The organism is Bradyrhizobium sp. Ash2021 (assembly GCF_031202265.1).
GTDB lineage: Bacteria > Pseudomonadota > Alphaproteobacteria > Rhizobiales > Xanthobacteraceae > Bradyrhizobium.
The window spans coordinates 9052994-9168336 of record NZ_CP100604.1 but is presented as its reverse complement, the minus strand read 5'-3'; the positions used below and the strand labels follow the sequence as shown (position 1 = coordinate 9168336).

At 61.8% G+C, this 115343-nt stretch carries 102 protein-coding genes, 1 tRNA gene and 1 pseudogene (2 of these 104 running past the window's edge); 59 read left to right on the top strand and 45 right to left on the bottom strand.

The genetic code is table 11. The features are described from left to right. Positions 1-1466 carry the 5' portion of a B12-binding domain-containing radical SAM protein gene (locus NL528_RS44030; protein ID WP_309180578.1) on the bottom strand. 127 nt of this gene lie to the left of the window's left edge, so only the first 1466 of its 1593 coding nucleotides appear in the window; the start codon lies at positions 1464-1466; the stop codon falls past the left edge of the window. 280 nt (positions 1467-1746) lie between these two features. Between NL528_RS44030 and NL528_RS44025 the strand changes: the two genes are divergently transcribed. The 12 genes from NL528_RS44025 to NL528_RS43970 all read left to right on the top strand — a co-directional run bounded on the left by NL528_RS44025 (position 1747) and on the right by NL528_RS43970 (position 17784). Continuing rightward, positions 1747-2733 carry an ABC transporter substrate-binding protein gene (locus tag NL528_RS44025; RefSeq protein ID WP_309180577.1) on the top strand — a complete coding sequence of 329 codons (987 nt, stop codon included), beginning with the start codon at positions 1747-1749 and terminating at the stop codon, positions 2731-2733. 231 nt (positions 2734-2964) lie between these two features. Then, positions 2965-3927, top strand: a complete 963-nt coding sequence (locus NL528_RS44020; protein ID WP_309180576.1) for an ABC transporter substrate-binding protein — start codon at positions 2965-2967, stop codon at positions 3925-3927. Positions 3928-4212: 285 nt separating this feature from the next. Next, entirely contained in the window at positions 4213-4482 is a 270-nt protein-coding gene (locus NL528_RS44015; protein ID WP_309180575.1) for a cyclase, read from the top strand. Between the two features lie 281 nt (positions 4483-4763). After that, the gene (locus NL528_RS44010; RefSeq protein ID WP_375143960.1) at positions 4764-7271 is read left to right on the top strand and encodes an arylsulfatase; all 2508 of its coding nucleotides are present in this window, start codon (positions 4764-4766) and stop codon (positions 7269-7271) included. A gap of 210 nt (positions 7272-7481) precedes the next feature. After that, complete coding sequence (locus NL528_RS44005; protein ID WP_309180574.1) at positions 7482-11018, top strand: adenylate/guanylate cyclase domain-containing protein; 3537 nt, start codon at positions 7482-7484, stop codon at positions 11016-11018. A 713-nt stretch (positions 11019-11731) separates the two neighbouring features. Then, positions 11732-12619: a haloalkane dehalogenase gene (locus tag NL528_RS44000; RefSeq protein ID WP_309180573.1), complete on the top strand. Its 888-nt coding sequence runs from the start codon at positions 11732-11734 to the stop codon at positions 12617-12619. Between the two features lie 157 nt (positions 12620-12776). Continuing rightward, positions 12777-13679 (top strand): DUF427 domain-containing protein, encoded by a 903-nt coding sequence (locus NL528_RS43995; protein ID WP_309180572.1) that lies wholly within the window; start codon positions 12777-12779, stop codon positions 13677-13679. Positions 13680-13715: 36 nt separating this feature from the next. Beyond that, the gene (locus NL528_RS43990; RefSeq protein ID WP_309180571.1) at positions 13716-15479 is read left to right on the top strand and encodes an MOSC and FAD-binding oxidoreductase domain-containing protein; all 1764 of its coding nucleotides are present in this window, start codon (positions 13716-13718) and stop codon (positions 15477-15479) included. Positions 15480-15506: 27 nt separating this feature from the next. Continuing rightward, on the top strand, positions 15507-15962 hold the full coding sequence (locus tag NL528_RS43985) for a VOC family protein (RefSeq protein ID WP_309180570.1): 456 nt from the start codon (positions 15507-15509) through the stop codon (positions 15960-15962). 146 nt (positions 15963-16108) lie between these two features. Then, positions 16109-16969 (top strand): alpha/beta hydrolase, encoded by an 861-nt coding sequence (locus tag NL528_RS43980; protein ID WP_309180569.1) that lies wholly within the window; start codon positions 16109-16111, stop codon positions 16967-16969. A 46-nt stretch (positions 16970-17015) separates the two neighbouring features. Continuing rightward, entirely contained in the window at positions 17016-17312 is a 297-nt protein-coding gene (locus tag NL528_RS43975) for an alcohol dehydrogenase catalytic domain-containing protein (RefSeq protein ID WP_309180568.1), read from the top strand. A 7-nt stretch (positions 17313-17319) separates the two neighbouring features. Next, entirely contained in the window at positions 17320-17784 is a 465-nt protein-coding gene (locus NL528_RS43970) for an HPP family protein (protein ID WP_309180567.1), read from the top strand. Positions 17785-18798: 1014 nt separating this feature from the next. Here the strand turns inward: NL528_RS43970 and NL528_RS43965 are convergent. Further along, positions 18799-20289, bottom strand: a complete 1491-nt coding sequence (locus NL528_RS43965) for a murein L,D-transpeptidase family protein (protein WP_309180565.1) — start codon at positions 20287-20289, stop codon at positions 18799-18801. A gap of 311 nt (positions 20290-20600) precedes the next feature. On the opposite strand from NL528_RS43965, the gene NL528_RS43960 reads away from it, so the two are divergent. Continuing rightward, positions 20601-22652 (top strand): acyltransferase family protein, encoded by a 2052-nt coding sequence (locus NL528_RS43960; RefSeq protein ID WP_309180563.1) that lies wholly within the window; start codon positions 20601-20603, stop codon positions 22650-22652. Positions 22653-22654: 2 nt separating this feature from the next. Here the strand turns inward: NL528_RS43960 and NL528_RS43955 are convergent, their stop codons facing one another. The 3 genes from NL528_RS43955 to NL528_RS43945 all read right to left on the bottom strand — a co-directional run bounded on the left by NL528_RS43955 (position 22655) and on the right by NL528_RS43945 (position 24915). After that, positions 22655-23617 carry an acetyl-CoA carboxylase carboxyltransferase subunit alpha gene (locus tag NL528_RS43955; protein ID WP_309185270.1) on the bottom strand — a complete coding sequence of 321 codons (963 nt, stop codon included), beginning with the start codon at positions 23615-23617 and terminating at the stop codon, positions 22655-22657. 181 nt (positions 23618-23798) lie between these two features. Continuing rightward, positions 23799-24752: a site-specific tyrosine recombinase XerD gene (gene xerD, locus NL528_RS43950; RefSeq protein ID WP_309180562.1), complete on the bottom strand. Its 954-nt coding sequence runs from the start codon at positions 24750-24752 to the stop codon at positions 23799-23801. A gap of 16 nt (positions 24753-24768) precedes the next feature. Next, on the bottom strand, positions 24769-24915 hold the full coding sequence (locus NL528_RS43945; protein ID WP_074272649.1) for a histidine kinase: 147 nt from the start codon (positions 24913-24915) through the stop codon (positions 24769-24771). Between the two features lie 162 nt (positions 24916-25077). On the opposite strand from NL528_RS43945, the gene NL528_RS43940 reads away from it, so the two are divergent. The 3 genes from NL528_RS43940 to NL528_RS43930 are packed head-to-tail and all read left to right on the top strand — an operon-like array spanning position 25078 to position 28183. Beyond that, positions 25078-25710, top strand: coding sequence for a shikimate kinase (locus NL528_RS43940; RefSeq protein ID WP_309180561.1), 633 nt, complete (start codon positions 25078-25080; stop codon positions 25708-25710). Continuing rightward, a complete protein-coding gene (aroB, locus tag NL528_RS43935; protein WP_309180560.1) occupies positions 25710-26855 on the top strand; it encodes a 3-dehydroquinate synthase in 1146 nt (381 codons plus the stop codon). Before NL528_RS43940 ends, aroB begins: the two co-directional genes overlap by 1 nt. An 11-nt stretch (positions 26856-26866) precedes the next feature. Further along, a complete protein-coding gene (locus tag NL528_RS43930; RefSeq protein ID WP_375143959.1) occupies positions 26867-28183 on the top strand; it encodes an HlyC/CorC family transporter in 1317 nt (438 codons plus the stop codon). Positions 28184-28561: 378 nt separating this feature from the next. Here NL528_RS43930 and NL528_RS43925 read toward each other — a convergent pair whose 3' ends face one another. Both NL528_RS43925 and NL528_RS43920 read right to left on the bottom strand, forming a co-directional pair. Next, positions 28562-28999 carry a hypothetical protein gene (locus NL528_RS43925; RefSeq protein WP_309180558.1) on the bottom strand — a complete coding sequence of 146 codons (438 nt, stop codon included), beginning with the start codon at positions 28997-28999 and terminating at the stop codon, positions 28562-28564. Between the two features lie 154 nt (positions 29000-29153). Beyond that, positions 29154-29429: a BolA family protein gene (locus NL528_RS43920; RefSeq protein WP_309180557.1), complete on the bottom strand. Its 276-nt coding sequence runs from the start codon at positions 29427-29429 to the stop codon at positions 29154-29156. A gap of 110 nt (positions 29430-29539) precedes the next feature. On the opposite strand from NL528_RS43920, the gene NL528_RS43915 reads away from it, so the two are divergent. Beyond that, a complete protein-coding gene (locus NL528_RS43915; RefSeq protein WP_074272653.1) occupies positions 29540-30199 on the top strand; it encodes a J domain-containing protein in 660 nt (219 codons plus the stop codon). 187 nt (positions 30200-30386) lie between these two features. Here NL528_RS43915 and NL528_RS43910 read toward each other — a convergent pair whose 3' ends face one another. Next, positions 30387-31490, bottom strand: coding sequence for a citrate synthase/methylcitrate synthase (locus NL528_RS43910; RefSeq protein ID WP_309180556.1), 1104 nt, complete (start codon positions 31488-31490; stop codon positions 30387-30389). Positions 31491-31565: 75 nt separating this feature from the next. Here NL528_RS43910 and NL528_RS43905 point away from each other — a divergent pair, with 75 nt between their 5' ends. Next, positions 31566-32789 carry a citrate synthase family protein gene (locus NL528_RS43905; RefSeq protein WP_309180554.1) on the top strand — a complete coding sequence of 408 codons (1224 nt, stop codon included), beginning with the start codon at positions 31566-31568 and terminating at the stop codon, positions 32787-32789. A 2-nt stretch (positions 32790-32791) separates the two neighbouring features. On the opposite strand, the gene NL528_RS43900 is transcribed toward NL528_RS43905, so the two are convergent. Next, positions 32792-33454: a DedA family protein gene (locus NL528_RS43900; protein WP_309180553.1), complete on the bottom strand. Its 663-nt coding sequence runs from the start codon at positions 33452-33454 to the stop codon at positions 32792-32794. 318 nt (positions 33455-33772) lie between these two features. Between NL528_RS43900 and cobS the strand changes: the two genes are divergently transcribed. Genes cobS through NL528_RS43880 form a run of 4 tightly spaced genes read left to right on the top strand, consistent with a single transcriptional unit; the run spans position 33773 to position 38157 of the window. After that, a complete protein-coding gene (gene cobS, locus NL528_RS43895) occupies positions 33773-34771 on the top strand; it encodes a cobaltochelatase subunit CobS (RefSeq protein WP_309180552.1) in 999 nt (332 codons plus the stop codon). 3 nt (positions 34772-34774) lie between these two features. Further along, on the top strand, positions 34775-35185 hold the full coding sequence (locus NL528_RS43890; RefSeq protein WP_309180550.1) for a GNAT family N-acetyltransferase: 411 nt from the start codon (positions 34775-34777) through the stop codon (positions 35183-35185). Then, on the top strand, positions 35182-37083 hold the full coding sequence (gene cobT / locus NL528_RS43885; protein ID WP_309180549.1) for a cobaltochelatase subunit CobT: 1902 nt from the start codon (positions 35182-35184) through the stop codon (positions 37081-37083). Before NL528_RS43890 ends, cobT begins: the two co-directional genes overlap by 4 nt. Before the next feature lie 3 nt (positions 37084-37086). Continuing rightward, a complete protein-coding gene (locus NL528_RS43880; RefSeq protein ID WP_309180548.1) occupies positions 37087-38157 on the top strand; it encodes an esterase-like activity of phytase family protein in 1071 nt (356 codons plus the stop codon). Here the strand turns inward: NL528_RS43880 and NL528_RS43875 are convergent. Next, positions 38141-38422 carry a hypothetical protein gene (locus tag NL528_RS43875; protein ID WP_309180547.1) on the bottom strand — a complete coding sequence of 94 codons (282 nt, stop codon included), beginning with the start codon at positions 38420-38422 and terminating at the stop codon, positions 38141-38143. The genes NL528_RS43880 and NL528_RS43875 overlap by 17 nt on opposite strands. Between NL528_RS43875 and NL528_RS43870 the strand changes: the two genes are divergently transcribed. After that, positions 38409-39371, top strand: coding sequence for a tripartite tricarboxylate transporter substrate binding protein (locus NL528_RS43870; protein WP_309180546.1), 963 nt, complete (start codon positions 38409-38411; stop codon positions 39369-39371). The genes NL528_RS43875 and NL528_RS43870 overlap by 14 nt on opposite strands. Before the next feature lie 90 nt (positions 39372-39461). After that, positions 39462-40574: an NADH:flavin oxidoreductase/NADH oxidase gene (locus NL528_RS43865; RefSeq protein WP_309180545.1), complete on the top strand. Its 1113-nt coding sequence runs from the start codon at positions 39462-39464 to the stop codon at positions 40572-40574. Between the two features lie 23 nt (positions 40575-40597). Here the strand turns inward: NL528_RS43865 and NL528_RS43860 are convergent, their stop codons facing one another. From NL528_RS43860 to NL528_RS43845, 4 genes are all read right to left on the bottom strand, one after another. Next, positions 40598-41722, bottom strand: coding sequence for a DUF2336 domain-containing protein (locus NL528_RS43860; protein ID WP_309180544.1), 1125 nt, complete (start codon positions 41720-41722; stop codon positions 40598-40600). A gap of 681 nt (positions 41723-42403) precedes the next feature. After that, positions 42404-43726: a DUF2235 domain-containing protein gene (locus NL528_RS43855; protein WP_309180543.1), complete on the bottom strand. Its 1323-nt coding sequence runs from the start codon at positions 43724-43726 to the stop codon at positions 42404-42406. A gap of 912 nt (positions 43727-44638) precedes the next feature. Continuing rightward, positions 44639-45649, bottom strand: coding sequence for a DNA recombination protein RmuC (locus NL528_RS43850; protein WP_309180542.1), 1011 nt, complete (start codon positions 45647-45649; stop codon positions 44639-44641). Between the two features lie 4 nt (positions 45650-45653). Further along, positions 45654-46807, bottom strand: a protein-coding gene (locus NL528_RS43845) for an IS3 family transposase (protein WP_309177055.1) whose coding sequence is annotated in 2 segments (ribosomal slippage) — positions 45654-46549 and positions 46549-46807 — 1155 coding nt in all. Because the reading frame shifts where the segments join, the coding sequence is not laid out codon by codon here. Between the two features lie 418 nt (positions 46808-47225). Between NL528_RS43845 and NL528_RS43840 the strand changes: the two genes are divergently transcribed. Further along, positions 47226-47462 carry a DUF1902 domain-containing protein gene (locus NL528_RS43840; RefSeq protein WP_309180541.1) on the top strand — a complete coding sequence of 79 codons (237 nt, stop codon included), beginning with the start codon at positions 47226-47228 and terminating at the stop codon, positions 47460-47462. Between the two features lie 108 nt (positions 47463-47570). On the opposite strand, the gene rpmB is transcribed toward NL528_RS43840, so the two are convergent. After that, complete coding sequence (gene rpmB, locus NL528_RS43835) at positions 47571-47882, bottom strand: 50S ribosomal protein L28 (RefSeq protein ID WP_309180539.1); 312 nt, start codon at positions 47880-47882, stop codon at positions 47571-47573. A gap of 419 nt (positions 47883-48301) precedes the next feature. Here rpmB and NL528_RS43830 point away from each other — a divergent pair, with 419 nt between their 5' ends. From NL528_RS43830 to NL528_RS43805, 6 genes and pseudogenes are all read left to right on the top strand, one after another. Beyond that, positions 48302-49102 (top strand): DUF3108 domain-containing protein, encoded by an 801-nt coding sequence (locus NL528_RS43830; protein ID WP_309185269.1) that lies wholly within the window; start codon positions 48302-48304, stop codon positions 49100-49102. 122 nt (positions 49103-49224) lie between these two features. Next, a pseudogene (locus tag NL528_RS43825) lies at positions 49225-50340 on the top strand (integrase core domain-containing protein); the annotation flags it as partial. Between the two features lie 802 nt (positions 50341-51142). Further along, positions 51143-54625 carry a helicase-related protein gene (locus tag NL528_RS43820; RefSeq protein WP_309185267.1) on the top strand — a complete coding sequence of 1161 codons (3483 nt, stop codon included), beginning with the start codon at positions 51143-51145 and terminating at the stop codon, positions 54623-54625. Positions 54626-54710: 85 nt separating this feature from the next. Further along, entirely contained in the window at positions 54711-54980 is a 270-nt protein-coding gene (locus NL528_RS43815) for an RNA-binding S4 domain-containing protein (protein ID WP_309180537.1), read from the top strand. A 107-nt stretch (positions 54981-55087) separates the two neighbouring features. Next, entirely contained in the window at positions 55088-55426 is a 339-nt protein-coding gene (fdxA, locus tag NL528_RS43810; RefSeq protein WP_309180536.1) for a ferredoxin FdxA, read from the top strand. 403 nt (positions 55427-55829) lie between these two features. After that, positions 55830-56648 (top strand): CarD family transcriptional regulator, encoded by an 819-nt coding sequence (locus NL528_RS43805; RefSeq protein ID WP_309180535.1) that lies wholly within the window; start codon positions 55830-55832, stop codon positions 56646-56648. Between the two features lie 162 nt (positions 56649-56810). Here the strand turns inward: NL528_RS43805 and NL528_RS43800 are convergent, their stop codons facing one another. Next, a complete protein-coding gene (locus tag NL528_RS43800) occupies positions 56811-57413 on the bottom strand; it encodes a PepSY domain-containing protein (protein ID WP_309180534.1) in 603 nt (200 codons plus the stop codon). Between the two features lie 349 nt (positions 57414-57762). After that, on the bottom strand, positions 57763-57972 hold the full coding sequence (locus tag NL528_RS43795) for a hypothetical protein (RefSeq protein ID WP_309180533.1): 210 nt from the start codon (positions 57970-57972) through the stop codon (positions 57763-57765). Between the two features lie 469 nt (positions 57973-58441). Here NL528_RS43795 and NL528_RS43790 point away from each other — a divergent pair, with 469 nt between their 5' ends. Next, complete coding sequence (locus tag NL528_RS43790; protein ID WP_309180532.1) at positions 58442-58879, top strand: hypothetical protein; 438 nt, start codon at positions 58442-58444, stop codon at positions 58877-58879. A 170-nt stretch (positions 58880-59049) separates the two neighbouring features. On the opposite strand, the gene NL528_RS43785 is transcribed toward NL528_RS43790, so the two are convergent. Further along, complete coding sequence (locus tag NL528_RS43785) at positions 59050-59712, bottom strand: TetR/AcrR family transcriptional regulator (RefSeq protein ID WP_309180531.1); 663 nt, start codon at positions 59710-59712, stop codon at positions 59050-59052. 147 nt (positions 59713-59859) lie between these two features. Here NL528_RS43785 and NL528_RS43780 point away from each other — a divergent pair, with 147 nt between their 5' ends. The 4 genes from NL528_RS43780 to NL528_RS43765 are packed head-to-tail and all read left to right on the top strand — an operon-like array spanning position 59860 to position 66123. After that, the gene (locus tag NL528_RS43780; protein ID WP_309180529.1) at positions 59860-60771 is read left to right on the top strand and encodes a sensor histidine kinase; all 912 of its coding nucleotides are present in this window, start codon (positions 59860-59862) and stop codon (positions 60769-60771) included. Continuing rightward, entirely contained in the window at positions 60768-61901 is a 1134-nt protein-coding gene (locus tag NL528_RS43775; RefSeq protein ID WP_309180528.1) for an efflux RND transporter periplasmic adaptor subunit, read from the top strand. Before NL528_RS43780 ends, NL528_RS43775 begins: the two co-directional genes overlap by 4 nt. 11 nt (positions 61902-61912) lie before the next feature. Then, positions 61913-62974, top strand: a complete 1062-nt coding sequence (locus NL528_RS43770; protein WP_309180526.1) for an efflux RND transporter periplasmic adaptor subunit — start codon at positions 61913-61915, stop codon at positions 62972-62974. Continuing rightward, complete coding sequence (locus NL528_RS43765) at positions 62971-66123, top strand: efflux RND transporter permease subunit (RefSeq protein ID WP_309180525.1); 3153 nt, start codon at positions 62971-62973, stop codon at positions 66121-66123. The genes NL528_RS43770 and NL528_RS43765 overlap by 4 nt, the downstream gene beginning before the upstream one ends. A gap of 341 nt (positions 66124-66464) precedes the next feature. Here the strand turns inward: NL528_RS43765 and NL528_RS43760 are convergent, their stop codons facing one another. The 3 genes from NL528_RS43760 to ada form a co-directional block, all read right to left on the bottom strand. Continuing rightward, a complete protein-coding gene (locus tag NL528_RS43760) occupies positions 66465-66914 on the bottom strand; it encodes an ester cyclase (protein WP_309185264.1) in 450 nt (149 codons plus the stop codon). 152 nt (positions 66915-67066) lie between these two features. Further along, the gene (locus tag NL528_RS43755) at positions 67067-67639 is read right to left on the bottom strand and encodes a methylated-DNA--[protein]-cysteine S-methyltransferase (RefSeq protein ID WP_309180524.1); all 573 of its coding nucleotides are present in this window, start codon (positions 67637-67639) and stop codon (positions 67067-67069) included. 145 nt (positions 67640-67784) lie between these two features. Next, a complete protein-coding gene (gene ada / locus NL528_RS43750) occupies positions 67785-68870 on the bottom strand; it encodes a bifunctional DNA-binding transcriptional regulator/O6-methylguanine-DNA methyltransferase Ada (protein WP_375144113.1) in 1086 nt (361 codons plus the stop codon). A gap of 233 nt (positions 68871-69103) precedes the next feature. Between ada and NL528_RS43745 the strand changes: the two genes are divergently transcribed. The 6 genes from NL528_RS43745 to NL528_RS43720 all read left to right on the top strand — a co-directional run bounded on the left by NL528_RS43745 (position 69104) and on the right by NL528_RS43720 (position 76240). Next, entirely contained in the window at positions 69104-69589 is a 486-nt protein-coding gene (locus NL528_RS43745; protein ID WP_309180521.1) for a hypothetical protein, read from the top strand. A gap of 738 nt (positions 69590-70327) precedes the next feature. Continuing rightward, positions 70328-71317, top strand: a complete 990-nt coding sequence (locus NL528_RS43740) for an ABC transporter substrate-binding protein (protein WP_309180520.1) — start codon at positions 70328-70330, stop codon at positions 71315-71317. Between the two features lie 1444 nt (positions 71318-72761). Further along, positions 72762-73058, top strand: coding sequence for a hypothetical protein (locus NL528_RS43735; RefSeq protein WP_309180519.1), 297 nt, complete (start codon positions 72762-72764; stop codon positions 73056-73058). Positions 73059-73065: 7 nt separating this feature from the next. Next, positions 73066-74361: an efflux RND transporter periplasmic adaptor subunit gene (locus tag NL528_RS43730; protein WP_309180518.1), complete on the top strand. Its 1296-nt coding sequence runs from the start codon at positions 73066-73068 to the stop codon at positions 74359-74361. Then, on the top strand, positions 74358-75014 hold the full coding sequence (locus NL528_RS43725; RefSeq protein ID WP_309180517.1) for an ABC transporter ATP-binding protein: 657 nt from the start codon (positions 74358-74360) through the stop codon (positions 75012-75014). Before NL528_RS43730 ends, NL528_RS43725 begins: the two co-directional genes overlap by 4 nt. Then, positions 75011-76240 (top strand): ABC transporter permease, encoded by a 1230-nt coding sequence (locus tag NL528_RS43720; RefSeq protein ID WP_309180516.1) that lies wholly within the window; start codon positions 75011-75013, stop codon positions 76238-76240. The genes NL528_RS43725 and NL528_RS43720 overlap by 4 nt, the downstream gene beginning before the upstream one ends. Positions 76241-76306: 66 nt before the next feature. On the opposite strand, the gene NL528_RS43715 is transcribed toward NL528_RS43720, so the two are convergent. From NL528_RS43715 to NL528_RS43670, 10 genes are all read right to left on the bottom strand, one after another. Then, on the bottom strand, positions 76307-78067 hold the full coding sequence (locus tag NL528_RS43715) for an adenylate/guanylate cyclase domain-containing protein (protein ID WP_309180515.1): 1761 nt from the start codon (positions 78065-78067) through the stop codon (positions 76307-76309). Between the two features lie 594 nt (positions 78068-78661). Then, on the bottom strand, positions 78662-79282 hold the full coding sequence (locus tag NL528_RS43710; RefSeq protein WP_309180514.1) for a hypothetical protein: 621 nt from the start codon (positions 79280-79282) through the stop codon (positions 78662-78664). Positions 79283-79585: 303 nt separating this feature from the next. Next, positions 79586-80365 (bottom strand): Crp/Fnr family transcriptional regulator, encoded by a 780-nt coding sequence (locus NL528_RS43705; RefSeq protein ID WP_375143958.1) that lies wholly within the window; start codon positions 80363-80365, stop codon positions 79586-79588. Positions 80366-80372: 7 nt separating this feature from the next. Next, a complete protein-coding gene (locus NL528_RS43700) occupies positions 80373-80501 on the bottom strand; it encodes a hypothetical protein (RefSeq protein WP_309185358.1) in 129 nt (42 codons plus the stop codon). Positions 80502-81212: 711 nt separating this feature from the next. Next, entirely contained in the window at positions 81213-81482 is a 270-nt protein-coding gene (locus NL528_RS43695) for a hypothetical protein (RefSeq protein ID WP_309180513.1), read from the bottom strand. A 33-nt stretch (positions 81483-81515) separates the two neighbouring features. Then, entirely contained in the window at positions 81516-83279 is a 1764-nt protein-coding gene (locus NL528_RS43690; protein ID WP_309185260.1) for a M56 family metallopeptidase, read from the bottom strand. A gap of 96 nt (positions 83280-83375) precedes the next feature. Further along, the gene (locus NL528_RS43685) at positions 83376-83765 is read right to left on the bottom strand and encodes a hypothetical protein (protein ID WP_309180512.1); all 390 of its coding nucleotides are present in this window, start codon (positions 83763-83765) and stop codon (positions 83376-83378) included. Further along, complete coding sequence (locus NL528_RS43680; RefSeq protein ID WP_309180511.1) at positions 83762-84160, bottom strand: BlaI/MecI/CopY family transcriptional regulator; 399 nt, start codon at positions 84158-84160, stop codon at positions 83762-83764. Before NL528_RS43680 ends, NL528_RS43685 begins: the two co-directional genes overlap by 4 nt. A gap of 360 nt (positions 84161-84520) precedes the next feature. After that, the gene (locus NL528_RS43675) at positions 84521-85912 is read right to left on the bottom strand and encodes a M48 family metalloprotease (protein WP_309185259.1); all 1392 of its coding nucleotides are present in this window, start codon (positions 85910-85912) and stop codon (positions 84521-84523) included. Between the two features lie 123 nt (positions 85913-86035). After that, positions 86036-86836, bottom strand: coding sequence for a thermonuclease family protein (locus NL528_RS43670; RefSeq protein ID WP_375143957.1), 801 nt, complete (start codon positions 86834-86836; stop codon positions 86036-86038). Between the two features lie 72 nt (positions 86837-86908). Here NL528_RS43670 and NL528_RS43665 point away from each other — a divergent pair, with 72 nt between their 5' ends. After that, positions 86909-87322, top strand: a complete 414-nt coding sequence (locus NL528_RS43665) for a VOC family protein (protein ID WP_309180510.1) — start codon at positions 86909-86911, stop codon at positions 87320-87322. Between the two features lie 72 nt (positions 87323-87394). Here NL528_RS43665 and NL528_RS43660 read toward each other — a convergent pair whose 3' ends face one another. Both NL528_RS43660 and NL528_RS43655 read right to left on the bottom strand, forming a co-directional pair. Continuing rightward, the gene (locus NL528_RS43660) at positions 87395-87967 is read right to left on the bottom strand and encodes a Fic family protein (protein ID WP_309180509.1); all 573 of its coding nucleotides are present in this window, start codon (positions 87965-87967) and stop codon (positions 87395-87397) included. 11 nt (positions 87968-87978) lie between these two features. Continuing rightward, positions 87979-88266 carry a hypothetical protein gene (locus NL528_RS43655; protein ID WP_309180507.1) on the bottom strand — a complete coding sequence of 96 codons (288 nt, stop codon included), beginning with the start codon at positions 88264-88266 and terminating at the stop codon, positions 87979-87981. A 95-nt stretch (positions 88267-88361) separates the two neighbouring features. Here NL528_RS43655 and NL528_RS43650 point away from each other — a divergent pair, with 95 nt between their 5' ends. The 4 genes from NL528_RS43650 (at position 88362) to NL528_RS43635 (ending at position 93585) form a co-directional block, all read left to right on the top strand. Next, complete coding sequence (locus NL528_RS43650) at positions 88362-89567, top strand: ABC transporter substrate-binding protein (RefSeq protein WP_309180506.1); 1206 nt, start codon at positions 88362-88364, stop codon at positions 89565-89567. Between the two features lie 133 nt (positions 89568-89700). Beyond that, positions 89701-90495 carry an enoyl-CoA hydratase gene (locus NL528_RS43645; protein ID WP_309180505.1) on the top strand — a complete coding sequence of 265 codons (795 nt, stop codon included), beginning with the start codon at positions 89701-89703 and terminating at the stop codon, positions 90493-90495. A 2-nt stretch (positions 90496-90497) separates the two neighbouring features. Next, on the top strand, positions 90498-91262 hold the full coding sequence (locus NL528_RS43640) for a hypothetical protein (RefSeq protein WP_309180504.1): 765 nt from the start codon (positions 90498-90500) through the stop codon (positions 91260-91262). 208 nt (positions 91263-91470) lie between these two features. Next, a complete protein-coding gene (locus NL528_RS43635; protein WP_309180503.1) occupies positions 91471-93585 on the top strand; it encodes an acetate--CoA ligase family protein in 2115 nt (704 codons plus the stop codon). 59 nt (positions 93586-93644) lie between these two features. On the opposite strand, the gene NL528_RS43630 is transcribed toward NL528_RS43635, so the two are convergent. The 4 genes from NL528_RS43630 to NL528_RS43615 all read right to left on the bottom strand — a co-directional run bounded on the left by NL528_RS43630 (position 93645) and on the right by NL528_RS43615 (position 99411). Continuing rightward, positions 93645-95924: a hypothetical protein gene (locus tag NL528_RS43630; RefSeq protein ID WP_309180502.1), complete on the bottom strand. Its 2280-nt coding sequence runs from the start codon at positions 95922-95924 to the stop codon at positions 93645-93647. Positions 95925-96312: 388 nt separating this feature from the next. After that, positions 96313-97113, bottom strand: a complete 801-nt coding sequence (locus tag NL528_RS43625) for an enoyl-CoA hydratase/isomerase family protein (RefSeq protein ID WP_309180501.1) — start codon at positions 97111-97113, stop codon at positions 96313-96315. Positions 97114-97154: 41 nt separating this feature from the next. Then, a complete protein-coding gene (locus NL528_RS43620; RefSeq protein ID WP_309180500.1) occupies positions 97155-98315 on the bottom strand; it encodes an acyl-CoA dehydrogenase family protein in 1161 nt (386 codons plus the stop codon). 31 nt (positions 98316-98346) lie between these two features. After that, positions 98347-99411: an acyl-CoA dehydrogenase family protein gene (locus NL528_RS43615; RefSeq protein ID WP_309180499.1), complete on the bottom strand. Its 1065-nt coding sequence runs from the start codon at positions 99409-99411 to the stop codon at positions 98347-98349. Between the two features lie 268 nt (positions 99412-99679). On the opposite strand from NL528_RS43615, the gene NL528_RS43610 reads away from it, so the two are divergent. Then, positions 99680-100462 carry an SDR family NAD(P)-dependent oxidoreductase gene (locus NL528_RS43610; protein WP_074278003.1) on the top strand — a complete coding sequence of 261 codons (783 nt, stop codon included), beginning with the start codon at positions 99680-99682 and terminating at the stop codon, positions 100460-100462. A gap of 96 nt (positions 100463-100558) precedes the next feature. Here NL528_RS43610 and NL528_RS43605 read toward each other — a convergent pair whose 3' ends face one another. Together NL528_RS43605 and NL528_RS43600 are read right to left on the bottom strand one after the other, a co-directional pair. Beyond that, complete coding sequence (locus NL528_RS43605; RefSeq protein WP_309180498.1) at positions 100559-100831, bottom strand: GlsB/YeaQ/YmgE family stress response membrane protein; 273 nt, start codon at positions 100829-100831, stop codon at positions 100559-100561. A gap of 68 nt (positions 100832-100899) precedes the next feature. Further along, positions 100900-101478 (bottom strand): YidB family protein, encoded by a 579-nt coding sequence (locus NL528_RS43600; RefSeq protein ID WP_309180497.1) that lies wholly within the window; start codon positions 101476-101478, stop codon positions 100900-100902. A 161-nt stretch (positions 101479-101639) separates the two neighbouring features. Between NL528_RS43600 and NL528_RS43595 the strand changes: the two genes are divergently transcribed. The 4 genes from NL528_RS43595 to NL528_RS43580 all read left to right on the top strand — a co-directional run bounded on the left by NL528_RS43595 (position 101640) and on the right by NL528_RS43580 (position 104610). Next, positions 101640-102641 carry a 2-dehydropantoate 2-reductase gene (locus tag NL528_RS43595; RefSeq protein ID WP_309180496.1) on the top strand — a complete coding sequence of 334 codons (1002 nt, stop codon included), beginning with the start codon at positions 101640-101642 and terminating at the stop codon, positions 102639-102641. A gap of 73 nt (positions 102642-102714) precedes the next feature. Further along, a complete protein-coding gene (locus tag NL528_RS43590; RefSeq protein ID WP_309180495.1) occupies positions 102715-102936 on the top strand; it encodes a hypothetical protein in 222 nt (73 codons plus the stop codon). Between the two features lie 26 nt (positions 102937-102962). Beyond that, positions 102963-103385: a CAP domain-containing protein gene (locus NL528_RS43585; RefSeq protein ID WP_309180494.1), complete on the top strand. Its 423-nt coding sequence runs from the start codon at positions 102963-102965 to the stop codon at positions 103383-103385. 184 nt (positions 103386-103569) lie between these two features. Continuing rightward, complete coding sequence (locus tag NL528_RS43580; RefSeq protein WP_309180493.1) at positions 103570-104610, top strand: IS110 family transposase; 1041 nt, start codon at positions 103570-103572, stop codon at positions 104608-104610. Positions 104611-104907: 297 nt separating this feature from the next. Here the strand turns inward: NL528_RS43580 and NL528_RS43575 are convergent, their stop codons facing one another. Next, complete coding sequence (locus tag NL528_RS43575) at positions 104908-105528, bottom strand: hypothetical protein (protein ID WP_309180492.1); 621 nt, start codon at positions 105526-105528, stop codon at positions 104908-104910. Positions 105529-105778: 250 nt separating this feature from the next. Continuing rightward, a complete protein-coding gene (locus NL528_RS43570; protein WP_309180491.1) occupies positions 105779-106018 on the bottom strand; it encodes a hypothetical protein in 240 nt (79 codons plus the stop codon). Here NL528_RS43570 and NL528_RS43565 point away from each other — a divergent pair. Further along, entirely contained in the window at positions 105995-106585 is a 591-nt protein-coding gene (locus tag NL528_RS43565; RefSeq protein ID WP_309180490.1) for a sterol desaturase family protein, read from the top strand. The two genes, NL528_RS43570 and NL528_RS43565, sit on opposite strands and share 24 nt — an antisense overlap. A 93-nt stretch (positions 106586-106678) precedes the next feature. Here NL528_RS43565 and NL528_RS43560 read toward each other — a convergent pair whose 3' ends face one another. Beyond that, a complete protein-coding gene (locus NL528_RS43560; protein ID WP_309180489.1) occupies positions 106679-107626 on the bottom strand; it encodes a hypothetical protein in 948 nt (315 codons plus the stop codon). Beyond that, complete coding sequence (locus NL528_RS43555) at positions 107613-109184, bottom strand: MBL fold metallo-hydrolase (RefSeq protein ID WP_309180488.1); 1572 nt, start codon at positions 109182-109184, stop codon at positions 107613-107615. Before NL528_RS43555 ends, NL528_RS43560 begins: the two co-directional genes overlap by 14 nt. A 282-nt stretch (positions 109185-109466) precedes the next feature. On the opposite strand from NL528_RS43555, the gene NL528_RS43550 reads away from it, so the two are divergent. From NL528_RS43550 to NL528_RS43540, 3 genes are all read left to right on the top strand, one after another. Next, positions 109467-109543: transfer RNA gene (locus NL528_RS43550), tRNA-Arg, on the top strand. Positions 109544-109783: 240 nt separating this feature from the next. Beyond that, positions 109784-110335: a hypothetical protein gene (locus NL528_RS43545; protein ID WP_309180487.1), complete on the top strand. Its 552-nt coding sequence runs from the start codon at positions 109784-109786 to the stop codon at positions 110333-110335. Between the two features lie 130 nt (positions 110336-110465). Next, positions 110466-111332 (top strand): hypothetical protein, encoded by an 867-nt coding sequence (locus tag NL528_RS43540; protein WP_309180486.1) that lies wholly within the window; start codon positions 110466-110468, stop codon positions 111330-111332. Positions 111333-111477: 145 nt separating this feature from the next. Here NL528_RS43540 and NL528_RS43535 read toward each other — a convergent pair whose 3' ends face one another. Continuing rightward, positions 111478-112131, bottom strand: coding sequence for a TetR/AcrR family transcriptional regulator (locus NL528_RS43535; protein ID WP_309180485.1), 654 nt, complete (start codon positions 112129-112131; stop codon positions 111478-111480). 274 nt (positions 112132-112405) lie between these two features. Here NL528_RS43535 and NL528_RS43530 point away from each other — a divergent pair, with 274 nt between their 5' ends. Further along, entirely contained in the window at positions 112406-113341 is a 936-nt protein-coding gene (locus tag NL528_RS43530; protein WP_309180484.1) for an alpha/beta fold hydrolase, read from the top strand. Further along, complete coding sequence (locus NL528_RS43525) at positions 113338-113739, top strand: hypothetical protein (RefSeq protein ID WP_309180483.1); 402 nt, start codon at positions 113338-113340, stop codon at positions 113737-113739. The genes NL528_RS43530 and NL528_RS43525 overlap by 4 nt, the downstream gene beginning before the upstream one ends. Positions 113740-113808: 69 nt before the next feature. On the opposite strand, the gene NL528_RS43520 is transcribed toward NL528_RS43525, so the two are convergent. Then, positions 113809-114513, bottom strand: a complete 705-nt coding sequence (locus NL528_RS43520) for a glutathione binding-like protein (protein ID WP_309180482.1) — start codon at positions 114511-114513, stop codon at positions 113809-113811. A 173-nt stretch (positions 114514-114686) separates the two neighbouring features. Here NL528_RS43520 and NL528_RS43515 point away from each other — a divergent pair, with 173 nt between their 5' ends. After that, positions 114687-115343, top strand: the 5' portion of a protein-coding gene (locus NL528_RS43515) for a glutathione S-transferase N-terminal domain-containing protein (RefSeq protein ID WP_309180481.1). The gene runs 51 nt beyond the window's last position; only the first 657 of its 708 coding nucleotides appear in the window; the start codon lies at positions 114687-114689; its stop codon lies beyond the right edge, outside the window.

Below are 115343 nucleotides of genomic sequence, written 5' to 3'. Positions count from 1 at the left end.
TAACGCAGCGCGCCTGGATTGGACTTGGCGACCTCGACGAAGGTCTTCCAGAACGGCTCGCGAACCTCCGGCAGGGCACGCATGATCTGGTATACGCTGTCGATGCCGCCGATCCTCTTGCGCACGTCGCCATCCGGCAGATCCCGGCGCCGGTCGGACCGGTCGAGCATGACGGCAAGCCGCGACAGCCGTCCTGCATATGCCGTCGGGCTGAACACGTGCCCGAGCACGGCCTTGTAATCCGTAAGGATATCACGAAGCGGACGTTTGGTGTCGAAATTGCAGCCGAGCGTGCATTGATCGCCCGCGTGCTCGACCTTCATGAGATCATGGCCTTTGTGCAGGCGGCCTTCCTGGGCTAGCCGCCGCGTCAGCTGTGTGCCAGGCAGTGCATAGAGAAGTCCAACCATGCAGACTGGAATGCTCGCCTCCTCGATGAAGTCGATCATCGCCTGCTCGATCGAGACTTTCTCGGTGTCGAACCCGACGATGAAACCCGCGGTGACGAACATGCCGTAGCCGTAAATCTTGTGAACGCACTCGGCGATGTTGCGCCTGGTGTTCTGTTTTTTCTTCATCTGCACGAGGGTCTCCGGATCCGGGCTCTCAATGCCGACGAAAATCCCGAAGAAGTTCGCGTCCTTCATTGCCTGCAACAGCTCGCTGTCGTCCGCAATATTGATCGAGGCTTCGGTCGAGAACTCGAACGGATAGTCTCGCTCTTCCAGCCAGGCTTTGAGCCGCGGCAGTAAGATGCGGAGGTTCTTCTTGTTGCCGATGAAATTGTCGTCGACGAAGTCGACATGCCCGCGATAACCGTGATCGTAGAGCGCTTGCAACTCAGCGAGAATCTGATCGGGGGTCTTGGTGCGCGGCACGCGACCATACAGCTCGATAATATCGCAGAACTCGCAGGTGAACGGGCAGCCACGCGAATATTGCACGCCAATGAAGAGATAATGATCGAACTTGATCAGATCGTAGCGGGGCATCGGGCTTAGCGTGACGTCGATCTTGAACTTCTCGGCGATGAACACGCCCTTGCGCTCGCCACTTTCCCAGGCGGCGATGAATTGCTCGATGATTTGCTCGGCCTCGCCGATCACCTGGAAGTCCGCGTTCGCGTAAAGATGCGGGCTGGAGGAGACGTCAGGCCCACCGACACATACTGGCTTGCCGTGCAGGTGGGCGAGATCGATCAGGTGAAGAAAATCAGGCTGCTGGTTGAGCATACCGCCGATCATGACGAGATCGGTCCAGTCGAGGTCCTCGTCCGTCAAAGGCTCGGTGTTACGGTTGACGAGGCGAATGTCCCAATGCTTCGGCAGCATGGCGGCGACGGTGATCAGTCCGAGTGGCGCCGCCGGATACTTCGCGCCGACGAGTTCGCAAGCTTCCGTATAGTTCCAGAACGAGTCCGGAACGAACTTCGGATAGATCATTAGGACGCGGCAGGGACTCGTCATGTTGCTCCGGCCTGGACGTTAAGGGTCACGATGCCATGCAGCTTGTTGGGACTCAAGGGTTCGATTCGCTCGCCGATACAGGCGTTAAGTGCTTGAAATGGCGGAAGTGTGGAGCTGACGTTCCGTTCGCACACCTAACAGTTCGGGGCCGATAGGACCGTTTTTGACCCATCTGCGACATCGGCCGCGTCCTGCGAGTGCTTTCATACTCGGTTTCAGCCTCTATCGAAGCAGTCGTTTTACCCGCTAAGATGTGGTCTTCTGAGCTTGGGGTTGAGACATGCAGCGACGCGAGTTTATCTCGCTCTTGGGCGGCGTGGCGGCGGGATGGTCATTCTCGGCGCGGGCGCAACAGAATGAACCGCTGCGACGAATCGGCGTTCTCATGACTACAGCCGACGATCGTGAAGGCCAGCGCCGGCTAAACGCATTTCGCGAGGGTCTTGAGAAACGAGGATGGTCGGAGGGCAGAAACATCCGCATCGAAGTGAATTGGTCTGTGAGCGATCCGGAACGGGCAAGGTCCGTGGTCAATGAGGTGATAGGCCGTGCTCCGTACCTAATCCTGACGAGCGGTACCTCGGCCACAACGGCGTTGCATCAGGCGAGGCCCGCAATTCCCGTTGTATTCACCGTCGTAAGCGAGCCGGTCGAAGAGGGTTTCGTCAAAAGCTTGGCTCATCCAGGTGGAAACATGACCGGATTTACGAATTTAGAACCCAGCCTCGGCGGTAAGTGGATCGAACTGCTCAAGGAAATCGCACCGAACGTAACCCGCGTGGCGATCATATTCAACCCTCAGGCAGCTCCTCCCGTGATCATCAGGTCCCGATCGGCAGACGAAGCTGCCGAAAAGCTTGCGATTGAACTCGTAAGGGCTCCCGTTCGCGATACCGCCGAGATCGAGTTCGCCATCACGAGTCTGCGCCGACAAACAGACGGATTTATCATGCTTCCTGATACTTTCTTAAACATTCACCGCAAAACGATTGTGGATCTGGCGTCTCGTTATCAACTTCCTGCCATATATCCATCCAGCTATTTGGTTGCGGAGGGCGGCTTGGCATCCTACGGCATCGATTTGGCCGACTCGTTTCGTCAGGCAGCTGTCTATGTCGATCGGATATTCCATGGTGAGAAACCTGCCGATCTGCCCGTCCAGCAACCCACAAAATTCGATCTGGCAATCAACCTCAAAACTGCCAAGGCGCTCGGCCTCGCCGTGCCACCCGCGCTGCTTGCCCGCGTCGACGAGATAGTCGAATAGAGCGGCTGTTTGCTGCGGTGCATGAGTCTCCTATGGGCACCTCTGCGACATGCCGAAGCACGCTGAAAATGTCTGTTGATCGGGGTAGACCGGAAGTAGTCGGCGCACGGTCAAAGTGACGCGTTTGACCCCGAGCGGACCTCCGACCGTTTGGACTACACCAAAAAATCGCTTACGCTCGGGTCGAGAGCGTTGGGAGCAGGACTGGTAGTGAAGCGACGAGAGTTCATCTTGCTTGTCGGCGGCGGGGCGGCGATGTGGCCGCTCGCGGCTGGTGCGCAGCAGCAGCGCGTTTGGAGGATTGGCTTCCTTTCGGGCAAATCGGAGCCGAGCTCCCTGGCGACGACCGTCTATGGAGAGTTTCTGAATGGGATGAACGACTTCGGGTACATTGAAGGAAGAGATTTCACGATGGAATGGCGGTTCGTGGCAGGCGATTTTTCCCGCCTCCCAGGAATGGCCGCCGATCTAGTCGCGAGGCAGGTAGACGTGATCATCGCCGGCTTCACCGGCGCGGCGCTGGCGGCGAAGAAAGCTACTGCGTCCATACCAATTATCCTTGGCTATGCGGCAGATCCCGTTGGTAGTGGACTTGTTGAAAGCCTGGCCCGTCCTGGCGGCAATGTCACGGGCCTTGCCACCTATTTGCCTGAGCTCGCATCGAAGCAATTTGAGCTGCTGACAGCCGTAGTGCCTAAACTGTCGCGCGTGGGAATTCTTATGAATCCCAACAACCTCGCCTATGTGGGAATGCTCAAGACCACCCGCGGAGTTGCTGCCGCAACCGGCATAGAACTAGCCCTATTGGAGGCTCGCAGCACTGACGAGACAAAACATGCCTTCGAGAAGCTCGAAGAACAGGTCGAGGCCGTGATGGTCGTTCCAGACCCGGTGTACGATCCACCGCGCACGGTGGTGGCGGATCTGGCGCTGAAGCATCGGTTGCCATCGATACATCCCTATGCGGAATACACGGAGCTCGGCGGGCTTATGAGCTACGGTGACAGCCTCGGTAAGTTTTATCGGCGAGCGGCGTACTTTGTGGACAAGATCTTCAAGGGGGCTCAGCCGCGAGAGCTCCCCGTTGAGCAACCCACGACATTCGAATTTGTCATCAATTTGAGGACCGCGAAAGCGCTTGGTCTCGACATGCCGGCGACACTGCTTGCCCGCGCCGATAAGGTGCTCGAATGAAGCAGTCGACTTCAGCTGTTGGCACTTTTCGGAAGTGACCGCTCTGACGCGTGATGTCCGTTGTTCGGGGTAGACCGGAAGTCGCGCGGCGGGGCCGTCAGGACGGTTTTTGACCCCCAGCGGACACCCGACTGATGAGGCCGTTCTATCGGACAAAGGGCAACCGTCCGATGGCATCAGTGCAACCCGGAAACAAATAGCTCCAAGCGGTGGCCAGTGCTACTGGACGTGCTGTTTCAAGCGTTCGTGGAAAGATTGTTACGACCAGTCAGGGAGGAACATCTGATGACGACTATGTTTGTTAGACACACGGTTTCCGACTACAAGACCTGGCGGAAGGCTTACGACGATTTTGCTCCGGTCCAGAAGGCGAAAGGCGTAACAGCCGAGGCTGTCTACCGAGCAGTCGAAAATCCCAATGACATCACAGTAACTCACGAGTTTGCCACGATTGAAGATGCGCGAGCCTTCGCGGAAAGTGCTGAATTGAAGAATGCCATGAAGAATGCGGGAGTGGCGGGATCTCCAACGATTTGGTTTACGAACAAGGTGTGAAATATCGATTCCGGCCAAGTGCCGGGATTTTTTGCTATGGTGTGCCATGTCGCCTGTTGGCACTTTTGCTCTGGACGCGTGATGTCCGTTGTTCGGGGTAGACCGAAAGTCGCGCGGCGGGGCCGACCCAAGGCGGACATCCTTGATCTAAATCAATCCAGACGAGTGCCATTCCATTTTGTGTACGCCTCGGTGTCTGTCAAAGGGTCCAAACGGCCTCACTTAATAGTTCACCCGGTCTCATTGGGCTCGCGAAAGCAATAAGATCGAGGGAGCGAACCATGAGTACGACGAGAAGCATCTGGCTCGGGCTATTAGCATCGTCTGTCTTCGCAACAACTATGTCAGGTCTGCCGGCGGCCGCACAACAGATCACCGGCACACCGGGTTCACCCGGCGCCACGACGACAATAGACGGCAAATATCTTCCACCTCCGCCACCGAAGTTCGGCGGCAACATCAACCTTCAAGCCAGCCAGTCAAAACCGTATTGGCCCGCCCGCGTGGTGCCGCCCAAGGGGGCACCCAACGTGCTCCTGATCATGACTGACGACCAGGGCTATGGAGTTTCGGGAACCTTCGGCGGCGTCATCCCAACGCCTGCGATGGATCGCATTGCGCAGATGGGGCTGCGCTACACCCAGTTCCACTCCACAGCGCTATGCTCGCCGACGCGGGCGGCGCTGATCACCGGCCGCAACCATCACTCGGTGGGGTTCGGCATCATCTCGGAGCAAGCGACCGGCTATCCGGGCTACGACAGCATCATCGGGCCCGAGAACGCCACCATTGGCACGATCCTGAAGCAGAACGGCTACGCCACCTCCTGGTTCGGCAAGAACCACAACACGCCGAGCTATCAGTACGGCGTGACGGGACCGTTCGACCAATGGCCCATCGGCATGGGCTTCGACTACTTCTACGGCTTCATGGGCGGCGAGACCGACCAGTGGACGCCGTATTTGTACCAGAACACCACCCAGGTTTTCCCCTGGATTGGCAAGCCCGGCTACAATCTGACGACGGATATGGCCGATGAAGCGATCACCCATATGCGACAGCTCAATGCGGCCGCGCCCGATCAGCCGTTCTTTGTCTACTACGTGCCTGGCGGGACCCATTCGCCGCATCAGCCGACCAAGGAATGGATCGACAAGTTCAAGGGCAAGTTCGACATGGGCTGGAACGCCCTGCGCGAGCAGATTGTCGCCAATCAAAAACGGCTTGGCGTCATCCCCGCGAACACGCAGCTCACACCGTGGCCGGATGACCTGCAGAAATGGGACACCTTGACGGCCGATGAGAAGAAGCTGTTCGCGCGTCAAGCGGAGGTGTTCGCCGCTTATGTCGCCTACACCGACCACGAAATCGGGCGCGTCATTCAGGAAGTCCAGGACGAAGGCAAGCTCGACGACACGCTGATCATCTATATCAGCGGTGACAACGGCACTAGTCCGGAAGGCACGACGGTCGGCACGCCAAACCAATATACCGCCTTCAACGGCATATTGGACCTTCCGATTGCCGAGCAGTTGAAGGCTTACGACGCCTGGGGCTCGGCCGCTACATACCCGCATATGGCAGTGGCATGGGCATGGGCCTTCGACACGCCGTTCAAGTGGACGAAGCAGGTCGCGTCGCACTTCGGCGGCACCCGGCAAGGCATGGCGATCTGTTGGCCGAACCGCATCAAGGATGCGGGCGGCATCCGCACCCAGTTCCACCACATGATCGACATCGTGCCGACCATCCTTGAGGCAACCGGCATTCCGGCACCGCTGATGGTCAACGGCATCGCGCAGAAGCCGATTGAAGGTGTCAGCATGAGCTACTCCTTTGACAAGTCGAGTGCCAACGTGCCGTCCGCGCGAACGACACAGTATTTCGAGATGTTCGCGAACCGCGCGATCTATCACGACGGTTGGATCGCTGCGACAACGCCACCTGCGCCGCCGTGGCTCCTGGGCACCGCCAAGCTGCCCGAAGACGTGGTCAACGGCTACAAGTGGGAGCTTTACAACATTGCGGAGGATTACTCGGAGAGCAACGACCTCGCGGCCAAGATGCCGGACAAGCTGCGGGAGCTGCAGGAGCTGTTCATGGTGGAAGCGACAAAGTACAACGTGTTCCCGCTGGATAACTCGGTGCTTCAGCGCGTCATCACGCCACGCCCGAGCGCGACCGCAGGTCGGAACACTTTCACCTACTCGGGTGAATTGTCCGGTATCCCCGAGAGCGATGCGCCCAGCATCCTGAACAGGTCCTATACGATCACGGCCGAAGTGAACATTCCGGGCACCGGCGCCACCGTTGGGCGCGCGGGCTCACAGGATAGCAACGAAGGGATGATCGTCACGCAGGGTGGACGCTTCGGTGGCTATGGCCTGTATCTGCTCAAGGGCAAGCCAGTGTTCGTCTACAACTTCGTCGGCCTCGAACACTTCCGCTGGGATGGCCAGGACGCGCTCACACCTGGCAAGCACACCATCGTGTTCGACTTCAAATACGATGGACCCGGCTTCGGCAAGGGCGGCACCGGCGTCCTGAAGGTGGACGGCAAGGAGGTCGCCACCAGCAAAATTCCGCACACCACTCCATTCATCTTTGCCATCGAGGAAACCTTCGATGTGGGTGTCGATACCCGCACCGGCGTTGAAGACAAGGACTATCAGGTGCCCTTCCGCTTCACCGGCAAGCTTGACAAGCTCACCCTCAAGCTCGCGCCGGTGCAGCTCACCAGCGAGGAGCATCAGGTCATTCGGCACGCGCGCGCTGGCGCGAACAACTGATGCCTCAGCAATCCGGCCGGGCGTCCTTCCCTCGGGGGGCCCGGCCGGACGTTGGCGTGCCGGTGTCCAGCGAAATCCGTCGAACATCGCGTGGGCGCGTCATGTCAGCTGCTGGCACGTTTGAGACGTCCCGCAATGTCCGCAGCTCGGTCGCTTTCGGGGTGAAAGCGGACGTGGGGCGGACGCAGCGTTTCGATCGCGATTGGACCCATGGGCGACATCGGCGGTCAGATCCGCCGCAACGCACAACGCGACTTTCTGCTTGGAGTCCAGCTGGTTTCGATAATATCTGTCGCAAGGCTTCTGCTATCCTGCACAATCGCGTCGGCTTTGTGCGGGCTTGAGCGGTCTGGGGGTGCAGACGAAAGCAGTTGGGAGGCCATCATGGACCTCGGGAATTGGCTGCGGACCTTAGGTCTCGAACGCTTTGAGGCCACGTTCCGAGAAAATGCAATCGACGAAACGGTGCTGTCTGATCTGACGGAAGATCACCTGCGCGAGCTCGGCCTTCCCCTCGGCGCGCGGATCAAACTTCTCAAAGCCATTGCAGCACTCCCGAAGAAAACGACGATCGGCGCGCCGGCCGGAATGGCGGTTTCCAGTTCGCCCGGCGATGCTGCGGAGCGTCGTCAGGTCACCGTGATGTTCAGTGATCTCGTGGGCTCGACGGCGCTGTCTACGCGCATGGACCCCGAAGACTTGCGCAAGCTCATCTCGGCTTATCAGAAATGTGTCACTGAAACAGTGCAGCGCTACGGAGGATTTGTCGCGAAATACATGGGCGATGGCGTACTGGTCTATTTCGGCTACCCGCAGGCTCATGAGGACGATGCCGAGAGGGCCGTGAGGTCGGCCTTGGACCTTGTCGCGGCGGTGGCGAAATTGAAGACCACCACGCGGTTGCAGACCCGCGTCGGAATTGGCACGGGGATGGTGGTGGTCGGCGACCTCGTCGGATCCGGCGAGGCCCAGGAGCGAGGCATTATCGGCGAGACGCCCAACCTCGCGGCCCGGCTGCAAGGGCTCGCCGAACCGGACATGGTTGTTATCGCGGACTCCACAAGAAGGCTTCTGGGCAATCTGTTCGAGTTGCGTGATCTTGGTCACCAGGAGCTCAAGGGACTCGCGGGTGCGGTGCAGGTCTGGGCTGCACTGCGACCGGCGTCTGTAGAAGGCCGGTTTGAAGCCTTTCACGGTGGGGACCTCTTTTCGTTTGTCGGACGGGAGGAGGAATCGCAGTTGCTGCGGCGGCGGTGGTCTAGGGCCAAGGATGGCGAAGGCCAGGTCGTGCTGATTTCCGGTGAGGCCGGAATTGGCAAATCCCGACTGACCGCGGTGTTGCTGGAACAGATCAAAGAGGAGCCGCATGCCCGGCTGCGCTGCTTTTGCTCGCCGCAGCGTACGAACAGTGCGCTCTCTCCGATTATCGGCCATATGGAACGGGCAGCCGGATTGAAGCACGACGATAGCGCGCAGGCGAAGCTCGATAAGCTCGATGTCCTGTTGGCGCAGAGCGCGACGTCGCCAGGTGATTCAGCCCTGCTCGCCGAGCTGCTGTCACTTCCGAACGACGGTCGCTATCCCCAACTCACGCTTGACCCGCAGCAGCGTCGGCAGAGAACACTGGAGGCGCTTGTCACCCAAATCGGGTCGCTTTCGAGGTTCGCCCCTGTGCTGATGATTTTCGAGGATGCACACTGGACCGATCCCACCAGTCTCGAGCTGACTGGCCGCATTCTTGAGCGTATCGTGGCGCTTCGCGTGTTGCTGATCATTACGTTCCGACCGGAATTCGAGCCGCCGTGGATCGGGCTTCCGCATGTGACCGCAGTCACCCTCAATCGGCTTGGCCGACGGGACATCGACGCCATCATTGACCGGATTGTCGGCAACAAGCTTCTGCCGACCGGTATCCGCGAGGACATGATTGATCGGACCGATGGCATTCCCTTGTTCATCGAGGAAATGACAAAGGCGGTGCTGGAGGCGGAGAGTGAGGAGGAGGCGCGAAGAACGACGGCCGCGATTCCATCGTCGAGGCTCGAAATCCCCGCAACGCTGCACGCCTCGTTGATGGCACGTCTGGATCGGCTTGGTCCTGCCAAGGAGCTCGCGCAGATCGGCTCTGCAATCGGCCGGGAATTCTCACATGCGCTTATGGAGGCCGTGGCAGGCACATCGCAGGCAGAGCTGGAGATCGCGCTGCATCGGCTGATTAGCGCCGGCCTGCTGTTCCAGCAGGGTGTCCCGCCGCACGCGCATTATCTGTTTAAGCATGCCCTCGTGCAGGATGCGGCCTACAGCACGCTGCTGCGCGAGCACCGGCGCGCATTGCATGCCAGGATCGCGGAAATCCTCGAAACTCGTTTCGCAGATAGAATTGAGCTTCAGCCGGAGCTTTTGGCGCGCCACTGCACTGAAGCCGGACTGATCGAGAAGGCCGCGGGCCTCTGGGCAAAGGCCGGAGACCGATCATTGGAGCGCGCGGCGTTGCCTGAGGCTGCAGAGCAGCTGAGCCGCGCACTCTCCTTGATCGCCTCCTTGCCGTCGACGCCGGCTCTCAGGCGCGAAGAAATCAAGCTGCAGGTCGCGCTGATCACCCCCCTCATGCACTTTCGAGGGTATGGCGCTGCCGAAACCAAGGCAGCGGCGCTGCGGGCGCGGACGTTGATTGAACAGGCAGAAGCGTGCGGGGAAACTCCCGAAGATCCGCTCCTACTGTTTTCCGTGCTGTACAGCTTTTGGGTTGCTAACTTCAACGGTTTCCACGCTGACGCTGTAACCGAGCTTGCTGCGCAGTTTCTGAGGCGTGCCGAGGAACAGAAAGCTGCCACCCAGCAAATGCTTGGGCACCGACTCGTTGGCGTTTCGCAGGCAACGATTGGAAATCTTGCAGAAGCATTAGAGCACTTCGATCGCGCGATCGCGTCTTACAATCCTAGGGAGCATCGGCAGCTCGCAGCGAGGTTCGGGCAGGATATCCGCGTTGCCGCGCTCTGCTATCGATCATGGATCCGATGGATGCTCGGATATCCAGAAGCCGCGCTGGCCGATGCAAAAAGCGCGGTCGCGGAAGCCCGGGACGTGGGCCAGGGAGTGCCGTTGATGTATTCTCTGTACTTCACGTCATACGCCCTTATTCATTGCGGAGAGTACGAGGCCGCGAACGTACAACTCGATGAACTTATTCCACTGGCGACAGAAAAGAATGCCGCCCAGTGGAGAGGAGGCGGCATGATGCACCGGGGCTGCATACAGGCGCTGACCGGCAAACCGTCCGATGCGATTACCATGATCCCGGCAGGCATTGCTGCCTGGCAATCGAGCGGCTCGGTCGTGTTTATTCCATGGTACGTTTCCCATATGGCGAGAGCATGCGCCGAACTCGGCCAGTTCGACGATGCGTGGCGGCACGTCAACGAAGCTTTCAAGGCGATTGAAACGACCGGCGAGACGTGGTGTGAATCCGACATCCATCGCACGGCTGGGGATATCGCATTGTTGGCTCCCGAGCCGGAGGTCAATAAAGCAGAAATGCATTTCTCACGCGCGCTTGCGGCCGCAAGAGAGCAACAAGCAAAGTCTTGGGAACTGCGGGCTGCGACGAGTCTCGCGCGGCTCTGGTACGATCGAGGCGAGCGCAACAAGGCCGGCGAGCTGCTCGCACCTGTTTATGGTTGGTTTAGCGAGGGCCTCCAAACGCTCGACCTGAAACAGGCCAAGGGGCTGCTCGATGAGCTCGCTTGACTTGTATTTATCTAACGGACGGTGGTCCGCTAATGGCACATCGCGACATTTCGCTGCGCCGCGGAACTGGTCGGCTATTGGGACGCAGCGGACATTGGTCAAGTCAGCAAATTTATCGGTTCACGGCCTAACTGAACCAACCTGCTCAACAAAAACGAAACACTGTCGCGCCGGCGACGCAGCCCAAGGAATAGAGGCAGCTCTGAATGCGGCGCGCGAAAATCTAAATTCCTGAAGCCGATCAACGTGATTTGGGTTGTCTAGTCCCCCTCGAAAAAATATTCCGCTTGTCGCGTCGGGCAAATCAGTGGCCTTTCTCCGCGCGTCTCACCCGACAAGAGGGGCGGCTCGCGATCGTCACGAAACGCGCGGTGGGATGCGGTGGACGTAGATGCTGCGACTGACGAGCGCGGCTGATGCGGACGGCGAAGTCGTGTGGTCCTGACGCCCCGGTGCTGGCGCAGCGCCTGCTGCGCCGCCGGTAATCCGATACACTCCTATGAGTCTCAAACCCCCGTCTACGCGCTTTATGGGACACCCGCGCCGAAGGCCCTTCAGGAGTCAAGCAAGATTTGCTAAACCGCATCGATCGCGGGCAAGCGAATGGTGCAAGGTCCGGGTAAGATCGTCATGTTCAGCGCAACGGCGCTGGTTGCGGAGGCCTAGTCACTCACGGTGTCGCTGTGCCCGATTGTACTATGGGAGAAGCGAACATGATCTCTGCGGCATTTCCATATCAAAAGCGGCGGCAGCGGGTCCTCGGCCGCGAGATGGCGTACGTGGAGGTGGGACAGGGCGATCCCATCGTGCTGCTGCACGGCAATCCCACCTCGTCGTACCTCTGGCGCAACGTGTTGCCGTACCTGCAGCCACTAGGCCGCTGCATCGCCCCCGACCTGATCGGCATGGGCGACTCCGAGAAGCTGCCTGACAGTGGCCGCGACTCGTATCGCTTCGTCGAGCACCGTCGCTACCTCGACGCCCTGCTCGAGGCCCTGGATGTGCGCGAGCGGGTCACCTTGGTCATCCATGACTGGGGCTCGGCCCTCGGCTTCGACTGGGCCAACCGCCACCGCGATGCCGTGAAGGGTATCGCGTATATGGAGGCGATCATGGGGCCGCAATACTGGGACCACTGGGACAAGTTCGAAATGCGTCACGCCTTGCAGGGACTGCGTTCCGAGAAGGGCGAGGAGATGGTCCTGCAAAACAACTTCTTCATCGAGAAGATCCTGCCGGGAGCCATCCTGCGCAAGATGTCCGACGAGGATATGGCGGAGTACCGACGTCCGTTCGCCGAGCCCGGCGAGGGGCGACGGCCGACGCTGACCTGGCCCCGACAGATTCCCATCGATGGCGAGCCCGCCGACGTGACTGCGATCGTAACCGCCTACGCTGACTGGCTTAAGACGAGCAATATACCCAAGCTGTTCCTGAGAGCAGAGCCCGGTGGGATCCTCGCCCATGGCGCGGTTCTCGACTTGGCCCGCAGCTTCCCGGCACAGACCGAGGTGACGATCTCGGGGCTCCATTTCGTCCAGGAGGATTCGCCGGACGAGATCGGGCGGGCCGTCGCCGGCTGGATGAAGGCGTTGGGCTGACGGCGGCAATGCAGGGCTGCGATGTCAGGAGCAACAGGAGGCGACAAAGGATGTGAGCGCGGTGCTTACTCATGGAGCATCCGTCGGGTCCGCGTTCTGGGGTAAGGAATACGTGGACGTCTACCGGCCTCGATCATCAAACCTATGGGAGAGAGCAGTGGGACTGTCCTGGCAACAAGGTCCGCTCTCAACGGGAGCAATCGGGCGGTTTCTCGTGCCTGAACCGCTGCCCAAAAGACTGTTGTACGTCGAGCGGCTGCGCCGGCGCATGCGCGTGCGCTTCGGGGGAAGCTGGATCGCCGATAGCGAGCATGTCCTCCTGCTCTTCGAACCGGGCCGCTACCCGGTAGCCTACTTTCCGGAGCGCGACGTTTCTCCACACGTCCTGGAACGCACTGAGCATACCACCCAACACCCCGATCTCGGGCTCACGTCCTGGTACAGCGTCCGGGCGGACGAGCAACACATCGCGGCGAGAGGGGCGTGGCAGCACACCAACCTGCCCGCCCACGCGAGCGAACTGCAGGCACGCGTCGCGTTCGCCTGGCGGGCCATGGATGCCTTCTACGAAGAAGACGAGCGAATCGTGGGCCATGCCGCTGACCCCTACCACCGCATCGACATTCGCCAGGCCTCTCGAAACCTCGTGGTCCGCCATGGTGACCGGATCATCGCCGATACAAAGCGGCCGGTGATCCTCTACGAGTCCGGCTTCGCACCGCGCTGGTACGTTCCACGCGCCGACATCGATGAGTCCGCCCTCACTCCCGTGAAACTCCAGACCTTCTGCCCGTATAAGGGGCTCTGCAGCTATTACTCCATCGATGACGCACGTCTGGCGGCATGGTCGTATCCTGACGCCTATCCCGAGGTCCGCCGCATCTCCAACCTGGTATCCTTCGAACCGGACATCGTCTCGGTACATCTCGATGGCACGCAGCTCCATCTAGAGCCGGGCCAGTCGGTGGTACCGCACGGCCCCGATCGCAACCTCGACGTCGCCGAGATAGTCCACGAGCGAGCACCCGGTGGCGGGCCCGCAGGGGCTGCGAGCGGCTAGGAGGACTTCCGGTCCCCCATCAAATCGGAGCGGGACATGGCTCGACTGCTGTCGGTGAACGTCGGACTTCCGCGCGATATCGAGTGGAAGGGTCGCACTGTACACACCGGGATCTGGAAGAATCCGGTACGTGGCCGCTGTCGGGTCGGCCGGTTGAATCTGGACGGAGACGGTCAGGGCGATCTGGCCGGCCACGGGGGTGAGCAGCGAGCCGCCTTCGTCTACCAGATCGAATCGTATCGCTACTGGCAGGAGCAGCTGAAGAGGACCGACTTCGTCCACGGACAGTTCGGCGAGAACTTCACCATCGAAGGATTGCCCGACGATGCCGTTTGCATCGGCGACCGTTATCAAATCGGCGACGCGCTGTTCGAGGTCACTCAACCTCGCGTTACCTGCTATCGCGTTGGCATTCGGATGAACGAGCCGCGGATGCCGGCATTGCTGACATCCAGCGGAAGGCCGGGGTTCTACTTCCGCGTCCTCAGGGAAGGCGAGGTGGGCGCCGGCGACGAAATCGTGAGGGTGGGAGAGGCGAACGAGCGAATGACCGTCGCCGAGATCAACGCGCTTCTCTATTCGCCCAATCATGCGCGCGATCGATTGCAGCGCGCCTTGCGGATCGAGGCGCTTTCGCCTGGATGGCGCTCGTCGTTCGAGGCATTGCTGCAGAGCCAAACGACCGCCGCAGGGAGTGGCAACGCGGGGCTCGCGCCGGCAGCAGCTGCGCATCCAGTTGCGCCAGGATTTCAACCGCTCGCGGTGGCGGCGATCGATCAGGAGTCCGCGGACGTCCTTTCCTTGTCGATGCGGCATCCGGACGGTCAGCCGCTGCCACCGGCTCTGCCCGGCCAGTATGTGGTCTTGCGTCTTCGACGGACCGGCGGCGGCCCGCCACTCGTTCGCAGCTACTCGCTCTCTGGGCCGCTCTCGACGGAGCGCTATCGGATCAGCGTGAAAATCGAGCCGAATGGGGCGGCTGGGACCTACCTGCGGGAGCATGTTCGGGTGGGCGATGTTCTCGAAGTCAGCTCGCCGCGCGGAAGCTTCATTCTTCAGTCCGGAGAGCGGCCCGTGGTGTTGGTCAGCGCGGGAATCGGGGCAACGCCTGTACTGGCGATGCTGTACGCGCTGGCGGCCGCCCGCTCGACACGGCCGGTGCTGTGGCTGCACGCGGCCCGTGACCGGCAGCATCATCCCTTTGCCGCTGAAGTCCGCCGCGTCATGCTCGCGCTCACGAATGGCCGCAGCTATGTTTGTTACAGTAGGCCGGGATCTCGCGACAAGATGGGCGAGGATTTCGACGCTACCGGTCACCTGTCGCGATCGGTCCTCGACGTTGTCGGCATCCCGCGAGAGGCGCATGTCTACCTCTGCGGGCCGACGCGCTTCATGGCAGACATGAAGGAGGCGTTCGCAGCCCTGGACGTGGCGCCGCAGCGGGTTCACGTCGAAATTTTCAACGGCAGCGAGCCGATGACTCCCGGTGTCGTCGGTGCAGCGACGCGAGCTCCACATCTGCCCAAGGACGACGCCAACGCTGGTCCGCTGGTATCGTTCGCGCGAAGTGGCATCGCCGTACACTGGAAGCCGTCAGCCTACCAGAGCGTTTTGGAGCTGGCCGAGGCTTGCGACGTCCCGGTCCGATGGTCGTGCCGGACCGGTGTTTGTCACAACTGTGAGAGCGGTCTGGTTTCGGGCGCGGTCGCCTATTTGCCGCAGCCACTTGATAAGCCCGCCGACGGCAACCTTCTTGTTTGCTGCTCGCAACCGATTGGTGACGTCGTCATCGACTTGTGAATCCTGCGACTGACGAGGCGAGGTACGATGAACACAACCAGCATGGCGGTCGTGAGGTTGTCAGTCGAGGTGATCACGTTGCCGGTGAGCGATGTCGAGCGAGTGCTGCGATTCTATGTCGATCAGGTCGGCTTCACGCTCGATGTCGACTATTCGCCGAACGACGCGTTCCGCGTCGTGCAGCTCACTCCGCCAGGCTCCAGCTGCTCGATACAGATCGGTCGCGGACTCACCGACGCGCCCGTCGGGTCACTTCGCAACGTCTATCTCGTTGTCACCGATCTTGAGGCTGCGCGGAGCCGCCTGCTCGAACGTGGGGTGAAAGTCGGTGAGATCCGGCACAAGGTACCCATCGATGCTTGGGACGGAAGTTTCGCACCCGGGCTCGACCCCGCGCGCAGGGACTACGCCAGCTTCGCCGACTTCTCGGACCCGGACGGCAACAGCTGGGTGCTGCAGGAACGGGGTTACCGCAATGTGTAAGGTATTGTGGAAGCTTCGCAACGTCTACCATGCGCGGCAAGCCCAGGAGGAGGTCGGGACGGATACCTTTTCTGGGTTTTTCATTCTCGAACCCCCTATCGATAACCTCCATCAGCAGCATTGACTAGAGAACGAAAGGAGTTCCCATGCGCGCAGTCACTTACCGGAAGGTGGATGTCGACGGCATAGGAGTATTCTATCGCGAAGCCGGGCCGAAGGACGCGCCAACGATCCTCCTGTTGCACGGCTTTCCAACAGCAAGCCACATGTTTCGCGATCTCATTCCGCAGCTCGCCGACCGATTTCATGTGATTGCGCCCGATCTGCCCGGGTTTGGCCAATCGGACATGCCGGAACGGACCAAGTTCAGCTACACCTTCGACAACATCGCGGGGGCTATTGACCGCTTCACTGAAGTAATCGGACTTGACCGCTTCGCCATCTATGTCTTCGACTATGGCGCGCCGACTGGTTTCCGCCTCGCGGTGAGGCACCCGGAGCGCATCACCGCCATCATCTCGCAGAATGGCAATGCGTATGTCGAGGGCCTCAGCGACGGTTGGAACCCGATCCGCGCATACTGGCAGGACCCGTCCGAAGCAAACCGCAGAGCCCTCCGCGGCTTTCTTTCGCCCGAGACAACGGTCTGGCAATACACCCACGGCGTCGCCGACACGTCCTCGGTTTCTCCGGACGGGTATTCGCTCGACAACTTCTATCTCGCACGATCTGGCGCTGATGAAGTGCAGCTCGACCTCTTCGGCGACTACAAGAGCAACATCGCGCTGTATCCCGAATTCCAGGCCTATTTTCGCAAGCACAAGCCGCCGTTTCTGGCAGCTTGGGGCAAGAACGACCCGTTTTTTCTGCCGCCGGGCGCCGAGGCGTTCAAGCGTGACATTCCAGACGCTGACGTGCGCTTCTTCGACACCGGCCACTTCGCCCTCGAGACGCACTGTGACGAGATCGCTGTGGCAATCCGCAATTTCCTGTCGCGCTCCAAGTGACGCTCGACATTTAGTCGAAATTGTAAGCCTTCCGAGGAGTGACCCGATGCGCGCAATCGTTCTCGAAAAATTTGGTGGCCCCGATAGCCTGGTCATCAAAGAGATCCCCGAGCCTGAGCCGAGGGCCGTACATGTCGTCATCCAAGTAAAGGCGTTCGGCATCGATCACGCCGAGATGCATATGTGCCGGGGTGAGTGGGCCAAGGCGGCTCCCGTCAGCGGCATCGAATGCGTGGGCCTCGTGAAATCATGCCCGGGTGGCGAGTTTCACGGAATCGACCGAGGCCTGGATCCTGGCGAAATGCTAGAGCGGGGCGACAACGTCGCCCGCCCGCGCAACTGAATCGATCATGCCACAGGCCTGGATGCTCGACCGACCTCAGCTGCTTGCCATTCTCGCCGGAGCGGCCGGGGGCGCAATTGCCATCGGGAGCATGGAAGCGTTCTCCATTGAGAGGGCATTTCCGCTCTTCGCGATTCCATTCGCGACGTCGATCGTAACAGTATTGGGCTCACCAAAGGCAGAACCGGCGCAACCTCGCGCCCTTGTCGGCGGTCATCTTGTCTCCACGCTCGTTGGACTGCTGGTTGTGAAATTGTGCGGCCCAGCGCCGTGGGCCGCCGCCGTCGCTGTTGGTTTGGCAATGGTCGCAATGCATCTGACCGGCACGTTTCACCCCTGCCGGCATCGATCCGCTGGTTGTTGTCGTCAACAACATGTCCTGGAGCTTTCTGATTGTGCCAGTTGGCATCGGCGCCGTGCTGCTCGCAACGTTTGCTTTTGCTTGGCACAATCTCGTCACGCGAGGCGTTAATGAAGGAGATACCTGGCCCATCCGGTGGTGGTGACCTTGAAGCGTTTCACACCCGTTGCGTTTTAAGCCGGGGAAAGCATGCCAATGTCGCTTGTTGGCACATCGCGACATTTCGCTGCGCAGCGGGATTATTCGGCCATCGGGGTACACCGGACATTGGTCAAATCGTCAGCCAGCATATTTATCGGTTCACGGCTTGGCTAACTGAACCAACCCGCGACCGTTGACCTTACAAAAGCGAAACACTGTCACACTGGCGACGCAGCCTAACGAACGAATAGAGACGGTCTCGAATGCGGCGCGCGAAAATCTAAATTCCTGAAGCCGATCAACGTGATTTGGGTTGTCCAGTCCCCCTCGAAAAAATATTCCGCTTGTCGCGTCGGGCAAATCAGTGGTGTTTCTCCGCGCGTCTCACCCGACAAGAGGGGCGGCTCGCGATCGTCACGAAACGCGCGGTGGGATGCGGTGGACGTAGATGCTGCGACTGACGAGCGCGGCTGATGCGGACGGCAAAGTCGTGTGGTCCTGACGCCCCGATGCTGGCGTCAAGTTTTTGAGAAGCAAGCTTCTCAGGGATGACGGTGACAAGAAAGCCGGTCACCGGGGAGAGCGCGCTATAAGCCGTAAAACCATTGCGCAGGGAAGGCCGGATGCTCTCCGCTGAACCTGTATGCTCGTGTGCGCATTTTCTCGTGCACATTGCACACGAGACCGCGGGTGCAGCGCGCACCCGGCTTTCCCTGCGCCCTCTGCGCTTTACGAGGGTGGAAAACAACGCAAAGCTCGGGCGGATCGCGCCGCGAGAATGCGGACTCATATCCCGAAGCTGTTTGACATTCGGATCAGAAATCTTATCCCGTCATTGCGAGGAGCGAAGCGACGCGGCAATCCATTCTCTCCCCGCGTAGAAACGTGGATTGCTTCGCGGAGCCTGTCATCGGGCGGCGCTTTGCGCCGACCCGGTGGCTCGCAATGACGGTTGAGGCTATGGGCTGGAAGCGCGAGCCGCGCTTACTTCACCGCCCCGAAGCGGCTGTCGAACGAATTCGACGACACGATCGGCGCCGATCCCGCAACCAGGCTATCCTTCGCGGCGGGCGCAGGGGCAGGTGCCGCGGAGGCGGTGTCGGAAGCCGACGGCTTCAGCGCGGGCTTGGCGGCGGCCTGTTTTGTCTCGGCCTTTGGCACGGCGGCCGGATGCGGCGTTTCGGTCCGCTTGGCTTCGATCACTTTCGGCTTCGCGGGCGGGGGTGGCGCGGTGCTTGCTGTGCTCGCCGTAGCGTCGGCCGTGCCGCCGATGCCGACCTTGCGGGCGAGGTTGCTGAAGAACCCGTCGGATTGCGCGTTCGGCGCTGCATTCGCCACCCGCGTCGGTCCCGCGGCGGGGGCCGCAGCCGCTGCTGCGATCTTTGGTTCCTGCGGCGCGCCGAGCAGGAGATTATCGGACGGCGCGCGCGGCGGATTGACGGTCGCAGGAATGGTGCCGGGCGCACGTGCCATCGACAGCAGCGACAGGCTCTGGCCGTCGCCGCCTTCGGACAAGCCGGTGTTGCCTTCGGGCACCTTGGCGGCAAATATCTTGTTCATGCCGCCATCGATGCCGGTGTTCAGCCGGGCAACCGGCGTTCCCTTTGAGATCAGCTTGGCGGTCTCGGCGGCGTCCTGTTGTTCCCTTTCGCGCGTGGCGTCGGCGAGCTCATCGGGAATGGCGTAGGCCGGGCACTTGGCCGAAGCGTCGAATACCGGATCGCGCGTGGCGTTCGGCGCCTTGATGGCATCGAACACGTATTTCTTCTCGCAGAAATCGACCTTCGGCTCCTGCCGCGTGATCTCGAAATGATCCCAGCCTTCCTTGATCATCTTCCAGAACGGCATGTTCGGGTTGTTGCGATGTTTCGCCATGTTGATTGGCGTCATCTTGAACGGATAGGCCTGCAGCTGGAACGCGCGCTGGCCGCCGAAGAAGGATTCGCGGCCGAGCGAATAGATTTCCGCGATCTGTTCGTCGGTCATCGCGTAGCAGCCGCGCGACGAGCAATCGCCATGTACCATCAGCTGCGAACCGGTGCGCCCAAGCGCGCGATCGAACGCGTTCGGATAGCCGGTATTGAACGACAGATAATAGGCCGACTGCGGGTTCATCTGCGCCGGCGAGATCGCATAGAAACCTTCCGGCGCCTGGCGGTCGCCTTCACGCACCTTCGGGCCGAGATCGCCCGACCAGCGGCAGATCGGATAGGTCTTGAGCAGCGCAAAGCGGCCGGAGCGATCCTGCTTCCAGACCTCGAGCTCCGCTTCCTCCTTGAACAGCCGGACCAGGATCGGTGAATTGAGATCCATGTCCTTCTCGACCATCGCGGCGAGGAGTTTTGGCGGGACCGGCTGGTTGGCCTTGGCGTTGGTGGCGAGCGAGACTTCGTCGCTGTTGCAGCCGGCCAGCAGCACACCGGCCGCAAGGGCGGCCGACGTAACGAGCGCGCGAACCAGCGTGCGATATATCAAAGGCTAAGCTCCACACCCACCGGGCATTTTACGCACCCCAACATAGCGTTCATGCCCTGAAGCCATTGTTTAAAATACTACCCTTTGGCCACTCGGCTCGCAACCCGAACGGGGGGCGGCGGGCCGGTCACATGACAAGCATAGTCAACAGAGGTTAAAGACCGGGGTCTGGGCCTAATTGCGGCCGAATCGGCTGATTCGACCAAAAATCGGCGATTTTCGAGGAAATAGGCCCAACTTGCCACCCGGATTGACGAACCTCCGTCGCCCCGGCCCCGCGGATATGGGCGCAGATCGCGCATGAGAAGGCGATGGAGAGAGCCGCAACTGTGTTGAAGGCGACAGACAAGCCCGCGAATCGAGACGCCTTCCGTCTCGACATCAACGCGCTGCGCGCGGTTTCGGTGGCTGCGGTCGTTGGCTACCACTGCCAGATACCGGGGTTCGCCGGGGGCTTTGTCGGCGTCGATATCTTCCTGGTGATCACCGGCTACCTGATGACGGGCAAGGTGCTGAACGACCTGGCGCTGGGCCGGTTTTCGTTCATTACGTTCCTTCTGATGCGGCTGCGCCGGATCTATCCGGCGCTGGCGGTGATGATCGCTTCGACCATCGTCGTCGGCTGGTTCGTGACCTTGCCGAACGAATATTTGAAGCACCTGCTGCAGGCGTTGTCGGCGCTGATATTCCAGTCGAATTTCGCCTTCAACAGCGACAACGGCTATTTCGCGATGGCGGCCCAGACCAAGCCGCTGTTGCATACCTGGTCGCTTTCGCTGGAGGGGCAGTTCTATTTCTGGATGCCTGTGGTCGTACCGCTGGTCTGGCGCCTGGCTTCCAGGTCCAAGGTCAGCGCGGTGATGACAACGTTTCAGGTCGCAGCGGCCCTGTCGCTGGCGTGGTGTTTGTGGGAGAGCCAGAACGACGCCACGGGCTCGTCCTTTTTCGCCTTGCCGGCCAGAGCCTGGGAACCGTTGGCCGGCGGATTGGTCGCCATCGCAGAGTTGCAGCGCCGATCCGAAAGTCCTGCCAAGAAATTTGCCAAGAATCTTGCCAAAGCCTCGTGGTTGGAAACGCCGATGATCGCTGTGATGATCGCTGTCCTGGGCTGGACGCTGGTCGCGGGCTGCATCCTCTCCCCTTTCCCGGAATCGCGATGGCCGGGCGTGCTCACCATCCCGCCGATCCTGGGCGCGGCAATGATCGTCGCGGCGCGACAGGGTGCCGGCGCGGGCAGCTTGCTGGCGATCTCATCGATCCAGCGCATCGGCGACTGGTCCTACTCGATCTACCTATGGCACTGGCCGATCTGGGTCTTCGCGCTGAGCTGGCTGTCCCTGCGCGGTTATGGCGTCGGCGCCACGCAAAAGACATTGATGGTGCTGGCGTCGCTTGGGCTCGGCGCAATCTCCTATCGCTTCGTCGAGCAACCGGTCCGATTGCGGCGGGATTTCTGGACGCCGCGCAGGCTGCTGGCGAGTTCCGGCGCTGCGTTCGCGCTGTCCATCGGGTTCGTGGCGTTGGCGTTCCTGAACCGCGGTTTCCCAAACAGGCTGCCGGAGTACATGTTGTCGGCCGAACTGGCGCGACGGACCAGCACGCCACGGGACGAGTGTTTCAGGGATTCGAATTCCACCAAAAAGGCGACCGAGACCTATTGCAGTTTCGGCAGCGCGGAGGTCGCGGGGAGGCCTTCCGCAATCCTGTGGGGGGATTCATATGCCAACCAGTACCTCGAGCCGATTTCTGCAGCAGCGCTCGCCAGCGGAATCCATGGACTGATCGCGACGCAGAACGGATGCAGGGCTTTCCTGGACGATCCTGCAGGGAATTCGGGGGATCAGCCCTCGTGCCGGAAATTCAACCGCAGCACGCTGGATTTCGCGCTGGGCCGGACCGGGCCGAGCATCGTCGTGCTGGCAAGTAACTGGGCCGATGGGCTCGAGGTCTCGGCCCTGGTTGAAAAACTGCTTGCCTCGGGCAAGACCGTCATCCTGATCATGCCGCTGCTGCACTTCGGCTTCGACCTTCCGCAGCGGTGGATTGAAAATCAGGTCCGGGCCGGCAGGACGATCGATGAATGGAGGGTCAAGGCCGATCCCGTCCTGACGATGAGTTCGCTCAGGGACGCGATGGTGCAAATTGTGCAAAAGCACAGGGACGATCCGCGGCTGGTTACGGTGGATCCGTCGTCCGTGGTCTGCGAGCAAGGGTACTGCTATCTGGTCAGGAACGGGCAGGCCAATTTTCGCGATACCGCCCACATTTCCAACCTCAATGCGATGCAGTTCCGGGGCGTGTTTGACGCCGCGTTCAGGTCAGCCCTCCGCGCTGGACCTGACGCCGGGAAAAAAGCCGACTGAAATCAGCCGAGCTTCCGGCCGATATCGAGGAATTTCTGCCGCCGCTGCCGTCGGATGCCATCGCCATCGAGATTGCGTAAATCGTTGAGCGCTTGCGCAATGGCGTCGCCGGTAGCCGCGATCATGGCCTTGGAGTCGCGATGGGCGCCGCCGGCGGGCTCTTTCAGGATCTGGTCGATCACTCCGAAGCGCAGCATGTCCTGCGCGGTGATCTTCATGCTGGTGGCGGCTTCCTGGGCCTTGGTGCCGTCCCGCCACAGGATCGAGGATGCCGCCTCCGGCGAGATCACGCTGTAGATCGCGTGCTCGAACATCAGCACGCGGTTTGCCGTGGTGATCGCGATCGCTCCGCCCGACATGCCCTCGCCAGTGATGATTGCGATATTGGGCACGCCCAGCGACAGGCAGGCGTCGGTGGAGCGGGCAATCGCTTCCGCCTGGCCGCGTTCCTCGGCGCCGATGCCGGGATAGGCGCCGGCCGAATCGACAATCGACAGCACGGGGATACCGAAACGGTCCGCCATCTCCATCAGCCGGACCGCCTTGCGGTAGCCTTCGGGGCGGGCCATGCCGAAATTGTGCTTGATCCGGCTTTCGGTGGTGGCGCCCTTTTCCTGGCCGATCACGCAGATGCTCTCGCCGCGGAAGCGGCCGAAGCCGCCCATCAGCGCCTCGTCCTCGCCGTACTTGCGGTCGCCCGCCATCGGTGTGAATTCCGGGATCAGCGCGGTGACGAAATCGGTGAAGTGCGGACGCTGCGGATGGCGCGCCACCAGCGTCTTCTGCCACGGCGTGAGGTTGGCGTAGAGGTCGCTCAGCGCTTGCGACGCCTTGTCCTCGATCCGCGAAATCTCATCGCCGATGTCGCTGCCGGTCGCGGCAAGCGCGCGCAACTCGTCGACCTTGGCCTCGAGTTCGGCGACGGGTTTTTCGAAGTCGAGGTAGCTGCGCATCTGATCCGGCATCAAATCAATATAGAGAGGAACATGCTTGCGGGCGAAGCGGTTTCGGTAGGGGGCAGAGAACGTTCGTATCTTCAACGATTTAGCGTGCATTCGGGGAGAATGCGCGCGGCTGGTTGCGGGCGGGTGACGGCTCTTTCGGGGGAGAAGCCGCCGAAGTCAAGGCGCCGCTGCGTTTTCGAACCTACTTCTCCGCCAGCGGATGCAGGTCGCGCACCAGGCTTTTCAGCCGCTCCTCGACCACATGGGTGTAGATCTGCGTGGTCGAGATATCGGTGTGGCCGAGCAGCGTCTGCACGATGCGCAGGTCGGCGCCGTTATGCAGGAGGTGGCTGGCAAAGGCGTGCCGCAGCACATGCGGGCTGACCAGCCGCGGCGCCAGGCCGGAGGCGGCGGCGAGCTCCTTGAGGTCGCGCGCAAAATGCTGCCGCGTCAAATGCCCGCTCTCGCCGAACGAGGGGAACAGCCATTTCGATGCGGCGGCGTTTTTCTTCTTCTCCGGCTTCATCACTTCCATTGCGGCCAGATAGTCGGCCATCGCCTGGCGCGAGGCTTCATTGAGCGGCACCAGCCGTTCCTTGTTTCCCTTGCCGCGCACCACGATCATGCGGGCGTCGCGGCGCGCGGCCGATAGCGGCAGCGAGACCAGCTCGGAGACCCGCAGGCCGGTGGCGTAGAGCACTTCCAGCAGGCAATACAGCCGCAGCGCGCGCAGCCGCTGCGCAGGCGAAACGTCCGTGCGCGTCAATTCCTGGGCGCGCGTCAGCATGCGGTCGACGTCCGAGATCGACAGCACCTTTGGCAGGCCGCGACCGCGTTTCGGACCCGACAGGATCGCCGCCGGATCGTCGCTGCGAATCCGTTCGTTCAGCAGGAAGCGGAACAAATGCCGCATCGCCGACAGCCGGCGGGCCACGCTGGAGGATTTGAAGCCGCGCGAATCGAGATCGGCGAGGTAGTCCCGCAGCGTTTGGGTCTCTGCGCCGGCAAAGCTTTGGCCGGCGTGCATGAGGAACTCGGAGAAATCGGTGAGGTCGCGGCGGTAGGCGTCGAGCGTATTGGCGCCCGCGCCCTGTTCGGCCGCGAGCATGTCGAGGAACAGGCTGGTCAGTTCGGCATCTGGGGGCTTGGAACGCATTCCAGGATGATAGCCCCTATTTCTTGAGGAACTTATCTGCGGGGATGGTGACGGTGATTTCCCGGGGCTTCGGGTTCACAAAATTCGCCAGCGCGAAAATGATGCCGTAGATGATTCCGGCGATCACGGCCACGACCGTCAGGAAGCGGAACAGGCTGGGCATCGGGAAGCCTCAGGTGGCAAATTAACCATTGAAATCATCGGGGAAGCAGGGCCCGACTACCTACATGTTCCTCCCGGCGTTGCAAGAGTCTCTGGCAACGGTATCGGCGGGGGTAGTATAGGTGGCGTGAACCGCGGAAAATCCACCGATGACAAGGTTTTGATGCCCGAGACAGCCACACCGGCACCCGCCAACGCACCCCAGGACGCCGCAATCACGGCGGCCCTCGGAAGGCGTTCGATCGTGCTGGTCGGCATGATGGGCGCCGGCAAATCCACCATCGGACGCCGGCTTGCCGGACGGCTGCGGCTGCCGTTCCTCGATGCCGATATCGAGATCGAGGCGGCGGCCGGGATGTCGATCCCCGATATTTTCGAAACCCATGGCGAGCCGCATTTCCGGGACGGCGAGGCGCGGGTGATCGCGCGACTGCTCGACAACGGCCCGGCCGTGCTGGCCACCGGCGGCGGCGCCTTCATGCGCGAGGAAACCCGCAACCGCATCCGCGACAAGGCGGTCTCGATCTGGCTCAAGGCCGATGCCGACATCATCATGCGCCGGGTCAAGCGTCGCGCCGACCGGCCGCTGTTGCAGACCGAGGATCCGGCTGCGACCGTTAGCCGTCTGCTCGAACAGCGCGAGCCGGTCTATCAGAACGCCGATCTGACGATCTGGTCGCGCGATGTGCCGCACGAACGAATTGTTGATGAATGTATCGAGGCCCTGCGCGCCCGGCTGTGCGGCGACGCGACGCCGCCGACCCAGCAAACAACCGACGGAATGAGCGTCACGTGATGACTGCGCCACTGAAGCATTCGAAACCGATCACCGTCGACGTCGCGCTCGGCGACCGCGCCTATGACATCATCATCGGCCGTGATGTGCTGCAGACGCTGGGCGGACGCGTCGCGGCGTTGCGGCCGGGGGTGCGGACCGCTGTTGTGACCGACCGCACCGTCGCAAAGCATTGGCTGGAGCAAACCGAAAGCTCGCTGGCGGCGGCCGGCATCGCCACCTCGCATGTCATCGTCGAGGAAGGCGAGGGCTCGAAGACCTATGCCGGACTGGAGAAGGTCTCGGAAGCGCTGATCGCGGCCAGGATCGAGCGCAACGATCTGGTGATCGCGCTCGGCGGCGGCGTGGTCGGCGATCTCGCAGGCTTTGCCGCGGCGATCCTGCGCCGCGGCGTCGATTTCGTGCAGGTGCCGACCTCATTGCTGGCGCAGGTCGATTCGTCCGTCGGCGGCAAGACCGGGATCAATTCGCCGCAGGGAAAAAACCTGCTCGGCGCGTTTCATCAGCCGGTTCTCGTGATCGCCGACACTTCGGTGCTCGACACCCTGTCGCCGCGCCAGTTCCGCGCCGGCTACGCCGAAGTCGCCAAATATGGCGTGCTCGGCGACGAGGCGTTCTTCACCTGGCTGGAAGCCAATGCCGCCGAGATCTTTTCGGGAAGTGCCGCGCGCGAGCACGCGATCGCAACCTCCTGCCGCGCCAAGGCCGCGATCGTATCGCGCGACGAGCGCGAGACCGGCGAGCGGGCGCTGCTCAATCTCGGTCATACCTTCGGCCACGCGCTGGAGGCGGCGACCGGTTTTTCCGATCGGCTGTTCCACGGCGAAGGCGTGTCGGTCGGCATGGTGCTGGCGGCGGAATTTTCCGCGCAGCTCGGCATGATCTCGCTGGCCGACGCCGCCCGGGTCGAACGCCACCTTGCTTCGGTGGGCCTGCCGACCCATCTGCAGGATATCGCCGGCTTTGCCCAGGAGGGTCTCGCCGATGCCGACGCGCTGATGACGCTGATGGCGCAGGACAAGAAGGTCAAGCGCGGCAAGCTGACCTTCATCCTGCTGGAGGCCGTGGGCCGCGCGGTGATTGCCAACGACGTCGAGCCCGCGCTGGTCCGCGATTTTCTTCAACGCAAGCTGGCGAAGACCTGAACTCTGTCCGGATGAATAACTTGGATTGGATCGCGCTCTCCATCGTCGTCGCCTGTCTCTTCGTCTCCGCGTTCTTCGCGGCGAGCGAGACCGCGCTGACCGGCGCCTCGCGCGCCAGCATGCTGCGGCTGTCGAAGCAGGGCAACCGCGAGGCCGGCGTGGTTTCCAGCCTCATCGCCATGCGCGAGCGCTTGATCGGAGCGCTCTTGCTCGGCAACAACATCGCCAATATCGGCGCCTCGGCGCTCGCGACCGGCATATTCACCGCCTGGTTCGGCGAGGTTGGCGTGCTCTATGCCACCGGCCTCATGACGGCGCTGGTCGTGATCTTTGCTGAGGTGCTGCCGAAGACCATCGCCATCAATGCGCCGGACCGGGTGTCGCTTCTGGTCGCCCGCCCGATGCGGCTGATGTTGTATCTGCTGGGCCCGCTGCTTGCCGTTGTCGAAGCGATCGTCCGACTGCTGATGCGGATGCTCGGCGTCAAGATCGGCCACAATCAGCCGCTGCTGTCGCCGACCGAGCGGCTGCGCGGTGCGGTCGATCTTCTGCATCACGAAGGCAACGTCGAAAAGCAGGACCGCGACATGTTCGGCGGCCTGTTGGACCTGCGCGAGCTGCAGGTGTCCGACGTGATGGTCCATCGCACCGAGATGGTGATGATCAATGCCGACCTGCCGCCGGAAGACCTGGTGCGCGAGGTGCTGGCGACCGAATATACCCGCATTCCCTTGTGGCGCGACAAGCCGGAAAACATCATCGGCGTGCTGCACGCCAAGGACCTGTTGCGGGCGATCCGGGCCTCCGAAGGCGACACCGCCAAGATCGACGTCTCGACCATCGCGCTGCCGCCATGGTTCGTGCCGGAGATGCGGTCGGTGTCCGAACAGCTGAAGGCGTTCCGCCGCCGCAAGACCCACTTCGCGCTCGTCGTCGACGAGTATGGCGAGGTCGAAGGCATGGTGACGCTGGAGGATATTCTGGAAGAGATCGTCGGCGATATCTCCGACGAGCACGACGTGGTGGTGGCCGGCGTCCGCGCCCAGCCCGACGGCTCGGTCGTGGTCGATGGTTCGGTGCCGATCCGCGATCTCAACCGCGCGATGGATTGGCATCTGCCCGACGAGGAAGCGACCACCATCGCGGGGCTGGTGATTCACGAGGCGCGTTCGATCCCTGAGCGCGGCCAGAGTTTCACCTTCCATGGTTTCCGCTTCCGCGTGCTTCGCCGCGAGCGCAACCGCATCACCGCGCTGCGGATCGTGGCGGTGCCGCGCGAGGCCGAAACCGAAGAGAAAAAGCCGAAGCGGGCGGGGACGGCGTTCTGAGCGCGGGTCCTCGTCACCAATTCAGAGGCAGGTGGCAGGAACCCTGAGCCAGTTGGCACAGGTGGATTGCCGCGCCGGTCTTGACGGCTATCCCGGTTCCCAAAAGCAGCAGGATGCAGCCCAGCGTGGAATACGGGCTCTCGCCGCTCCGTTGCGAATGATTGTCCATGACCGCACCAAAATAACAGGAAATCGCCCAAGCCCGCGCATCGCGCGCCGTTTCCTGCGGCCAATATGAAAAGGCCGGCGTAGGAATTCCAGACGAACGGCGCGGTCACGTCATAAAGGCCGAATAAGTGTCACTGCGCTCAACCCCGTCACCCGTTGAGGCCGCGGTGCGGCCGTCTCGAAGGGCACAGGTGACGGATTTCGGAGAGATTATTCGATATCGATGCTGACGCCGCTGAGCTTCCAGGTGCCGTCGGCCGGAATGAACCCAAACTGGTACTTCACCTGCTTGGGCGTCGTCTCGAAATGGCCTTTCAGCCGCAACACGCCCTTCTCGTCGATTTTGGCGTCTTCGTCGGAAACGATCGGCTTTGCGACCACGGCGTCGAATACGGCGTGCTTCTCGATCAAATCCTTGAAGACCGTCCGCAGCTTTTCCGGCGGAAACTGGTCGCGGAACGGCTTTGATATTTTGGCGTGGAATACCGTGAAATTGTCCGCCGCCACCGCGTCGTTGAGCGACACCAGGATGCTCTTGACCAGAACCTCCTGTACGAACGGGCTCGGCATGTCCTGCGCCGAGGCCTTGTCCGCGCCGCATACGGCAACGACGGCAGCTGCAAATCGCAGATGTGCCCAATGAACCATCGGACTGCCCCTTCGATTGTCGGCGACGCCCCGGGGTAAGCCTGATCCCCGTTCCAAAGGAACCGGTTCATCGCCTGCGCGATTATCCAAAATAATGGAAAACGGCGGTGGCGTCTGCCGCGATCTGGATCAGCGCGGGCGAGCCTCGCCGAATTCAGCCGGCGTTTTCCCCCGACGCCTCCGCCTTGATCGCCAGCGCGTGCACCGAGCCCTCAAGTTCCGCCGAAAGCGTCGCGTTAATCATGCGGTGGCGTTCGATCCGGCTCTTCCCTTCGAAGGCGGGCGACACAATATAGACCCTGAAATGCGTCTCGCCGCCCGGCCGGTGGCCGGCATGGCCCTCATGCAGATGTGATTCGTCCGCGACGTCGAGGCTTTCCGGCGTGAAAGCTTCACGCAACTTGTTTATGATAGCGTCCCTGGTGCTCATGGCGGCGGCAATACGCTCCAAAGCCGCTTTTCGTCAATGGCGCATCCACAGTTGAGGTATTGTCAATGTCAAGACTTGAAGCCTTGGGCATTGCGTAGTCAAAGTTAGCTATGGCGATTGATTCATCCAAATTCTTCGACTCCATTCGCATCAAGCCCAACAAGCTGAGCGCGAAGCAGCAGGCGCAGGCGCGGGAAGAATCCGCGATGTGCGAGTGGGCGGGTTGCCCGAACAAGGGGCCGCACCGGGCGCCGAAGGGCCGTGAGAACTCGAAAGAGTACTGGCACTTTTGTCTCAACCACGTCCGCGAATACAACCAGTCCTACAATTTTTTCCAGGGCATGAATGCCGACGCCGTCGCGCGCTACCAGAAGGATGCGCTGACCGGCCATCGTCCGACCTGGAAGATGGGCGCCAACGGCGGCAAGAAAGGCAAGGCAGGCGCCGAGGCCGATCTGGACGCGGCCGCCGATCCATTCAGCATGTTCAGCGAACTCAACGGCCGTGGCCGCTGGCGGCCGGGCCCGGGCGGCGCGGCCGGCGAGGCCAAGCCTGAGACCCGGAAGGTGATGAACGCCGAGCGCAAGGCGCTGCAGGTGATGGGGCTCGGCCCCGACGCGACGCTGGAAATCGTCAAGGCAAAATACAAGGCGCTGGTGAAGCAGCACCACCCCGACGCCAATGGCGGCGACCGCTCCACCGAGGATCGCCTGATCGAGATCATCAAGGCGTATAATTATCTCAAGACCGTGGTGCGCGGCGCGAGCTAGTCTCTCGTCGCCCCTGCGAAAGCAGGGGCGCCCATAGCCACCGGCGCTAATTGTTTACACAAGGCGTCTACCAGACCATCCAATCGATGGGCCGCGGCGTATGGGTCGCTGCTCCCGTGCGCAACTGCGCACGAGGCAGGGACGACGGTGGGAACTGCAGTCTGCTGTCGCTCACTTCAAAAATGCCTTAGCCGCGCGACGAATCCGGCATCGCTCCGATATAGGCCGAACTCGGCCGGATCAGCCGGCCGCCGCGCTGCTGCTCGCGGGCGTGTGCGGTCCAGCCGGCCGCACGCGCGACCGCGAAGATCGGCGTGAACGCCTGCCGCGGGATTTTCAGCGCATCGAGCAGGATCGCGGTGAAGAATTCCACATTGGTGTCGAGCGGACGGTCCGGGTTTTTCTGCCGCAACGCCGCGCGGATATAGGCTTCGACTTCGCCGGCGAACGGCAGGTCGGTGCCATCGACCGCAAGCCGCTCGATGGCCTCCTTGAGCACATCGGCGCGCGGATCGCGCCCGCGATAGACACGGTGGCCAAAGCCCATCAGCCGTTCGCCGCGTTTAAGCGCGCTGTCGACCCATGGCCTGATGCGCTCGCGTGAGCCGATCGCGTCGAGCATTTCCAGCACCGGCTCCGGCGCGCCGCCATGCAGCGGTCCGGTCAGCGCACAATATCCACCGGTGACGGCTGCGAACAAATCGGCCTGGGTCGAGGCGATGACGCGCGTCGTAAAGGTCGATGCGTTCATGCCGTGATCGCACACGGTGACGAAATAGGCGTCGAGCGCCGCGACCTCGCGTGCACCGGGTTTGCGGCCCAGCATCATCGACAGCGTATCGGCGGCATGGCTGAGCGTCGCATCCGGTGCGATGGGGTCGTTGCCGCGGGCGCGCTGGACCAGCGCGCCGGCGATGACCGGAAACGCGCCGACGATGGTGGCCTCATGCGGCAGTCCATTTTCGGCGCGCAGCCCTGCGATCGCGGCCCGGAAACCATCGACGACCGACAGCCCACGGGTAATTCCGAGCAGGTCCGGCAACCGGGCAAAGGCGCGTTCGCGGGCGGCCCCCAGTGCGGCGCGGACCGCGGCCTCGCCGACCGGCTGGCCGGTTCCGCCGCTCCATAACCTTGCTGTGACACCTTCGAAGCCGGTCTTGCGGGCGAGGTCGCCGACGCGCTCGCCGGCAATGATCAGTTCGCCGCGCTCGCCATCGACATGGCTCAGCACGGTTTCGGCGGCCGGTACGCCGTCGAGGCCGATCGGGGTTTTGGAAAGCTGGATGTTCATGACGGGTCTCCTTTGTTGTCCCGCAAAAAATCGGCCCTCTCGACAGATTGATCAATCTTGATTATGTAAATCAATATGAAAAAATCCGCAGGGCTTTACCTCTCCGCCCGCGAGGCCTCGGCCGAACTCGCGGTCTCCCCGGCGACGCTCTACGCCTATGTCAGCCGCGGGCTGATCCGCTCGGAGCCGTTGTCGGATTCGCGCAGCCACCGTTACCGGACCGAGGACATCCGCACGCTGAAGGAGCGGCGCGTGCCGTCGCCGGAACCGCGCGGCCTCAGAAGCTTCGATGCTGATTTGCCGGTGATGGATTCGGCGATTGCGACCATCACCGAGGACGGCCCGATCTACCGCGGCGTCAACTGCGTCGATCTCGCGGAAAAAGACACGCTGGAGCATGCCGCGACGCTGCTGTGGGATGTCGCCGGCGTCGATCCGTTCGCGGCCGATAACGATCCGCAGATTTCCGAGGAGATGCGCGCGATCGCCGACGCCGCGCGCCGCGCCGCGCCGATCGATCGCGCCATCGCCGTGCTGGCGCTCGCGGCCAGCGCCGATCCGCGGGCGTTTACCCGCGCCGCTGACGGGCGCGCCATGGTCGGTGCGCGCATTCTGCGGCTGGTGGTCGCGACCATGCTCAACACCGCGCCGTCGTCGCAGCCGCTCCATCTGCAGATTGCGCAGGCCTGGGCGCCTGACAACAAACATGCCGCCGATCTGATTCGCCGCGCGCTGGTGCTGCTGGCCGATCACGAATTGAACGCCTCGACCTTCACCGTGCGGTGCGCGGCTTCGACCGGACTGAACCTGTATGACGCCGTGATCGCGGGTCTCGTCGCCTTGAAAGGCCCGAAGCATGGCGGCGCCGGCGTGCTGGCCTCGCGGCTGGTCAGGACGCTGGTCGATAACGACGTCGCGCCCGTCATCCGCGAACGGGTTGCGCTCGGTGAACGCTTCGCGGGCTTCGGTCACGGCGTTTACAAGCGTGGCGATCCGCGCGCCATTTCAATGCTGGAAGCGCTGGCGCGCGCCGGCGCCGCGCGAAAATTCACAAGGGAAATCCCGGAGCGGATCGCGGAAGCCACCGGCGAGTTCGTCAACATCGATTATGCGCTGGCGGTGCTGGTGCACAGTTTGCGGCTGCCCGCAGGCAGCGAATTGGCGTTATTTGCCATGGCGCGCACGGTCGGCTGGATCGCGCATGCAAGCGAACAGCTGCAGCACGGCGGGCTGATCCGCCCGCGCGCACGCTATGTCGGCCCGGCGCCGGGGCGAGGGATGGCATCGAACGACAGGTGAGGCTACTCGGCGGGCTTGGCCGGCTCGATCACGCCGCCGCCGTGACGGCGGCGGATGGTCCAGATCGCGAGCGCGACAATCAACGCGCCGCCGAGCACCGCAAACATCCAGAGATGCTTGCCGACATGCTCATGATGCGGCAGGCCGGCATATTCGTGCAGCGCCGAGACCGCGAGCACGCCCGGCAGCACATGCGCCGGCGCCCAGGCCAGAATCGCGGGAACGTTGACACCGTAGAATCGCAACGGCGGCATCCCGAGCGCACCGGCTGTGATCGGCACGAAAGCGCGGATCGGCGGCACGAATCGCGCAAAGAACACCGCCAATGCGCCCCAGCGATTGAAGAACGCCTCGCTTTGCGCCACCATGCCCGGATAATTCGTCATCGGCCAGGCGCTGAGGATCTCGCGTTGCGAGCGATGGCCGACCCAGAATGCGGTTCCGTCGCCGAGCAAAGCGCCGGCGGCAGCCGCCGCCAATACCGGCCCGAACTGCAACTCGCCGCCGGGCACCAACGCGCTCAGGGCGAGGATGATGGTCGAGCCCGGAACCAGCGAGCCGACCACCGGGACGGCTTCCAGCAGGGCGGCAAGGAACAGCGTGAGGTAGGCCAACCACGCATGGGCCGAGACGAACGCAATCAGGGGATCAAGGAATGAAGTCACAAGGTTCCTGTCTCAATAAGGGATAAGGGCGAGATGCTTGATGTTCAGAGGTAACAACTCGAGGCGGAGGTAGAAAGTGCCATCCAGCCCCACCGGTTCCGGGTGGGGGCGGCCCGGCCGCCGGTAAAAGTGCGGCGTGATTCGCAGGGCAGCCCTCCAAAAATCGAGTTCAGCACCTATCTCAATGATAAGGCAACGGAACTTTGATTGTGCCGCGGGCTTCTGCCGGCCGTTGCTCTCTGCTAGGTTTGTGCCTGCACCCATCCGCAGCCATGCCGCAAATCTGGTTTCGGGAACGCCCGGGACCTCGGAGGATTGATGACGACCGCCGCCATGACCAAAACTATCGAGCCCGTCGGTTTGCCTGACATGAAGGTGTCGGTCCGGCAGGTGTTCGGTATCGACAGCGACCTTGAGGTGCCGGCTTATTCCGAAGTCGATCCGCACGTACCCGACGTCGATTCGGATTACCGTTTCGATCGCGCCACCACGCTCGCGATCCTCGCCGGCTTTGCCAAGAACCGCCGGGTGATGGTGACCGGCTATCACGGCACCGGTAAATCGACCCATATCGAACAGGTCGCCGCGCGGCTGAACTGGCCCTGCGTGCGCGTCAATCTCGACAGCCACATCAGCCGTATCGATCTGGTCGGCAAGGACTCCATCGTCGTCAAGGACGGCAAGCAGGTTACGGAATTCCGTGACGGCATTCTGCCCTGGGCGCTGCAGCACAATATCGCGCTGGTGTTCGACGAATATGACGCCGGCCGTCCCGACGTGATGTTCGTGATTCAGCGCGTGCTGGAAGTCTCCGGCCGTCTGACCCTGCTCGACCAGAACAAGGTGATCAAGCCGCATCCGGCGTTTCGCCTGTTCTCGACCGCCAACACGGTGGGTCTCGGCGATACCTCCGGCCTCTATCACGGCACCCAGCAGATCAACCAGGGCCAGATGGACCGCTGGTCGATCGTCACCACGCTGAATTATCTGGCGCATGACGAGGAAGTAGAAATCGTGCTGGCGAAAGCGCATCACTACCGCACCCAGGAAGGCCGCGACATCGTCAACAAGATGGTGCGGCTCGCGGACCTGACCCGCAACGCATTCGCCAATGGCGATCTCTCGACGGTGATGAGCCCGCGCACGGTGATCACCTGGGCCGAGAACGCCGATATCTTCACCGACATCGGCTTTGCGTTCCGCGTCACCTTCCTCAACAAATGCGACGAACTGGAACGGCCGCTGGTGGCTGAATTCTATCAGCGCTGCTTTAACGCAGAGCTGGCCGAGAGTTCAGTGAACGTGGCGCTCAGCTAGTCCATGCCGTCCATTTCCGTCGAGCGCACCATTGGAAAGACCAAGAAAGCGGTGCTCGGCGGACTTATCGGCTACAACACCGAGAAGATGGGGAAGCAAAAATACAAACGCCTCGCCGTCTCACTGACCGAAGGCAACAAGATCGTCGGTGGGATTGTCGGGGAGGTCTGGACCACGGTGCTGTTCATACAGTTGTTCTGGATCGAGCAGAAGCTTCGCGGCAAGGACTATGGAACAAAGCTGATAAGGGCGATTGAAGACGAAGCGAGACGCTTTGGGGCGACGAAGTCTTATCTCGACACGATGAGTTTTCAGGCGCCGGGCTTCTACCGCGCATGCGGCTATGAGGAATTCGGTTCGATCGAAGGCTATCCGGGCGGCGTGACGCGCCATTGGTTCACAAAAACGCTATGAGCACATCCAACCCCAAATTCCGCACCGGGTCGAAGGAAGCGCCGACCGAACCGTTCAAGCGCGCGGTGACGTCGTGCCTGCGCGCGATCGCGAAAAAGCCGGAGCTCGAAGTGACGTTCGCCGCCGAACGGCCGGGTCTGGCGCCGGGCAAGGCGCGGCTGCCGGAGCCGGCGCGCAAGATGACCCGGCGGGATGCGGCGATCGTGCGCGGCCACGCCGATTCGATCGCGCTGAAACTCGCCTGCCACGATCCCAAGGTTCACCGCAAGCTGATGCCGGGAAATCCGCAGGCGCGCGGCGTGTTCGAGGCGGTCGAGCAGGCCCGCGTCGAAGCGATCGGCTCGCGCCGGATGGCCGGCGTGGCGAAAAACCTCACCGCGATGCTCGACGATCATTTCCATCGCGGCAAGTTCGACGAGATCACCGATCGCGCCGATGCGCCGCTGTCGGATGCCTTGGCGATGCTGGTGCGCGAACGCCTGACTGGCCTGGCGCCGCCTGCAGCTGCGAAAAAAATGGTCGATCTCTGGCGCCCGGTACTGGAAGACAAGATCGGCGCGCGCCTCGACAAGTTGAGCCGCGTCACCGAAGATCAGGCCAGGTTCGGTGACCTCGTGCATGACCTGTTATCTGCGCTCGACCTCGGCGATGACCGCAACGCCGATGCCGACGACGACGAGAACCAGGACGAGAATCAGGACGGCGAGAACGATCAGTCCGGTGCCGAAGGCTCGCCCGATAGCGACGCCGCGCAGGAGATGAGCGCCGATCAGGCGCAGGCGACCACCGACGAGATGTCGGAGAGCGCGATGGAGAGCGCTCAGGCCTCGACCAGCGACACCTTCGACGACGGTGAACTCGGCGACGACGAGACGCCGGGCGAAGCGACGCGGCCGAATTCACGCGGCGCCAACGAGCCGCGCGGGCCGGAATATCATGCCTTTGCGCCGAAATTCGACGAGGTGATCGCGGCCGAAGACCTCTGCGACCACGACGAACTGGAGCGGCTGCGCTCCTATCTCGACAAGCAGCTCGCGCATCTGCAGGGTATCGTCGCCCGCCTCGCCAACCGGCTGCAGCGCCGCCTGATGGCGCAGCAGAACCGCGCCTGGGAGTTCGATCTCGAAGAGGGCATTCTCGACCCCGCCCGGCTGTCGCGCGTGGTCACCGATCCCTATCATCCGCTGTCCTTCATGCACGAGAAGGAAGCGACCTTCCGCGATACCGTGGTGACGCTGCTCTTGGACAATTCCGGCTCGATGCGCGGCCGCCCGATCACGGTCGCCGCGACCTGCGCGGATATTCTGGCGCGCACGCTGGAGCGCTGCGGCGTCAAGGTCGAGATTCTTGGCTTCACCACGCGTGCCTGGAAGGGCGGGCAATCGCGCGAAGCGTGGCTCGCCGCCGGCAAGCCGGCCAATCCGGGTCGCCTGAACGATCTGCGCCACATCATCTACAAATCCGCCGATGCCCCGTGGCGTCGCGCGCGCAAGAATCTCGGCTTGATGATGCGCGAAGGTCTGCTCAAGGAAAACATCGACGGCGAGGCGCTGGACTGGGCGCACAAGCGTCTGCTCGGCCGCTCCGAGCAGCGCAAGATCCTGATGATGATTTCCGACGGCGCGCCGGTCGACGACTCCACTCTGTCGGTCAACCCCGGCAATTACCTCGAGCGGCATCTGCGCCACATCATCGAGGAGATCGAGACCCGCTCGCCGGTCGAATTGATCGCGATCGGCATCGGTCACGACGTCACCCGCTATTATCGGCGCGCGGTCACCATCGTCGACGCCGAAGAACTTGGCGGCGCCATCACCGAAAAGCTCGCCGAACTGTTCAGCGAGACCCACGGCGCGGCGCCCGCGACACATGGCCGGCCGCGCCGCTTGCATTCCTGAGAGATGCGCTCGCGTCTTAGCCGCCGCCGCTTCCTGAACTTCACGGCGGCGGGGCTTTCGGCGATGACGATGCCTGCCGTCGCGCGGGCGCAAACCGCCGTCCAGCCGCCGTCGAAACCATTCAAGCCCGACGAATATTCGGTCACCGCGCCAGTTTCGATCGAGGTCAACGCCCGGCCGTTGCCCGCGTTCGATACCCGCGATCGCTCGCATGTGCGGTTCGGTTCGCTGGAATACCGCAGCGGGTTAATTCTGACCTCGGCGTTTCATGGTTTTGGCGGACTGTCGGGAATAAGGCTCGACGCCAAGGGCGAGCGCTTCATCGCCATCAGCGACAAAGGGAGCTGGTTCACCGGCCGCATCGTCTACACGGGCCGGGAGATGACGGGTCTTGAAGATGTCGAGGCGTCGCCGATGCTCGGCCCCGACGGCAAGCCGATCACCAGCCGTCGCTGGTATGATTCCGAATCGATCGCGCTGGACGGCTCGTTCGTCTATATCGGCCTCGAGCGCGCCAATCAGGTGCTGCGGTTCGATTTCTCCAAGGGCTTTACGCGCGCATCCGGCGAGGTCGTGCCGATGCCGCCGGCGGTGCGCAAGCTGCCGAACAACAAGGGACTCGAGGCGCTGGTTTGGGTGCCGAAGGGGCTGCCGCTGGCGGGGACGCTGATCGCGATCTCCGAGCGCGGCCTCGATGCCAACGGCAACATCATCGCGTTCCTGGTCGGCGGCAAGACGCCGGGCCAGTTCAGCGTCCGCCGCACCGACAATTTCGACGTCAGCGACGCGGTGCTGCTGCCGCCAAGCGATCTGTTGCTGCTGGAGCGGAAATTTTCCTGGCTCGGCGGCATCGGCATCCGGATCCGTCGCGTCGCGCTCGCGTCCGTGGCCCCCGGCGCCCTGATCGATGGCCCCGCGATCTTCAACGCCGATCTCGGCGACGAGATCGACAACATGGAGGGCATCGACGCCCATGTGACGCCGGAAGGCGACACCGTGCTGACCCTGGTCTCCGACGACAATTTCTCGCCGATCCAGCGCAATCTGCTGCTGCAGTTCACGCTGGTGGAGTGATATTCGAACTTGTTCGGGCTTTGCGCCGACCAACGATCCCGGCTTTGCGCGCAGCATGGGCGCTTACGGAAAAGTGACCGACAAATCGGACGATGGCAGGTGGTTCGTCGAATTCTCCGCCGAGGCCGATTGCATGCTGATGCCGGGCAACCGCTATCGTATCGTTGATCTGCGGGTCGGCAAATTCGGCGAATAGTGCCGCCAGCGGAATGGTTCTTGCATCGCTCTGGCCAGTGAAATCGGAGCGTTTGATGAACACATCCATTCGAATCGTCTGCGTGCTGGCGGGTCTCTTCGCCGTCACCACGGGGCATGCGGAAACCTGGCCGTCCCGGCTGATCAAGGCGACCATCCCGTTCGGCGCCGGCAGTGCGGCCGATGTGGTGCCGCGGCTGCTGTTCGATCGTCTCGCGATCGAACTCGGCCAGCCGATCGTGATCGAGAACCGCGCCGGCGCCGGCGGAACGCTCGGCTCGGGTCAGGTGGCGAAGGCCGATCCCGACGGCTACAGCATCCTCTCCAATTCCAACGCGCTGACGATTGCCCCGGCCATCTTCCCAAACCTTGCGTTCGACGCCACTCACGACCTCGCCTCGGTACTGATGATCGGCTCCAGCGCCAACGTGATGATCGTGCCGAATTCGCGGCCCTGGAAAACCATCCAGGATTTCATCGCCGACGCCAAGGCCAAGCCTGGCTCGATTTCGTTCGGCTCGGTCGGCATCGGCAGCGCCGTGCATATCAGCACCGAGAAATTCCGCCTCGCCGCCGGCTTCGAGGCCACGCACGTGCCCTATCGCGGCGGGTCGGAAGTCATCGCCGATATTCTGGGCGGCCGGATCGACCTGTATTTCTGTCCGCTCGCGACCGCGCTGCCGTTGATCCGCGAGGGCCAGGTCCGCGCGCTGCTGGTATCGACGCCCAAACGCGTTCCCGATCTGCCCGATGTGCCCGGTACGGTCGAGATCGGCTTGAAGGATGCCGACAGCGTGATCTGGTTCGGCGTGTTCGTGCCGGCGAAGACGCCGCGCGACATCGTCGAGAAACTCCATATCGCAGGTGAAAAGGTGCTGGCCGATCCGGCGACGCAGGAGAACCTGAAGAAACTCGGCATCGAGCCGCTGCCGATGACGCCGGCCGCGATGGATGATTTCGTCAAGCGCGAGACGGCGGCTAACTTCGCGCTGATCAAGGCCACGGGCATCAAGCAGTAGGGGGAGGGTTGCACAAGGCGCGGGTTGAGGAGCGGGGGGTGCATGACTACACAGGAAGCGACACCTTCCCTCGCATCCGGACATCCCCCCATGAGCGTATTGTTTTCCCCGATCAAGCTGCGCGGTTTGAACCTGCCCAATCGCATCATGGTATCGCCGATGTGCCAGTACTCGGCCGTCGATGGCGAGGCCAATGACTGGCATTTTACGCACATCAACTCGCTGGCGCTGTCGGGGGCCGCGATGTTCTGCATCGAGGCCACCCATGTGGAAGCGATCGGCCGCATCACGCCGGGCTGTCTCGGGCTGTACAACGACGCCACCGAAGCCGCGCTGAAGCCGATCCTGGCCTCGGTGCGCAAGCGCTCCAAAACCGCGGTTGCGATGCAGCTTGCACATGCCGGGCGCAAGGGCTCGAGCCATACGCCGTGGGACGGCGGGCAGCAGATCCCGGTCGCCGAGGGCGGCTGGCAGGCGGTGGCGCCGTCGGCGATTGCGCACAAGGCAGGCGAGGCCGCGCCGCTGGAACTCGATGCGGCGGGCCTTGCGCGAATCCGCGACGCCTTCGTTGCTGCCGCAAAACGCGCCGAGCGGCTCGGCATCGACGCGCTGGAGCTGCACGGCGCCCATGGTTATCTGCTGCACCAGTTCCTGTCGCCGATCTCCAACAAGCGCAGCGATCAATATGGCGGATCGCTCGAAAACCGCATGCGCTTTCCGCTGGAAGTGTTCGACGCGGTGCGCGCGGTGTTTCCGGCGACGAAACCGGTCGGCATGCGGGTCTCCTCGACCGATTGGGTCGAAGGCGGCTGGGATCTCGCGCAGACCATCGAATTCGTCACGGAACTGAAGAAGCGCGGCATCGACTGGATCGACGCGTCGTCCGGCGGCGTCTCGCCGCTGCAGAAAATCCCGCTCGGCCCCGGCTATCAGGTGCCGTTCGCGCAAGCGATCAAGCAGGCCACCGGCGTCACCACCATCGCGGTCGGCCTGGTCACCGAGGCGAAGCAGTCCGAGGACATCGTCGCTTCCGGCAAGGCCGACATGGTCGCGCTCGCCCGCGGCATGCTCTACGACCCGCGCTGGGGCTGGCACGCCGCCGCCGAACTCGGCGGCCAGGTCGAGGCGCCGCCGCAATATTGGCGCTCGCAACCCGCGACGCAAAAGGCGCTGTTCGGCGCCACCACGTTCGGGACGCGGTGAGGGGTCCGGCACAGGGGCGCGCCTCAATTAATCCCCGGCGCCGACGGCGTCGAGCGAACCTGCCAGAATCGCAGCAGCCGGCGCGCGTTCTCGAGTGTCAGTTTCGCGAACGCGCTTTTGGCCCTGGCGAGTTCATGCGGCCCCATCGCGCCGGACGCAAACCGGCTTTCCAAAACGGCTGCGACCGTGTCCCAGCCGAGGCCCGCCACCCGGCACGGAATCAGGATGCCGTCGTCGCGCAGGCTCTGCATCAGCGGACGGATGACGTCGACGGTCGATTGCGACAGCACCGCGAGGGCCGCCACCGTCTCCTCGTATTTCCGCTGCCGCGCGAAGCCGAGCAACGCCGCTTCATGAAGCTGGCCGCTTCTGTTGAGCAGTTCGACATGATGCCGCGCCGCCTGGAAGTCGCGCACTTTTGCCATCTCGCGGCCGGCGCCGGCCGATGCGGCGGCGATGGCGCTGCGGATTTCCTCGAACAGATGCGGCGGCGCGCGCGACAACAGCCGCGACCGCACCGCCTCGGTGGCGCTGCGCAATAATTGCTGCCGGAGCTCCGACGGCAGATCGACCCGGATACCCATGTCGACCGCAAGCTCGGGATCGGTTTCGGCCTGCGCCAGCACGATGGCAAATCCGCTTGCCGAAACCCGCGCGCCGGGATTGTTGACGAGTCTGCGGCTGACGCTCGGATAGTGCCGCGCCAGCAGCGCGTCGGTGACCACTTCCTTCAGCCACCAGCGGCCGGAAATCGCCAGCAGATGCTGCTCGCCTTTGGAGCCTGCGAGTTCGACCAGATCGTCGTCGCTAAGCCGCGCCGATTCGGTCAGCACCGGGCCGGCGACGGAAATCTCGTGATGCCGCGCCAGATGGCGGATCACCTCCGGCGGCGCCTTCGGCACCGAAGCCAGCTGCGTGCTCATTTCGGCGAGCGCAATGCGCGCGCTGACGTCGGTGAGCGCGCGGATCTCGATGGTCCGGATCAGGCGTTCGAGCACGTCGCCGAACAGCTCGATCTGTTCGCCATTGCAGCCGTCGGCGGACAACAGAAACAGGTCCGTCACGCGCTTGAAGGTTTCGAGGTGCTTTTCCGCCGAGCCGGCCCTGATGGCGGCTTCAACTTCGTCGGCGATCGATCGGTCCAACATCGCTCGTCCTGAGCGTTTTAAAGCCAATTCTGGCAGGCGCGCGATCATCTTGGAAATAGCTGAACGTTCGGTAAATGCATTCTTTCTTTGCGCTGAGCGAGGGGGACTCTCCGCGAGTCCGAATGCGTGGATCGAGCCCCTCACCCCGACCGTTCTCCCGTCATTGCGAGGAGCACTTGCGACGAAGCAATCCATTCTTTCCCTGCGTTGAGGCATGGATTGCTTCGCGGAGCCTGTCATCGGGCGCGCATTCGCGCGACCCGGTGGCTCGCAATGACGGGTGTGGTGGCGGTGCCGCGTTCTCCAACCCAGGTTGTCGTACCCCGCGAAAGCGGGGCGAGGGGGCCGACTGACCGCGCGGCACGCTGTTCTCTCGTCATTGCGAGGAGCGAAGCGACGAAGCAATCCATTCTTTCTTTGCGCCGCGCGATGGATTGCTTCGCTTCGCTCGCAATGACGGGTGTGTTGGCGGCAATATTCAATCCTCAAACACCATCCTTCGTTGGTTTGCCGCCGTTCACCTCGCCCTGCTTGCGGGGAGAGGTCGGCGCGTAGCGCCGGGTGAGGGGGACTCTCCGCGAGTCCAACTTCGTGGATAGAGCCCCTCACCCCAACCCTCTCCCCGCGAAGAGCGGGGCGAGGGAGCCGACCGTCCGTGCGGCGCGATCTCGAATTCAATCCTCAAACCTCATCCTTCGCTGGTTCGACCGCCGCCACCCCCTCCGTCGGGCCCGCCGGCATCGGGATCACCTGGTGCGTCGCCGGAAAATTCACCGGCTTGTACTTCAGCGCCGGATCGTTCATCCGCTGGATCACGGACTCGTGGATGAACGCGCCGTCCGGAATCGGGCGCGGCTCGGCGTCCGGAATGTAGAACCCGAAATACACCTTGCGCGCCGGCCATTCCCTGTATTTCGCCAGTTTCGGGATGAATTCGAGCAGCCACCAGGCGCCGTGCAGCGAATTGTGCAACTGGTCCCTGAAGTCGGGCTTGACGTAGTGGAACGGGCTACCTTTCCTGTCCTTGCCCCAGGCCAGCGTGTTGACGGTGCGCTGGTCGACCTTGAGCCCGCATTTGACGGCCTCGTCGATCATCCAGATCAGCGGATATTTCGACAGCCCGCTCTGCTTCTCGGGGTAGCCGCCGCCGATGTCGGAATGCACGCCGGCGAACCAGCACTGCAGGATATCCTGCGGCTCGGCATTGTGGGTCAGGCTGAAGCGGTTGTGCATGAAGGTCTGCGGCTGGTCCCATTTCTTCAGGCGGAACATGCAGCGGCGCTCGTCGATCGAGATCGCCTGCCGGAACGTCTGCACGCTCGGATTCTGCAGCGTGAACGCCAGCTCTTCGAAGCTCGGCACGTAGAACCGGTCGGGCCGCGGCACGATCACGCTCGCCACCGTGTCCCAGACGCCGACGAAGCGGATGGTCGGCCATCGCGTCGACAGGATGCGCGCGAACTGTGCCGCCTGGTCGTCCTTGTTCGCGGGCAGCGGCCCGTCGGCGTCAACGGCGGTATCGGTCAGCGCCGTCAGGTCGGCGCCATGCTGGCCGTCGCTGGAAAACTGCTTGTAGGAGGTGAGCCCGGATCCTGCGAGGTTGGCCTGCTCCGGCGAAATCAGCCCGACCTTGTGGATCAGGCCCGCCAGCACGCGCACGGTGTAGGCGCCGCGGGAAAAGCCGAACAGGTAGATCTGGTCGCCTTCGCGGTAATTGTGCACCAGGAAGTGATAGGACTGCAGCACCTTGTCATCGAGGCCATAGCCGGTGGCGAGCCCCAGGATGGCGCTGAAATCCTGCCGCAGCTTGTGCCACGGGTCCGGCCGCGCCAGCGTGCCGACGCCGGGATCGTAGAACACGAGCTGGCGCGGCTCGGTCTTGGCGGTCTTGCGCAGGCAGCGATAGAGCTTGAGCACATTGGAAATGTTCTCGTTGATTTCGTTGCCCGTGCCGTCGCAGCAAATGATGATGTTCCGCTTCGCCGTTTCAGTCGTTTCCGTCATGCCGCAGCTCCCGCGCTTTTGCGTCGCTCTCAACCACAGGATGCTAGGTTCCGGGTGAGCGGGCAAGGGGGAATTCGGCGCTCGCCCAACATCGTCATTGCGAGGAGCGTAGCGACGAAGCAATCCATTCTTTCTTCGCGTGGCGGCATGGATTGCTTCGCTTCGCTCGCAATGACGGATGTGCGGATGATCGGCTATGAATTCTTCCGGCACACCTCCGCGATCCCGCCGCCCAATCCGCGCGAGTTTTCCAAAAACATCGCACCATCTGAAAATCAGAGGGCGCAGGGAAATGCCGGGGGCGCGCTGCACCCGCGGTCTCGTGTGCAAGATTGTGCAAAGAAACGCACACGAGCATACAGGTTCAGCGGAGGCACCCCGGCATTCCCTGCGCAATGGTTTTACGGCTTATAACGCGCTCTCCCCGGCGACGAATTCCTTTTGCCACCGTCATCCGCGGATTAAAGGCTTGCGCAAAGCCCGGTCGGGCCCGCAAAACCTCCGCGGACTTGACACCAGCAACGGGTGCCAGGACCACACGCCTTCGCCGTCCGCCTCAGCGCCGTTCGTCAGCGTTTCATTGGGACTGCTCACGGAGTTGACCCGCCCTGCCGCCCAATTCCGCGCCTGACGCTGCAAGCGTCCACCGCATCCCGCCCCACGTCCGTGACGATCGCGAGCGCCCCTCTGGGGGACGGGACGGCGGGAGTTCTACCGGTGATTTGGGGTCGGCGCGAAGAGGAATATTTTTGCGGAAGGGGCTGGACTCGGACATCGCGGAACGCGGCAAGTGATTTGCCCGTCGGGCAAAATCATTATGTCGCCGTCCGCTTCAGCGCCGTTCGTCTAGGGTTTTGTTGTGCCGCTCACGGAGCTTATCATCCGAGTTGTTCGATGGATAATCGGCCTAGATCAGGAAGCACTTAACTCAGGACTGGGATCGCTGGCGGTGGCTTCCGTCGAAGTCTCCACATCGGTGGTGACGCCAAGCAGCTCGTCCGCTTCCATCTCTGGAAGAACCTCTACCGTTCTAAGCTTTCGGTCTATAGCTCTTCGCCGCTTGGCCACGTCGTCGATGGTACTAGAGGCCTCTTGGAGTTTCTTTTGAACCTTATCAAGTATGGCACCATATTTCCCAAACTCGCTTTTAACTGCTCCAAGGATTTGCCAAACCTCACTCGATCTCTTTTGAATTGCGAGCGTGCGAAAGCCCATCCGCAAGCTGTTTAGAAGCGCGAGCAAGGTTGTGGGACCTGTAATGATGATACGAAAGTCGCGCTGGAGGGAGTCTACCACTCCAGGCCGTCGAATTATTTCGGCATAGAGTCCTTCGGTAGGCAAAAACAAAATAGCAAAGTCTGTACTGTAGGGCGGATGAACATATTTAGTGCAGATCTCGTCAGCAGAATGGCGAATGCGAGCCTCAACGGCCTTTGCCGCGACCTCCACAGCCTCCAAGTCTCCCCGGTCAGACGCATCCACGAGTCTCTCGTAATCTTCAGTAGGAAATTTCGCGTCAATTGGGAGCCAGAGCGGCCCACCTTCACCCCCAGGTAGCTTGATCGCAAACTCAACTCTTTGATTGCTGCCGGGTCTAACCTCAACGTTCTTTTCATATTGGTCCGGCGCCATTGCGTGCTCAAGAATATTAGCGAGTGTAACTTCGCCCCACGTTCCGCGTGCTCGAACGTTGGTCATCATGCGTTTTAGGTCGCCCACCCCAGTGGCTAAGGTTTGCATCTCGCCCAAGCCGCGGAAGACCTGTTCGAGCTGATCGCTCACGACCTTGAAACTATTAGCCAAACGCTGCTCCAACGTATCGTGGAGTTTCTCTTCGACCGTCGCACGCATTTGTTCGAGCTTGGCAGCATTGTCGTTTCTGATCGTTTCGAGCCTGTGAGCTGCACCCGGTTCTGTTGACACCTGCTTAAGCTAATCCAGCCTGCTGCTCGAACTCCATAGGGCTCAAATATCCGATCGTCGAGTGCCGGCGTTTCGGATTGTAGAAGCGCTCAATATAATCGAAGACGTCAGCCTTGGCGTCATCCCTCGTTCGGTACACTCTGCGCGTAGTCCGCTCGGTCTTCAATGACGAGAAGAAGCTCTCCATCGCCGCGTTATCCCAGACGTTGCCTGACCGGCTCATCGAGCAGACGACGCCGTGATCGGCCATCAGCCGCTGGAACTGTTCGCTGGTGTATTGGCTGCCGCGATCGGAATGATGCAAGAGCGCGTCCGGTTTGCCCCGTCGCCAGATCGCCATCACCAGGGCGTCAGTGACGAGCTGGGCCGTCATCGCTGCGTTCATCGACCAACCAACCACACGGCGGGAGAAGAGATCGACGACAGCGGCAACATAGAGCCAACCCTCCGCTGTCCACACGTACGTGAAGTCAGCGATCCATTTGCGGTTGGGAGCGGACGCATCGAAGCTGCGGTCGAGCACGTTGGGAGCGACGGCGGCGACCTGCCGCTCACCCAGATCGGGCGGCAGTCGCCGCCGTCGTGGACGGGCTTTGAGAGCCTGTAGCCGCATCAAACGCTCGATCCGATGCAGTCCACACAACCCGCCTTCCGCCAACATGTCGTGCCACACTCGCCTCGCGCCATAGGTTCGATCGCTGGCGAGGAAACTGGCGCGAACCTTCGCGCCCAACTCCTCATCGCTCCGGCTGCGTTGGCTGCGCGGCCGTGTCAGCCAGGCATAGAACCCACCCCGCGAGACACCGAGCGCCCCGCACAACCATTCCGCCGGCCAGATCCCCCGGTGCTTCGCGATGAAGGCGAACTTCATGTTGATTCCTTCGCGAAGTAGGCCGCGGCTTTTTTTAGGATGTCCCGTTCGGCTCTCAGCTTGGCGACCTCGCGCTTGAGCTGCGCGATCTCCAACTGCTCCGGCTTCATCTGGCCCTGGCCGGGGAATGCATGCTGCGGATCGTCCGCCAGCTGCTTCACCCAATTGCGCAACTGCGTTGGATGAACGCCAAGGTCTGCTGACGCCTGCGCATACGACACGCCGCGCTCCTTGATCAGGCGTACAGCCTCAAGCTTGAACTCTCGCGTAAACTGCCGTCTCTCCATGACACACCTCCTGCTCCATAAAACACCTAACTCGGTGTCCTCGGAACCGGGTGCAGCTCAAAGATAAGGCGTGAGGCGATCACGCCACCGATACGTCGACTTAAAGTCTTCCGCGCGCTCAATAACGATGGGATCGGTCAAATCCCATTCGAGGCCTGCTCGATAAAGCCGGTATTCCTCCGGCTCTCTCTTGCGGCTCAATATCTTTGTCTTGAATTCCGAGGTTGCGTCCATCCCTGCCTGATACTCGAAACGCCTTCAACTCTAGGATGCTCACTTCCCGCGGTGCGAGCAAGAGCCTTCTGGGTCGTGAGGGTGCCATTCCCGGTTCGAAGCGGGGGGACGCTCCACCGGTTTTGTGATATCATCTATCAGCCGCCCGGCTTTGAGATGCGTCGCGGCAAGCAACGGAGCGGCGATGTCCAGACCCGTCATTTTCACGATTTCCGCCGCCTGGGACGAGGAAGCGTCGGTCTGGAGCGGGCATTGTGACGACATACCGGCCGCCGCCGACGCGCCGACCCTCGACGGATTGCTGGAAGAGATTTCCGCGATGGCGCTCGATTTGTTGCCGGACAATCATCCGGATGTTGCCCCGGAATCGCTGTTCTTGCAGATCACCGCGCTGCGCGAAGCGGGATCGGTTGCGGGCTGAATGGCACCGCAGTTCGATCGTGCGTGTATCTCCCAAAACAAAAACGGCCGGGTCTTTCGACCCAGCCGCTCAAAACTCTCTAGCCGCTAAATCAGGTTAACGAGAAGCTCAGCTCGCCTGCGCCACCGGCGCGGCAGTTGCGGCCTTCTTCTTCTGGATCGCGCGCTTCAGGTCCAGCGCGCGGGGCGACAGGTTTTCCGCCTTGGCTTTCAGGAGGAAGGTGTCGAGGCCGCCATTGTGGTCGACGGTTTTGATCGCGTTGGTCGAGACGCGCAGGCGCACGTTGCGGCCGAGCACGTCCGATATGAAGGTGACGTTGCACAGGTTCGGCAGGAACCGGCGCTTGGTCTTGATGTTCGAGTGGCTCACCTTGTGACCCACCTGCGGGCCCCTGGCCGTCAGTTCGCAGCGCCGTGACATCTCAACAAATCCTCTGCCATCCCCGGCTACAGGCAACGCTCAAGGCGGCCACGCGGGGGTCCAAAATCATGTCCATTTCCAGGAACCGCGGACGTATAGGGGGAGATGCCCGGACCGTCAAGGTTTTAAGGCCGGTTTTCGCTAGCGCCCGGGGGCCGGGACGGGCGGGTTCACAAGCGGTTCCAGCGACTTAAGCCATCATATAAAGGGCGCATTCGCCGCCGACATCTTGGGCTTCGCGTTTCGACCCTTGTTCTGGCCGGGTCACGCCGGCCGCACAGGCTTTTGAAGTTACGCTTTTCGCCCAATGCGCGTTGTTTGCCGGATATTTTTGCTTAAATGAAGCCCGATCGCGCCAATACCAGGACCGCAAGTCAGTGACACGCCGCGCCATTTCGCCCCGATGGGTGTTTTTCTGCCTGTGCGCCGGCGCATTCCTGTCGCAGGCCGCGCCTGCGTCGGCGCAGGGGCGGCTGGATGCCCAGTACGAGGCGTCGCTGTCGGGAATCCCGGTCGGCAAGGGCTCCTGGACCATCGAAATCGGCGACGACAGTTTTTCCGCGGCCGCCCAGGGCGCCACCGCGGGGCTCTTGAAGGCGTTTTCCGGCGGCAGCGGCTCAGGCGCCTCCCAGGGCAGAATCGTCAACGGCGCGCTGGTCTCCTCCGCCTATACCGCCACCACCACGACCTCGAAAAAGTCCGAAACCATCCGCCTGGCGCTGGTGAACGGCAATATCAAGGAATTTTCGATCGAGCCGGAGCCGCCGGTCGATCCCGACCGCATCGTCGTCACCGACGCACATCGCAAAAACGTCTACGATCCGATGACGGGCTCGATGCTGCGGGTGCCCGGCACCGCGGATCTGATGAGCCCGGACACCTGCCGCACCGCCGCCGGCATCTTTGACGGCCGGCTGCGCTACGATTTGAAACTCGATTTCAAGCGCATGGAAATGGTCAAGGCCGAGCGCGGCTATCATGGCCCGGCGATCGTCTGCTCGATCTATTTCACGCCGGTCGCGGGCTATATCCCCGACCGCCCGGTGATCAAATATCTCGCCAGCCAGCGCAATATCGAGATCGCCTTCGTGCCGATCGCCGGCACCCGCGTGCTGGTCCCGTTCCGGCTGACGATCCCGACCCCGTTCGGCCCCGCGATGCTGGAAGCCACAAGTTTCGTGACCACCGCCGCCCCGCCGCGGGTGGCGAAGACGCAGTAGGGTCTCTTCCCTTCTCCCCTTGTGGGAGAAGGTGGCAGCCGGTCCAAACCGGCTACATAGGTAACACAATAGACCGGCGACATGGGTAACAGGTCAAGTGATCGGCAGGGAGGGCCTTGCCGATGGTTTGGATGGAGACCTGTGCGGTGGACGAGCGGATGCGCTTTGTGATTGCGGCGGAGGAGCACGAGGAGTCGTTTGCGGCGGTATGCCGGCGGTTCGGCGTGAGCCGAAGGGTCGGATACAAGTGGCTTGAGCGTTATCAGGAAGCCGGTGTTGAGGGTCTGTGGGACCGCCCACGTGCGCCGCTGCATCATCCCCAGGCGATTGGCGAGGAGATCGCCGAACGCTGCCTTGCGGTGCGGCGGGCGCATCCGAGTTGGGGACCCCGGAAGGTTCTGGCTTTTCTGGAACGTCGGGCGCCGGCGCTCGAATGGCCTGCGGCGAGCACGATCGGAGCCTTGTTCGACCGCCAGGGATTGACGGTAAAGCGGAAGCTGCGCCGCCGCAGCCCGCCCTCGAGCGCACCGTTTGCGGAATGCACGGCAGCCAACGAGGTGTGGTGCATCGACTTCAAGGGCTGGTTCATGACGGGGGACGGCAAATGCTGCGAACCGCTGACGCTGACCGATGCCCATAGCCGGTATCTGCTGCGCTGCCAGGCGATGACGCGTACCGATACCGCGCACGTCTGGCCGGTCGTGGAGGCCGCCTTCCGCGAGTTCGGCCTGCCGCATCGGCTGCGTTCCGACAACGGTCCGCCCTTTGCGTCGCGCGGTGCCGGCGGGCTTTCGCAACTGTCGGTCAAGGTGATCAAGGCGGGCGTGCTGCCGGAGCGGATTGCGCCCGGCAAACCGCAGCAGAATGGCCGCCACGAGCGGATGCATCTGACGCTGTTGCAGGACACCGCCAGTCCACCGGCGCACAGCCTGCGCGAGCAGCTCAAGCGCTTGCGGAACTTCCAGCGCATCTACAACGAACAGCGTCCGCACGAGTCGCTCGACGATGACACGCCGGCCGATCACTATACCTCCTCGCCGCGCCGCTTCGACGGCGTCTTGCGCGAGCCGGAATACGGTGACTGCGAAGTGCGGCGGGTGCGTCATAACGGCGAGATCAAATGGCAGGGCCAAACGATCTACATCAGCGGGGCCTTGATCGGCGAGCCGGTCGGCCTCTGCGAACACGATGCCGCTGGATGGACGGTCTGCTACGGCCCGATCGTGCTCGGCACGATCGCCCACCGCGACGACCGCCTGCGAAAACCCAAACAGGCCTGTGGACTTGTGGACGATGCAAGAGCATCGCCCACAGGGTCCACAGCCACAAAAACAGCAGACCTGAACGAAACGAGAATTGTGTTACCTATGTCGTCGGGCTGAACTGTTACCTATGTCGTCGGTTGCAGAAGCCGAAGGCTGCCGGATGAGGGGTCTCTCACCGCGCATTCGGTGTCCGCGGAGACAGACCCCTCACCCGTCACGAACGCGCTCCGCGCGTCCGTGCCGCCCTCTCCCAATCGAAGTCGGATCTATCCGACTTCGATAGTTAAAATGCCCAACTCGGGTAAACCCGAGTTGGGTGGGAGAGGGGAAGTGACGCCGACCGAGAGAGAGTGAAGTAGGCCCCGACTCCGCGCTTGACTCTTGTCGCCTTCTGATTCGACTCCGACGCCTCCTGGACTTTAAGGATTCCGCCGGAAAACCGCCGCTTGTGAAGCGCCAGGAAACTTGATCTAGTGCCGCACCATTAGCGCCAACGCGAGATGTTGCGGTGAACGAAGCCGGTTCCGGGAAGAGTCAGCGATTCGGGCGCGATTCGTTCCGGACTCGTTCCAGAGCTTAAGCCGCGACCCAGATGCGTCGCAAAGTGAGACAAAATCGGCGCAATTGGTGCCAACCGAAAAAAGAGCTCAGGTTTTTCCCGTCATTGCGAGCGCAGCGAAGCAATCCATAGTTCCACAAAGAAAGAATGGATTGCTTCGTCGCTTCGCTCCTCGCAATGACGATTGACCTCCGCTACAAGAAACACCTGAAAAATATGGCTTTCTCTTACTCGTCTACGTTCGGCCACGAACGGTCAAATGAACGGGCCCCCGGCGCCGGCGTTACCGCTGTGCTGGGACCAACCAATACCGGCAAGACCCATCTCGCGATCGAGCGGATGCTGGCGCATTCCTCGGGCGTCATCGGCCTGCCGCTGCGCCTGCTCGCGCGCGAGGTCTATAACAAGATCGCCGCGCGCGCCGGCGCGGAATCCGTGGCGCTGATCACCGGCGAGGAGAAGATCAAGCCGAAGAATCCGCGCTACTGGGTTTCCACCGTGGAAGCGATGCCGCGGGATATCGACGTCTCGTTCCTCGCCGTCGACGAAGTCCAGATCGCCGCCGATCTCGAGCGCGGGCATGTCTTCACCGACCGCATCCTGCATCGCCGCGGGCGCGACGAGACGCTGCTGCTGGGGGCTGCGACCATGCGCCCGATCATCGAGCGGCTGCTGCCGGGCGCGTCCATCGTCACGCGTCCGCGGCTGTCGCAGCTCGAGTTCGCCGGCGACCGCAAGATCACGCGCCAGCCGCGAAGAACCGCGATCGTCGCGTTCTCCGCCGATGAAGTCTACGCGATCGCCGAGTTGATCCGCCGCCAGCATGGCGGTGCCGCGGTGGTGCTGGGCTCGCTGAGCCCGCGCACGCGGAACGCGCAGGTGTCGATGTTCCAGAACGGCGACGTCGATTATCTCGTCGCCACCGACGCCGTCGGCATGGGGCTGAACCTCGACGTCGATCACGTCGCGTTTGCTTCCGACCGCAAATATGACGGCTACCAGTTCCGCCGCCTCAATCCGTCCGAATTCGCGCAGATCGCCGGCCGCGCCGGCCGCGCGACGCGCAACGGCACCTTCGGCACCACCGGGCGCTGCGCGCCGTTCGAGCCGGAACTGGTCAACGCGCTGCAGAACCACACGTTCGACAGCGTCAAAATGCTGCAATGGCGCAACTCGAAACTGGACTTCTCCTCGCTGGGCGCACTGCAGGTGTCGCTGGCGCTGACGCCCAACCATGAGGTGCTGACGCGGGCGCCGATCGCCGAAGATTTGCGCGTGCTCGATCACGCGGCCCGCGACGGCGACGTCCGCGACATGGCCCATGGCGCCGCCGCCGTGGAACGGCTGTGGGACGCCTGCCAGATCCCGGACTACCGCAAGATCGCGCCCGCGGCCCATGCCGAACTCGTGACCAATTTGTACGGGTTTTTGATGAAAAAGGGCCGGATTCCGGATGCATGGTTTGCCGCCCAGGTCGAGCAGGCCGACCGGATTGACGGCGATATCGACACGCTGTCGGGCCGGATCGCGCAAATCCGCACCTGGACCTTCGTCGCCAACCGGCCGGACTGGCTGTCCGATCCCGATCACTGGCAGGGGATCGCGCGCGAGGTCGAAAATAAATTGTCCGATGCACTGCACGAACGGCTCACGGAGCGTTTCGTTGACCGCCGTACCAGTGTATTGATGCGCCGCCTGCGGGAGAACAGCGTTTTGAATACGGAAATTGGCAAGACCGGCGAAGTGACCGTTGAGGGCCACGTGATTGGCCGGCTCGATGGATTCACCTTTGCACCTGATGCAGCCGAAGCCGGCTCGGATGCGAAAGCGTTGCAGGCCACGGCGCTGAAAGCGCTCGCCGGCGAGATCGATGCGCGCGCCGAAAAGCTTAGCGCGGCCCCCGACGATCAGTTCGTGCTGACCTCGGACGGCACCATCCGCTGGACCGGCGATGCGGTGGCCAAGCTTGTCGCCGCCGACGACGCGCTGCATCCGCGGCTGCGCATCATTTCCGACGAGCGCCTGAACGGCGCGCCGCGCGAAGCGGTGCAGACGCGGCTCGATCTGTGGCTGAAGACGCATATCGAAAAGCTCTTGGGGCCGCTGTTCGGTCTCGCCAAGGCCGAGGACATCACGGGGATCGCGCGCGGCATCGCGTTCCAATTGATCGAGGCGCTCGGCGTTTTGGAGCGCACCAAAATCTCGGCCGAGATGAAGGATCTCGATCAGGCCTCGCGCGCGACGTTACGCAAATACGGCGTGCGGTTCGGAGCCTATCACATCTATTTCCCCGGGCTGTTGAAGCCCGCGGCGCGTTCGCTGGCCTCGCTGCTGTGGGCCGAGAAGCAGGACAATGTCGACATGTCGCTGCTGTCGAATGCGCAGCATCTGGCCTCCAGCGGCCGGACCTCGTTCCCGGTCGACAAGGCTTTGCCGCGCGACGCCTATCGCGTGCTCGGCTATCGCCAGTGCGGCGAACGCGCGGTGCGCGTCGATATTCTGGAGCGGCTCGCCGATCTCATTCGGCCGGCGCTGGCCTGGCGCGAGAGTTCGCCGGGCGAAAAGCCCACCGGCGCGTTCGACGGCCGCGGTTTTGTCGTCACGCAAGCGATGACCTCGCTGACCGGATCGGCCGGCGAAGATTTCGCCTCGATCTTGCGCGCGCTCGGCTATCGCATGGACAAGCGCCCGCCGCTGCCGCCGAAGCCGGTCGTGGTGGAAGAAGCGCCTGCCGCGGAGACGGCACCGGCTGAAGCCGTCGCCGAGGCGCCAGTTGACGCCACGTCCGAAACGCCAGTCGAACAAGCCGCCGCCGAGCTGCCGGTCTCCGGCGATCCCACGCCGTCGGCGGCGCTGCTGCCCGAAATCACGCTCCTGCCCGCCGCGAGCGAAGAGGCGCCCGCCGTTGAAGCAGCGCCGGAGCCCGTTGAAGCTGCCGCCGAACCTGTCGCTCCGGTAGAAGCACCAGTGGCTGAAGCGCCGCAGGAAGCGGCCGCTGCCGAGCCGATAACCGGATCTGAAACAACCGAGCCGGTCGCCGAGACCGCACCGGCCGAAGCCGCTGCTGCCGAGGCTGCGCCGGAACCGCCCGTGGCGCCCGAACTGATCGAAGTCTGGCGTCCCGGCGGCCGTTCCGAAGAACGCCGTCCGCCGCGTCACGATCGCAACCGCCCGCGGCATCAGGGCCGTCAGGAACGGGCGCCGGAAGGCGCGCAGCCCGCAGCCGCTGCGGCCGAAGGCGGCGAGGGCGCAAAGCCGGAACGTCACCGCCACGGACGGCGCGACCGCCACCGCGATTTCCGAAAGCCCCGCGAAGGCGCGCCGGCCGAGGCCGTTGCCGCGACGCCGGCAACCGAGGGCGCACCGGCCGTCGAGCCGCGTCCGGATCAGGCGCGTCCGCCGCGCGAGCGTTTTGAAGGCAAGGGCAGGGACCGCGACAACAATCGCGACAACGACCGCAACAAGGGCAAGTTCGGCGGCGATCGCAACAAGGACCGCGACCGCGGCGGCCGCGACAAGGGCCGCGATTTCGGTGGCCGCGACAAGGGCGGCAAGGGCGGCCGCGACAGCGGCCCGTCGCATCGCCAATACGCCACCAGCGCCGCACCTCGCGAGCGCGACCGGCCGATCGATCCGAATTCGCCGTTTGCAAAACTGGCGGCATTGAAAGAGCAGCTCGCGGGGAATCGCAAGGAGTAGCGTTTTCGAGCGAAGTGGGTACCGGTTCGCGTGAAGAAAACGCGTCAAAATAAATAAGGACTAATCTGTTTCGAAGTAGGTCTATTTGGAGCGCCAGCGTCTCGATAAGTGGTTGTGGCATGCGCGGGTGGTGAGGGCCCGCTCCAGCGCCGCCGCGCTGGTCGAGGCCGGTCATGTCCGCATCAACGGCGTGCGCGAAACAGCCCCCGGCCATGCGGTGAAAATCGGCGACGTGCTGACGATCGGGCTCGACAACAGCGTACGCATCCTGAAGGTCGCCGGATTTTCCGAGCGGCGCGGCGATGCGACCGCCGCGCGCGTGCTCTACGAGGATTTGCAGGGCCGCCGGGAATGACTATCTGGGGGCGATGAAACGCGCTTATCCGCGTTCGGCTTCCCTTGCGGCAGCGCACTAGCTGCGCTACGCAAACCCCGAGAAATTGATCCCGTTCGGAGTCCTGGATGACTTACGTCGTCACTGAAGCCTGCATCAAATGCAAATATACCGACTGCGTTGAAGTCTGCCCCGTCGACTGCTTCTACGAGGGCGAGAACATGCTGGTCATCCACCCCGACGAATGCATCGACTGCGGCGTCTGCGAACCTGAATGCCCGGCGGATGCCATCAAGCCGGATACCGAACCGGGGCTGGAGAAGTGGCTCGAGGTCAATACCGAGTACGCCAAGGCCTGGCCGAACATCACCCAGAAGAAGGAATCCCCGCCCGACGCGAAGGATTTCGAGGGCATGGAAGGCAAGTTCGAGAAATATTTTTCCAAGGAACCCGGCACCGGCGACTGATTCGGTGACGGCCTGCAACGGCGAGTTGAGACCGTTTCGGACCTATTAAGGCCCGCCGATTTAACCCTGTTGGCGGTCTTATGACGGAAAGCTCCCTGTATGCGCCCGGAATCGGGCGTAAATCATTGATTTTTGCGGAAAATGTGCTATATTGGGCACATTACAAGCCGAACCCGGCCATGCGTACCTGTGGTCCCCTTGGGTTCCCGTAAAACTCGAACAGGGGCGTGGCAGTTTCCGCGCGCAGGCTGTGTCACAGAAAACGCGTAAAAAGAGTGTTTCCAAGAGTTCGAAGAAAGTCGCTGCGGTCAGCCGCAGCGCAACCAAAGGCCGTGCCAAGGCGCCCGTGAAGGAAGCCAAGAGGGCAGCGGCCACAAAGTCCTCGAAAAACAAAAGAAGCGCAATGCCAGACAAGACTGCCAAAACTGCCGCGAAAGCGACGGGTTCGAAGACCACTGCTTCGAAGGTCGCCCCCAAGATCGCCCCTAAAGCCGCTGCCCCTAAGGCGATCGCCCATAAAGCCGCGGCGCCTGCGCCGAAGGCTGCCGTCGTCGCTGCGAAGCCTGCCGCCAAGCCGGTGGCTGCAGCACCCCGGGTCGAAGAGCCGAAGAAGGTTCTGACCCAGCGTCAGGGCTTCAAGACCAATGAATTCGTGGTCTATCCCGCTCACGGTGTCGGCCAGATCCTGGCGATCGAGGAGCAGGAGATCGCGGGCGCCAAGCTTGAGCTGTTCGTGATCAATTTCATGAAGGACAAGATGACGCTGCGGGTGCCGACCGCCAAGGTCGCCAATGTCGGCATGCGCAAGCTGTCGGATCCGTCGCTGGTCAAGAAGGCGCTGGAGACCCTCAAGGGCCGTGCCCGCGTCAAGCGCACGATGTGGTCGCGCCGGGCGCAGGAATACGAAGCCAAGATCAATTCCGGCGATATCGTTGCGATCGCCGAAGTGGTGCGCGATCTCTATCGCTCCGAATCGCAGCCCGAGCAGTCCTACAGCGAACGCCAGTTGTACGAAGCGGCGCTCGACCGGCTGTCGCGCGAAATCGCCGTCGTGCAGCATTCGACCGAGACCGAAGCGGTCAAGGAAATCGAAAGCCAGCTCGCCAAGAGCCCGCGGCGCGGCGCCAAGACCGAAACCGAAGGTAGCGCCGACGGTGAAGCCGACGAGGCAGACACGGAAGCCGACGGTGACGACGCCGCCGTGGCGGACGAAGCCGCGTAAGGTTTTCACGAATTGGAATTGAAAAGCCCGGTCGAGAGACCGGGCTTTTTGTTTTTTGCGAACGAGCGAAATCTATCAACGCGTCGTCCCCGCCTGGTGCGCAATTGCGCACGGGAGCCGGGACCCACAACCACAAATGGTTGTTGTTAGGCCCCGCTGTGGCTATTGGCGAGCTGACTTTTCCCTGCCGACCCTGGGCGGTTCGAGCATGACCTCCTTCAAGTGATCACCACTGGCGATGACGACCACGAAGTTGAGTTTGCCATCCTGCTTCATCAGACCTCCGGCAAGGGCGCTTCCCCCGGCAGCTTTCTCGGCGATGCGTACGGCGTCCGACAGCTCTTGCTCAACTGACTTCAGAGCAATGACGTTACCCAGATCCTGTCGGTCTAGTTCCCTCAGCGATGACGAAATTTCTTTTTCTGTAACGCTTCCGGTGTTCGCATCAATGACATTCTCCCAAATTCGCTCATTTCTTACCGTCCGCACCCGATAAATGGCCGGACCGGATATCTCAAAGCTAACGTCCGCGGTCCTTGAACCGCTATGTAAATGCTCGGCGATCGCTACCGCCTGACTGAGCGACATTTTTATTGCGCGAAATTGCTCGAGCAAGCGACGAAGCACGACCTCCTCGGCATCGCCTCGCGCGGCTACGCCTCTATTTGCAGCGTCCAAAGGTGAGTGGGTGACATCGGCTTTCGCGCCCGTAGCGGCAAGCGTGGCGGACAAAACGACAATTGCTAGCAATCGCTTCTTCGACATGAGGTAAATCCAGTGTGGCTGTCTGTGAAAACTGACAGGTGGCTTATTGGTCACCGGCTCTTCGGCCCGATGTGGACGGCATGCATTGCTTCCGTTTTGATTCCAGATGGACCTTGGCGTCGAGTTGGCGGCGCTTGTCCCGCCAGTCGCATGGAATGTAGTTCATGGTTTTCGGGTCAATCGCGAATGAGCCATCAGGTGGCGCGCACTGTGCGCTATTCGACCGGGTAAAGCTGGACGCCTCTGCGCACGAGCTCCGACTCAACTACGTTGAATGCGCATTCAACGGGCACGAGCCAGATCCTGACCGAATAGATGATGCAATCGCGAGCTAGGAGAAGGGCTGACGTCATGGAGTGACCCTCCGGCGCTGGGCTTGTTGCGTGATCGGCACCGCCTCTCGATCGACGAACGCGTGCAGCCCGGCAAGCAAGGATATCGTAACGCCCAGCAGCAAGCTCAGGCCCACGAGGAACAGAGCCACGACCAGGTTCAGGAATGCGAGTGCAAGCCCCGGCCCCGGATTTTCTTTTGCAACCGACCACAAAAGTGTTGACATTTTTCACCTCATAAATATACTATACCGTATATTTCATATACATCCCGATCCCCGGGGTGTGTCAAGAGCGAAGACTCACAAGCGCGTGTTCGGGCTGTTCAAATGGCGGGGACTTTGGAGCGTAAGGCTGCGCTCCCCTGGCGAACGCGGGTGCCTCAACTGCAGAAGGGATTCGATATGTTCAAGTACACATTGGTCGTCATGCTGGCAGCTTTGTTCGCCAACGGCACTGTCTTAGCGCAGGAGAACCGCGGCACTCCCGAGCAGAGGGCCGCATGTGCGCCTGATGCCTTCCGGCTATGCGCCAGCTACATCCCTGACGCCGAGAATGTGGAGGCTTGTCTCAGGCAAAGAAAGTCAGACCTCAGCGATGCTTGCAGAGCCGTCTTCGATCACGCTGCGGGAACTGCTTCGGTCAAGACCATAGGATCGCTCCGGTACCGCGGCGCAAGAGATGAGGAATGATCGCATGAACACGATGTATGCTCCCGCTTTCGCCGCGTTCGGAGGCTCGGCCTTCGGAGCGATCTCTACGATCGTAACAGGATGGGTGAGTCGGCGCCGCAGGCTTCGCGAGCGCCACTATGCCCGGTCGATCTCCAAGCGCGAGCGGCTCTATCGAAGCTTCATCGAGGAAGCCTCCCGACTCTACGCCGACGCGCTCGTCAGCGACAAATCCGAGATTCCGCAACTGGTCAATCTGTATGCGCTCATCGGGCGGATGAGGATTCTGTCCAGCGATCAAGTGGTTCAAGCGGCGGAGCGGGCAGGGCGCGTGATCATCGAAACCTTCCTGTCGCCGAACCGCGAACTCGTCGATTTACCTGAGTTCATGGAGGAAATGGATCCCTTGCGTCACTTCGGCGAAGCCTGCCGACGTGAATTGCATTCGACCCCATCTCGCTGAGGTCGTTGCGGATCAAGGCGGCTACCGTTAGGCCCACTTTTGACGAGATGATGGATTTCTGCGCAAGCGCGCTGCATCATCTGCCGTGGGGTCAGTCGATCGACCTGGCCGCCGAGTTATGTGCCAAAGCCGGGGCGCAAGGATAGCGAGCGGGGTCTGGGTGGGCTGATTCAGGGCCTCCAGTCTGCCTCGCAAGCCGCGAGAAAGAAATTGACCCGTTCGTGCAAGAACGTCGGCAGCTCTTTTCTGAGATCTTTCAGTTCCTCGCCCATCAGAGATCTCATAAGCATCGGAAGCAGAATGAGATCCATGAACATCTGCGCGGTCGCAACGCTCCGCTTTGCGCTGAATGGCCCTTTTGATGAGCGCGCGATCCTCTGCGTTGCCTCGTTCAAGAGTTGAGAAACTGCCCCAGCCGCGCGGTCGCGCGCCGCGTCGTGAACATTTCGGCTTAACTCGGGAAATCGCCGCGACTCGGCGATCGTCGCGCGCGTGAGGTCCAACGTGTCCTCGACGAATCTCTCCACGATCTCGATGCCGAGATTGGTGAGCTTTTCCTGGATGGTGCGGCCTGCCGGCGTGAACCCCGCGAAATCTGTCAATCCGTTGATGGTCCGGGCCACAACAGCTACGAACAGCGCTTCCTTGCCGGGGAAATAGGCATAGATGGTCGGTTTGCTCGCAGGGGCCAACTCGGAGATATCGTCGATGCTGGCACTCCGAAATCCTTTCTCGAGAAAGAGCTGCTGGGCTGCATCGAGAATCCGCGCCTGGGCGTCGCTGGCAAGGTCCTTTGGCGGCCTGCCACGTTTCGGGCTTTTGTCCTTCGCCATCATCGTCTCCAAGCTCAAGTTTGTGCGCGCATAGATCCCGCTTGACATGCTCAGAAAGAAAATGCAATAAAAAGAAAATATACCGTATAGTGTATTTATGAGGTCGCAGACTGGCTTGGATTGCAGGGCCTGCGACAGCTCATCCGGATGAACGGCCGCCGCTCGCCGGCACAACCTGAGGAGATCGTCGTGACTGTGTGCAGGCCGGATTCGCCAATTGTGGAGCAGGGCATTCTGCTGCGCGAATTGAATCACCGGATCAATAGTGGGCTCGCCTCCGCGATCAACCTGGTCTCGGCCGCGGCCGTCCGGGTCGAGGGGCGTGAGGCCAAGCGTGCCTTAAGCGACGTGGTCGACCTGTTGCATGGTTATGCCGATGTGCAACAGGCGCTCGCAATGCCCAAGGGCAAGGCGCTGATCGACGCCGCGACATCCATCCGCATGATGGGGTGCGCCATGCGCCGTTCGTTGCTGGATCGAATGAATATCCGGCTGGTCCTCGCGACCGAATCTCTTCCGCTCGAATCAGAGCGATGCCGACGGCTCGGATTGATCGTTCACGGGCTCGTAACCAATGCCGCGAAGTATGCGTGCTTCGAGGCGCGGTCCGGAGAGATCAGGGTCAAATTGACACGGACCGGCGGGCTGGTGAATTGCGTCGTCCTGGACAATGGGTCGCGGTCGGCACGGGGCGCCGCTGGGCGCGGACTTCGGCTCAGCAACGACCTTGCCAAGGATCTGCGCGGCCGGGTCGAGCACGGCTCCGGCAATGAATTCACGTCCGTCGTTCTCTCGTTTCCGCTGTCAGAGCGTGAGCGGCAGGCGAACTGTGCGACCGCGAAGCGTCGCATCATACGGTCGCCTCGCCGGCTAAGCGTCCGCCCGTCCAACGCCGCGACGCTTTACACAGGAGCAAGCTCTCCTGATTGGAACAGCCGCCCCGTTGCAACACGACCGGATCAAAATCCGGCTCGCGAAGCCCAACCGGTTTCTGTGCGTCCAGCGGCGGATGTGCTGGGCGAGTTGTTGTCACCCCGCCACCGCATGGACCTGCTATGAACCATCATGCTGCGAACCAGACCGAAATCGATAAAACTGCTCGCAAATGCAAGCTGAGGCGGCCCGGTAGCCTCGTGGTGGCGCTTGTCGCACTTGCGCTGAGTGGCTGCAATGATCATGCCGCTGCTCCCATCACACACGCCGCTATCGTGCGCACGGAGATCGTGCAGCCGCGCGACCGACAAGCCTCCGTCACCCTCACTGGCGAAATCCAGGCCCGGTTTCGCGCCGACCTCTCGTTCCGCGTCAGCGGACGTGTGGTCGCGCGCTATATCGATGTTGGCGCCCGCGTCCAGGCTGGCGAAGTCCTGGCTTTGCTTGATCCCGCCGAGCAGCAGGCCGACGTCGATGCCGCAACTGCGGCGGTGCTGGCCGGAGAATCTCAGCTACGCGTGGCCAGGGCGACCTTCGAACGGCAAAAGGCGCTGATCGCCAGCGGTTTCACCACGCGGACGGTCTACGATCAGGCGCAGGAGGGATTGCGAACCGCAGAAGGTGCCCTTGAAGCAGCAAAAGCGGAGCTCGGAACGTCGAAAGACGCGCTTGGTTATACCGCGCTGCGCGCCGAAGCGGCAGGCGTGGTCACCGCGCGCAATTTGGAAGTCGGCCAGGTCGTACAGGCCGCGCAGCCGGTTTTCTCCCTGGCGCAGGACGGGGAGCGGGATGCCGTGTTCGACATCTACGAATCCCTCTTGTTTGGCGATCTCGACGATAGCCGCGTATCGCTGGTGCTTGTCTCCGACGCAGGCGCGACGGCGAGCGGGCATGTCAGGGAAGTCTCGCCCGCGATTGACGCGAAGCGCGCGACCATCCGCGTCAAGGTTGCCATCCAGGATCCATCGGCAGCGATGACGCTTGGAAGCGCCATTGCAGGAACCGTCAAATCGAAAGCCCAGCAGCAGATCGCATTGCCCTGGAGTGCATTGGCGGCGGCAGGATCGAAGCCCGCGGTTTGGACCGTCGATCCGGCGACTAAAACGGCTGCGCTCAAGCCGGTGACGATCGGCGGTTATGAAGCCCGTGAAGTGCTGATCAAGGCGGGCCTCAAGCCGGGCGAGCGCGTCGTGATCGATGGCGGCAAGCTGCTGAGCGTTGGGCAGGCCGTGACATATGAGGAAGACCCGTCATGAAGAGGCGCACGATGATTGCGACCGGCACGTTTGTATCCGCGCTGGTGCTGGCTGGATGTCAGCAGGACGCGAAAGCACCCGAGCCTGTACGACCCGTACTGTCGATGGTCCTTGAGCCGAGCCGCACGGACGGCATCGTCGCCGTCGGCGTCGTTGAGCCGCAATACAAGACCGATCTCGCGTTCCGCGTCTTGGGACGTCTGACCGGCCGTCCGGTCTCCGTTGGTGACCTCGTCAGCGAAGGACAAACTGTCGGTGTCATCGATCCCACGGCTCTGGAGCTTGCGGTACGCTCTGCCAGGGCTGAGCTGACGAAGGCCGAAGCGCAGTTGGCGACCGCAACGGCGACGGAGGAGCGGCAGCGAACTCTTATCACAACTGACGCTACCACAAAGCAGACACTGGACAGTGCCGAGCAGGCGCGGGCCGGCGCCGCCGCGTCGGTGGCGCATGCACAGGCGAACTTGATCAAGGCCATCGAGCAACGGGGCTATGCCCAGATCAAGGTCGATTTCGCCGGCGTCGTCACTTCGGTGGGCGCAGAAGTCGGACAGGTGGTCTCTCCCGGCCAAAATGTCGTGACAGTTGCAAGGCCCGATATCAGGGAGGCGGTAGTCGATATCGGGGAGGATTTCCCGGTGCCGCTTGAAATTGACCTGCCATTCAGGGTCGGCCTACAGCTGCTCCCTGCGATTCAGGTCGAAGGCAAGATTCGCGAGATCGCCCCGCAGGCAGATCCCATGACGCGCCTACGGCGAGTCCGCATCGCCCTGAACAATCCCCCTGAAAGCTTCCGCTTGGGCACGACCGTTACGGCGAAGCTCGGAATAGCGCAAAGTCCGAGATTGCGCGTTCCCGCCTCAGCGGTGCTCGCCAAGGATGGCGCAAATTTCGTCTGGGTCGTGGATCAGCCTACGAGCACCGTATCGCTGCACAAGGTCGCTCTCGCCGGTGACCCGGCAGGTGCCCGCGTCTCCGATGGGCTTTATCCCGGCGTGCGCATCGTGACCGCCGGAATCCACAGCCTCAAGCCAGGACAGCAAGTCCGTATCGAACAGGATCAGACGCCATGAAGTCATTCAACCTTTCCGACTGGGCGCTCCGCCATCGTTCGCTCGTCTGGTATTTCATGATCGCCTTCATGGCGGCGGGCCTCTTTGCCTACCTTCAGCTTGGTCGTCAGGAGGATCCCGACTTCACCATCAAGACCATGGTGATCCAGGCGCAGTGGCCGGGCGCATCGCCCGAAGAAATGACGCGCCAGGTCACCGACAGGATCGAAAAGAAGCTCGAGGAGCTGGAATCGCTCGACTACACCAAGAGCGTGACGGTCGCGGGCCAGACCACCGTATTCGTCTATCTGCGGGATGCGACGAAGGCGGCTGACGTCAAGCCGACCTGGGTCCGCGTCCGCAACATGATCGCGGATATCAAGGGCGAATTCCCGCAAGGCGTCATCGGGCCGGGCTTCAACGATCGCTTCGGCGACGTGTTCGGTAACATCTACGCCTTCACCAGCGACGGCTTGACCCAGCGTCAGCTGCGCGACGAGGTCGAGGACGTCCGTGCCAAGGTCTTGACCGTGCCGGATGTGGGTAAGGTCGACATTCTGGGTACGCAGGACGAGGTGATTTACCTCGAATTCTCCACCCGGAAGATCGCGGCCCTTGGCCTCGACGTCCACTCGATCATGGCCTCCCTGCAGGGACAAAACGCGGTCGCCCCGTCCGGGGTGTTCCAGGACGGGCCCGAGCGAATCAGTGTGCGGGTGAACGGCCGGTTCACGTCGGAGGCAAGCCTGAACGCGGTCAATCTCCGGATCAACGACCGCTTCTTTCCGCTCACTGACGTCGCGACCATCACGCGCGGTTATGCCGATCCGGCCAAGACCTTGTTCAGGTACAACGGCCAGCCTGCAATCGGGCTTGCCATCGGCATGAAGTCCGGCGCAAACCTGCTTCACTTCGGCGAGGCGCTGAAAGAGCAAATGACGAAGGTCATTGCCGACCTCCCGATCGGCGTCGGCGTTCACCTGGTCGCCGATCAGCCGGTCGTCGTCGAGCATGCGGTGTCGGGCTTCACCGAAGCGCTGTTTGAGGCCGTGGTTATTGTTCTCGCCATCAGCTTTCTCAGCTTGGGCATGCGCGCCGGGCTTGTCGTCGCAATTGCGATCCCGCTGGTTCTCGCCATTACCTTCGTGGTGATGAACTATGCCGGCATTTCATTGCAGAGAATTTCGCTGGGCGCATTGATCATCGCGCTCGGCCTTCTGGTCGATGACGCCATGATTGCCGTCGAAATGATGGTGGCCCGACTGGAGGTCGGAGATCCCCTCGAAAAGGCGGCGACCCACGTCTATACGTCGACCGCATTTCCCATGCTGACGGGCACGCTGGTCACCGTCGCAGGCTTCATCCCGATTGGGCTGAACAGCAGTAATGCCGGCGAATTTACCTTCACCCTGTTCGTGGTGATTGCGGTCTCTCTGATCGTGTCGTGGATCGTCGCGGTGCTGTTCACGCCGCTGCTCGGCGTCACCATTCTGCCCGCAAAGATGAAGGGCCACCATGAGGAGAAGGGCCGGCTGGCGCAGATGTTCGCCCGCCTGCTGCTCTTCTGCATGCATCACCGTTGGATCACCGTCGGCGTGACGGTTGCGGCCTTCTTCGTCGCGTTGTTCGGCATGACTTTCGTGCAGCAGCAGTTCTTTCCCTCGTCGGATCGTGACGAGCTGGTGATCGACTGGAATCTGCCGCAAAACGCCTCGATTGCAGACACCAATGCGCAGATGGCGCGCTTCGAGCGCGAACAGCTGCAGGGCAATGGCTCTGTGGAGCATTGGTCGACCTATGTCGGCACCGGCGCGCCGCGGTTTGTGCTGTCGTTCGACGTGCAGACGGCCAATGCATGGTTTGGCCAGCAAGTAGTTGTGACCAGGGGCGGCATAAAGGCGCGCGATCTCGTCAAGGCGCAATTCGAGGAATATCTGAGGAAGACGTTTCCAGGCACCGACACCTACGTCAAATTGCTTGAGGTCGGCCCACCCGTGGGACGTCCCGTGCAATACCGCGTGAGCGGACCAGATATCGCGAAGGTCAGAGATCTTTCGCAGGCACTCGCTGGCATCGTCCGGAGCAACCCCGGTCTCGGCAATGTCGTGTTCGACTGGATGGAGCCTGCGCGCGTCGTCAAGGTCGACGTTCTCCAGGACAAGGCGCGCCAGCTCGGCGTGACGTCGGAAGACATCGCCACGGCCGTGAACTCGGTGCTCGAGGGCACCCCGATCACACAGGTTCGCGACAGCATCTATCTCGTCAATGTCACCGGACGCGCTACGACGGCGGAGCGCGCCTCGATCGACACGCTGCGCGATCTGCAGTTAACCGGGCTCAGCGGGCAGTCGGTGCCGCTCGGGGCCGTGGCCAATCTGCGCTACGAAATCGAGCAGCCGACGATCTGGCGCCGCGCGCGGATTCCTACGGTCACGCTGAAGGCTGGCGTCGTCACCAACGTCCAGCCGAAGACAATCATGGACCAGTTGGCGCCGAGGGTGGCGGAGTTCGCCAAAGAATTGCCGTCAGGTTATTCTGTGGCGATCAGTGGCTCCGTCGAGGAGAGCGCCAAGAGCCAGGCGCCGATCGTGGCGGTCGTTCCGCTCATGCTTTTTGTCATGGCCACGGTCCTGATGGTTCAGCTGCAAAGCTTCCATCGGCTGTTTCTGGTGTTTGCGGTCGCGCCGCTCGCCGTGATCGGCGTCGTCATGGCCATGCTGCCGAGCGGCTCGCCGCTTGGGTTCGTTGGCATCCTCGGCGTCCTGGCACTGATCGGTATTCTGGTCCGAAACTCCGTGATCCTGATCGTGCAGATCGAGGATCTGAGGAAGGAGGGGCGCCCGGCCTGGGATGCCGTTGTGGAAGCGACCGAGCATCGCATGCGGCCGATCCTGCTGACGGCGGCCGCTGCAAGTCTCGCGCTGATTCCGATCGCGCGCGAGATTTTCTGGGGCCCGATGGCCTACGCGATGATGGGCGGCATCATCGTCGGCACGCTGCTGACGCTCCTGTTCCTGCCGGCGCTCTATGTGGCGTGGTTCCGGATCCACCCTGTCCACGACGATTGCTGGCCAACCCCTGAGGCTGTGGACTTGACGCAACATCCCCCGCCGTCGGAGCGCGTATCCGCGCAGAACGAGCCGGCGCCGGTTCTTGAGACGCAATTCTAGGAAACGGAAAACACGATGGCCCGGAAGACACTCTTGACGCTGTCCGTGAGTGTGACAATCACAACTATCTCGATGGTGCCAACCGCGGCGTTTGCGCAATTCTCTCCTGACCCGCCTCCGGCGCACGGGGCGGGGACGTGGCTCGTGACAGGCGCGACGAGGATTGCCGATAGCCTCGAATAGGAATGATCGCGACCCCAGATGAGATGCGAGCTTCGGGCGAGGTGTTCGGCTGGCGCGACTAACAACCGTTCATCGATTGCATCTCGGGGAGATCCGGCGACCGAGAGGTCGCCGGATCTCCCTTCTATGGTTCTCCGGTCGGCGCGGACCGGGAACGGTTACGCGGCGCGGATGAGACCGAGTTGCTGCAAGGCGGTGACACCATCGTCGAGGCCGATTTCCTCGATGATTTTTCTGTCCTTGAGCTTCAGCACGGTGGTGCCAGTGAATTTCATCTTGCGGCCGGTATTGGCCGGCAAGGATCCCACCAGGAAGTCGCTGAATGCGGGTCCCGTATGCGTTCCGCCGCCTTCCCAGCGGCCGACGACGTAGTCACCTTCCGCGATAAGATCCGCAGCACCCCAGAAGTTCAGATCAGGGAACGCCTTTCGGAAGTCCGTCATGAACGCCTTGATGTCTTCCCGGCCTCGGCGCGGTTCGTGGAGCGAATACTGCAGGAGCATGTCGGGCGCAGCGAGTTCATCGACAATTCCGAGGTCGCAAGTCTTGCCCCAGAAATCCGTGAACCACCGGCCAACAATGGCCTTGTTATCTTCTTCCTTCGACACGATCACTCTCCTTTTGTGTGCTTGGTTGCTGTCCGCCATGAGTGGACGTTTTCAGGGTAGATCTGGATGATGGTTGTTGAACTCCGGTTGTTGTCGGTAAATCGAAACTCGCCGGCGGACGCTCGGCAGGCTTCGGTCAACGGACATCTAAATCAGGTCGCAACTTCCTTGTTGATTAGCGCCTGCTTGCGTTCGATGCCCCAGCGATAGCCCGCCATCGATCCACTGCTGCCCATGACGCGATGACAGGGGATTGCCAGGGCGATCGGGTTCTCAGCGCAGGCCTGAGCGATCGCTCGCAGCGATTTGGGTCCGCTCACACGGCGGGCGAGTTGTGCGTAGGTGAGGGGCTTTCCGATGGCAATCGTGCGAAGCGCATCCCAAACACGACGCTGGAATGGCGTGCCGCGAATATCGAGGTCAAGTTCGAGCGGATTGCGGGGGACAGCGATGAATTGCAGAATCTTGGTCAGGTCAGCGCGAAGCCGGCGGTCGTTCGAGACAATCCGGCTGCCCGGGAAGCTTGCAGCCAGATCCTGCTCCACCTCTTCGGCCGTCGAGCCAAACAGGATTGCGCAAACGCCGGTTGGGCTGCGCGCGACAAGAACCTTCCCAGGAACTTTCCCAAGGGCGCAGTCGCCGACTGCGAACTCGATTTCGTGCGCGGCGACGCTCTTGAATGATGCGGTCTCTCGGGACGCGAGATCGGTGACGATCAGATTCATAGGTCTAACTCCGGTGGTTTTGTTCCGCCGATGACCCTACGAACGCGGCCGTGTCAGCTCACCCCGGTTTTCGCTTTCATATTGAAGATGTCGGTTACGTTGCGCAGAAGGCGGATTGCGAACGCGCCAAACGGTGTCCGCAGGACTAAAGGCTGCGCGCCGCCTCGCGCGTAAGCAAGGCCTGCTTGCGCTCGACACCCCACGCGTAGCCCGAGAGCGACCCGTCGTTCCGCACCACCCGGTGACACGGGATGGCGACCGCGAGGTCGTTCGCGGCGCAGGCGCCGGCGACCGCGCGCACTGCGTGGGGAGAGCCGATCCGCCGCGCGATTTCCGTGTAGGAGACGGTCTGACCGATCGGGACTCCCTGGAGCGCCTGCCACACCCGCCGCTGGAACGCGGTGCCGCGAACGTCAAGCGGCAGATCGAGACCTATCCGAGGGGCTTCAATGAAGCCGATAACATGGGCCACAAGGGCTTCGTAGTTCCTGTCGGCGCCGATCAGGCGGGCCTTGGGAAAGCGATCCTGCAGTTGGCACACCAATTCACTCGGGTCGTCGCCGAGAAGAATGGAGGCTACTCCCTTCTTGCTCGACGCGACCAGGATGGTGCCGAGCGATGTCTCACCGACAGCAAAACGAATTTCCTCGTTGGCGCCACCGGCGCGATATTGGGACGGCGTCATGCCGAGCATGCCGGTGGATTTCTCGTAAAAGCGACCGCTGGAGTTGAAGCCGGCGTCGTAGATCGCCTCCGTAACGCTATTGCCACTTGCCAAGCTTTCACGGACCTTCGATGCGCGATTGGCCGCAGCATAATCCTTCGGCGTCAAACCAGTGACCGCTTTGAAGCGGCGATGGAAATAGCTCGGACTGAGGCCAACCGCCGTTGCCAGATCGGTCAAAGACGGCTCCTCCTCACTTTTCTCGATCAGCCGGCAGGCACGCGCGACGATGGCGACGTTCTCCGCCTCAACCGAAAGTCCGTCCGGATTGCACCGCTTGCACGGCCGAAAGCCCGTCGCCTTGGCCTCCTCGAAGGTGTCATGAAGCAGGACGTTCTTGGGATTGGCGATCCGGGACGGGCAGGATGGCCGACAGTAAACGCCAGTTGTCAAAACAGAGTACCAAAGATGACCATCAGCCGTCCGGTCGCGGGCGACAATGCGCGCCCACCGCGGATCATTGACCACGACAGCTTGGTTCTGCCTTTGGTGCTCCTCGTGGATCATGGTCATGTTCGCTCTCATCGCGTGGGTGAGGGAGATCATCATCAAGCCGTTGGCGGCCTGCTCTACTCCGGGTCCTGTCTTCACATTGCCGATGGCGAGGCTCTCGGCCCACCCGATTTCCGAAGACATCGTCCGGACCCGGTTTCTTTAGATTCGAGGGTAAGAATCGAAGTTCTGCTGTTCGGTCGATCATTATGGTCGCTGCGAAAGCACACGCGATTGCGGAGAACATCATGAAGCTCGTGAGATTCGACAGCGGAAAAACGGGCCTGATGGTCCAACTCGCCGCAGGTCCACACGTCATCGACGTCATCGGGAGTCTGGGTGTGCTCTCGCCGGACGATCCTATTTCGCAAGGCATTCTCAACGGCATCCTGAAAGACAAAGGAAGCTGGGCTCCGTTGATCGCGCACTGGGAGCAGGCGCGAGTTGGGTTGCGACGACTGGCATCGTTGGCGTTAGCGAATCCCGACCGACCGCATCTGGTCATTTGCCGTGCTGACGAAGTCAGCCCGGTGCTGCTTTTGAGGAATCCAGGAGGCATTGTCAGCCTTGACATCGTGGAGTCGAGCGAAGTCGCGCAAGACCCGACGGGGCGCGAGGCGATGGAGCGGCAATTTGGGGTTCCGTCATCTGCTGATACGCAGGTGACTTCAGTAATTCCATTCCCGGACAAGATACGGAGTGTGGAGATATCTCTCCCGCTTCAGGGTTCATGATCGTGGTGCAGCGTTTTCGGAGACCGGATCATGACGACGTTTTTGGATTTTCACGCGTTCGCGGCGGCACGTGGCGACGGGCTCCACCCGAAACTACGGCTGCTTTTCGAGCGCGCGGCAACGTCTCCCGTTTTTGACGTCGCCATTAGGCTCGACGGCCTCCTGCAGTCAGGGCCAGATCTGGTTTCTGAAACTGCGCGGGATCGCGTAAACGTGTCGATCTTTCCGCCAATCTGAGTCCCGCGGATGGACGAGCCCCGATCGCCGCAATCGAACCCGGGCGCGGCCCCATCCCGAACCGGTGGAGGGCCAGCACTGCCTCGGCCTTTGCGTAACTGCTCATGGCAACGCCCTGAAGGATGCGAGGCTACGGCGCCGGGCACACGCTGCCGCGCAGAGCCTCGTAAGTTGTTACCTACTGTCGTGCTACGGATTGTAGCAGTTGACTTGTCGATGCAAGTACCGATTGAGTGACGATGGCGGCGCCGGGCAGGGCAGGTCTGCAGCGTGCTGCTCGCCCGTGCCGGCGACGTGATCGAATGAGAGGGGCGACGTCAGCTATCGCACCTTTGGGACCCGCCGACGGGCTTTCGAAATTGTCTGCTTTTCGGCGAAGACCGGAAGTCCTCGCGGCGCGGTCAGAACGACGAGAGTGACCCATTTCAGACATCCGACACTTGGACCTATGCCGAAAAATTGCTTACGGTTGGCTTGAGAGCACTGGGAGCAGGATTGGCAATGAAGCGACGAGAGTTCATTACGCTTGTCGGCGGCGCGGCGGCATGGCCGTTGGCGGCACGCGCGCAGCGGTCTACGGGCATGCCGAGTGTTGGTGTGTTGATGACGGTCGCAGAAGGCGACCCCGAGAGCCATGCACGCATCATGGCGTTTAGCCAGGGATTGGCGGGCCTCGGCTGGAAGCAGGGCGAAAATGTCCGCGTCGAATACCGGTGGTCGGCCAGCAACAGCGAACTCATTCGGCAATATGCCAGGGAGCTGGTATCGCTCGCGCCCGATGTAATTCTCGCCAATGGTACGCCAGCAGTCGCGGAACTGAAAAAAATCACCAGTTCGATTCCGATCGTCTGCGCGCTGGTACAGGATCCGGTAGGCCTCGGCCTCGTGAAAAGCCTGTCGCATCCGGGGGGCAACATTACCGGCTTCACTTTCGTCAATCCGGAACTGATCGGAAAGTGGATTGGACTTCTCAGGGACGTAAAGCCGCACATCACCCGAGCGGCGCTGATGTTCAATCCAAAGACCACTCCTTTTTTTTATGATTTTCTCCGTGAAATCGAAGTCACGCGCCAACCGGCGGGAATCGAACTCGTCGCAACGCCGGTCGGCACGCCCGATGAGATAGAATCGACTATCAACGTTCTGAGCAAACAGCCGGGCAGCAGTCTGATCATCCCGCCCGACCCGTTCAATGTCGCTCACATCAAGGGGATCGCTCAGTTCGCCGTACAAACCCGGTTGCCTGCTGTCTCGGTCTATCGGCCGTTCGCCGTCGAAGGCGGGCTCATGACGTATGGGCCGGACGCGCCGGACATCTTCCGTCGATCCGCCGCCTATGTGGACCGCATCCTTAAAGGCGCGAACCCGGCCGAGCTTCCGATACAACAGCCGACAAAGTTCCAACTCATCGTTAATCTCAAGACCGCGCAGTCGTTCGGGTTGACCGTGCCGCCGACGTTGATCGCGACCGCCGACGAGGTGATCGAATAGTTCTGTTGTTTTGCTGCGGTGCATGGGTCCGTTGTTGGCACCAAACAGACCAACCGTGCCGGTCTGGTAATGTCCGTTCCTCGGGGTAGACCGGAAGTGGCGCTTCAAGGCTGTCAGGACCGTTTTTGACCCAGAATGGACCTCACACTCGATCCCATCCAATGCGAACTTGAATAGAATCTGCGCGCATGAAATGCGGCTCCTGATCACACCGCGCAGATTAATTGCGAGCCGTATCTGCGAAGCCGTCGCCGATGTAATGAGCCCGCCTCATGCTCTGGAACTAAGTGAGGGTTCACCATGCTCGTGACGAACTTCGGCTGCTTGCCGCATTTGGGACAGGACAGGGATGGTTGATTTTGCCAGCGGCTCGACCTTTGACTGAGGCGGCAAATGGGTTGCGTGAGTTTGGATTTCATGGCAGCTACAAGGTGGTTTAATTTTGAACCAAACAAGAAACGACTGGATCACCTCTTCAATACCGGGGAGAAGCAGCTGAATCGAACGTTCGGCAGCGGATGCGGCGTGAACGGCCGCAGCAAGCGGGTGTTTGTTGCGGCGCACGTAACCAAGAGGCGTAGCGCCTTTTTAAACAGGAGTTTAATTTATGAAGCGTATTATGATTGCTTGCGGAGCCCTAGCAGCACTCGCTGTGCCAGCTCTCGCTGGTGCACCCGCCCCTAAAAACGTTCCTGACAACGGGACGTTCGGCACGGACCGGGCAGTATGGGCTGGTGTGGATCCGTCATTCGGGGCGACAATCGCCGCTCGGGGAGGTTCAAACTCCATCACCAACCTCGAATGGATGAACGTAATGGACAATAAGTCCACCGGCAGAGCGTTGGACAATAACCCGCACACCTGCACGGACCTAGGTCAACTTTTAGGTTGCTGATACGCAGCAAAGGGAGGTCATCATTCGGTGACCTCCCACTTCTTTATTTTGGAAAATATTTCCGACGTTTTGCTACGGGGGATGGACCATCCGAGAGAGGAATGGAGCAAGCCTCTTTTGCGACGTCATGCACAATCAAAATCGTTGGGGCAATCGCCGCGGCCAACGTTGGCGATAAATCCGGTCGAGGGCCGTCGGTGTCATGAATATCATTGCTCGGGGCTTTCCCTCGGATTGGCAGGCCCGCGCTCATACTAACGGGCGTGGCCGCCGCGGCGCCTCGGGAAAACAAATACCGTTAAGTATGACGTTACGTTAGTTTTTCCCTAAAAACATTCCGGTTGCGAGCATTTTTGTTTTATGCGCAGCTAAAAAGTGATTTAATTTTGAACCAAACAAGAAACGGCCGGCTCACCTTAAATGGCCGGGCGGAAGCTGTCGAATTTTCACATACTGGCAGCGGATGCGGCGTCGAAGGTCGCAGCAGAGAAAATATTGCGGCGCAACATAACCAAGAGGCGTAGGGCCTTTTTGAACAGGAGTGCATTTATGAAGCGAATTATGATTGCTTGCGTAGCAGTAGCGGCCTTTGCCGCCCCGGCTTTTGCCGCAGAATACCAGCTGAAGGCTGGAGACGGTAATTATACGGGCACCCAGGTTGACCCAGTGACCGGAAACCCCGTGGCTTATTACTCCTCCGATGCCACCGGTAACGGCGGCGTTGTTGGCGGAAATGGTACGGCATGGAACGGGTCCGGCAGCCCTGACCAGACCACCACACCCGGTTCGCGCGCAGACGCGATCCAGGCTCTTCTTGCCACGGTAGGCAAGGGCCGAGACAAATAAGCTTTGCTTGATTCTAGACCAGTTAACCGTCACCTCAACAGAGGTGACGGTTTCTTGGTGTTTCGGCGCATCGCACCGAAAAGACGGCAAGTGCCCCTGCCGGAAGAGCGGTGGTGGTGGTCTTGACAACGCTATTTCATTTCCTGGAGCGGTTATTGATCTTGGCAGCTCAATGAGCATCACCACGCGCGCTCTAATTCGGACAGGTAAGTCGGCTTTTTTCCTGACTGCCGCAGTCGCGGCCGTTGGAGCGATGTTCCTGTTTCCACATTGGTCCAATGCGAACGCCCCAGGCTATCGACTCGCCACCCTCGATCGCGGCCCGATCGTCAGCACCGTGACGGCGACCGGCACCATCAACCCGATCACGACCGTCATCGTCGGCTCGCAGCTCTCCGGCCAGCTGGTCGAGATCCTGGCCGATTACAACGACAAGGTCACTGCGGGTCAGATTCTCGCACGCCTCAATTCCGATCAGATCAGGTTCAAGCGCGATGCGGCCAAGGCGGATCTTGATCAGGCTCGTGCTACTCAGATCATGCAAGAGGCCAAGGTGGCCGAAGCCGAATTGAACCTGGCTCGCCAGGTCCGGCTCAAACCCACCGGCGCAGTATCCGACGTGACCTATGACGCGGCTCGTACGGCTGCCGCCGTTGCGAAAGCGCAGCTGCAAGTCGACGCGGCCAAGATCTTGCAGGTGGAGGCGGTGCTTCGCCAGGTCGAGGTGGACCTGGCCAATACCGATATTCGCTCGCCGGTGGCTGGCGTGATCATCCAGCGCAGTGTCGAGCTTGGCTCAACGGTCGCTGCTTCCCTGCAATCGCCAACGATATTTACCATCGCGGACGATTTGCGCCGGATGGAAATCGCCGTTTCGATCGACGAGACCGACGTTGGCCGTGTAAAGCCGGGCCAGCGGGCCGTATTCACCGTCAGCGCCTACCCCGGGCGCGAATTCGAGGGCAAGGTCAAGCATGTGAGGCTGGGTTCGCAAACCGTGTCCAACGTCGTCACCTACACCGGTATCGTGTCGATCGAGAATCCAAAGATGGAACTGCTTCCCGGGATGACGGCGAGCGTCAAGATCGAAACCGAGTCACGGTCCAACGCGCTGCTCGCGCCAAACGCAGCGCTGCGGTGGAAACCCGCGGGAGCGGTCGTGAAGGGACCGGGTGTCTGGGTGCTCGGCGCCGATGGAGATCCCCGGATGGTGCCAGTCCGCCTCGGCCTGGGTGACGGCAGCGTTACCGAGATCACCGCGGTGGAGCCAGTCCGCGAGGTCATCGTAGGCAAGAAGCAGTGATCAGGACCGAGAACCTTACCCGACATTTTCAACTGGGTGAGCAGGTGACGGCGCTTGAAGGGGTCAGCGTTTCTATTGACGATGGAGAGTACGTCGCGATTACCGGACCGTCCGGGTCAGGCAAATCGACCTTCATGGGAATAGTGGGATGCCTGGATCGGCCGACACACGGGAGGTGCTGGATTGATGGCGTCGATACGTCCGATCTTGCTTCCGACGATTTGGCCGCGATCAGAAATCGCAAGATCGGTTTTGTTTTCCAAAACTTCAATCTGCTTGAGCGGCTGAACGCGCGGGAAAATATCGAGCTGCCGCTGATGTACGCTGGCGTGCGCCGGCGGTCCCGCCGCGAGATCGCGGAAACGGCGCTGCGCACGGTCGGTCTCGCCGATCGCGGCGATCATCTCCCCTCGCAGCTTTCCGGAGGCCAGCAGCAGCGGGTCGCTGTTGCGAGGGCGCTCGTCTGCTCGCCCAAGATTATCCTGGCAGATGAGCCGACGGGAGCATTGGACAGCAAATCCGCAAGCGAGATGATGACGCTGTTCCAGCGGCTCAACGAATATGGCAAGACCATTGTCGTCGTCACCCATGATCCACAGGTTGCCCGGCACGCATCAAGGGTGATCCGCTTTTTCGACGGCAGGGTTTTATGAACCCGTTGGAGACAATCCATGCCGCCGTCATGGCGCTTCGCAATCACAAGCTGCGTTCCGGTTTGACGGCTCTGGGCATCATCATTGGGACCTCGGCGACGATCGCGATGCTGGCTGTCGGTGCAGGCGCCCGTGCGCAGGTTGCGGCCCAGGTCCAGAGCCTTGGATCCAATTTGTTGATCGTTGTCTCCGGCAATGTCAACCAGTCCGGCGTCAGGCTTGGCGCAGGAGCGACGCCAACACTCACAGACGAGGATGCCGCGGCTATCGGCCAGGAAGTTTCCTCGGTCCAGGTGACGTCTTCGCTGGTCAGCGGCAAGATCCAGATCGTTGCCGACGCCGCCAACTGGGCTACGATTGTTTATACCGTCGACGCCGGGTACCTAGAAGTTCGCGACTGGGGGGTGGAAAGCGGACGTTCGTTTGAGCCGGACGAAGCGAAGGCCGGTGCTCAGGTCGCACTGCTGGGACAGACGGTGGCAAAGCAGCTGTTTCCCGACGTCGATCCGATCGGACGCGAGGTCAGGATCAAGAACGTGCCGTTCAAGGTGATCGGGATGCTCGCGAAGAAAGGCCAGTCAACCGGAGGGCAAGATCAGGATGATGCGCTGATTGTGCCTCTAAACACCGGCAGGCGCGTGCTGGGAAGCAATCAAGCAAAGTCCCGGTCGATTGCCGCCATCCTGGTAAAGGTGCGCGATGGCGAGAGCATGGTTCAAACGAGCGAAGACGCCGAGGTGCTGTTGCGTCAGCGGCATCGCCTGGCGCCACTCCAGGACAACGACTTCACAATCCGGAATCTGTCGGCGATTACGGAGGCCAGGGAGGCCGGTGTCAGAACGCTGTCCATCCTTCTGGCATCGGTCGCACTTGTTTCGCTCGTAACCGGAGGAATTGGCATCCTCAATATCATGCTGGTATCGGTCACCGAGCGAACCAAGGAAATCGGCATTCGGTTGGCTGTCGGGGCCAGGCGGCGCGACATCCTTTTGCAGTTCTTGTTCGAGGCCGTGGGCTTGTCAGTCTTCGGAGGCGTTGCAGGCGTAATCCTGGGTTTGCTTGCCGCTTTTGGTTTTGCGCACGTGGCGGATTGGTCGTTGATTGTCGAGCCCTGGGCAGTGGCGTCGGCTGTCGTGTTTTCGATGCTGGTCGGGATACTCTTTGGCTGGTACCCGGCCCTGCGAGCCTCTCGGTTTGCGCCGATCGAGGCGATCCGGACGGTTTGAAGCGCATCTAGCCTCGAAGGCCCACTCGTTTCGTTCCACTTGCGGCCGAGGTAAGCGAACTCACGGTCAGTCCGGAAGGCCTGCATTTCGGAGACCCTTGGTGAACGTTGCGAGGTCCTCCGCGCGGCGAAATGGTGTTGAATTTATCAGGTTGGAGGCGCGCAAATCGGGACTGCGTTCGAGTGCCCGCGCCATGGCTTTCTGTGCTGACTCAAGCCGCCCGGCGAGCGCATTGCTGGCTGCGGAAATGCACATCGCCAGAAGGAAAGTCGGATTGTCGCGCGTCGCCTTCTCGGCGCATGACGACGCCATGTCATAACGGCCCGCGAGAAAATGGGCATACGCCATGGCTCCGTGCATGCTGAACATGGACGGATCGAGTGGGCTCAGGCGTATGGCATGCGCAGCGTGATCGAGTGCCACGTCGGGCTCACCTCTCCAAACTCTCAGCCAGGCACTAAGATTCCAAGCTTGCGCCAAGTTCGGATTGACCGTCAGTCCCCGATCCATGAAAGCTACAGCGTCGTTGAACTCATGGGCTACAAAGGCGAGTGCATATCCACCCATACACAGCGCTACCGGGTCACCTCCACCAAGATGCACTGCTTTCCGGGCCAGCCGAGTAGCTTCGGCGCTCTCCTGCACACTCTCGATCATCCAGCCACGCGCCTTGCGCTGCATGTAGCACCAAGCGGCCATGCCGTAGGCGCAGGCTAGACGAGGGTCGAGCTCGATCGCCTTGCAAAAGAGCTGGAGCGCCTCGCTGTTCGAGTCCCTGTTCCAATAACGAGCTTTCGCCAGCCCACGCAGGTAATAGTCGTATGCATCCAGATTCTCGGTTGGTTTGCGAGTGGCCCGCTTGATATCCTCACTCTGCAGCTTGGGGGCGATTGCACCCACGACGCTGGAAGTCACATGGTCCTGTAGATCGAACATATCCTCGAGCGCACCATCAAACCGGTCCGCCCAGAGATGTGCTCCGGTTTCGGCATCGATAAGCTGCCCCGCGATTCGAATACGGTTTCCGGCCTTGCGCACGCTGCCTTCGAGTAGGTAGCGCACACCAAGCTCGCGGCCGATCTGCTTTACGTCCACGGCCCGGCCTTTGTCGGTGAAACTCGAATTACGTGCGATCACAAACAGCCAACGAAAGAGCGACAGCGCCATCGTGATATCCTCCACGACACCATCTGCGAAATACTCCTGCTCCGGATCGGCACTAAGGTTCTGGAAAGGTAGCACGGCAATCGAGGGTTTGTCCGGGAGCACCAACGTGGGTCTTTGTTCTGCTGCCGCAACACGATCCTTCACTCTGAAAACCCGGACTGGTCGCACAATGTTCTTGAGGTTCTGCTCGCCGGCATCATCAAAGACAATATCGAGTTTGTCGCGGAGTTGTCGGTAGGCATCATCCGAGACACAGATGCCTCCTGGCTCCGCCAGTCCTTCCAGCCGTGCCGCCACGTTCACGCCGTCGCCGAAGATGTCGCCACGATCAATGATGATGTCGCCGACATTGATCCCAATGCGAAACTCGATCCGCTTCCCCTCAGGCACGTTTACGTTGCGCCCCACCATGCCACGCTGAACATCAAGAGCACAGCGCATGGCGTCGACCACGCTGCTGAACTCGGCCAGCATTCCATCACCGGTGTTCTTGACAACACGGCCGCGGTGTTCGGTAATCTTGGGATCGATGAGGGTGCGTAGATGATCCTGGAGCTGGACGTGCGTGCCCTCTTCATCCAGGCCAGTTAACCGGCTGTAGCCGGCCACATCGGCTGCCAAGATCGCAGTGAGTCGACGCTCGACGCGCTCGCTGGCCAAGGCACGCCTCCGAGATAGGTGGGATGCAGTTTACGCCTCCCAGTTCCGAGAGCCAAGTAATGAGAGACGGTGTTTGGCATCCACTGAGCCCAGCGCCCTGAGGGTCCGTCCGTGGCTGATCATGTCCGGATGTGGCACCTTTGAGACATGCCAACGCGCGCCGAAAATGTCTGTTTGTCGGTGTAGACCGGAAGTGACAGGCGGGCGGCCAAAACGACGCGAATGACCCGGAACGGACTTCAACAATCCCAAACATTTATCGTCTCGGACCCTAACCGGTTCGATCGAGGCTGCTATGATCCGGAAATTGGGCACGATACGTTCTCGGTGGGTCAAATGCGGCGGCGCCATTTCATCGGCCTGATTGGAGGCGCCGCAGCGTGGCCGCTTGCAGCGCGTGGACAGCAGAAAGCTCGCTATCCCACGATCGGCCTCGTCGGGTCTGCTTCGACGGACGACGAGGAGACACGGCGTAGCATCAGGGCGTTTGAGTCTGCTTGCTCCGAGTTTGGTTGGGTCGAGGGGCGCAATATCCACGTCGTCTATCGGTGGGCAGAATCTTCCCAAATGCGGGGTGCTTCCATATCTCGTCGATCAGCGACATCCGGTATTTGCTGAAATGATGTCACTCATGACCTGCTTCTGAATCGAAGGTGAGGTGGTCACAGAAACATGTCCGAGTTCAGGACTGCTCTTCAGGTCCACGTTTCGCAGTAAGCCGTGGAAATGCTCGCCAGGCTGTACCGGCACTCCCACACCATCGGAAATATAAAAATTTCTCATAAGACGGACGTTGCCGGGGACGGCAGATCTGACGACGGGGTCAAACGTAACAGCCAGGGCGACGTGGAGGCCGGCTTGCTGCAGTTGCTCTGCCATACTCAGGACCGCGCTGGCACCAAGCGAGTGACCAACCAGGACAATTGAGCTTACGCGCCCGCTCCTGCAATCCTGAATTGCCTCGTTTGCAAGAGAACTCCAAAATAAATGATTGGTTACCGTCGCACTGATATTCCTCTGGTGGAGCTCATCTGCGAGTTGATCAATGCCTGGCGACAAAACATTCGTTAATCCCCGAAATAAATAGACCTTTTTGTGTGTACCAGGACTGTCTTGTTTGTGTGTACCCGGACTGTCTTGCTCAGCGAACGTTGCCGATGATGCTCCGACAACGAACAGTGTCATCAGCAAACACTTGACCGCAAAACGTGACATCGCGGAAGCCCCAGAACGGTGTGGTTACGAGACCATAAGGATTAATGCATCGCTGCGCACCGATCCAGAGGAAATGTTTTTAGTGCAGATTGCGGTGCAAATTCGTCAGCTTGATGTCGCTCGCTGGTCCCACCGGGCCAAACGGACCGGTCTGCAACGGACATTAGGCGGGAAATCCTGGTCAAGCGCATTGGGCCGCTCGCCAGCCTGATCAGGGCGGAAGGACCAGCTATTGCTCTCCGGCGAAGCGGCTTTGATTTCAGCACCGTCTCTGCCGGCTTGATCGGGCCGCGCGGAAACGGCTCACACGGCATCGCCCGATTCACCTACTGCATCATCCGGCATAACCAAAACGCGAGATCGGGCCGTATTCATCGCGAAGAGATCCTCGACCACGAGACGCAGGGTATCGTGGCATTCGCACGCCGCCGCCGCGAGCCGCGATCGGTCGATCTCGATCTGGCCTCGTCGATCAGATCTGATCGCTCCGGACGCGCGCAGATTGCGCATCAGGAGCGTCACCGTCGTTCGTCGCACACCGAGTATTTGTGAGAGCGCCTCCTGGGTGAGCGGGAGGACGTCATGGTCGATGCGGTCGCGAAAATGGAGCAGCCAGCGCGCCATGCGGGCTTCGACCGGATGCAGCGCATTGCAGGCCGAGCCGAGCTGAAACTGAATCAGCATCGCCCTCATGTGCATCTGGATCGCGTACCGGATCGCGGGGCTCCGGTTGAACGCGGCGTGAAATCGCGATGCGGGGATCCGCGAGGCGGTGCCCGCCGCACGAACGATGGCGGTAATGGCCGAGTGTGACGGCCCTATCACCGAAAGAACGCCTACTGCTCCCTCGCGCCCGACTGCGGCGGTAGCGACCGTCTGCCCGTTCGCCATGTCGATCATCAGCGAGATGGCGCCGCTGTGAGGGAAGAACACATGCTCGATCTGGTCGCCCGCTTGCGAGAGGACCGCGTCCTGATCGAGCCCGACCGTCTCCAAGCCGGGCACCAGCAGACCAAAATCTGCTGGCGCCAGCGCTGCCAGAAGGCGGTTACCAATTCCGCCGCCACCAATCACCGAAGGCAACCCGGACTCAGGCAAGTCGCGCTTTCTGGATTCCGAGCGGCGGCGGATTGATCGCGGCGCCCGGAAAGCCGAAGGCGCCGGTGATACCCTCGGCTTCGAGAATGCGCGCGGCTGCATCGACTGCTCGCATCTTCATGTGAGACCCCCCGCTCAGTGCTGTTGGCTTGACAGCATCTTCAAACTGCGATGCGTCCATCTCAACGAACTTGATTTTATTTTCCGCGCTATGGCAGCGCGCGTATTTCTTCTGGATATTCAGCCGATTAGCCAAACAGGACAGTGGAAGCGATATATCGAGAGCGGCCCCCGTAGTTCTCCTACCAAAACATAGTTCCGCCGCTCAACCTCGGTTAATACTTTACCGCTGTAAGGGGTGAGCCTTTGGGATGAGCGTATGAAAAAGGGCGACGTGACGTGCCCGAACTGCGGAGCCGATTTCAGACGGCTTGACCTATCGTTAGCACCTGGGGCCAAGGGCGAATATCATTGCCCTGTCTGCGACACCGCGCTGGAGCTTTTCGACGGCAGCAAGCTGGTCACCGTCTCACGATCCAGCCTTCCATCAGAGCCTTAAAGGTTTAAGCGGGACCGCCTGCCTTGCTCTGAAATTCAGACGGCCCCTGCCGGCCACATCAATCGTCCTGCCCCATTGGCAGCGACCATAGCCAGCCAACGAAACACAAGCAAACCTGTTTAAAAGTCTTATGACAAAGGCCGTGTCGGCGGCCTCTTTCGTCCTCGGTCAACGCCATGTCGCCTGTTGGCACTTTTCGGACCTCACGCACGAGTCCGAAGTGCGCACCACAACGGACGTCCGCCGACCACTCCGAATTTATGGGCGCGCAGTCTACTGCGGACCCAGCGCAATTCGTCCGATGGTGCCGTCCTTGACCAGGCCAATCCGCCATTCCGCCATACCGTTGGCGAAATGGGCGATGTAGATGTCGTTGCCCATGCTCGTCACGCCCCGAAACGACATCGCGCGCAGCGCGCCAAGCCGGTTCAGAATGGCCTGGTTAAAGGGAAGCTGCTGACGCGTCTGCGCCGCCATTTCGGCGGTCATGCGATCGTAATTCGGCTCACCGCGCCCCACGGTCTCGATGTATTGCCGCAGCATCTCTTCGCTTCCGGCCAGGGGAGCCGTGCGCCGCTACGCCGGGTGCTCCGGCTGGCCGTCCACCCTGGCGGCCTCGACGGTGTGATAACGCGTTTGCTGTCCCGGCAACACGATCTCGAGACATTTCCCGGAAGTGTCTGCGACAACCCAGGGAGCATCGACGGAGGTCAGGACCGAGGACGATATGTTCTCGCCGATGGTAGTGCCGTGGGCCGTCCGTTTTCCCTCGGCGTTCAGTTGGTACAGTTGGATGTCCGCGCCGGTGGCGTTGTAAAACAACACGTGGACCGGCGTGGTGTCGGCCCGGGGTCGCAAATCCTGTTCCTGGGAACAGGCGGCTGTTCCGCCGGGCGCATCATTGCCGTCTGCCCGGAAGGTGACATCGTCGGCCTTGCCATCTGCTCCGAGCAGCAACCGAATCTCCGCAAAACCGTTCGCGAACTTCACGCCGTAGACGTCATAACCACCGGGGCCGACGCCGCGAAAGAAGATCGACTCGACGGCACCGAGCGCATTGAATATGGCCTGCAGCTCGGAAACCTGGCGACGGATTTTCGTTCCCAGCGATGCACTCATCCGGTCGTAATTCGGCGCGCCGCGCCGCAGGTCCTCGATCCCTCGCAGGATGGCTTCCTTGCTGCCCGGCAGCGGGGCCTGGTCTCTGAAGCGATCCGGGACTTCCGCAATTCGCCGGGCGTATTCCTCTTCGATCGCTTTTGCCCTGGCAACGCCGACCCGCGGCGCGAGCCGGGCGCCGGACGACGGGTCCTGCAGCAACAATTGCGTCACCTTGGCCTGGCCGTCGCGCAGGAAAATAATGAGGTCGTCATGGCCGCCGGAAAAGGCATCGGCGCCGTAGGCCCTGACCTCGACTTGCGGCCGTCCAGTCTCCCGGACCTGGAGCCGCTCACCGTCGCGGGTGACCGTGAGCACGCGGCCCGACGCCAACTGATACCAGCCGACATATGAATCGAGCAGCTGTGCATCGGCCTCGATACCCTGCAACGACAATTCGGCGATCCGCGCGGCGCGCATGTCGCGGCCGTTCTGGCTCACCGTCAGTTCGGACGGTTCCCGGTCGCTGCCGACAGCCAGGGTAATCCGGCCGGCCGCCATCGGGTAGGAATAGCTCCCATCGCCCGCCGCGGCCAATCGGAGTTTCCGTTGCCCGCTCAACTGTCCGAACAGATCGTCGCCTTCCCTGAAAACGGTGAAGATCGAGGCCCGGCCCAATGAATAGAACGAGACGTGTTCGGGCATGCGCACCGTCGCAGCTGCTGCGCCGTCAATCGCCCGCGGCGATACCGGCGCCGTGGTGTAGGTGATGCTGCCGGCCGAAACGACGATGACCGGCAGGACGGCCGCGGCGGTCCATATCCGTTTCCGCCAGCCCAGCTTCGCAGGCGCCGTGGTTGTGGTGAGAATGCGCTCCACGCGCGCGCGTACCGTGCACGCCCTTGCCATTTCCAGCCCCACCGGGGCCGGGGCCGGCCGGACGTGCTGTACGAGATCGAGCAGAATCTCGGCGTAAGACAGCCTGTCGTCCAGAACTTCAAGCGCCCTTGCGTCGCTGATGATTTCGGCCAGTTCGGCCAGCCGGGTCAGGTGCCACCACGCGAAAGGGCTGAACCAGAACACCGCACGATTGAGCGAGGCCAGCAACAGGACATAGAAATCGCGGTTGGCGACGTGGGCCCCCTCGTGGGCGAGCACCGCCCGGCGCTTCAGCCCATCCCAATCGCTGCATTGGGGCGGCAGCAGGATGGTCGATCCGAACGTGACCGGACCGGCGATCACGCTGCTGACGCGCACGCTCCAGTCCGCCGTCCAGGGTTCGCGCATCGGCTTTGCGGCGCGCACCAGGCGCCAGGTCAAATAGAATCCGATCGCCAATCACAGCAGCAGCAGGCCGGCAACGAATGCGTAGATCGCAGTCGCAACGGCCAGCCAATCGACTACCGCGTGGCCGGCGCCGCCGATAGCGACGGGCGTGCCGGGATCCGACGGCAGCGACGAGGGCAGGGGCTCCGTCAAAGGACCCGTCAAAGGATTGATGGCGGGCCACAGGCTTTCCGGCGCCGGCACCGGCAAAGCGGCCGGCGTGACGCTCACGGTGGTCCAGTGCTTCAGCAGCGGCATCGACAGCGACGCCACCAGCACCATGACCCAGGATGTCATATGCACGTGCGGATTTCGCACGCGAAGAAGATTCAAACCGATCCACACGACGCTTCCGAGAATGAGGCAGCGAAGCGCCGACTCTGCCAGAATCGCCAGCATCATTTCTTCCCTCCCTTCGTCGTCGCCCTCTCTTTGGCCTTCGCAACCTGGTCGGCCAGCAGGCGCAACTGCCGCTGGTCGAGCATGGCCGTATCCACCATGCCGACCAGGACCTCTTCGACGGAGCCGTTGCAGAACCAGTCGACGATGCGCTGGACCGCCTTGGCCGCCACCCGTCCGCGCGGCTCGGCCGCGTGGTAGACATAGGTTCGCCCATCCACCGTGTGCGTGGTGTAGCCCTTGTCTTCGAGCCGTCGCAGCACGGTGCGAACGGTCGATTCCTTGAGCCGGCGCGAGAGCCGTTCGCGCACGGCCTCGGCCGTTACGGGCGCGTTGGCCCAAACCAGTTGCATTACCTCACGCTCGAGGTCACCCAGTTCGGGCAGGCTGTCGTCCATGTTGCCACCTTGCGATCTGAGGCCGTTTTAATGCTACAGAGCGTCGCACACGTTGCCGTTTTCGGCAACGGCTATTCTACTCATGATGGCGGGATCAGTGGGTTGGGTGATCGGTTTGGTAGTTGGTCAGCGCTTTAGCGACGGCGAAGACTAGCAGCCACGTCATTGCGAGGAGCGAAAGCGACGAAGCAATCCATTCTTTCTTTGAGGGGTGAAATGGATTGCTTCGCGGAGCCTGGCATCGGGCGCGCATGCGCGCGACCCGGCGGCTCGCAATGACGGCACCCGGTCGATCGAGATCCCGGGTTCGCTTCGCGCCCTCAGATGCGCCATTGCGCATCGGAGATGACGCGCTCCGCCTCAATCCACCACGATCTTGACGCGGTCGCGCGGCTTGACCTGGGCGTGGGTGTCGAGGCCGTTCAGGACGCGGAAGCGTTCCGCCGGGCGATCGACGCCGGCCATGCGGTGCGACAGCGATTCCACGGTGTCGCCGGGCTGCACGGTGATGACCTTGATGCGCAGCGGGCGCGCGGCCTGGATTTCGTCGAGCGTCAGGCGGCGGAACGAATTCACGGTCTCGCGCGCGTTGCGCTCGCTCTCGGTGGTCTTCTGCTTGGCGGCGAAGATGAACCGGTAGACGTCGCTGCCGAAGCGCAGCGCATAGACCTTGAACTGCCAGGCGTCGCCATGCGCGGCGGCGGAGGCCGCCGGGAACCCGTTGATGGTGAGATCTTCCGTCGACGCCTTGTCGACGCCTTCCATCCAGCCCGAGTTGAGATAATCGGCGAGCGTCTGTTCCGCCGGCACCCGCACCACGTCGAAGCGCATCGCCTGGGTGCCGCCCTCGCGCACGCCGATCACGGCCTGCGCGGTGTTGTCCAGCGTGAACGTATCGGGCGCTGCGAAGGTGAAGCCGAGTTTGGGATGCAGGAATCTGCGGCCGCGAACAAAGCCTTCTGAGGGGTCTTCGCCATAGACGATGTTGTCGATCGCCGCGAGATAAGTCTCGCGGTCGCGCTCGCCGCCTTCGGGCGAAGTGTATTGCCGGGCGTTGGCTTGCGCGTTCGCCACCCGCTCCGGGGTTGCCGGATGCGAGGACAGGAAGTCCTGCGTGCGCGGATCGAGCGAGGTCTTGCCGGCCTTCAGCGCGGCGTTGCGCTCCATCGAGGTCAGGAAGCGCGACGCGCCATAGGGATCGAAATGCGCGCGCGCCGAAATGCCGACGCCGATGCCGTCGGCCTCAAATTCCTGCTGGCGCGAGAAGCTCGCCATCGTCAGCTTGGTTTTCGCCAAGGCCAGCGCGGTCAGATCCGGATCGTTGCTCATGTCGGTGACGACGCGGGTCACCACCGCGGCCTGCCGCGCCTGGTCTTCGCGGATCGAGGCGTGCTTGGCCAGCACATGCGCCATCTCGTGGCTCAGCACCGACGACAATTCGGAGGTATCGCTGGCCAGCGCGATCAGGCCGCGCGTCACGTAAAGCTGGCCGGTCGGCAGCGCGAACGCGTTGACCGCGCCGGAATTGAGGATCGTCACCTTGTAGGCCTGGTCGGGACGATCGGAGGCGGCGACCAGCCGCTCGACGGTCTTGGTGATCAAAGCTTCCAGCTTCGGATCGTCATAGGCGCCGCCGTAGGAGGTGAGGATGCGCTCATGCTCGCGCTCGCTCGCGGGCGTTTGCGCCACCGTGCGGTTCGGCTTCGCCGGCGACACCGAGGGGGTCGACGAGGCCGTCTGAAACCGGCCCATGTCGCCGCAGGCGGACAGTGCAAAGGCCAGGCACAGCAAAGACGCCGCAGCCAAAAGGCGGCGGCCTGTCCTTTGCTTGGGCCATCCTGCACGCTCAGACACGTCAGCTACTCGTAATTTGCTCTAATTCCCGCCGAGCATTTCAATTTGCCCCACCCGGAGCACCTCGATTCGGGGCCCACCCCGCGCCTCGACAAAGCCGCGGACACGAATCCTCTTATTTTCGAGGGACTTAGGCGCCAGTCCCGCCGCCTCGAACGCCGGCATCATGCGCCTCGAAATAGTCACAGCAAAGTCCCGTGTCCAGTTTCGGCCGAAATTCAGGTAGGTCGTTGCCCCTGCCTGACGCACGGACAGTACCTTGCCCTCGACAACCGTAAAGCGCCCAATCCCGGCCAAAATATCGCCCGGACTTTCGGCGTTTTTTATGGCGGTGGGATCGGCCCAGGTTCCCCTTTTGGCCCCGCGGGCCTCGGCCTCGGCCGCCACCAGCGCCGAAGCGCAGTCCTTGTCGGTCGCATCGGCCGCCACCAACGCCTCGCCGCGGCTCAAAAGCTCGGTTTGAATCGGGGTCTCGGAGCCCACCAGAAACACAAAGCCCGGCTGGCGGCCGTAGCGGTCCGGCGTGTCGTCTGCGCCGCGCAGGGTGACGTCGCGCCCCATCAGGATCGCCGACAGCGCCGCCGCGCCCTTTGCCCTGTCCGGGCCGGCCGGCTCGATGCCGGCGAGGCGGATTTCGCGGCCATCCTCGAGCCGAAAGGTTCTGAGATCGATCACGGCGGCGACCCGGCCCTCGCCCGGCGGCTCGAAGGAACAGGCCGCCGACATCGCCGGGCCGATCGCGCTCAGCAGCGCGAGGCCGACAAGCGCGGCGACGCATCGCCTGGAACGCAAGGCCGTAGGGCTGATCACGCGGCTTGCCATCAGGCCGGTTCCTGTATGCTGCCGGTCACCGGCGTCAGCTTATTATCCGAAATTGCGACCAAAGGGGAGACCATGGAGATCAACGGCATCGCGCATATTTTTCTCACCGCTTCGAATTTCGAGCGCTCGCGCGAGTTCTATCGCAAGCTATTGCCGTTTCTCGGTCTGACGCCGGTGATCGATACCGAGACGACCTATTACTGCGTCGGCGGACGCACCGCGGTTGGCATCAGCGCGCCGTCGTCGGAGCACGCGGGTGCCGCGTTCGAGCAAAAGCGCGTCGGCCTGCATCATCTGTGTTTCCGCGCCCGCGAGCGCGCCGATATCGACGAATTGCACGGCTTTCTGTGTTCGCTCGACGTCAAGATCATTCGCGCGCCGCGCGAGGATCAATGGGCGCCGGGCTATTACTCGCTGCTGTTCGAAGACCCCGATGGTATCAGGCTCGAACTCAATCACGTGCCGGGCAAGGGGCTGTTGGGGTGAGTGGATGCCTTTGCTGCCGTGTTGGGTGAAGTGGACGACAAGATTCTCCATTCCCTGCCCGCCCAGAAAGCCTTAGGTGATAAGGCCCTTGATCACGCGGGCCAGTTCTTCTTCGTCACCCTCGAAGCTCTCAATCATGGCGTTGAGCATCAATTCGGGATCAAGCTTTTCGAGACCGAGCGGATGACCCGCGTTGTCGGCCAGCATGGCAAAGAAGGTGAGCTGGGTACGGCCATTGCCTTCGCGGAACGCATGAATAGCGTTTAGCTCGGACAGGAAATGCGCTGCCTGAGTCGAGAATTCATCGGGGTCAAGGTCTTCCAAAAAGCTGTTGGCCTTCAGCTCGCCGAACAGCTTCGCGGCCTGAGCCTCGATATGCTCGGGAAAGCAGAATGGATTTCCCTGCTTCGATATGCGCGCCGTGCGGGGTTTGCCCGCCCAAATGTAGACATCCTGAAACAGGTGATGATGGACGGCGCAATAATGCCCAAAATCAAGCTGGCCCTCCGGCAGGGGCTCCCCCGATCGTGCATTGGAGATTTCCGCCTCGTAAGCGTCCAGTTCGTCCTGGTCGCGCAGATCGAGCTTATTTACGAGAACCGTTGAATTTTCGTAGGTGTAGGGATCATCGATCGCGTCATACATGCCGTGGGCGCTCAAGCCTTACGATAAGCGCGCGCAATGGTCTCGCGATATTCCTCGGCGGATAATCCCTCGCGCTCCGCGTCGGTAGCCCTTTTTTTCATGGTTGGCGTCAGCCGGATGCCCTCAACGGCGCTAATCTTGCCGAAGCTGTCGCGGCCAACGACAAAGCCGCCCTTTTTTTTGGCCTTCGTACCTGATCGTTTCGCTTTCGGCATGAAGTGAATATAGCATATTTCGATCCGGTCCGCACCATTCCGCTTTGCGGAAAATGCGCGAATCGAAGGCGACCATCTGATCACCGCATCCGCTCGCGCCTTGCCGCTCCGCATGCCATGCGGCATGATCGCGCCAACAGAAATTGAAGTTGCAGGCAATGCGGCACAGGGAGGCCTCCATGAAGCGAATTCTCACAAGCGTGTTCGCCTGCGCGCTGGCGATGTCGGCGACATCGGCGCTGGCGCAAGGCAAGCCTCCGCTCAAGCTCGGCGGCATCCTCGATATGTCGAGCCTTTATGCCGATATCACCGGCGCCGGCAGCGAGACCGCGGCGAAGATGGCGGCGGAGGATTTCGGCGGCGAGGTGCTGGGCCGCAAGATCGAGATCATTGCAGCCGACCATCTCAACAAGGCCGACCTTGCCGCCAACATCGCGCGCGACATGATCGACAACCAGGGCGTCGAAATGATCTGGGACGTCGCGGCGTCCGCGACCGCGCTGGCCGCCGGCGAGATCGCGAAAGCGCGGGGCAAGATCGTGATCTTCAACGGGCCCGGCTCGATCCGGCTCTCCAACGAAGCCTGCGGTCCCTATACCGTGCATTATGTGTTCGACACCTTTGCGCAGGCCAATGTGACCGGGCTTGCCGCGGTCAAATCCGGCCTCGACAGCTGGTTCTTCCTCACCGCGGATTACGCGTTCGGCCAGGACCTGGAAAAGGACACCGCCAATGTGGTGGTGAAGACCGGCGGCAAGGTGCTGGGCAACGTCCGACATCCGCTCAACACCTCGGATTTCTCGTCGTTCCTGCTGCAGGCGCAGGCCTCGAAAGCCAAGGTGATCGGGCTCGCCAATGCCGGCGGCGACACCGTCAACGCGATCAAGCAGGCCGCCGAATTCGGCATCATGAAGGGCGGCCAGAAAGTCTCGCCGCTGCTCGCCTTCGTCACCGATATCGACTCGATCGGGCTCGAGACCGCGCAGGGCCTGTTGCTCGCTGAAGCCTTCTATTGGGATCTCAACGACGAGACCCGGGCGTTTTCAAAACGCTTCATGGAGCGCATGAAGCGGGTGCCGACCTCGGCGCAGGCCGGCGTCTATTCCTCGGTGACGCATTATCTGAAGGCGGTGAAGGCGGCAGGCACCACCGATTCCGCCGCGGTCATGAAGGTCATGAAGGAGACGCCGGTCAACGACATGTTCGCCCATAACGGCAGAATCCGCGACGATGGCCGCATGGTGCACGACATGTATCTGTTCGAGGTCAAGAAGCCGTCGGAATCAAAAGGCCGCTGGGACGATTACAAGCTGCTCGCGACCGTTCCCGGCAATGAGGCGTTCCAGCCGCTGGAAGCCTCGCGCTGCCCGCTGGTGAAGAAGTGATGAAGTGACGAAGTCACGCAGTCATTCCGGGGCGATGCGCAGCATCGAGCCCGGAATCTCGAGATTCCGGGTCTGGTCCTTCGGACCATCCCGGAATGACGGTGCCAACCAATAACAAAGAAAGCCACACTCCATGAGCCAGAACGAAATGGTCCTCCAAAAACTCGACCAGGGCCTCCTCACCATCACCATGAACCGTCCCGACCGGCGCAACGCGCTCAATCCGGACATGACGCGCGGGCTGGTCGAGGCGGCGCGGCGCGCGGCCGAGGATCACGAGGTGCGCGCGGTGTTGCTCAAGGGCGCCGGCGGCACGTTCTGCGTCGGCGGCGACGTGAAATCGATGGCGGAGGGGCGGGCGCCGTTGCCGTTCGAAGCCAAGATGGCTAATCTCCGCCGCGGCATGGAAGTCTCGCGCATCCTGCACCAGATGCCGAAGCCCGTGGTGGCACAGGTCGATGGCGCGGCGGCCGGCGCCGGGCTGTCGATCGCGCTGTCCTGCGATCTGCGCGTAGCCAGCGCGTCCTGCAAGATCACCACCGCCTTCGCCAAGGTCGGGCTGTCAGGCGATTACGGCGGCACCTATTTCCTCACCCAATTGCTCGGCAGTGCCAAGGCGCGCGAGCTTTATCTGACTTCGCCGGTGCTATCAGCGCAGGAAGCCTACAACCTCGGGATAGTGACGAAGGTCGTCCCCGACGCCGAAGTCGAAGAGGCCGCGCATGACCTGGCGATGTCGCTGGCGCAAGGCCCCTCGGTGACGCTGGGCTACATCAAGCGCAACATCAACAACGCCGAAACCATGTCGCTGGAAGAGTGTTTTGACGCCGAAGCGATCCATCACTCGCGTTCCGGCGAGACCGACGACCACAAGGAAGCCGCAAAAGCGTTCGTCGAAAAGCGCAAGCCCGCGTTTCAAGGTCATTGAAAATGGCCGGCTACATGAGGCTGCGGCAGATCTGCCTGGTGGCGCCGCAGCTCGAGCCCGTGATCTCGGATATCGCCGGGATCATGGGGCTCAACGTCTGCTACCGCGACGGCAACGTCGCCAAATATGGCCTCGAGAATGCGCTGCTGCCGGTCGACACCATTTTGCTGGAAGTGGTGGCGCCGTTCCAGCCCGGCACCGCGGCGGGACGCTTCATCGAGAAGACCGGCGGCCGCGGCGGCTACATGGCGATATTCTGCTGCGACGATCCCGATGAACGCGGCAAGCACGCCAATGCGATGGGCGTGCGCACTGCGAACGTGATCACGCACGCGCCCTATCACGGCGTGCAATTGCATCCGCGCGATTGCCGCGCCGCCTTCATCGAGTTCAACCACACTGCCGGCAGCGACGATGTTCTGGGGCCCTATCCGCCGGCTGGACCCGATTGGCAGAGATCGATCCGCAAGGACGTGACGCAGGCGCTGACCGGCGTCGAGATGCAGAGTCCCGATCCCCAAGGATTGGCCGAGCATTGGGGCAAGATCATCGGCGTTGCCGCGAGCAAGAACGCGCGCGGCGAGCCCGAGCTGAACCTGCCCAATTGCAGTTTTCGTTTTGTGAAGGGCGCCAGCGATCTGATGAGCGGACTGACATTCAGGGTTGCCGATATCGCCAAGGTGCGCGACGCCGCCAAGGCCAGAGGCTGCGCAATGTCGGGCGACGGGTTCGAGCTTTGCGGCGTGATGTTTCGGCTTGCGGCGTGAGTCCTTTGCCGTCATTGCGAGGAGCCAACGGGTCCCGCCTTTTGGCGGGCCCGATGATAAACTCCGCGACGAAGCAATCCATTCTTTCTTTGCGTGGCGAGATGGATTGCTTCGCGGAGCCTGTCATCGGGCGGCGCTTCGCGCCGACCCGGTGGCTCGCAATGACGATCTTGAGAGCCCAGCACTAGCTAATCATAAGAGTCCCCGCATGCCGCATCCGCTCGACAGTTTTTTCGCGCCCGAAAGCATCGCGCTGATCGGCGCCTCGCGCGATCAGGAGAAGATTCCGGGACGGCTGTTGTCGATGCTGCGCAAGAACGACTATTCCGGAAAGCTCTATCCGATCAATCCGAACTACGGCGATATCGATGGGCTGAAATGCTACCGATCGATCGCGGATGTCGCCCAGCCGATCGATCTTGCCGTCGTCATCATTCCGGCGCGCGCCGTGCTCGGCGCGCTCGAGCAATGCGCTGCCGCCGGTGTCAGGAACGCGGTGATCATCTCGTCCGGATTCGCGGAGGAGGGCGGCGACAGCGCGGCGATGCAGGATGCCATCGTGACGTTGGCGAAGAGGACCGGCATGCGGATCTCCGGTCCCAATGCCGAGGGGTTTTACAGCCAGGTGCAGCGCGTCGCGGCGACCTTCAGCCCGACCGTCGACGTCAAGCCGGATGCGCCAAACCTGGTCGCGACCAAAAGGCGGATCGGCATCGTCGCGCAAAGCGGCGGCATCGGCTTTGCGATCTACCATCGCGCCAAGGCGCTCGGCGTCGCGCTGAGCTACGTCGTCAGCGCCGGCAATGAGAGCGATCTCGGCGCCGGCGAGTTTTTGGATTACATGGTGCAGGATGCTTCCACCGACGTGATCCTGCTGTTCATCGAGGGCATCCGCGACGTCGACAAGTTTCTCGCGGCGGCAAAGCGCGCGGCGGAAATGCGAAAGCCCGTCATCGTGACCAAGGTCGGCCGCTCCGGTGCGGGCGAGCGTGCGGCGGCCTCGCACACCGCCAGCATGGCCGGCTGGTCGGCGGCCTATGACGCGGTGTTCGCCAAATACGGCTTCATCGTTTCCAACGATCTCGACGAAGCCGTGACCATCGCCGCGGTCCTGACCACCAATCCGCTGCCGAAGGGCGACCGCGTCGCGGTTCTCACCGTGTCCGGTGGCGCCGGCATCTGGGGCGCGGACGCGGTCTCGATGCAGGGACTGAAAGTGCCGGAGCTGTCATCGTCGATCCAGGGCGAAATCAAAAAACTGCTGCCGTCCTATGGCGCGGCGGGTAATCCGATCGATGTCACCGCCCAGGGCGTACACTCCGGCGGCCTGCAGCGGAGCATCGACCTGCTCGACGTCTCCGATGAGGTCGACGCCATCCTGGTGGTGCTGTCGCTGTCGAGCGACATCCGGATGCCGTTCAAGGAGGCGGAGCTGAAGCCGGTGCTATCGGCGCAGAACAAGCCGGTCGTGTTCTATTCCTACACGCTGCCGTCGCATTTCGCGCGCAGCGAGCTGGCGAAATCCGGCGCCGTCGTGTTGTCGGGATTAACACATGCCGGCGTCGCAATGCGGCAGGCGGTGGATTACGCCAAATTCAAACTGGCGCCGCCGGCGGATGTTGCGGCGCTGCCGCCGCGCGATCTCGCACGCTTTCTGACATCGCCCGTACTGTCCGAATTCGACAGCAAGTCGCTGCTGCGCGCCGCCGGCATTGCCTTGGCCGACGAGGTGCTGGTGACGGAGAGGAGCGGGCTCGACGCCGCGATCGCGCGCGCGGGCCTTCCGCTGGTCATGAAGATCCAGTCGCCTGACATCCCGCACAAGAGCGAGGTCGGCGGCGTCCGCGTCAATATCACCACCAAGGGCGAGACCTTCACCGCCTATGGGGCGCTGCTGGACAGCGCGCAACGCCACCGGCCCAATGCCGCGATCCAGGGCGTGCTGGTCGGGCCGATGGCCAAAAAAGGCGTCGAGATCATCGTCGGCACGCTGCTCGATGCAACCTTCGGTCCGATGATTATGGTCGGTCTTGGCGGCATCACCACCGAATTGTTCAGGGATGTGATCTATCGCCCGGCGCCGGTGAGTACGGCGGGAGCGTCCGCGATGCTGGATGCGCTGAAGGCGGCCCCGCTGCTCCATGGATTCCGCGGCGCGCCGAAGGCCGACGTTGCAGCGCTGGCGCAATTGATTTCGCAGATTTCGCTGCTTGCGGCGCAGCACGCCGGGGAGATTTCGGAAATCGAGATCAATCCGGCGCTGGTGCATCCGGAAGGCCAGGGCGTGACCATCGTGGATGCGCTGGTAGTGGGAAGGAAGTAGTTGTCGTCCCGGCCCATATGCGCAATTGCGCATATGGGCGGGGACGACGCCTTTTCTCGTCACAACAGATGGAAATCCGAGGTGTGCAGCAGTGGAGACTCTGCGGACGGAACCGGAAGGCCTGCGTATCCGCCGGCCCCACTCACCACGTGGATCGCCACGGTGTCGGTATCCGTCTTCGGCCCGCCGCTTCCGCTGCTGCCGCCGTCGTTGCTGATCATGGTCAGCGTGTCGGTGCCGCCGAATCCAGTCTGGGCGACATAGACGAAGTTATGCGCCGCACCCAGCGTGGCGTCGATCTGCGCGACACTGCCGACCAGCGTCACCGTGCCGGTCCCGCTGCCGCTGACGGCGGCGCCGCCGACGGACGCGAGTGTCAGCGTGCCGTGATCGACGTGAAGCGTGGTGGTCAGCGTCGTGGCGTCGGGGTCGGCGACAGACAGTCCCGTGATATCGAGCTCGACATGGGCGAACGTGTTCAACGGGCCTGGAACGGTGTTCACCGGGGGCTGATTGACGTGGTCGAAACGGAACGAATTGGCGGTCGCGATGGCGGTGCCGGGTGCGGGGTCCGTCATCGTTACCGTAATGGTGTCCTGCCCGGTGGTCGCATAGGTGTGGGTGCCGCTGACCGCGAATAATCCGTTGGATCCCGCGATCGTGCCCGCCGAGGTCGTTCCGTCGCCCCAGTCGATCGTTGCCAGGAAGTCGCTCGCCAAGGCGGCCGTGTCGGTGTCGGTGAACGTTGCGACTGTGGCGTTGGCGAGCGGCTGCCCCGAGACAGCGGTTAGCGTCGTACCCTGGCCGGCCAGAACATCGTGTTCGGCGACGGCGGCCGGTCCCGAACTGGTGACGCTTGCATTGTCCGAGATGCGGGTGGTGGTCGCGGTCACCGTGAAGCTGCCTTCATCGGCGTAGCTGTGTCCGCCTTCGATCGAGAACGCGCCGTTCGATCCCACGATCGACCCCGCCGAGGTCGTCCCGTCGCCCCAGTTGATGATCGCGGTGAAATCACCAGGCAGATCCGCCAGATTGCCGTCGACAAAGCTCGCGACCACCGTGCCGGGCGCCAGCGCCACCCGCTCGGTGGCCGAATTCAGCACCTCCTGCCCGATCAATCCGATGGTGGCAGTGCCGGTGGTGTTCACGATGGCGGTGCCGGGTGCGGGGTCCGTCACCGTCACCGTGATGGTGTCCTGCCCCGCGTTCGCATAGGCGTGGCCGCCGCCGATGACCGCGAATGAGCCGTTCGAGCCCGTGATCGTGCCCGCCGAGATCGTTCCATCGCCCCAGTCGATCGTTGCGAGGAAGTCGCTCGCCAGTGCGGCGGTGTCGGTATCGGTGAATGTTGCGACCGTGACGTTATTGAGAACCTGCCCCGGATTGCCGGATATCGTCTTGCCCTGGGCAGCCAGCACGTCGTGTTCGATGACGGCGACGTCGCCGATGCTGGTGACGACCGTATTGTCCGAGGCGCGGGTGAGAGTCGTCGTCAGCGTGAAGTCGCCTTCATCGGCGTAGGTGTGCCCGCCACCCAGGATCGAGAATGATCCGTTCGACCCCACGACGGTGCCTGGTGAGGTCGTTCCGTCGCCCCAATCGATGACCGCGGTGAAACCACCAGCCAGATCCGCCAGATTGCCGTCGGTAATGTTGGCGACGACCGTGCCGGGCACCGTAGCCACCTTCTCGGTGGCCGAAGTCAGCGACACCTGGGCGGCCAAGCCGATGTTGGCGGTGCCGATGGCGACCGTATTGGCGGAGCCGGGCGCTGTGTCCACCAGCGTCACCGTGATCGTGTCCTGTCCCGCGCTCGCATAAATGTGGCCGTCGCGGACCACGAATGACCCGTTGGATCCCGTAATCGTGCCCGTCGTCGTGGCCGTTCCGTCGCCCCAGTCGACGATGGCCTGAAAGTCGCCCGCCACGGCCGCCGTGTCGCTGTCGGTAAATGTTGCGACCGCTACGTTATTGAGAAGCGACCCCGGGTTGCCTAATAGCGTCGTACCCTGGGCGGCCAGCACATCGTGTTCGGCGACGGCAATGTTTCCAGTGTCGGTGATGGTTGCATTGTCCGAGGCGCGAACGATGGTCGCGCTCAACGTGAAGTTGCCTTCGTCGGAATAGCTGTGGCCGCCCAGCACCGAAAATGACCCGTTGGATCCCGTGATCGTGCCCGGCGAGGTCGTCCCATCGCCCCAGTCGATGGTCGCGGTGAAGCCGCCGAACAAATCCGTGAGGTCGGTATCGGTAAAAGTGGCGATCTTCGTGGTGCTCGTCAGTGTCACCCGTTCGGTGGCCGAAGCCAGCACGATGTGACCGGACAGGATGCCTGCCATCAAACTCTCCACACGCAAATATCAATGTCGTCTGCGAGTATCGGAACGGCGCGTTTCAGAAAGGCGAGTCTCAGAAAAGTCGGCCAGGCGGGGCAAAAAACGTCCCGCGGTCTCTACGATGCGAAAAGCATCGATCTATCCATGCGAACAATCGCTGCGGCAAATTCCATGATGTGGGCACACCCCACCAACGCCAGCACTTTAGCAGTCAAACGAGATCGCAAACAAGGTGTCTCGATGCCGTTCGATTGAGCACAACGAGCTTATTCCCCTACGTCGTTTGACGTAGGGGATATCGTCATAGCCGAAGCGTCGCATTGGCGCATTGAAGAACGGCGGCTGGAGGTCGCCTATGGGGCACTTCTCCCGCAAGGGGAGAAGTAAAAACTCACCGCCCGCGGAAATTCGCGACGCGGCGCTCGGCGGTGGCCTTGACGCCTTCCTTGAAATCCTCGGTCGCGCGCAGTTTTGTTTGCTCGACGAGTTCGTGGTTGGTGGCGGCGAGCACGCGGTCGGCGAGGCCGGCGCGCATGGTGGCGCGGGTCGAGATCAGGCCGAGCGGCGAGCATTCGGCGATCTCGGCTGCAAGCTTCATCGCTTCGGCGCGCACCTGATCCTGCGGCACGCAGACATTGGCGAGGCCCATCCTCGTCGCCTCTTCGCCGGTGACGCGGCGGCTGGTGTAGAAAATCAGTTCCGCATTGTTCTTGCCGACCAGTTCGGGAAGCGTCGCCGTCAGGCCGAAGCCCGGATGAAAACCGAGTTTTGTAAAGTTCGCGGCAAAGCGCGCTTCCGGGCAGGTGACGCGGAAGTCGGCCGATACCGCAAGGCCGAGGCCGCCGCCGATGGCCGCGCCATGCACGGCCGCGACGATCGGCTTCTTGTTGCGGAAGATGCGGACGGCCTGGACGTAGAGATGGTTGATCGGCAGGTTCGATGCCGGATCGGATTTGGCCTTCTCCTCCTGCTCCTGCCGCGCGGGGTCACCGAAATTGGCGCCGGCGCAGAACGCCTTGCCTTGGGCGGCGAGCACCGAGGCGCGGATCTCGATGTCCTTGTCGAATTCTTCCAGCGCATCGGCGATCTGGTTGATCAGCGCGACGTCGAAGAAGTTCAGCGGGGGTTTTCGGATTTCGATCAGGCCGACGTGGCCGTGCTTCTCGACGCCGATATCAGTATATTTGGTCATGAGGTTTCCTCGTTGAATTAGCGCAAACCGGGCCCGCGCGCCTAGCGCAAACCGAGCCCACGGGCGATTATGCCGCGCAGCACTTCCGTGGTGCCGCCCTGGATCGTCAGTTTCGGCGCGGTCTTGATGGCGAACGACAATTGATCTTCCAGCGTCTCGTGGTTGGTCGCATCCGCATCGACGAAGGCAGCGAGGTCGCGCACCCGATGCGGCAATTGCTGCTCCCACACCGTGCCGATGTCCTTGACGATGGAGGCTTCGACCACCGGCTCCTTGCCGGCCTGCAGCATGCCGGCGACCGAGACCGACATCCGCCGCATGGTGTGCAACTGCGCCACCAGCCGGCCGATGCCTTCGGCGCTGCGGGTATCCGGGTTCTTGCCGACCGCGCGGACCAGTTCGGTCAGCACGTAATAGGTTTCGAGGAAGCGCTCCGGGCCACTGCGCTCATAGGCGAGCTCGGAGGTCGCCTGCTTCCAGGCGCCGTCGATTTCGCCGAGCACATGATCGTCGGGAACGAAATGGTCGGTAAACACCACTTCGTTGAATTCGTATTGCCCGGTGATCTGGCCGATCGGGTTCACCTGGATGCCCGGCTGCTTCATCTTGACCAGGAACTGGGTCAGGCCGTGGCGGCGATTTTCCTTGGTGGGCGGCGAGGTCCGGAAGATCGCGATCATGTAGTCGGCGATATGCGCCGACGAGGTCCAGATCTTGGTGCCGTTGATCAGATAGCCGCCGTCGGTCTTGGTCGCGCGCGTCTTCGCCGCGAACAGATCGGAGCCGGAATTCGGTTCGCTCATGCCGATCGCAAAGCAGACCTCGCCGCGGCAGATGCGCGGCAGGATGTCCATCTTGACGTGCTCAGGCGCGTATTTGAGCAGCACCGGGCCGCTCTGCCGGTCGGCGACGAAGAAGCGCCGGGTCGGCGCGTTGGCGACGCGCATTTCCTCGGTCACCACATAGCGCTCGAGGAACGAGCGCTCATGGCCGCCATATTTCTTCGGCCAGGTCATGCCGAGCCAGCCGCGCTCGCCGACCTTGCGGGAAAATTCCGGCACGTCAGTGTCTTCGCGGTTGGGCTTGTGCGGATCGAAGGTGCCGGCGGCGATTTCTTCGGCGAGGAAGGCGCGCACTTCCTTGCGAAGTTTTTCGCATTCGGGCGGCAGGCGGATCGGATCGAAACGGAGGGCTGCGGTCATGATGGGTCTCGACTTCCAAATTTCGTGAATCTCAGCGCGAAGCCACCAGCGGCCACAATTCATCGGCGCCTCTGTCGGCCACGAGCTTGCCGAGCTCGACCGCCCAAAAACTCTCGGAGCCGAAATCGTCGCGCCATGCCAGTGCGCGCAGCGAATAGCGGTGCAGGATGTGCTCGATGGTGAAGCCGATCGCGCCGTGCACCTGGTGGGCGATGGCGCCGCCCTTTTCAGCCGCTTCCGCGCAGCGGATCTTGGCGGACGCGGCTTCGAGGAACACTTCGTCGTTGAACGCGGTGCTGTTGGCGATGGCGTCCGCGGCCGAGGTGGCCGCGGCCAGCGCCGCCGCGGACTCGCCGGCAAGTCGCGCCAGATTGTGCTGCACGGCCTGGAATTTCGAGATCTTCTTCTCGAAGGCGACGCGCTCGTTGGAATAGCGCACGGAAATTTCCAGCATCGATTCCAGCGCGCCGGCGATCTGTAAGGAGCGCACGACGCCGCCCATCAGCATCAGCTGGCTCTGGTCAAAACCCTTCGGCGCCGGCTTGATCGTGACCGGCTGCACCTTGTCCAGCGTCACGGTATCTGAGTGATCGCCGCCGAGATTGAGCCCGGCCTCGATCCGGCATTTGCCGGCCTCGACCAATGCGATCGAGAGGCCGCCGCTGCCGCTCGCCAGCACTGCGATATGTTTTGCAGCCTTGCCAAAGGGCACGCCGCGGGCACGGCCTGACAGGCTGCCGTCGGCATTGAGCGTGATGCGATCCTTCGGGCTTGCCGGTATCACCGTCATCTCGCCCTCGGGCGAAGAGATTTTGGCCTGCGCCAGGAGCCAGCCCGCCAGCATGGTTTCGGCCAGCGGCACGGCGACAGCGGAACGCCCGGCGGCGCTCAAGACGCTAAAACCCTCGGCCAGGCTTGCGCCGGAACCGCCGCAATCCTCCGGCACCCATGCCAGCGGCAATCCGGCTTCCGTCAGCGCCTGCCAGAGCGGTGCTCTCCACGCACCCTTCTTGTCGTTGTTGATGGTTTGCGCGTCGGCGAGATCGGCGAAGATTTTCTCCGCGGTCTCGGCAACAATGTTCTCACTCTCCGCCACAGCGTTCCCCGATATTGATTTGGCACACGTCAGGTCCGGCCGTTCCGCTAGGCCCCAGGTGCGGTCTTTTCTTGCGCTCAATGATGCGGAAAAGCCATAGCCGTGACAAGCGCTGCCCGCAGGGCCGCTTGCGGGGGCGGCATGAGGCTCATCAGGCGATGAATAAATTCCGCATAGCGGAGTTTCGCGGATTTGCAGCGACTTGGCCGCGCGATATGGTATGCCACCGCGAGCGAAATTCAGCTCAAAACAACAAGAGGAAATGCGGATGTCGAAGGATGGTTTGTGCGCAATCGTGACGGGCTCGGCATCGGGTCTCGGAGCCGCGACCGCGGCTATACTGGCCAAGGGCGGCGCGCGCATCGTCGTCAACTATTCCAACAGCAAGGCGGAAGCGGAAGCGACCGCCGACCTCTGCCGCACCGCGGGCGCCGACGTCATCGTCGTGCAGGGCGATGTCTCCCGCGATGAGGATTGCAAGAAGATCGCCGCCGCGGCCGCACCGTTCGGACGCCTCGACGTGCTGGTCAACAATGCCGGCACCACCAAGCACGTGCCGCACGGCGATCTCGACGGCCTTTCGGCGGAAGATTTTCAGCGCATCTATGCCGTCAACACCATCGGGCCGTACCAGATGATCCGCGCCGCGCGCGCGCAACTCGAAGCTGGCGCGAAAGCGTCGGGACGGCCGTCCGCGGTGGTCAATGTGTCGTCGGTCGCGGGCATCTCCGGCGGAGGCTCGTCGGTGGCCTATGCCGCGAGCAAGGGCGCGCTCAACACCATCACGCTGTCGCTGTCGCGCGCGCTGGCACCGCTGATCCGCGTCAACACGGTTTGCCCCGGTTATATCGATACGCCCTGGTTCACCAAGGGGCGCGGCGAGGCGGGCGCGAAAGCGGTGCGCGATTCCGTGGTGGCGAAGGTGCCGCTGAAGGTGGCGTCGACCGCCGACGACATCGCCCAGCTCGTATGTTTCCTGGCGTCGCCGGCATCGAGCAACATGACCGGCGAAATCGTCCGCATGGATGCGGGGATGCATCTGGTTCTCTAACGTCGTCATTCCGGGATGGTCCGTTAGGACCAGACCCGGAATCTCGAGATCCCGGGTTCGATGCTTTCGCATCGCCCCGGGATGACGGCTACGCCGTCACTTGTTCATATCGGGAATCAAGCCGCGGGCTACCAGCCTATTCCAGATGAACAGCACCACGAGCGCGCCGATAATTGAGGTGATATAGCCTGCGCCCTCGCCCGCCGACGCATCGTAGTGGCCGATTTGCTGGCCGACGAAGGTCGCAAGAAACGCGCCGGCGATACCGAGCAAAGTGGTCAGGATGAAGCCGCTGGGATTGTTCGGGCCCGGCGAAAGCAGCCGCGCGATAATCCCGGCGACGAAGCCAACAATAATGATGTGCAACATGGCGGTCGTCCTTTTCTCAAAAAGCTAGATCACAGCCGCGGCGCGAACGACGCCGCGGGCGTGAAACGTCAAATCCGGCCGGACAATTCGTTTTCGTTCGGCAGCCGTCCATCCGGCGTCAGATGATTGACCGCGTCGGGTAGATACTGGCTGAGGCCCTTGAGCAGTTCATCGCGCGACATGCCGCTCTGCGAGGACAGCTGGTCGATCTGATCGGCGCCCAGCGCATTGGCGAGATCGCCCGGTGAAATCGGCTTGTTGGGACCGTTGCTCACCCAGGAACTCGCAGTGTCGCCGTGGCCCTTCTGCTGGAGCTGATTGAGGAGATCGCCGAGGCCGCCGCTGATCACGCTGCCGGCCGCGCCGCCCGCGAGCAGTCCGCCCAATCCACCCTTGAGGATATCGCCGAGACCGCCGCCCATACCGCCGGGCAGACCGGCAGTCACATTGCCGGGCGAAGGGGCCGGCGTTGGCGCCGGCGCCGCACCGGGCTGGGCTGTAAAATGCTTGAGGGCTTTCCAGGCCAGCAACCCCAGGATGGCCATGGTCATCGGCGACATCCCGCCGTCGCTGCCGGATTGCGCGCTCGGAGTGCTCGGACCGCGCGGGCCGTTCTGCATGCCGTTGAGTACGTCGAGTAAACCCATTGTCGTCTCCTCCCGCGTACCAGCCCCGCCGGAAAACATAGAACCCGCCCATGACGGTTACAAGGCAGGGTCGGCCAAGCCCCTGCGCGTTGGATAGGCCGCGTTCGATAGGCGGTCGGCGCCAACTCTGCTACCGATGCCGGTATGAGGTTGAACGGCAGATGAATGCAGACCGGGCGATTGGCGTGGCGGGGGCCGGCAGCATCGGCTGCTTCGTCGGCGGCATGCTGGCGGCCGCCGGGCGCAGCGTAGCCTTGCTGGCGCGGCCGCGCGTGATCGGGGAAATCCAGGCCGGCGGGTTGCGGCTGACGAGCTTTGAAGGGTTCGATCAAACGATCGCATCGAGCCGGCTCGCATTGTCGGATGATCCCTCGATTTTTAGCGAAGTTGCCGCGGTGCTGGTCACGGTCAAAAGCGCGGATACAAGCGAGATGGCCGACCTCATTGCGAGACATGCTCCGCCCGATGTCGTCGTCGTCAGCCTGCAGAACGGCGTCGGCAATGTCGCGGTATTGCGCGACCGCCTGCCCGGCCGTCGTGTGCTCGGCGGCATGGTGCCGTTCAACGTGATTTCGATGGGCGAGGGCCGGTTTCACCGGTCGACCTCGGGCGACATCGTCATCGAAGCCGACGCGGCCGGTACGGCCGAAAGACTTTCGGTACCGGGCCTCCATATGCGCGCGACCGACAACATCGACGGCGTGCAATGGGGCAAACTGATCGTCAATCTCAACAACGCGCTCAATGCGCTGGCCGATATGCCGCTGCGCCGGCAACTGGCGCAGCGCGGCTGGCGCCGGCTGTTCGCCGACCAGATGGCCGAAGGACTGGCGGCGATCAGGGCGGAAGGCATCAAGCCGGTGTCGCCGACGCCGATCCCGGCGGGCTGGATGCCGCCGCTGCTGCGTCTGCCGGACACCATCTTCGAAGTGTTGCTGGGGCGAACGATGAAGATCGATCCCGAGGCGCGCTCGTCGATGTGGGAAGATCTGCAGCGCGGCCGCCGCACCGAGATCGACTATCTGCAGGGCGTGATCACCGAAATCGCCGACCGGCGCGGACTGCAGGCGCCGCTGTCGCGCCGCATCGTGGCGCTGATCAGGAAAGCCGAGGCGGACGGCAAGGGCTCGCCCGGCCTGACGCCGGAACAGATCAGGGCCTGAACTGCTGGTCGCGCCTTGAAATGGCAACGATCTGGGGCGACTTTCGCCCGATGCGGCGAACGGGAGAGACGATATGAAACGAACAAGCGCAGCGCTTTTGGCCGTTGCCGCCCTTGTCGGCGGGGTTGGTGTGGTCCCGGCCCATGCCGCGCCACCCACGGTGACGCCGTCGCCGGGCTATGACGCGCGGCTGCAGGAGCAACGGGCCGCCGCGCCGGCGACGATCTCAGAGCCGGCCGCGCCGGTCGTCAGACCGGTGGTGCGGCACCGCGCTAAGCACACCCACGCGCACTGATCCGGTCCACGCTCATGCGATTCCAGATGAGGCTGTTTCTCCTCGCGCTCGGTCTTGTTCTCGGCTTCGCGGCCACGGCCGACGCCGCCGATTATGCCGGCGCGATCAGCGCTTATCGCCGCGCCCATGGTTTTCCGTCGGTGAAGCTGGACGGCAAGCTCAACGCGGTGGCGCTCAAACAGGCGCAGGCGATGGCCGCGTCCGGTTCCGTCAGCCACAGCGCCGCCGGCAGTTTTTCCTCGCGCGTGGCGCCGTTGCGCAAGTCGCGCGCCGCGGAAAATATCGGCGCAGGATTTTTGACGTTCGCCGAAATGCTGAAGGAGTGGGAAAATTCAGCCGGCCATCGCGAGAATCTGCTGTTACCGGGAATGCGCCGGGTCGGCGTCGCATCGGTCGACAATTCGAAATCGCCCTACCGGAAATTCTGGGCGATGGTGATCACGGATTGACGCTTCTCCCAGGGCGTCGTCCCGGCGAAGGCCGGGACCCATAATCCCGGTCGTCTGTTGTTGCAGAAGGTGTCTCACAGACGCGCTTAACCGAAGGGCCGCAGCGTGATGGTGTGGACGGCCCCCTACGGCATCGATTGTGCCAGAATGAGGTTGTTTCAAATCTCAGACAAGGGAGCCGTCCGTGGACCAGATTATCCGCATTGGAATGGATACGTCGAAGCATTTTTTTCAGCTGCACGGGGTGGATGCCGCCGAGCGGCCGGTGTTGCGCAGGAAGCTGCGACGCAACGAGGTGTTGGCGTTTTTTGCCAAGCTGCCGCCAACCGTGATCGGGATCGAGGCCTGCGGCGCGGGGCACTACTGGGCGCGGGAGTTGCGCAAGCTCGGCCACGAGGTGAAGCTGATGGCGCCGCAGCACGTGAAGGCCTACATCAAGCGCAACAAGAATGACGGACGCGACGCCGAGGGGCTGTGCGAGGCGATGAGCCGGCCGACGATGCAGTTCGTATCGGTGAAGACCGAGGAGCAGCAGGCGGCGCTGATGCTGATAGGGGTCCGCCAGCAACTGATCGCCAGGCGCACCCAGCTTGGCAACGCGATCCGCGGCTATGCGACGGAGTTCGGTCTGATCACCGCCAAGGGTCTCGACAAGCTCGAGCCGCTATTGGCGCGGATCGCTCAGGAAGAGAGATTGCCAGAGCTGGCGCGCGAGATGTTTGCGGCGCACGGCAGGGAGTATGCGCGACTGCAGGCCGAACTGAAGGCGATCGAGGCCAGATTGATGGCTTGGTACCGCGCCAATGCCGACAGCCGACGTCTGGCAAAGATTCCGGGGATCGGGCCGATTGGCGCCACCGCGCTGGTCATGAAGGCGCCGGATCCTCGCCTGTTCCCTTCCGGCCGGCACTTTGCGGCCTGGATCGGGCTGACCCCGAAAGACCATTCCACCGCCGGCAAGACCCGGATCGGCAAGATCACCCGCGCCGGAGATGAGATGCTGCGTAGCGTGCTGGTGGCGGGAGCAACCGCCGTGATCCAGCAAGCCAGAAAAAGCCGCGGCCGTGCGTCGCCCTGGCTCCTTGCGCTGCTGGCGCGCAAGTCGCCAAAGCTCGCAGCGGTGGCGCTCGCCAACAAGATTGCCCGCATCGCCTGGAAGCTGTTGGTGACGGGCGAGAGTTACGACGGCGCGCGGATGCCTGACGCATCCGCACTCGCCGCTTAAGAGATCAGTCGGGCGGCGGGTTCGCCGCACCGGCTGAGCCGGAGCTGCAAGAGGAGACAGATGGTAGGATCGATCGATCCGAGGTGCGAGACAATCCGTGGGACCCATTGGCCCGTAAAGGTCGCTGGCGTGTTTGGAACTCGCGTCGCGGAAAACCATCTTGGCCAGCGGCCACCAACCGCATCAACAGGCCGGACATATGGATGCAAGCGATCCGATCAAACCGTCAAAAAGCTCTTGCGGCACGGGGGCCGTCCACATATGGGTCCCGGCTCAAGGCCGGGACGACGAGCAGTATCAGCCCCGCTTGCCCTTGCTCGGCGACGAAGTGAACAGCTTCTTCAAACCGTCGATTCCCTCCGAGAGCCACGGCCATTCGCAGGAGAATGAGTTCTTTGCGCAGTTGGATGCCTTGATGCGCGCTGCCTGCTTGACCGGGCTCGCCACCGGCACCGGTATCTTTTCAGTCTCGGAGCGCAGGGACACCTGCTGCACGCTTTGCGGCACTTTCTGCGGCTGCGGCTGCGGCTGTTGCTGCTGCTGCTGCTGCTTGGCTACGAATGCCGCGGTAATGGTGCTGCGGCGCTGGTTCTCCAGATAGACGGTGTATTGCTGGTCGATTTTCTTCTGCTCTTCCGGGGTCGGATTGGGACCGGCGATATCGAAGGTGCGGTCCTGCATGAAATCGTAATAGGTGTAGCCGCCGCCCGGCTTGCGGCGGCCGGCGAATTTCGCGTTGCATTCGGCCAGCGCCGCGGTCTTGTCTTGCTTGGTCGCGGCCTTCTCGGCCTTGTCGGCGCATTCCTCGAAATCGGCGGGCGCGCTGCGCCACCACTGCGCCTGCGCGCGTAGCGGCGTCAGCAGAGCGCAACCGGCGAGCGCGGCAACGACAAGCGCAGATGGTCGCGAGGCGATCACGGACGAAAATTTCCTTCAGAGAGTTCCCAAGAAGCGAATCGAGAGAGGCGAATCGAGACGCGAAGCTTGAGACACGAATTTGGCGGATTGTTGCCATTTTGGCCGGGCTTGTCACCCCGGAACCGGGCATTTTTCCCGCGCGGGTTACGCGCTTATATCCCGGATGTGACCGAGGGAACATAGCCGCGCACCGTTGGAATTGTTGCGTAAATTCAAACGGACGACCCGCGAGCCTCAGCGGCGGGCGAGATCAGACCGAAACCGGCGCTGCGCCAAAAACGGAACTCATGGAACCCGTCGTGCTGGCGAGGCTGAAAAGTGTCGGGTAAAGCAATGGCAGGCAACCAGCGGTCTTCAACAGTTCTTCAACCGTTCTTAAACCGCTCTTAAACCGCTCTTGGGGTTGACCAAACCTGTTCGTTTGAATGGCCGAAGGGCTGGAGGCGATACCAAAAAGGGCGCGGGAATGTTTTTCGTATTCGTTCGTCATGGCGGTGTCGCGGCGCTGCTGCTCGGCGTGACCGCCGAAGCGCTGGCCTGGCTGTTCGGCGCCGTGGCGCTGCAACCCGTCATGATCGTGCTTGGCGCGCTGCTGTTCTATCTCAGCGAATACGGCATGCACCGTTTTGCATTTCACGCAGCCCCGCTGTCATGGCCGCCGGCGCGCAAGCTGCAGCACCGTCTGCATTACGACCACCATGTCGAGCCGAACCGGCTGGATTTGCTGTTCCTGCCGCTCTGGTTCCTGGTGCCGAACCTCGCCGTCGCTGCCGGGCTGTTCGCGCTGGTGTTCGGGATCGAGGCCGCGGCCTCAGGGCTGCTCGGGATGATGCTGGCGATCCTGCATTATGAATGGGTGCATTACGTCGCGCATATTCCCTACCGGCCGCGCACGCGGCTCGGACGCTGGGTCAAGCAGTACCACCTGCGTCATCATTTCATCAGCGAGAAGCACTGGTTCGGCGTCAGCAATCCCTCGCTCGACGGCCTGTTCGGGACCTTTCGCGGCCCCGGCGCCAGCGAGAAGAGCGCCACGACGCGCAAGCTCCATTCCTGAAGCGAAGGCCTCCCGGTCCGTAAGCTCAAGCGGGATAGAGCGACGGTTTCCTGCCCGGATCGCCTCATCTGACCTCGTCAATCGCCAAGCCGGCTATTTCAGCTTTTCGAGATTGAATTTGGGCTGTCCAGACGAGAAAATACGTCCAGCCAGTTTGGCGTCCTTCTTCAGAAAATCGATTCGCTTTCTGAAGAGACTATCCTGGTGGAGGTGATCTTGATCGTAGCCAAAGACCAGCAACTTGACTGACGTATCAATCGAGAGGCGTTCGGGCGAGGTGCAGACGGCCTTCACTAACCGCGTGGCTTTTCCGAGAGCCTCCAAATTCCGGCAGACATTGACGTATGCTTCGCGGATGTCTCTCTCGTTCTTGCGAAGAAAATCATCGTATTTCTGCATCTGATCAACAATCTCGGGCTTGCCCTTGCTGTTCTGCCGAAGGCGCGGATCGGAGGCCAATTTTGCCTCGTAGAACCTCACCAATATCTTGCCACCGGAGTCGTGTAGCGCTGCCAGGTCGATGCGCGGCGCGCTTTGCTTGCCGTCACCATCAGTCTTTGCAAATGCGATTTCGAGATCGATGACGGATGGGTTCCTTCGCGCGATTTCATGGACGCCCTGCTTTTCGGCGCCGGAATATGTTCGCGCCGCTGCCGCAAGCTCCCTTACGGTTTCGGCAGGCGTATATTTCGTTTGCACAATCTTGGCGGGGTCGAGCTCCTTTCCCCCCATATGGAACTCGTTGCCGTCGAATCGAACGTACTCTTTTCCGGCGGGCAGACTGGGCTTCAGCAGATATTTGTAATGAAGCTCGACCAGAGGATTGCCGGCCTTATCCACCCCGGTCGAAGTGCTGGATCCAATTTTGAAAACACTCTGTCCCTGGGCGTAGATGTTCAAGTAACCAGCGCGGATGGCAATAAGCAGGTCTTTGCTGGCAAGCACATCTTGCCACCAGTTCGTCGGCCCTCTCCGGTTCTCGGAGAGCTTTCCCAGTGATTCCAGTAGTTCCTTCGACAAATATCTCTCAAATTTGGCCACTTGCTACCTCTATCCATTCGCCATCGTTGTGAATGCTTACGTTCTCGAACAGGGCCGGAAACCTGTCGCGCTCGAATGTGTGAATTGGCACCAATTTCCTGGGGCCAACCGCCGATGCGAGGCGTTTCAAATCCGAGGGACTGGCGTGCCCCGATGTATGAACAACCTCAAACGGAATGTTTTTCAGGGTGCACGTCTCGACCAGTTTCTTGCCGGGGCCGTCTTTGAGGTATCCATCCCATTGGGACCAAATGACGCGAGCGCCCTGCAACGCGTCGAGTTTTTCAAGATCGCCTAGCATCCAGCCGCGAAACAGCATGGTCAGATTGCTCGACTTGGCCGCGAGCTCGTCGGGCCAGATTCGGAGGCCCCGATAGCTGTCGACAATCGATGCGATGCCTTTCCGAACCAGCTGGCGCCGCTGCGACTGCGGAAGGTAGACCGCGATGTTGGCCCAGTCCGAGGTTGGCTTCGGAATGGAGTCGTGATCGATCGCCTTGAGAATTTCAGCAGCATAGGCGTCCACCAGAAGAACCCGCCCGGATCGCTTGCAGGCTCGATATATGGAGACAACCCGGTCTATATTTTGCGCCGAGCATGCAACAAGGGCCATTCCGGAAGTGTGCTTGAAGCGGTCCACGAACACCTCTTCGAGCTCCTGCTCGGTCGGAAACTGCTGATGTTCATCAAGGCGTCCAAGGCTGGATCCCTCCATCAGCATCAGATCGACATTGCGCGGCGGAGCATGGAGGAGAGCGTCAAACAATTTGGACTTCCGGCCATGCGCCCTGAAATCCCCTGAGTAGAACAGTCGCTGATTGTCCGCCTCAACGCTGATCGCGTATGCATCGAATCCTGAATGGTCCATGAGGTAGGGCGTTAGCTTGAACGGCCCGATTTCGAGCGTTTTTCGATGTTCGAGGAAGGTCGAAACTTCCGGACTGAAGGTATCGGGCACAAAATCTGAAGCCGCCTTCAGGATCTGAGACGTGATCTTGCCCATCACGAATGGCACATCCGGTCTAACCTTCGGCATGAGACCCCAATGGTCCCGATGCCCGTGAGACAGCACGATCGCGAGCAGACTGGAAGATGTTTCGGTAAGGCCGGCTACATCAGGCAACGGTATCGAAGCCAAATCAGGTGCGGTCAGCGGCAGGCCAAGATCCAGCAGGATCCGGACCGTTCGGATCAGGACCTGATGAGGTGGATGGAAAATGGCGGACGGCAGACGCTCGCGAGCTATGGCTGCGACGACCCATGCGATATTCCTGCGGTTCATCTCGCCTGGTTCCGATCCCTTCCGCTCGCTCACGCAGAAGCCGGTCGGATGTATGTGCACGCAGGCGTACGTCCTGACATTCCCCTGAATGCCCAGACCGAAGAGGATCTGCTCTGGATCCGCGAGCCCTTCCTGTCGTCCGATGAGACGCACGAGGCGTTCATTGTGCATGGGCACACGCCGGTCAGATTGCCCGACCTCAGGGCCAACCGGCTCAATCTCGATACCGGCGCCTGTTTTGGAGGACCATTGACCGCTGCCATGTTCGAGGATCAACCATGGCCTGTAATGTTCATCAACGATCTGCGGGTGGCGTCATGGCCCGATCCTCCCGGGGTCTGAGGGCGGGCCATGAACGGTGAGCCGGCGGGAATCGGGCACAGTTTCGATTGTGCCTGGGCGGGCATCTTTCCGGCCTCGACGCCGGCGATCCGCGGGGGTTTTGGGGAGGCGTTGAAATCGGCGGGGCGCGCCGGCGCGGGTGGTCCTGAAGGCTGGCGATTGCCCGCGCGCTCTGCTATTTAGCGCCCAGGTACCCGCCTCTCACGGCGGGTTCGCGGTCCCGTAGCTCAGCCGGATAGAGCGACGGTTTCCTAAACCGTAGGTCGCATGTTCGAGTCATGCCGGGATCGCCAGTCTTCACGACACAAGAAACTCAATAAATACGGGCATTTCCTCAACGTACGCGCTCCGTTCTGCTGCCGATTTCGACGTCTCGGAGCCGATTCCGTATGGTCCGTCTGGTACGTGGGATTACAAAGGGTTACGTGGAGTGACATCTGCTCCGTGCAACACGGATGCAACACGAACCGCGACCGTTGTTCGCTATTCATCCCTGCCTTCGCGCGCTGACAATCGGATGGTAGGCGGCATGTTTGAAGCTTAAACGTCCCCCTTATCCCGCCGTCGTTGGCACGGCAGGATATTTTTTCATCCAAGCCGGTCACAGGGAAACCGCCATCGAGCATGCGATCCAGGTCATCGGTGAGCACGCTGCTCGAGCGAGGGAAAGCTTTGCCGGCGATCCCGTCATGGTCGAGTTGGAGGCGCCGATGGAGACTTGGGTCATCGAGTCTCTGATCCAAGGGGCGTGGCCGCGCGAATATCATGAGTGGGAGAAAGCCACGAAGAACTATTTCGAAGGCCAACACAAGCGCAACGGCAGCTCGAAGCCCGATTGGAAAGCAAAGATCCAGAGCCCCAGCGGTGCTGTCTCCCACGTCGATCGAGTGCGTGCACAGTTGATGTTATTTGGCGCGTCGGTTTCCGAGGCCGTCTTCAGCAAGATCGATTCTCAACGCCTCCTGATCAACGCCGCCAAGCACGAAGACGAGTATTTCGCGACCGAGCAGCATTATCGGACCCTGGTCGAAGCGATCGCCGAGTTTTGGAACGAGTTGGCTCAGCAGGAGGAGTTCACGGTCTAACGCGGCCGGAGGTGCTTAGCGCGGCCTTGCAATCTAACTTGCGCTGGTGCGCGGAGCACCTGACGATGCCACTTGCGTCGGGGAGCGAGCGTCCCGATCTATGGCGTTCCGGAATTTGCATGAGCGCGCGATGCCCACGGAGGAAGATGTTCTATCGCAGGATGCCGGTCCGGCGGCGGATGCCGACGGGGGCATCGACGTGCGCGACCATTTCGCCAGAAACGGCCTCGATTGGGGCGTCGGGGATCTGATCGTTGCGGGCGGTTCGTTGAAGCTGTTGGGTGAATTTCTCGCCTGCGTGCTCAACGTTCAGGACGGGGACCAAAAGCGCGCCGTCCGGCGCATCGTCCTGGTTCAACCCGCGGGCACCGGGGACGAAAAGGAAGTTCTTTCGGCGATCGGTGAAGCCATTGGTCGCTGGCGCGGCCAGCAGCCGACTGCCGAAGAGGAAGCTATCCTCTCTCGCGCATTGCGCGTCGTATCGCTTGCATCTCTCGAGATCGAAAGCGTGCTCGCGGCTATCCGCGATGCCGAACCGCGATCGACGATCGTGATCCGCTTCGCTTCAGGCTATCGGGCATCGGACCTCCGACGAAGCGGTACGCCCGACCGGCTCGCGCTTCCAGAGGATTTTTGGACGCCGCATCTCCATGCGCTTTGCGTGAAATCGCTCGAGGCGATCCGGGACCGCGAACTATATGTGGCGATCGAAGCGCAAGAGGAGTGGCCGATCAAACAGGTGAACCGAGATCTGTTGACGTCCGTCGAGGGAATGGGGGTCCTCGGAGGGGGCGTTCCAGGAACGCCGGCCCAATTCCTTGCCGGCCGTCTGGATGCTTGGGCCGGAGCGATCGCGACAGGTGAGCTTGGCCCGGTTCTGCGCGAGATCGACGCGCTGCCGTCCAACTACGATGATTTCAAGCCGCTCTGGCGGCTCCAACTGCTGCGAAACGGCATATCCGGGAGCGGGCCCCAAATAAAGCGGCTTTGCGGTTGACCACGTCCATTCGAGAGCATCCGGAATCGCAGCCAGATTGCGCCAGATCAGATTGACGACGCTTGTCCCCAGCACTTGGCGGATATCGGCATAGATTTCCGCCACCTTGCCCGTCGCCTCCGATTCGAGAATTGACGGAACGCTTTCACTTGCTCTCATCGCTGCCCTGAATGGTTGCTCGTTTGCCGCTTTTGCCAGGACGCTTCCTTGGAGCGGCGTTATCGAGCAAAGCAAACACGGGCCTCACCAGGCCCTCCAGCAGCTTGCGGTCGGGCCGGGCACGCGCAAGCACGCGAATCCCGAGTAGAACGCCCAGAAGAAGTCTGGCGAGGTCCTCCGCCGTTTGTGCTTTCGGAATAGTATCGTCTCGCTGGCCCGACGTGACGCATCGAAGAAAAAACGATTCGACCTCGTTCAGGAACGTTGCAACGATCTGCTGGAGTTCCCTGTCATGCGGTGTGGTTTCAAGTGCTGAGTTGACCAGCAGGCAACCCAGTCGCTGTTTGTCGTTCAAGGATCGCTTAATGATTTCCTGCAGAAACGCGACGATTGCGTCTCGCGGCGGAAGGCTATGCTCGAGGCGGCGAATTCGCTCGCGGAAAGTCTGGTCGAGATAGCGGTTGAGCGAGCGCTCGAAAAGCATTCGCTTGTTGCCGAAGGCATTATACAGGCTGGCCCCGGCAATGCCCATTTCGTCAGCCAAGTCGCGCACTGAGGTGGCCTCGTAACCGCGCAGCCAGAATTGCTGGATCGCCGCGTCCAGCACGGCTGCTTCGTCAAACTCTCTCGGTCTTGCCATGATCTCCTAAGCCTTCGATTTACTGCGGCGGATATATGCTCGAAAATGTATGATGTCATTGTGGGCGGCCGCTCCAAAACGAAATATTTGCTTTTCCGTTGAAGACTTTGGTCGCCCTCCGGACCTACCTCGCGCTTGGCATGGATGTTGAGGCCGCTTTTAGGCTCCCATCAGCATTTTGTTATAGATCATATGATCTATAATGGTCTATCTTCTTTCGTATTTCCGAACTCCCGGTGCATCAAAAGCGCCAGACCACATTGCCGGAGGAATGGTGGCAATTCAGGCTGACAATATGCTGCCGGCCGCGCTTCGCGAGCAATGGCCTTATCCGCCACGCTTTGCGAGCGTCAATGGCTGGCGGATGCACTACATTGACGAGGGCGAGGGTGATCCGGTCGTGCTCCTGCACGGCAACCCGACATGGGGATTTCTGTACCGCGATATCATCGGTCCTCTCGTCGAGTCCGGACGGCGGGTGATCGTTCCTGACATGATCGGTTTTGGTCTCTCGGAGAAGCCGGTTCGCGAGCAGGCTCATACACTCGACGGCCATAGTGCCAATCTGACGGCGCTGATGCGGCAACTCGACCTCTCAAAAATCACGCTCGTTTGCCACGACTGGGGCGGGCCGACCGGCCTGTCGTTTGCAATGAGCAACAAGGGTCGGATTCGCGCGCTGACCCTCATGAGCACGTGGGCATGGCCGCTGCCCCCCGCCGAATTTCACACGCGCATCTTTCCCTGGCGCATGATGCATGCGCCGCTGGTAGGTCCGTATTTCCTCGGCCGCCACAAGGCGCTTGCCGGCCGCGGCGTCTATCTCTCGGTGGTCGATCGTGAGAAATTTGCCCGCACGGCGCAAGCGGCCTATGAGGCAGTCCTGCCGGATCCTGCAACGCGGCTCCTGACATGGGTCTGGCCCCGTTGGATCCCTTTGGATCAGGACGCGCGGGCGTTTGAACGCTTTAAATGGCTTGAACAGGAGCTATCGCGCTCGAAGTTTCCCACCATGATCATTTGGGGTCGCGAGGACGAGGTCTTCGACGCCGTCACATTCTCGAATCGCTTCAAGCAGGTGATTCCGCACGCGGAGGGCCCCCATCTGGTAACCGGACGACATTTCCTGCAAGAGGACTCCGGGCCCGAAATCGCGGATCTGATCCGGTCGTTTCTTGACCGGCTCGACAAGAGGCAAGTGGCCCAATGACAGAGGTAACAGTTATTGAAAAGGCCGATCTGGATGGCAAGCGGCTTGCGTTCGGCTTGATGGAGGATCGCATCGGTCACTATCCGGAATTCCGCGATTTCTTTGCCCGCACATTTGGTCTTGAGCACAAAGGTCTGGCCGAGCCTGGTTTCGTTCGCGCGCCGTCCGGGATTGTCTACACGCTTATCTTCATCGGCCGAGGCGGCGAGCCGTTCCGGTCCGGCGTCGAGATTAATGCCGTCGTAGACGCGCTTGAACCGATCGACAGCGAGACGCTGGATCGGGACCTCTATGCTATCTTGCGGTGGATGATTGGCGGCGTCGGTGGTGCGTGGACCGTCGAGGATTTCGATCGAACCGGGCGTCTCTATCGTGTAGCCGCTGCGCCTGCGAACTAAGCACCGCCAACGCTCTGGCCTGGACAAGCGGCACCGCAGTTTTGGGTTGCCGCCGCTGGGGGAAATCAACTATGGCCCGGCCGATGTCGCCGCTGTCTGTCCGAACAGAATTTTCTTGCCTTCTTCGGTGACGGCGGGCCTACTCGAATAGGGCTCTCCCGCAGCGTAAGCGCGTATCGTTGCCGGCCGCGCACGAACGGCATCAAGCCAGTCGCGGAGATTGGGGAAATCGTCCAGATTCTGCTGCTGCCGCTTCCAGGGTACGACCCAGGGATAAGCCGCCATATCCGCAATCGTGTAATCCGATCCTGTAATGAATTCGCGCCCGTTCAGCCTTCGATCGAGCACGCCATACAGGCGGTTGGTCTCGTTGACATACCGATTGACCGCGTAGGGAATCTTTTCGGGCGCGTAGATACCGAAGTGATGGTTCTGGCCCGCCATCGGGCCGAGCCCGCCCATTTGCCAGAATAGCCACTCCATCACCGTCTTGCGGCCGCGAACGTCGGCCGGCAGGAAACGCCCGGTCTTTTCTGCCAGATAGGTAAGAATGGCGCCGGATTCGAACACGTTTATCGGCTCGCCTCCGTCGGCTGGGCTAGTATCGATGATAGCGGGCATCCTGTTGTTCGGCGAAAACGCCAGGAACTCAGGCTTGAACTGGTCGCCGGCGCTAATATCGACCGGATGGATCCGATACCTCAGTCCAGCCTCTTCCAGAAACATTGTGATCTTGTGGCCGTTCGGCGTCGGCCAGTAATACAGCTCAATCATATTGCAGGCTCCTCCCGGCTGTACGCTGGCCCGTCGCCTCATCGTGGCCGTGACAACCGATGTCGGTCTGCAACGTCCGCGCCGTTCCAATCACAAAAGCGTGCGGTTGCCTGAGGCTTGCGATGATGCAATATAGATCGTCTGATCTAAAATGAAAAGGGCAGAGAGAACCCATGATCCGTTTCTACTACCATCCAACCCCAAATCCGGCAAAAGTTGCCCTGATGCTCGAAGAGACTGGCTTGGCCTACGAGTTGGTCCCGGTCGACACCAGCAAGGGCGAACAGCATACGCCGGCGTTTCGCGCCATCAATCCGAACGGCAAGGTCCCCGCCATCGTCGATACAGATGGGCCGGGCGGCAACGCAGCGCGCGTGTTCGATTCCAGCGCGATTCTGCTTTACCTCGGCGAGAAGACGGGGCGTCTGATCGGTTCGCCCGCCGATAGGCCGGAGTTGTTGTCATGGCTGTTTTTCATCGCGACCGGCATAGGACCGTTCTCGGGACAGGCCGTTCATTTCCAGCATGCGGCCCCGGAAAAGCTTGGCTATGCGGTGAACCGTTATCGCCGTGAAATCGAGCGTCATTATGAGGTGCTCGACAAGCATCTCCAGGGACGAGACTTCATCGTCGCGAACGAGTATTCAATCGCCGATATTTCGGCGTGGGGATGGCTTGATCGGGCGCCGCTCGTATTGCCTGGCGACACCGACCCGCTGAAGCCCTTTCCGGATCTGCAGCGCTGGTTTCGCGCGATCGATTCTCGGCCGGCGGTGGCAAAGGCTCGCGCGGTCGGAAGGGGCCATGCTTTCAAGAAAGAGATGGACGAA

Coding starts and splice junctions, on each gene's coding strand:
- NL528_RS43620 (WP_309180500.1), bottom strand. CDS start 98,315: ATGACCGCAGCCCTCCGTTTCGATCCGATCCGCCTGCCGCCCGAATGC.
- NL528_RS43905 (WP_309180554.1), top strand. CDS start 31,566: ATGAAAAAATCCGCAGGGCTTTACCTCTCCGCCCGCGAGGCCTCGGCC.
- NL528_RS43925 (WP_309180558.1), bottom strand. CDS start 28,999: ATGGTTCATTGGGCACATCTGCGATTTGCAGCTGCCGTCGTTGCCGTA.
- NL528_RS43955 (WP_309185270.1), bottom strand. CDS start 23,617: ATGCCGGATCAGATGCGCAGCTACCTCGACTTCGAAAAACCCGTCGCC.
- NL528_RS43625 (WP_309180501.1), bottom strand. CDS start 97,113: ATGACCAAATATACTGATATCGGCGTCGAGAAGCACGGCCACGTCGGC.
- NL528_RS43840 (WP_309180541.1), top strand. CDS start 47,226: ATGTCCAGACCCGTCATTTTCACGATTTCCGCCGCCTGGGACGAGGAA.
- NL528_RS43985 (WP_309180570.1), top strand. CDS start 15,507: ATGAACACAACCAGCATGGCGGTCGTGAGGTTGTCAGTCGAGGTGATC.
- NL528_RS43635 (WP_309180503.1), top strand. CDS start 91,471: ATGCCGCATCCGCTCGACAGTTTTTTCGCGCCCGAAAGCATCGCGCTG.
- NL528_RS43930 (WP_375143959.1), top strand. CDS start 26,867: ATGAATAACTTGGATTGGATCGCGCTCTCCATCGTCGTCGCCTGTCTC.
- NL528_RS43585 (WP_309180494.1), top strand. CDS start 102,963: ATGAGGCTGTTTCTCCTCGCGCTCGGTCTTGTTCTCGGCTTCGCGGCC.
- NL528_RS43720 (WP_309180516.1), top strand. CDS start 75,011: ATGAACCCGTTGGAGACAATCCATGCCGCCGTCATGGCGCTTCGCAAT.
- NL528_RS43520 (WP_309180482.1), bottom strand. CDS start 114,513: ATGATTGAGCTGTATTACTGGCCGACGCCGAACGGCCACAAGATCACA.
- NL528_RS43650 (WP_309180506.1), top strand. CDS start 88,362: ATGAAGCGAATTCTCACAAGCGTGTTCGCCTGCGCGCTGGCGATGTCG.
- NL528_RS43970 (WP_309180567.1), top strand. CDS start 17,320: ATGCCACAGGCCTGGATGCTCGACCGACCTCAGCTGCTTGCCATTCTC.
- NL528_RS43595 (WP_309180496.1), top strand. CDS start 101,640: ATGAATGCAGACCGGGCGATTGGCGTGGCGGGGGCCGGCAGCATCGGC.
- NL528_RS43525 (WP_309180483.1), top strand. CDS start 113,338: ATGACAGAGGTAACAGTTATTGAAAAGGCCGATCTGGATGGCAAGCGG.
- NL528_RS43755 (WP_309180524.1), bottom strand. CDS start 67,639: ATGAATCTGATCGTCACCGATCTCGCGTCCCGAGAGACCGCATCATTC.
- NL528_RS43910 (WP_309180556.1), bottom strand. CDS start 31,490: ATGAACATCCAGCTTTCCAAAACCCCGATCGGCCTCGACGGCGTACCG.
- NL528_RS43765 (WP_309180525.1), top strand. CDS start 62,971: ATGAAGTCATTCAACCTTTCCGACTGGGCGCTCCGCCATCGTTCGCTC.
- NL528_RS43700 (WP_309185358.1), bottom strand. CDS start 80,501: ATGAAGATGCGAGCAGTCGATGCAGCCGCGCGCATTCTCGAAGCCGAG.
- NL528_RS43945 (WP_074272649.1), bottom strand. CDS start 24,915: ATGCCCAGCCTGTTCCGCTTCCTGACGGTCGTGGCCGTGATCGCCGGA.
- NL528_RS43740 (WP_309180520.1), top strand. CDS start 70,328: ATGAAGCGACGAGAGTTCATTACGCTTGTCGGCGGCGCGGCGGCATGG.
- NL528_RS43805 (WP_309180535.1), top strand. CDS start 55,830: ATGCCAGACAAGACTGCCAAAACTGCCGCGAAAGCGACGGGTTCGAAG.
- NL528_RS43675 (WP_309185259.1), bottom strand. CDS start 85,912: ATGGGCCGGTTTCAGACGGCCTCGTCGACCCCCTCGGTGTCGCCGGCG.
- NL528_RS43820 (WP_309185267.1), top strand. CDS start 51,143: ATGGCTTTCTCTTACTCGTCTACGTTCGGCCACGAACGGTCAAATGAA.
- NL528_RS43875 (WP_309180547.1), bottom strand. CDS start 38,422: ATGGATGTGTTCATCAAACGCTCCGATTTCACTGGCCAGAGCGATGCA.
- NL528_RS43745 (WP_309180521.1), top strand. CDS start 69,104: ATGAAGCTCGTGAGATTCGACAGCGGAAAAACGGGCCTGATGGTCCAA.
- NL528_RS43630 (WP_309180502.1), bottom strand. CDS start 95,924: ATGGCAGGCATCCTGTCCGGTCACATCGTGCTGGCTTCGGCCACCGAA.
- NL528_RS43790 (WP_309180532.1), top strand. CDS start 58,442: ATGAACACGATGTATGCTCCCGCTTTCGCCGCGTTCGGAGGCTCGGCC.
- NL528_RS44015 (WP_309180575.1), top strand. CDS start 4,213: ATGACGACTATGTTTGTTAGACACACGGTTTCCGACTACAAGACCTGG.
- NL528_RS43880 (WP_309180548.1), top strand. CDS start 37,087: ATGCGCTCGCGTCTTAGCCGCCGCCGCTTCCTGAACTTCACGGCGGCG.
- NL528_RS43865 (WP_309180545.1), top strand. CDS start 39,462: ATGAGCGTATTGTTTTCCCCGATCAAGCTGCGCGGTTTGAACCTGCCC.
- NL528_RS43680 (WP_309180511.1), bottom strand. CDS start 84,160: ATGGACGACAGCCTGCCCGAACTGGGTGACCTCGAGCGTGAGGTAATG.
- NL528_RS43535 (WP_309180485.1), bottom strand. CDS start 112,131: ATGGCAAGACCGAGAGAGTTTGACGAAGCAGCCGTGCTGGACGCGGCG.
- NL528_RS43605 (WP_309180498.1), bottom strand. CDS start 100,831: ATGTTGCACATCATTATTGTTGGCTTCGTCGCCGGGATTATCGCGCGG.
- fdxA (WP_309180536.1), top strand. CDS start 55,088: ATGACTTACGTCGTCACTGAAGCCTGCATCAAATGCAAATATACCGAC.
- NL528_RS43570 (WP_309180491.1), bottom strand. CDS start 106,018: ATGACGAACGAATACGAAAAACATTCCCGCGCCCTTTTTGGTATCGCC.
- NL528_RS43960 (WP_309180563.1), top strand. CDS start 20,601: ATGGAGAGAGCCGCAACTGTGTTGAAGGCGACAGACAAGCCCGCGAAT.
- NL528_RS43890 (WP_309180550.1), top strand. CDS start 34,775: ATGCCGTCCATTTCCGTCGAGCGCACCATTGGAAAGACCAAGAAAGCG.
- NL528_RS43860 (WP_309180544.1), bottom strand. CDS start 41,722: ATGTTGGACCGATCGATCGCCGACGAAGTTGAAGCCGCCATCAGGGCC.
- NL528_RS43990 (WP_309180571.1), top strand. CDS start 13,716: ATGGCTCGACTGCTGTCGGTGAACGTCGGACTTCCGCGCGATATCGAG.
- NL528_RS43565 (WP_309180490.1), top strand. CDS start 105,995: ATGTTTTTCGTATTCGTTCGTCATGGCGGTGTCGCGGCGCTGCTGCTC.
- NL528_RS43695 (WP_309180513.1), bottom strand. CDS start 81,482: ATGCTGCGGCAATACATCGAGACCGTGGGGCGCGGTGAGCCGAATTAC.
- cobT (WP_309180549.1), top strand. CDS start 35,182: ATGAGCACATCCAACCCCAAATTCCGCACCGGGTCGAAGGAAGCGCCG.
- NL528_RS43645 (WP_309180505.1), top strand. CDS start 89,701: ATGAGCCAGAACGAAATGGTCCTCCAAAAACTCGACCAGGGCCTCCTC.
- NL528_RS43710 (WP_309180514.1), bottom strand. CDS start 79,282: ATGTCACGTTTTGCGGTCAAGTGTTTGCTGATGACACTGTTCGTTGTC.
- NL528_RS44005 (WP_309180574.1), top strand. CDS start 7,482: ATGGGCGACATCGGCGGTCAGATCCGCCGCAACGCACAACGCGACTTT.
- cobS (WP_309180552.1), top strand. CDS start 33,773: ATGACGACCGCCGCCATGACCAAAACTATCGAGCCCGTCGGTTTGCCT.
- NL528_RS43975 (WP_309180568.1), top strand. CDS start 17,016: ATGCGCGCAATCGTTCTCGAAAAATTTGGTGGCCCCGATAGCCTGGTC.
- NL528_RS43640 (WP_309180504.1), top strand. CDS start 90,498: ATGGCCGGCTACATGAGGCTGCGGCAGATCTGCCTGGTGGCGCCGCAG.
- NL528_RS43670 (WP_375143957.1), bottom strand. CDS start 86,836: ATGGCAAGCCGCGTGATCAGCCCTACGGCCTTGCGTTCCAGGCGATGC.
- aroB (WP_309180560.1), top strand. CDS start 25,710: ATGACTGCGCCACTGAAGCATTCGAAACCGATCACCGTCGACGTCGCG.
- NL528_RS43770 (WP_309180526.1), top strand. CDS start 61,913: ATGATTGCGACCGGCACGTTTGTATCCGCGCTGGTGCTGGCTGGATGT.
- NL528_RS43775 (WP_309180528.1), top strand. CDS start 60,768: ATGAACCATCATGCTGCGAACCAGACCGAAATCGATAAAACTGCTCGC.
- ada (WP_375144113.1), bottom strand. CDS start 68,870: ATGATCCACGAGGAGCACCAAAGGCAGAACCAAGCTGTCGTGGTCAAT.
- NL528_RS43980 (WP_309180569.1), top strand. CDS start 16,109: ATGCGCGCAGTCACTTACCGGAAGGTGGATGTCGACGGCATAGGAGTA.
- NL528_RS43920 (WP_309180557.1), bottom strand. CDS start 29,429: ATGAGCACCAGGGACGCTATCATAAACAAGTTGCGTGAAGCTTTCACG.
- NL528_RS43785 (WP_309180531.1), bottom strand. CDS start 59,712: ATGGCGAAGGACAAAAGCCCGAAACGTGGCAGGCCGCCAAAGGACCTT.
- NL528_RS43540 (WP_309180486.1), top strand. CDS start 110,466: ATGCCCACGGAGGAAGATGTTCTATCGCAGGATGCCGGTCCGGCGGCG.
- NL528_RS43915 (WP_074272653.1), top strand. CDS start 29,540: ATGGCGATTGATTCATCCAAATTCTTCGACTCCATTCGCATCAAGCCC.
- NL528_RS43600 (WP_309180497.1), bottom strand. CDS start 101,478: ATGGGTTTACTCGACGTACTCAACGGCATGCAGAACGGCCCGCGCGGT.
- NL528_RS43735 (WP_309180519.1), top strand. CDS start 72,762: ATGAAGCGAATTATGATTGCTTGCGTAGCAGTAGCGGCCTTTGCCGCC.
- xerD (WP_309180562.1), bottom strand. CDS start 24,752: ATGCGTTCCAAGCCCCCAGATGCCGAACTGACCAGCCTGTTCCTCGAC.
- NL528_RS43660 (WP_309180509.1), bottom strand. CDS start 87,967: ATGTATGACGCGATCGATGATCCCTACACCTACGAAAATTCAACGGTT.
- NL528_RS44000 (WP_309180573.1), top strand. CDS start 11,732: ATGATCTCTGCGGCATTTCCATATCAAAAGCGGCGGCAGCGGGTCCTC.
- rpmB (WP_309180539.1), bottom strand. CDS start 47,882: ATGTCACGGCGCTGCGAACTGACGGCCAGGGGCCCGCAGGTGGGTCAC.
- NL528_RS43780 (WP_309180529.1), top strand. CDS start 59,860: ATGAACGGCCGCCGCTCGCCGGCACAACCTGAGGAGATCGTCGTGACT.
- NL528_RS43665 (WP_309180510.1), top strand. CDS start 86,909: ATGGAGATCAACGGCATCGCGCATATTTTTCTCACCGCTTCGAATTTC.
- NL528_RS44010 (WP_375143960.1), top strand. CDS start 4,764: ATGAGTACGACGAGAAGCATCTGGCTCGGGCTATTAGCATCGTCTGTC.
- NL528_RS43610 (WP_074278003.1), top strand. CDS start 99,680: ATGTCGAAGGATGGTTTGTGCGCAATCGTGACGGGCTCGGCATCGGGT.
- NL528_RS43800 (WP_309180534.1), bottom strand. CDS start 57,413: ATGTCGAAGAAGCGATTGCTAGCAATTGTCGTTTTGTCCGCCACGCTT.
- NL528_RS43870 (WP_309180546.1), top strand. CDS start 38,409: ATGAACACATCCATTCGAATCGTCTGCGTGCTGGCGGGTCTCTTCGCC.
- NL528_RS43590 (WP_309180495.1), top strand. CDS start 102,715: ATGAAACGAACAAGCGCAGCGCTTTTGGCCGTTGCCGCCCTTGTCGGC.
- NL528_RS44025 (WP_309180577.1), top strand. CDS start 1,747: ATGCAGCGACGCGAGTTTATCTCGCTCTTGGGCGGCGTGGCGGCGGGA.
- NL528_RS43855 (WP_309180543.1), bottom strand. CDS start 43,726: ATGACGGAAACGACTGAAACGGCGAAGCGGAACATCATCATTTGCTGC.
- NL528_RS43795 (WP_309180533.1), bottom strand. CDS start 57,972: ATGTCAACACTTTTGTGGTCGGTTGCAAAAGAAAATCCGGGGCCGGGG.
- NL528_RS43940 (WP_309180561.1), top strand. CDS start 25,078: ATGCCCGAGACAGCCACACCGGCACCCGCCAACGCACCCCAGGACGCC.
- NL528_RS43685 (WP_309180512.1), bottom strand. CDS start 83,765: ATGATGCTGGCGATTCTGGCAGAGTCGGCGCTTCGCTGCCTCATTCTC.